Origin of the sequence: Kitasatospora sp. NPDC048296 (genome assembly GCF_043201815.1) — a bacterium.
GTDB lineage: Bacteria > Actinomycetota > Actinomycetes > Streptomycetales > Streptomycetaceae > Kitasatospora.
The window spans coordinates 167,888-280,931 of sequence record NZ_JBICZB010000002.1 but is presented as its reverse complement, the minus strand read 5'-3'; the positions used below and the strand labels follow the sequence as shown (position 1 = coordinate 280,931).

Sequence of the window (113,044 nt, the reverse complement as noted above, 5' to 3'; positions counted from 1 at the left end):
GGTGGCGGCGGCGTGGTCCCCGGCTTCGGCGCTGCGGACGATCCGTCCGATGACCTCGCGGTAGTCCGCGCGGGGCGCGTTGGCGGCCGGGGTCCCGGCGGCAGCCTCGGCCGGGGTCTCAGTCAGTGCAGGCGGCTGATCGGCGGGCGCCTGCTCGGCCGGGACCCGGTCCTGCGGCACCTCGCCCGTCGACACGGCTTCGACCGGTACGACGTCGACTCGTACGGCCTCGGACGGTACGGCGTCCTGGGGCTCCTCCGCGGCCTCGACGGCCTCGACGACCTCGGCAACCGGCTCAACCGGCTCGGCGACCTCCTCAACCGCCGGAACGGCCACAGCCGCCTCGACAGCCTCGTCCACGGGCTCCGACTCCGGCTCCGGCTGCGTCTTGCGCAGCGTCACGCCCGCCGGCCGCACGGTCTCCGCCGCCGGCGCATCGGCCGGGACGGGCTTGTACAGGCTCATGCTCGACGCCTCGTCAGGCTGCTCGCCCGCCTTCACCAGGCTGACCGGCTTGGCCGGTCGCGGCGGCGTGGGCGGCACGCCCGGCTTGATCAGGCTCACCAGGCCGTCCACCGACGGAGCCGGCACCGGCCACTCGGCCACCGCGCCGTGCAGCCCGGCCTGACCCGGCAGCGGCGGCACCGGGGGCAGCGGACGCTCCGCCGCGACTGCGTCCGGCACCGCGACGCCGTCCGTCACCGGCATGGCGTCCACCGCCGGAACCGCGTCCGCCATCGGCACGGCGTCCATCACCGGCAGCACCTCGGCCGCCGGGACCTCGCCGCGGCGGGCGGTGTTGCGGAAGACCGGGCGGTCCGGGACGTGCGTGGCCAGGATGACCACGTCCGGCCGCAGCACCGAGTAGACCTGCTGCCGCAGCTGCTCGGGCGCGAGCACGTCGCCCGCGCCGGGGCGGCCGCCGTGCAGCGCCTCGATCAGGGCACGGGTGAAGGTGCCGATCTGCTCCGGGTCCGGGCTGACGACCGCCCACAGCGGGATGCCCTCGCTGAGCGGCGAGACGGTGCCCTGGAGGTACGGCCAGGCGTTCTGATCGGCGCTCAGGTCGGCGATGACCAGGGTCTGCCACTCGGCCGGACGGTGGCTCAGCTCCGCGGCGACGGCCTGCCAGGGCAGCCCGTCCTGCTTGGAGTCACGCAGGGTCAGCTGGAGCTGGCCACCGCGCTTGTCGGCGACCACGTGCCCGCCCAGGTGCACCAGCAGCGGCCCGGGGTGCCGGGAGGCGGCGCGCAGGTGGGCGAGGACGGTGTGCGGGTCGCTGGCGCCGGGGAGGTGGACGGCGTCCACCGCGTCCGCGGCGAGCAGCACCTGCGGCGAGACGGCGGCCAGCATCGCGGACAGCACCGGCGCCTGGGCCGGTCCGCCCCGGCCCCAGGTGCGGCGGCCGGAGGTGCCGTACCCGCCCTCGATCACCAGGATCCGGCCGCGCGGCGCCGTGCCCAGGCCGCCCAGCCCGCCCGTACCGGCGGCCGCGCCACCCGGGACGGTGAACGGCGGCGGCGTGGCCGAGGCCGGCGCGCCCGCGGCAGGCAGGCCGGTGAGGGTCCATCCGGTGGGCGCGACCGGCGGCGCGACCGGCGGCGCGGGCGGCACCGACGAGGGCACGCTCGGTGCCGCCGAAGCTGGGGGCGCCGGGGGCGCGGGCGGCGGCTCGTACAGCGCGGCGGGCCCGGGCGGGTGCTCCTCGGCGGGCAGGCGGGCGGGCGGCGGCGGTACGGCGTCCCAGGGGCCCGAGTCCGCGGCCGGCTCGGGACCTCCGGAAACAGCTGTCGTCTCCGCCATCTTCTGGTCACCGCCCCGCCCCGCCGCTGCCGCGGCGTCTGATGCCCTTGCCTGCGTGGTGCCTGCCACCACGTTCCGTGCGCGCCACCCTACGAGATCCCGGCACACCCGTTCCAGGCCGGGTGCCGATCGGCGTGCTACCCGGCCCGCAACGCCCGCTATCGTGCCGCCATGACCGGCTCCGATGCGCCCCTGCTCTTCCTCGACGTCGACGGACCGCTCATTCCATTCGGCGCCCCGCCCCCGGGCGGCTACCCCACCTACCCGGGCCTGGAGCCCTCCGGGAACCCGCTGGTGGCCCGGGCCGACCCGGCGCTCGGGCGGCGCTTGCTGGCCCTGCCCTGCGAACTGGTGTGGGCCACCACCTGGCAGGACGATGCCAACGACTGCCTCTCGCCCCGGCTGGGCCTACCACAACTGCCCGTCGTGGACTGGCCGGTGGCGGACGACGGTGCCGGCGGGAACGGCGGACCGCACTGGAAGACCCGCCCGCTGGTCGCCTGGGCGGCCGGACGCCCGTTCGCCTGGGTGGACGACGAGATCACCCCCGCCGACCGCCGCTGGGTTGGGGCCCACTCCCCCGCCCCCGCCCTGCTGCACCGCGTCGATCCCCGAGTCGGGCTCACCGAAGCCGATTTCAGCACCATCGACGCCTGGCTGCACACCACCTGAGCCGCTCTCGGACGCCCCGGTACTGCGCGCCATCGGCGGATGCCACGCAGTCGGGACCGGTGCCCCTGGGGCTGCAGGTTCCGTGGCTTCGTGAGCACTGCCCCTTGTCCGGATGCCGGCATCCGGGCGCGGCGAGCAGCGGTGGTGTCGACGGCTGGGAGCAACGATCCACCGCACCATGGCCGTTGCACATCGAGGCCCTTCCCGGCGAGCACACCGACCGCTGCGGCCTGCGCCCACACGGAGCACTACTCATCCGACCCGACGGCCACATCGGCGCCCGCTGGCGCGACCACCCGTCGAGCGACGCCGCCCTCCGCCAGGCCCTCACCGCAATCACCCGCTGGACACCCTAGGAGCCGGCCAGCAGGTCACGCAGCAGGGCGACCGTGTCGGCGTCCAGGTCGCGGCCGGTGCGGCGGCTCAGGGCGTCCAGGCGGTTGACGGCGCGCAGGAGTTGGTCCCGGGCGCCGGCCGAGGCGTAGGCGTAGAAGAGGTCCCGGTGCAGCAGCTCGACGTCCGGGGCGACGGCGAGGCCGCGGAAGACGGCGGCCTCGGCGCTGCGGTGGTCGCCGTACTGGAGGCGGCGGGCGGCGAGTTCGTGGGCGGTGTCGACGATGGCGGCGATCATGTCCTGGCGCTCGGCCTCGGCCCAGCCGTAGGAGGCGGGCGGGGCCTCGGCGAACGGGGCGCCGCGGACCAGGGCCAGGGCGTGGGCGAGGGCGGCGTCGGCGGTGGCGCTGGTGCTGCGCATGCCGCGCCGGTAGAGGCTGCGGAACTCGTCCCAGTCGCAGGTGACGGCCGGGGCGAAGGCGTAGCCGTCGGTGGCCGCGGTGGACAGGTAGGCGCGGCCCTCCCCGGAGGCGCCGAACCAGGCCGCCAGGTCGGCGAGTTTGGCCGGGAGCGGGCTCTTGGCGTCGGCGGCCGTGGGGTGCGGGTCCAGGTGCGCGGCGCCGGGGTGCAGGTCGTGGTCGAGCGCGTGGTGGTCGGAACCGGGGCGCAGCGCGAGGTAGACGGCGAGCTCGGTCAGCCGGGACAGCGCGCCGGGTTCGACGGTGCCGAAGGTGCCGGCCACGTCGATCGGGCCGAGCAGCCGGATCCGGGGGGCGTTGCGCGGGGTGTGCGCCTCCGGGGAGCGGAGGATGGCGAGCAGGTCGTCGCTGTCGCTGCGGCCAGGGGTGGTCCGGGCGACCGGCGCGACCGCGGCCGGTCCGGGCTCCACCGCCGGCTCCACCCGCTCCTCGGTGTCGGCCGCGCGCTCCGCGACGGAGCCGGGCTCCGGCCGGGACGGCACGCGCGGGTCGACGCCGGTGGGCGCGGGCGCGCTCTGGTGCGTCGGGGCGGGCTCGGCGGGCACGGGCTCGGCGGGCACGGGCACGGGGACGGGGACGGGCACGGGCTCGGCGGGCGCCGGGGCAGGATCGGCAGGCGTCCGGGCGGGCACGAGAACGGGTACGGCGGCCGACTGCGGCGCCACGGGCTGGACCGGCTGGACGGGCTGGACGACCGCCGGGGCGTCGGCCGGCATCACCTCAGCAGCCTCAGCAGCCTCGGCCGTGTCCACCGGGGCGTCCGTGGAACCGACCGGCTCGCCCGGCAGCCGCAGGTCGCGGGTGGTCTCATCGGCGGCCTGCCCGGCCTCGGCGGCGCCCTGCTCGGTCTCCGTGGCGGCCATCCCGGTCTCGGTCGCCGCCTGCCGTCCCTGCCCGTTGACGGCGAACCTCGCCGGGCCGGCCGGTGTCGGGGCGGGGACCGGAGCGGGGGCGGGCATCGCCGGGTCGGTGCCCGCGAACGGGCTGACGCCGGTGCCGATGACCCGGGTCAGCAGCCGGGGCCCGGCGGCCGTGTCCGCACCCTCCCCGGTCTCCCCTGCCTCGCCTGCCTCCGTCGCCGGAGCGCCGACGACGGCCAGCACCGGTACGACGGGCGGCAGTTCGGCGGTGTCCGGGTCGTCGTCCGGATCCGGGTCGAGGCCGGGACCGTCCAGGGTCCAGGCCGGCGCCGGGTGCTGAGTGGCGTCGTCGGCGGCCCGGAGGAGTTCGGCGATCTGGTCGTACTGCTGTCCGTCGAGCCGCTGGAGTTCGACGGACAGGTGCAGGCCGGGGATGGCGGCCTGGCCGGTGGTGGGCAGGGTCCAGCGGGCGACCGGGCCGGTGCCGCGCTCGGGGGCGAGGGTGATGACGGCGACGCAGGTGCGCGGACGGGCGTCCAGCAGACGGCCGAGTTCGGCGGGGGTGCCGCCGCCGGGCTGCTGGGCGCAGAGCACGATCTCGGGCACCCAGGACTCGTCCGCCTGCCCCCGGCTGCGGGCCTCGCGCGGGCTGGCGGCCTCGGCGGCGATCAGGGTGGCACGGGCCTTGGCGGTGCGCGGGCCGAGGGCGGCCAGCGCGGCCTCCAGGGTGGGGTGGCGGTGGACGCGCTCGGCGGCCGGGCCGCTGATCGGTACCTCCTCGGCGAGGTCCACCAGGTGCAGGTGGAGCCGGTCGGCCAGCGGGCTGTGGGCCAGTTCGATGGCCAGGGTGCGCAGGACGTCGCGCGCGTCGTCGGGGTGTCCGGAGAGGTGGAGCAGCCGGACGGCCTCCAGGTCGGCGAGGACCACCGAGCCGTCGGGTGAGGTACCGAGGGTGACCAGCGCCGGGTAGGGCGCGGCGGTCTTGCGGGCCTGGGCCGCGCTCAGCACGTCGCCGGACTCCTCGCTGCACCACCAGACGTTGGCGGCGTGCGCGGCGCGGAACGGCGCGATCGGCGTGGCCGGTCCGGACAGGTGCAGCTCGATGGTGTGGCCAGGGGTGATCCGGGCCGCGACGATGGCCGGCAGCCGCTTGCCGCCGCGCACGGTGTTGCGGGCCAGGGTACGCAGGGCGCGGTCCAGCAGTTCGAGCCCGGCCTGGTCCTGCCGGACGATCAGCTCGTTCTCGAACGCGGCGGCCTCGGCGGCGGGCATCGCGATGCGGTGCAGGGGGCGGCGGGCGCGCAGCTGGGTGCCGCGCTTGTAGGCGACGGTGCCGACCATCATGGCGGCGAGCAGGACCCCGACGGTGGAGGCGGCCAGGGCGACGGTGTAGTCGCCGTCGGACGCCGGGTCGGCGTGCGTGGCGGGGGCGGGCGCGGGCGTGTGGGCGGGAGCGGGTGTGTGGGCGGGCGCCGGCGTCTGGGCGGCCGGGGCGGACTGCGACGCGCCCGGCGTCGGGGCGGCCTGCGTCGGGGCGGGGGCGGGCGTCTGCTCCGGCGTCGGCGTCTGCTCGGGAGCGGGCGCCGGAGCCGGCGTCTGGGCGGCCGGGGCGGCCGCCCCCGGCACCGTGAGCACCGTCCCGGGCTCCAGTACGTCCGGGTCGGTCAGCCGTTCCCCGTCCGGCGCCTGCACCCCCTTGTTGGCCTCGAAGAGCTTCGGCCAGGCCCCACCGTCCCCCAACTCCCGCTGGGCGATGGCCGACAGGCTGTCCCCGGCCTGGACGGTCACGGTCTTCTGCCCGGCCGCGCCCGGCTCCGTCCCGGCCCGCGGCGACTGCGCGGGAGCCGGGGCCTGCGCCTGACCGGCAGCCGGAGCGGGGGCCTGAGCCGGGGCCTGCGCGGGCGCCTTCGCCTCGTCCGCCTTGGCGTCCGTCGGCATCAGCAGCTCCCAGCCGGGCTGGATCGGCCGGTCCGCGTCGAAGCGGACGCCGGAATCGTCCATCACCCGGCCGTCGTTGAGCTTGGCGATCTCCACCCACCGCTCGCCGGAGCCCAGTTGGCGCTCCGCGATGGACCACAGGCTGTCCGCCGGCCGGCTGTCCCGGACGGTGTACGTAGGGTGCTGCTCGGCCGCCGGGCTCAGCGCGGGCGCGGACTGGGCGGCGGGCAGCGCGGCCCGCTGCACGCCGGGGGTCAACTGCGCCTGAGCCACTGGGTGGTGGGCCGGCTCCGACACCGCGGCGAAGGCCGAACCGGCCACCGGCAGCAGCGCGAGCACCGAGCCGACCAGCCCGGCGGCGAGCCGCTGGCTCCAGCCGAAGGCCGGGATCCGCCGGGCGATCCGGCCGCGCAGCTGGGCCGGGATCTCCAGCAGGACGGAGAGCGCGAAGCACGCCCAGGCCAGCCACCCGACCACCACCAGCAGCCAGAGGAACAGCCGCCCGTCGTCCGGACTGGTGAGCGCCTCGCCCACACCGCCCGGGGCGACCTCGCCCATCGAGGCGACCGCGTGGGTGCCGTACAGCAGCAGCGCGGGGACGCCGAACAGCAGGGCGAGCAGGGTGACCAGCGCGGCGAGTGCGGTGATCAGCGCGCCGCCGCGGCCGCGTCCGGCCCGGTGCGCGCTTCGACCCCGACCCCTCGCGGTTCGATCCCGGTCGTTCCCCGGCCCGGTCCCGGTCCGGCCGGTACGGGCCGGGGTGGTTCGGGCCTGGTCCTTGGCACGTGGCGCGGCCATCAGTCGGTCTCCGCTTTCTCGACTCCGTGGACGAGGGTCGCACTGCCCTTGCCCGTTACCTTCCGCTGCCCGAGGGCGCCCAGCAGGACCGGCCGGTAGTCGGCCCGCACGGTGACGGTGACGACCTTGCCGTCACCGGAGAACTCGACGCCGTCGGCGTGCAGCCCGTACAGCCCGAGGTAGGCGTCGGCGGCCTGCTTGACGTAGTCCTGCCGAACCTTGAAGCCCTTGCCCTGCAGCACGGCCGCCTGGTCGAGCTGCTGGCCTCCGACCCGCGCGGCCTCCTGGGCGTACGCGTCGGTGCGCTCGGCGACCCGCAGTCGGCCGCCGGCGTCGATCACCAGGGCGATGACGAGTACCAGGTAGGCCGCGCAGATCGCCACGAAGAGGGCGACCGCGCCCCGGTCCGACCGGCGAAGGCCCGGGTGAACCCGGCGATCCCGATGAACCCGGCAATCCCGGCGAACCCGGTGAAGCCGTCGACGCCGCAGGCCGCTCAGCACTCGCACCCCCTCCCCCCGATCCGCACGATGTCTCCCCACCGGCCCCCGCCGGGCGCCACTCGGTTCCGTTGCGTCATCCCCCGAGCGCTCTCCGCTTGCGTCTCCCCCGCACGGGCCGTCCCCAATCCCCCGACCGTCCGTCACGGCCCGCCCCGCCGTCATGTGCCGCGGTAGCGGTCCACCACGGAGGTGAACTCCCCGACGAGGTGCTTCGTCACGGGCACGCCGGAGGGTCCGCCGAGCAGGTCGGCGAGTTCGACGTCGCAGACCACGGTGACCTTGACGGTGGCGACCGGGCCGTCCGCCAGCTCCAACTCGCCCTGGTCCAGCTGGACGTCGCTGTTCCGGCAGGAGACGCCCTGTTGGCGCAGCGTTTCGAGGGCGGAGTCCCTGGCCGGCTTGTCCATCCCGGCGACGCTGCGCTGCAGCGAGGCCGTCCGGGCACCGGCACGGGCGGCGGCCTCGACCGTGCCGGCCGCGGTCTGCACCCGGCCGGCGGCGATCGCCAGCAGGACCAGTGCGACCACGCCCGGCACCACGATCGCCGCCTCGATCGCTATCCCGCCCCGGTCCCGCCGTCGCGGGCGCCACCGCGGCCCCCGCCGCCCGGCGCCACCGCGCGCCACCACGGCACGAGTGCTCACTTCGCCACCACCGGCGGGACGAAGCGCTCACGCGGCGCCTCGGCGTACTGCCGGATGCTGGGCCCCGTGAGCCCGGGTATCAGCAGCGGGGGCGTCAGCTCCACGGTGACCTTGATCCTCTCGGACGTGCTGCCGTCCGTGACCACCTCGTACCCGTGGACGCCCTGCCGGTCCAGGAAGTCCCGGGCCTGCCGCCGGGCGGCCTCGTCCTTCGCCTCGTCCGTCGCGTTCCCCTGTACCCGCCCGGCGTCCACGCCTTCGCGGGCGGCACTGAGCGCGACCTGGCGGTCGTACCACCACAACGAGGCCTGGACGACGAGCAGGACGAGCAGCAGGACGACCGGGAAGACGATGGCGAGGCTGATGCTCATCGACCCCCGGTCGCCGCGGCGGCGAGGCACTCGGATCACTTGGAGGCGCCGCCCGCGCCACCGGCGCCGCCAGGCAAGTTCGGATCCTGGTCGACCTTGGTGACCACCTTGTCCTTCAGCAGGTACAGCGCGGTCGCGACGGCGCCCGCGACGAACACCAACGCGATGATGGCGAGGGCGAGTTCGATGCTGATGGCGCCACGGTCGCCGCGCGCGCGGGCGGCGCGCAGCCGGCCCCGCCGGAGCGTGAACAGCAGCAGGGCGAACTGCACGGGCAGCAGGACGGGCCGCAGCACCCGGCCGGCCAGCTGGGCGAGTCGTACGGACATCGGAGGTCTCCATGGTGTGGTGTGGTGTCAGTTGCTCTGGGAATGGCGTCAGTTGAGCATCTGGTGGAGCGCGGGAAAGACGATCAGGACGGTCATCAGCAGGGTCAGGGCAGCCCCGGGCGCGACCATCCGTTCACTGTCGGCGTTGGCGCGGGCGAGGTCCTCGGCCAGCAGCTCGCCGCGCAGGCCCTTGGCGCGGGCCCGCAGGGTGTCGTACACAGCCGCGCCGTCGGTGCCGGACAGCCGCATGATGTCGGCCACGTCCTGGAGCGGGCTGAGTCCCAACTCCCCGGCCAGCGCGTCGAGTCCGACCCAGGGCGGGAGGCGGTCGGTGGCGGCGCGCTCCAGCGCGTCGCGGATCCGCCGGAACACCGCGCCCTGTCCGACCGAGGCGGCGCGGCGCAGTGCCTCGGCGGGACCGCAGTCGGCGGCCCGCTCCAGGGCGACGAGTTCCAGGTAGGCGGCGATGCCGTGCAGGTACTCGGTGCGCGCCTCCTTGGCCTCGCCGCGCACGATCGCGTCCGGGACGAAGAACAGCAGCCCGGCCAGCAGCGGTCCGGCGACCAGCGGCAGGGCGAAGGGCAGGCCGACGTCCATCAGCGCGGCCATCGCGCCCAGGTAGGCGGGCAGCATCAGCCCGAGCGCGGCGAACAACAGCTTGTGCACCATGAACCGGGCCGGGGTGCGGCCGATCAGGGCGAGTTCGCGGCGTGGGACCGAGACCCCGCGCAGGGTGAGCGAGCGCTCGCCGATCCGGTCGTACCAGGACACCCGCTCGTCCGGGTCCTGCGGCCGGTCGGCCGGGGCGCGGTGCAGCCGGTCCAGCGCCTGGCGCAGGTCCGGTGGTGCGGGCCGCAGTTCGGCGATCAGCAGGGCGATGCCGCCGGCCGCGGCGGCGCCGGCCAGCACGGACCAGGGGGAGATCACCGGACCTCCCCGAGCTGCTCGGCGGGCTCCCGCCCGGTCCCGTCCTTGCCGCGCCCGTCCTTGCCGCGCCCGCCCTTGCTCCGACCGCCCTTGCTCCGCCGGTCCGGCGTGAGCAGCCGGGGCACCGGCGGGTGCGAAGCCAGCGCCCGCATCCAGGCGATGATCGCGACGAACAGGGCGGCGACCACGGCGAGCACGATCTGCCCGAGGAAGGTCCCGTACGGGCGGGTGTACTCGGTGTTGAAGGAGCCGACCGTGACGACCAGCACGATGATGCCGACCAGCCAGCGGATGGTGGTGCGGTGCTTGGCCCGGTCGGCCTCGATGGTGCGGCGCTGGCGGACCTCCTCGCGCACCGAGTCGGCCATGTCGGAGAGCGTCCGGGCCAGGCCCGGGCCGCTGTCCCCGGCCCGCAGCACGAGGGCGGCGAGCACCTTGTCGGCGGTGGCGTCGGCCAGGCTGTCGGCGAAGGCCCGCAGTGCCTCCTCGGGCCGCCAGCGGGCCTGCAGCCGGGCGGCCAGCTCGCCGATCTCCTCCTCCAGGGCCGCGGGGGCGGTGCGGCGGCTGGTGACGATGGCCTGGTTGAGGCCGACGCCGAGCAGCAGCACGTCGGCGATCCGCTGGGTCCACTCCGACAGCGCTTCCAGGCGTTCGATCCGGTGGGTGTCCGGGCGGGTGGTGTCGAACAGCCAGGGCAGGCCGAAGACGGCCAGCGGCACCAGCAGCGCGGTCAGCGGGATGCGGGTGAACAGCCAGGCCAGCGGGGCGCCGACGAGCGCCAGCGGCAGTTGGATCCGGCGCAGCCGCGCCATCCGCAGGGAGGCCGCACCGGGGGCGCCGTACCAGAAGACGTGGGCCCGGCCGGCCAGCGGGTTGCCCGGGCGGTCCGGCTCGTCCTCGTCGGCGGGCTCGCTGCCGCGGGCCCAGGCCACCAGGGCGACCAGGCCGCCCGCGACCGCCAGCCCGCACAGGGCGAACAGCAGCATCACCGCGCGCCACCGCCGATCCGCAGCTGTAGCGGGGCGGCCCAACTCCCGTACCGGGAGCCGAGCAGCGAGGCGTCGAAGCCGGCCCGGCGCAGGTCGTCCAGGCACTGCGGCGGGGTGTGCGGGACGGCGCGCGGCTCGCCGAGGTCCGGCCGGGGGCCGAAGACGGTGTTCAGCGCGGGCCGGCCGCTCTCGCCGAGGCCGGTGACCTCCAGGACGTGGGAGACGAAGCGGTGCCGGCGGCCGCCGACGGCGGTCTCGTCGACCATGGTGACGTGCACGATGAGGTCCAGGGCGTTGGCGGTGAGCCGGTAGGCGAGGGCGTCGGTCATGTGCGAGCCGTACTCCAGGCAGAGTTCGGCGATGCGGTCGACCACCATGTGCGGGCCGCGGGCGTGCAGGGTGCACATCGAGCCGCCCTCGCCGTTGGTCATGACCCGCAGCATCGGGACGACCTCGCCGGAGCGGACCTCGCCGACGATGATCCGGGAGAGGGTCATCCGCAGCGCGGCGGGGATGAGGTCGCCGATCGTCAACTCACCCGCCAGGCGGCCGTCGACGCGTTCGCCGTTGCCCTCGCGGGACTCCATCGGGACGACCTGGCGCAGGTGGCCGAGGGTGTGCAGCCAGAGCTCGAACTCCGACTCCAGGGTGCCGATCCGCTCGTCCGGCGGGATCTCGGCGGCCATCGCGCGCAGCAGGCTGGTCTTGCCGACGCCCTGGGTGCCGGTGATCATCACGTTCTTCCGGGCCCGGATCGCGGCGGCCAGGAAGGCGGCCAAGGTGCCGTCCAGGGTGCCGAGTTCGACCATCTCCGGCAACGTCGCCGAGGCCACCCGGTGGCGTCGGATCGCCACGTACGGGCGGGGCGTCACCTCGGTGAGCGCCTGCAGACGCATACCGCCCTCCAGGCGCAGCGCGAGGGTCGGGCTGGCAGTGGACAGGCTGCGCTCGCCGCCGCCGTGCTGGCGGGCCAGATCCTGGAGAAGTTCGACGAGTTCGGCGTCGGTGTCGGCCACCGGCGGGACCTGGCGCAGGGGTTGGTGCACCTTGGAGACCCAGACGTCGTCGCAGCCATTGATCAGGATGTTCTCGATCTCCGGGTCGTCCAGGTAGGGCTGGAGCCGGCCGGCCCGGAACAGCAGGTCGAAGACGGCCTCGGCGAGGGCGCGGTCCTGCTCCCGGGTGGGCGGGATGCCGTGGGTCTGCGCGTAGGCGTCGGACCAGCGGGCGACCGCCTCCTCGATCAGCGCGCGGCCGCGCTGACGGCGGGTGGCGCGGTCCGGCTCGGCGCCGGATCCGGCGGTCAACCGGGAGATCTGCTGGTGCAGTTCGGCCGCGACCTGGCGCTTGAGCTCGCGCGCGACCTGCGGGTCGACGGCCGGCCGGGTGGCGGCGCCGCGTAGGTCCAGCGAGGGCAGCTGGGAGGGTACGGCGGTGGGCCCGGCGCCGCCGGGGGCCGGGGCGACGGGTTGGGGCGCGACCGGGCCGGGCTGGTACGCCTGCGCGGGCTGCGGCGGCGCGGGCGTGGGCATGGGCGCCGGCGCGGGCGTGGGCGTCGACCAGGGCAGGGCGGCCGGGTCGGCCGTCGGACGCTGGTGCAGGGGGCTACCGCGCACGGAGCACCTCCCCGGGGGTGTGCGGGTACGGGCGCCCGTCTATCTGGTGGTCAGTCACCATGGGTTGCTGGAGCGGATACTGCTCGTCCTCCCCGGCCGGTCGCGGAGACTGGACGTGTGCCTGGACGTGCGCCGGGAACGGCGCCGGCGCGGCCGGCTGGGGCGCCAGCCCGGCCAGCGGCGCGACCGGGCCGGTGGTGATCACCGGCGGGGTGTACGAGGGCTGCTCGCCCTCGCCCGGCCCGTAGGCCGACTCCCCGTACGGCGTCTGGCCGTACGGCTGCTGCCCGTACGCCGGGGCGGACACCGGAGCCGTCGGCGACATCGGCGGCGCCGACGCCACCACGGGCCCCGGCACCGGCGTCGGAACGGGCCCCGGGGCTGGCACCGGTACGGCGGCGGGCGCGCCCGGCGCGGCCGGGTTCGGCGCCGTGAGCTGAGCGGGCGTGGGCGTCGGCGCGGCCGTCGGCGCGAGCCGCTGCCGCCGCCGGCGGATCAGCAGCTGCACCTCGTCGGCCGCCGAACGGGCCGTGCGCATCAGCTCCGAGCGGATGAACCGCCGGTCGGTGGTGTCCCCGCCGTCGGAGAGCACCCGCGCGGTACGGGCGGCGTGCGGCAGCACCCCGAGCACCGGCAGTCCGAGCTCACGGGACACCTCCGCCCCCGGGTACGGCCCCTCGGCGACCAGCAGCAGCCCGAGCGCGTCCGCCCCGGTCCCGCCGGCGGCCAGGTCCTCGGCGAGGGCGGCGAGCCGGGGGCGGGCCGCGCTCAGCCCACGCAGTGTGGTGCGGACCGTCACCGCCACCACGTCCGCGCGGCGGGCCAGCACCGCGCTCGTCCCGGTGGCGCCGGAGCGGCCGAGGTCCACGATGACGTCGTAGCCCTGCTGCTCGATGCCGTGCAGCAGTTCGGCGAGCGGCTCCCAGGTGTAGGCGAGGCCGGGCGCCTGGGCCGGGTCGGTCAGGCCGGGCAGCAGCAGCCGCTCGGCGTTGCCCTCGGGCGAGAGGTCGATCAGCTGCTCCCAGATGGTCTGGGCGAGCAGCCCGCGACGGTCGGCGACGGCGAGGTTGCGCAGCCCGTACACCGCCTCGACCCGGCCCTCCAGGGCGCCCGCGAGCACCGCGCCGCCGTCCGGGTCGGCCTCGACCAGCAGGATCCGCCGACCGGGCGGCAGCGGCCAGGCCAGCAGCAGCGCCAGGGCGGTCGTGGTCGCGCCGGGCGCGCCCGGACCGCCGACCACCGCGATCACCGCCATCAGGCGCCGCCCGTTCCGGCCGGGGCACCCGTTCCGGCCGGGGTCGCGGGCGCGGTGGCCGCGCCGGAGGAGGGTGCGCCGGTGGGGGCCGCCGACGGAGCGCCCGAGGGGGCCGCCGCAGCCCCGGTGCCGCTGGGGACGGCGCGCGGCGCCAGCAGCACCTGGATCCGCCCGCCGGCCACCCACTGCGCGAGCCGCGGCCCGTCCGCCGAGCCGACCGCCACGTCGATCACCTGGCTGCCGTCGGTGTCCACCCGGCCGACCGTGATGACCGTCGCGGGCAGCGAGTCGGCCCGGCCGTTGTCGGGGGTGTTGACCACGACGATCTGCACCCCGGGCTGGAGCCGGCTGGCGGGCAGCTGGCTGCGCTTGGCCGACACCCCGACCACGATCTGCCCCGGCTGCACCGACAGTCCCTGCGCCAGGTCGGAACCGGTCAGCATGGCCCCGCGCTTGAGGTCGGTGGCGGCCCGCATGCCGACCGCCTTGCCCCGGTCCTGGGCGGACAGCGGCCGCAGCGCCGGATCGCCCGCGATCCGGGCCACCACCAGGTCGTCCTCGGTGATCACCTGCCCCCAGGGCACGTCCCGGGCCAGCGCCAGCACCGCGACCCGCTGCCCGGTGCTGTTGTAGAGGGCGGCGCCGCCCAGCCCGCCGGCCGCGATCAGCGCGACCGCCATCGCCAGCACCGCCGGGCGCCGCCGCCGGGCCCGCATGGTCCGCCCGGGCGCGTGCGGCGCCGCCCGCCCCCGGCCGCGGCCCGCGCCGCGGCCCTGCTGCTCCTGGCCCGGCTGCTCCGGTACCGCCACGGACGCCGCGGCACCTGCGGGTGTGCCGGATCCCGGCGTCGCGAATGTACGGTTCTCCACCGGGTTCCGCCCTTCCCTCGTTCGCTGTCTGACTGATCAGTGGCCGAACGGCCGCCGTGGCGCGGTCAGTTGAGGACCTGCACCTCGGCGACCTTGAGCGCGAGGTCCGATCCGCGCGGCATGTCGATGTCGAAGGTCTTCGCGTTCGGCCCGGTGATCACCACATGGGCCCGCCAGTGCGCCGTAACGGTGCCGGTGAAGACACCCCCCTGCCGGGTGCCCGAGCCGACCGCGAACTCGTAGCCGCAGTCAGGGGATTTCGCGTCCCCGTACTTGGGGTCGTACGGCGTCCCGGCCGTAGCGCAGTCCACCACCATCCCCTGGCCGAAGTCCCAGGTCATGCCGTTCAGTTGCGCGGTGACGGTGACCGAGGCACCCGGAACCGCGAGCGTACTCGGCTCGGGCGCCACCATGCCCTCGGCCCAGAGCCAGACCGGCGCCTTCACCACGGCGGTGTCCTTGGGCGCGACGCTCGCCTTCGGCGCCGGGAAGGCCATCCGGTCGGCGAGCAGCTTCGCCTGGACGGTCAGGTCGATCACCGGGGTCGCGCCCGGCGCGTTGCTCACGAACGCGGTCTGCAGACCGTCCTGCCCGCCGCCGTTCTGCGGACAGACCTTGGAGTAGACCGTGCCCTCCGACGGCTTGTGCCCCTCCCAGGCCTTGTCGCCCTCGGCCGGCTGCTTGTCCAGGGGGCGGAAGTAGCAACCGACGTCGCTGTTGAAGTAGCCGCGTTCCGGGTCGTAGCAGGCCCACTGGACGTCGTGGTAGCTGCACAGCTGCGGGCCGCTGTTCCCACCGTCGCCGCCACCGCCCTGCGAGGGGCCCGAAGTGGAGCTGCTCCCGCCACTGCCGACGTGCGAGCAGATCACGCTCGGGGAACATTGTTCCGCTCCGGCGTCCGGTGGTTCGTCCGCCGTCGCCGTTACCGCCGAGGACAACAACAGTCCGGCGGACAACGATGCGACGACCGCGAATCGCCGGGCCGGTTTCCGCGAGTTCAGCATGTCCGGTCCACCTCCCGCTTGAAGTCGTAGATCAGCCAGTGCGCTTGGAACCATCGCAGGGAAGCGGTCGCGACATAGCGGTTCAACCGGTCGGCCGGTTCCTTTGCGGTACGGGTGACGGCGTCGACGCGGTGCCAGTCCGAGAGGTCGACGCAGTCCTCGATCACGGCGGTCTGCGGATCGGCTTTCAGGTCAATGGTCTTCACCACGGCCGAATTCCGCGGCGTTCCGGTCATCACCAGTTTGGCGTCGTGGAGTTGACGGAGGCCGACCAGGGTGTCGGACAGGGCCCGCCCGGAGGAGTACGCCTCAAGCGCGGAACCGTCCGAATCCGTACGCCCGAAGGCCTCGGCCTGAGCCTGCCACCAGTCCTGATACGTCCTCAAGGCCAGTCGGCCCCGGGCCCCTTCCGGACCGTCGGTCGGCGCGATCGAGGCGTTTACCGAGCCACCCGAAGGGGTTAACGGGTTCACTCCCGCAACAGTGGCCGCAGGCGACCCGAGACGATCGACGGAACCGTCGGCACCACCGCTCGCACAAGCACCGAGCAACAACACCAGAACCGCCCCACCGACCACAACCGCCCCAGGGCGCAACACATTTCCGCGCTGCCGCATCGCCCACCTCGTCGCGACCGAGCCGATCCGTGATCCACGGCCGCCAGGAGAATTCCGCCGTCCCACGGGTGTTTCCGCTGGGGATCGATTCTTCGCCAACCCACCCCATCACGGCAACACCTCAGGCCCCCTGACCTTACGCGGAAGGCGGTTCCGTCGGGGCACTTTCCCGCCACAGAACGGCCAACAGTTCTTCGGAAAGCGACAATCCGGCCAATGCGCCCCGAACCGCGGCCCGATTGCGCATCAACAGGCGCCCACCGTGCGGCGGAACGAGCAGGCGCGCGACCGGCGCACCCGAACTACCGGACGACTCTCCCCCGTTCAGCAACCCGGCGACGGCGGGCTGGAGGTCCAGCGGGGAGACGGCCGCGGGGGCACCCGGGACGCCGTGGCGCAGGACGGTGGTGAGCGCCCGGCTGAACGAGCCCTCGCCGCCCGGCAGTACGGCGTCCCGGCCGCGTCTGCCCGGACTGTAGCGGCCGATCCGACCCCACAGCGGGACCCGGGAGTAGCTGAGCAGTTCACCCGCGCTGTCCTCGCCGCCGCGCTCCAGCGCCGCCCAGGTGTCCCGGTCGGCCACCGCGTCGACCAGCAGCAGCGCCTCCTCGTGGTCACCGTGCACCATCGCGCTGACCACCCAGTCCCAGGCCAGGCCGCGCCGGTAGGCGTTGGCGGCGGTGCTGCCGCCGGTGACCAGGGCGAGCCGGCGCCCGCGCGGGTCGGCGACCAGCTGGCCGACCAGGCAGACCACCAGCCAGCGGCCCGGCTGCTGGGCCGCGTCCCGGACGGCGGTGAGCATCGCGTTGGCGTCCGCGTCCCGCGCCGTACCGACGACCCGGCAGCCGGCCGCGCCGGTGTCGAAGCACATCCCGGGCAGCACCTCGGTCAGCAACCGGGCCCCCTCCGACGCGCGCGCCGAACCGCCGTACGCCCGGTCCGGCCCGCCGTCCGCCCCGATCACCACCAGATCGACCCCGCCGGCCATTCGTCCGCCCCCCTCCTCCACCATTCCTCCACCCGCCGGGCAGGCTACCGCTCCGGGCGGCCGCCGAGGGGGCTCCCGGCCCGTCCGCTCAGGGACCATGGGCCCTATGACGCGCGTACCGACCGGAGGACGATCGGACGCATGGAGCGTGAGGACCGTGTGGAGACCCTGAGCGAGGCCGAGAGCCTGCGGCTGCTCAGCACCGTGCCCGTCGGGCGCGTGGTGTACACCGAGCACGCACTGCCGGCCGTCCTGCCGGTCTCCTTCGAGGTCCTGGACGGGCGGCTGGTGCTCGCCGTGCGCCGGGGAAGTGCCACCGCGCGCGGGGTTGACGGCTCGGTGGTGGCCTTCCAGGCGGACCTGCTGGACCCGGTCACCCGCACCGGATGGAGCGTGCTGGTGCACGGGCGGGCCGACGCGGTGAGCGACCCCGAGCAGGTGCGGCGGGTGCTGCGCTCCGGGCTGCGGCCGTGGGTGGGGGACCCGGAGCCGCTGTTCATCGCGTTGGTGCCGGAGCTGGTCAGCGGGCGGCGCCTGTTCCCGACCGGGCAGGGCTCGCGGGGGCCGGGCCCGCTGGGGCGTACGGCGCTGCGGCCCTGAGCCCTCCCCTCCTTCCTCTCGTCGTCGGTCCTCTCGTCGTCGACTCCTGACAGGAACCGGTGGGTAGGCATACGCTTCCGGCGTCCTGACCCCTTGCCGGGCCCGTCCCCCTTCCAGGAGCGCACCGTGACGACCTTCGCCTCCCTTGCCGAACTGACCGCCGCCGTCGGCACCGAACTGGGCACCAGCGAGTGGCACACCATCGACCAGCGGCAGATCGACCTGTTCGCCGAGGCGACCGGGGACCACCAGTGGATCCACGTGGACCCGGAGCGGGCGAAGGAGAGCCAGTTCGGCTCGACCATCGCGCACGGCTACCTGACCCAGTCGATGATCCCGGTGCTGGCCAAGGAGTGCTACGGCGTCGAGGGCGTGCGGATGGCGCTGAACTACGGCTCGGACAAGGTGCGCTTCCCGGCCCCGGTGCCGGTGGGTACGGCGATCCGGGCCACCGCCGAGCTGATCTCGGCCACCGAGGTGCCGGGCGGGGTCCAGGCGGTGGTCCGGTTCACCATCACGAGCGAGCGGAGCGCCAAGCCGCACTGCGTCGCGGAGGCGATCACCCGTTTCTACGCGTAGCGCCGGCGCGGTACCGCGACCCGCGTCGAGTACGCCGATTGGACCGTGCGGGACTCTCCACCAGGTCCGGACGGCGCACGGAGCGTAGTCTCCGACGAGATGGTTGTCGTACCGCAGTGGCCTCATCTGCCCCTTGGGTGCGCGCCCCGGCATGCCCGGTAGCCGTGACCGTCCCTGGAGGAGCCGTGCCCCGCCCCGTCCCGTGGTTCTCCCGCCTCGCCGGTCTGACTTCACAGCTCGTCCCGCCGTCCGCCGGGCCGGCCGCCGACCGCGCCGTCCCGGGCCTGGCCGGACTCCCCCGCGCGGCCTGGCACCGGGTCCGGACCGACGCCTTCGGAGCCGAGCCCCGGGGCGAGCGGCTGGCCCGGATCCGCCGCTCGCCCCAGTTCGTCGACGGAGCCTTCTGCAACCCGGTGCCGACCCGCCGCCTGGTGTACGAGCGGAGCCCGCTGGAGATCGCCCGCGCCCAGCTGACCGGGGACAAGACCCGCCGGTCGCCGACCGCCGCCGTGCCGGTGCACCGGCTGCTGCCGGTCGACCTGGCCACGCCACCGGAGTCCGGGCTGCGGCTCACCTGGCTCGGGCACGCCACAGTGCTCGCCGAGATCGGCGGGCGGCGCGTCCTGATCGACCCGGTCTGGGGCGAACGCTGCTCCCCGTTCGCCTGGACCGGACCCAAGCGGATGCACCCGGTGCCGCTGCCGCTGTCCGAACTCGGGCCGGTGGACGTGGTGGTGGTCTCGCACGACCACTACGACCACCTCGACATGGCCACCGTGCGGGCCCTGATCGGCAGCGGCGCGGCGTTCGCCGTACCGCTGGGGGTCGGGGCGCACCTGGAGCACTGGGGGGTGCCGACGGCGCGGATCGTCGAGCTGGACTGGTGGGAGTCGGCCGAGGTCGCCGGGCTGACCCTGACCGCCACGCCGGCCCGGCACTACTGCAGCCGCGGGCCACGCACCAGCACGCTGTTCCTGTGGTCGTCCTGGGTGGTCACGGGCGGCGGGCACCGGATCTTCCACAGCGGGGACACCGGCTACTTCCCGGGCTTCGCGGAGATCGGGCGCCGGCTCGGACCGTTCGACGCGACGATGATGCAGGTCGGCGCGTACAGCGAGTTCTGGCCCGAGGTGCACATGACCCCCGAGGAGGGCGTCCGGGCGCACCTGGACCTGGGCGGCGAGCTGCTGCTGCCGATCCACTGGTGCACCTTCAACCTGGCGAACCACCCGTGGGAGGAACCCGCCGAGCGCGTCGTCACCGCCGCCCAGATCCTCGGCGCCCACCTCGTGGTGCCCCGCCCCGGCAAGCCCTTCGAACCCGCCGACCCGCCGGCGCTGCGGCTCTGGTGGCGCGCGGTGGCGGCGGCCCCGCGTGGCATCGAGCCGCTGGTCACCGCCGAAGCGCCGACGGCGGGGCGGACAGGGGCACGGACGGAAGCACGGACGGAGATGCGCGAACCGACGACAGGTTTCAGCGAACAGATTTCAAACTCTGTCATCTGAAATCTGTTCGCTGACAGCTGTCAGCCGTCGCACGCCAACCGCCAGGTCCACCGCAGCGGTCTGTGCACGTCGTGCTGGATGCGCGAGAGCGAGCCCGACATCCTCTTCTGCGACGGCGGCAGGTACCGCAACTTCACCCGGCTTCTCCGACTGTTCGCGTGACCGCTTCTGCGGCCGTACAGCCGAAGCGGCGGCCGAAGCCACCTCTTATGGCTTCGGGCGCCGCTTTTCGTGGTGCGGTGTCAGGCGCGGGTGGTGCGATGTAGCGCTGAAGGAGCATATGTCGGCGATATGCCGTGCTGCTTAGGCTCCAGGTATGCGCGTGTTGATCGTGGAGGACGAGCCCTACCTGGCCGAAGCCGTCCGGGACGGTCTGCGGCTGGAAGCGATCGCCGCCGACGTCGCCGGCGACGGCAACTCCGCTCTGGAACTGCTCAGCGTCAACTCCTACGACCTTGCGGTCCTCGACCGCGACATCCCCGGCCCCTCCGGCGACGAGATCGCCCGACGAATCGTCGCCTCCGGCAGCGGCATCCCGATCCTCATGCTCACCGCTGCCGACCGGATCGACGACAAGGCGTCCGGGTTCGAGCTCGGCGCCGATGACTACCTCACCAAACCGTTCGAGCTCCGGGAGCTCGTCATGCGGCTGCGGGCGCTGGACCGCAGACGCGCGCACGCCCGACCCCCGGTCAGCGAGATCGCGGGCCTGCGGCTGGACCCCTTCCGCCGACAGGTCTTCCGTGACGGACGCTACGTCGCGCTCACCCGGAAGCAGTTCGCCGTGCTCGAAGTCCTCGTCGCCGCCGAAGGCGGTGTCGTCAGCGCCGAAGAACTCTTGGAGCGGGCCTGGGACGCCAACGCCGACCCCTTCACCAACGCCGTCCGCATCACCGTCTCCGCTCTGCGCAAACGACTCGGCGAACCATGGCTCATCGCCACGGTGCCCGGCGTCGGCTACCGAATCGACACCGGCATGGACACCACCCACCCTGGCAGCACTCATGAATAGGCGCCCAGGGCTCAGCGCCCGCCTGAAACTCACCATCAGCTACGCCGGATTCCTCCTCATCGCCGGCACTCTCCTGCTGGCCGTGGTCTGGGTGTTCCTGCTGCGCTACGTACCCGACAGCCCCCAGGGCCTTCTCGGGGTCGCACCCAACCGCTACCTCCTCGTGCGCATGTTCGCCCCCGCCGCGGCCGTAGCACTGGCCTTTCTGCTGGCGTTCGGCCTCCTGGGAGGATGGATCCTCGCCGGCCGGATGCTCGCACCACTCACACGGATCGCAGACGCGGCACGGGTGGCCGCGAACGGATCACTGTCCCACCGGGTCCGCATGCAAGGTCCCCGAGACGAATTCCGCGAACTCGCCGACGCGTTCGACATCATGCTCGAACAACTCGAATCCCACGTCACCGAACAGCAACGATTCGCCGCGAACGCCTCCCACGAACTGCGCACCCCGCTGGCGATCTCGAAGACACTCCTCGACCTCGCCCGCAACGACCCCACGCGGGATCAGGGCGAAATCATCGAACGCCTCCACACCGTCAACACGCGGGCGATCGACCTCACCGAGGCCCTCCTGCTGCTCAGCCGCGCCGACCGCAAGAGCTTCACCCGCGAGCCCGTCGACCTGTCCCTCATCGCCGAAGAAGCCACCGAAACGCTGCTTCCCCTCGCCGAAAAGCGCCAGATCACGCTCGACGTCACCGGCGAGAAGGCACAGACCCCCGGCTCCGCGGCGCTCATTCTGCGGATGGTGACCAACCTCGTCCAGAACGCCATCGTCCACAACCTCCCTTCCGGCGGCACCGTCACGGTCCACACCGAATCGCAGCACGACGCGAGCGTGCTGCGGGTCGAGAACACTGGCCATCGGGTCCCAGCGGAACTCCTACCGACCCTCACCGAACCCTTCCAACGCGGAACAGAACGCACACGCACCGACGAACATGTCGGGGTCGGCCTCGGGCTGGCCATCGTGCACAGCATCGTCCGGGCACACGACGGGACCGTCGACCTCGCACCCCGCCCCACCGGCGGTCTCCTCGTCACGATTCGACTTCCCGGCACGCCGCAGGCATCGCCCCCGAGCGGGGCCCACTAGATCGTTGATCGGCTCCGCGAGGGAGACTTCGCCTGGGGGCAGGTGGGCGGGCGTGACGGCGAACTCGTCCTGCAAGTCCCGGCACCCGTCGTTGCCAGCATGCTCGGCCACCACAACGAGAGCGTCACCGGCATCGCCGTTCAAACCGCCGGCACCTGCAGTAACCGGGCTGTCGCGATCACCGGCGGCCGAACCGTCGCACTGCCGGCATGCGCCAGTTCCTTGATGCCGGGGATTCGGTGTATCGCGGGCGTATCGAAAACCGCATACGCCACCACAACAGCCTTCCGTCTTCAGTGGAGGCACGGGGACCACATGAGTGGGTGATCGATTGCCGATAGCGGTCGCCGGCAGACCCGCAACGGTCGATTTGTCGATCAGGAAAGGACCGTGATCATGGACTCGGATTCCGTACGTGGTATCAATCGGCGGCGGCTGCTCGGGCGGGGCGGGTTGGCGGCCGCCGGCGTGGTGGCGGCCGGCGCGCCGCTGGTGGGCGCCCGACCCGGCCGCGCCGACCCGGCCGCGACCGACTCCGACATCCCACCGGCCACCCGTCCCGGCGGAGCCTACGACCAGTACCTGGCGAAGCTGGCCGCCGAGGGAAAGTTCTCCGGCGTGGTGCTGTTGTCGCACCGAGGCCGGACGGTGCTGTCCCGCAGCTACGGCATGGCCGACAGGGAGAAGGGGATTCGCAATCACGAAGGCATCGCGTTCAGCCTCAGCTCGGCGGGCATGCCGTTCGGCGCGGTGGCCATCTTGCAGCTGGCACAGCAGGGCGGGCTGAGCCTGTCGGACACGGTGGGCGCCCACCTGAAGGGCTTCGCCAAGGACATCGCCGAGCAGGTGACCGTCCACCACCTGCTCTCCGGCACCTCCGGGCTGAGCACCCCGGACGAGGACGTGCAACGCGTCTTCCAGAGCCGGGAGGAGGTGTACGGGTACTACGAGCAGTGGGTCCGGCAGTCCGAGCTGGTGGCTGTCCCCGGCACTCGCACCAGCCACTCCGGCGCCGATGTCGGCATCCCCGCGTTGATCGTGGAGGCCGTGAGCGGCAAGACGTACTGGGACTACGTGCAGGAGAACATCTTCGGGCGCTGCGGCATGACCGGCTCGGCGTTCCACACCAGGCCGCAGTGGCTCACCGACGAGCACATCGCGCACCCGTACATGACGCTGGCCGACGGCAGCCAGGTGGACGCGGTCCGCAATCTGGACAAGGGCAGCCCGCACGCGGACGTACTCGGCAAGAACCCGGGCCGCGGCTTCATCGATGCCCCCGGGGTCGGCGGCTTCGCCACCGCGCCGGATCTGGTCCGGTTCGCGCGCGCGCTGGGCGACGGCACCGTGCTGGACCGGCCCTGGGCCGAGTTGCTCACCGGGGCCAAGATCCCCCACGGCGGTTCGGCGTTCGGGGCCTACGACATGCCGGTCCACATCGTCAACGGCCAGTGGGTGTTCGGGCGCGGCGGTGGCAACCCCGGTGTCAGCGCCAACTGGAACATCTACCCGTACACCGGCTGGGTCGGCGTCGTCCTCGGCAACTGCGACGGCCTGCCGCTGCAGGAGATCACCGGGCGGGAGATGCAGGCCATCACCAGGGCTTCGCCCGGCAACGGGGGTGGTGGCTGAAACGGTCCGGCGGCAGAGCCGGAAGAAGTCGACGGGGTGACGCCGCCGGAGGTGACCAGGTCGAGGCTCCGGCCGGCGGCGCCGTCCAGGACGGCCGACAGACGCAGATAGGCGTACGCGTGTGCGGATTGCGTCATGCGGAGCACGCTGGGTGACGGGCCCGACAGCCCGCCGGGGCCACCGTGGAATGAAACACGTTCTATCCATCGAAAGCGTTACCCAGGTCACACCGCCACACGGTTGGCTTCTGCCACTATGGCCCGGTGACCGACCTGACCGAACAGCAGATCCCGACCGAGCAGGCGCCCCGCCCGGCCGCCCAGTTCGCCGAGCTGCTGGAGATCGAGCAGCTGGATGAGAACACGTTCCGGGGGCACTGCCACGCCGGGGCCCCGATGCGCGCCTTCGGCGGCCACGTCGCCGCCCAGGCCCTGGCCGCCGCCGGACGCACCTGCGACGGACAGCGCGCGGTGCACTCGCTGCACAGCTACTTCCTGCTGCCCGGCAACCCGACCCGGCCGATCGACTACGAGGTCGAGCGGCTGCGCGAGGGCCTCACCTACGCCACCCGCCGGGTCCGCGCGGTGCAGGACCGGAACGAGATCTTCAGCCTCACCGCCTCCTTCAAGCGCCCCGAGCCGACCGGCGAGCGCCACCGCGAGATGCCGCCGGTGCCCGCCCCGGAGACCCTGCCCGACGCCTTCTCACAATGGGACGAGGAGCTGCGCGCCGCGATCAAAGCCTCCGACGGCTTCCGCGACCTCGAACTGCGCTTCGTCCCGGCGGACGCCCCGGGCGTGCCGCCGGCCGTCCCGGGAATGCCGCAGCAGTTCGTCTGGGTACGCATCGCCACCCCCTTCCCGGTCGACGACCCGCTGCTGCACACCTGCGCGCTCACCTACCTGTCGGACCTCACCCTGGCCTCCACCGCCGGGCTGCACGAGCAGCCCAACTTCTTCCAGCGCACCGAGCCGCCCCAGCTGCTGATGGCCTCGCTGGACCACGCGATGTGGTTCCACCGCCCGTTCCGGGCCGACGAATGGCTGCTGTTCGCCCAGCGCAGCCCGTCCGCCTCGGACGGCCGGGGCCTGTCGCTCGGCGAGTTCTACGACCTGGACGGCCGACTGGTCGCCTCGGCCGTCCAGGAAGCGCTGATCCGCAGGCTGCCCTAGCCGGCGCGGGCCCCCGGACACCGCGGTGGCCACCGGGCGAACGGAAGGGGGCCGGTCGGCGTCATACTCCTGAGCGGCCCCGGCCCGTATCATGGTGCGGGTGACCAAGGTTGACCTGTCACCACGGCCGGTGGAGGCGATGTCTCCGCGTCAGCTCCAACGCCGCGAAAGCCTGATCGCGGCCGCGCTCGCCCTGGTGAACGAGATCGGCGTCGAGCGGCTGCAGATGAAGCAGGTCTGCGAGCGGTCCGGAGTCGCCCTGGGGACGGCGTACCGCTACTTCTCCTCGAAGGACCACCTCCTGGCGGCGGCGATCGCCGAGTGGCACCGCCTGCTGCTGGCCGACCTGGTGGCCGAGCTGCGCGGACCCCGCGCCGGGCTGGGGGCCACCGACCGGGCGGTCCGGTTCGTCCGGGGCGGGATGCGGGCCTACCAGCGGCAACCCGAGCTGGCCCGCCTGCGGGTGGCCGTCGCCGCCTCCACCGACCCGTTCGCCAGCGAGGCCCTGCAGGGGATGGCCCGGGCCGACAGCGCGGCCCTGCAGGCGGTGACGGCCGAGGTGCCGGCGGCGGCCAGCGACCTGGTGCGGCACATCGTCGCGCACGCCTGGCAGGGGGAGCTGACCGCCTGGGTGACCGGCCGCACCACTCTCGGGGACGCCCGACGGCGACTGGAGGACGTGGTGCGGCTGGTGCTGAACCCGTACGAGACCCACTACCCGGCCCCGTACGAGGTCCAGTCCACCGGCTGAGCCCCGGGCACGCGGGCTCAGAGCACCGTGGACCCAGAGCACCGTGGGCCCAGAGCACCGTGGGCTCAGACCACCGTCACCGGGTGCGCCACCACCGCGCCGAACAGGTAGCCCTCCCGGTTGAACGGCGCCCGCTCCGGCTGGCCGCCGCCGAGGCGGTCCGTCGCGCGGGCGCGCAGCTCGTACGGGCCGGGCCGCTCGGGGCGCCAGTCGACGCTCCAGCGCGTCCAGTTGTCGGCGCGCGGCTCCTCGCACAGCTCGGCGGGCCGCCAGGTCCGGCCGCCGTCGGTGCTGACCTCGACCCGGTCCACCGGGGCGGCGCCGGACCAGGACCGCCCGTGCAGCCGGTGCTCGCGCCCGGCCGCCAGCACCGCGCCGACGGCCAGCTCGAAGGCCGACTTGACCAGCTGGGTGCTGAGCGGGGCACCGCCGCCGGGCGGGTAGTCCGGGCCGAACATCCGGTAGAAGTCGGTGTTCCACGGCGACTGGAGCGGATGGTCGGCCACCTCGATGCTGCCGACCCACTTGATCGAGGCGATGCCCACCCAGCCGGGCACCACCAGCCGGGCCGGCGCGCCGTGGTCGGGGGTGAGCGGCTCGTCGTTCATCTCGTAGGCGAGCAGTACGTCGTCCAGCGCCTTGGCGACCGGCAGCGGGCGGCGCACCGGGCCGTAGTTCTCGCCGCCGACCACGTAGTCCGGGTCCAGGCCGACCGGCAGCAGGTCCACCGCGTCGTCGGTCAGCCCGGCCGCCCGCAGCAGCTCGGCCAGCCGGACCCCGCGCCAGCTCGCCGAGCCGATGCCGCCGAGCCTCCACGGCGTGCCGGGCACGCTCTGGTGCTGCTGGCTGCGGTAGTAGCTGCGCCCGTTGCCGGCGCACTCGATCAGCGCGTCGATCCTGGTTGACGGCAGCGCCCGCAGGTCCTCCAGGCCGAACTCGACCGCCCGACCGGCCGTCGGGGCGCCGCGCAGGCCGCTGCCGAACAGCCTCAGCCGCCAGCGGTCCGGGTCGATCAGCGGGGTACCGGTGTGGTTGCGGACGAAGAACCGTTCCGTCGGCACATGGCGGCCGATCACGGCCTTGCCGTCGGCGTCGCGCAGCGCGTCCCAGCGCATCTCGGCGTTGGTGTCGTGCGGGACGAACCACTCGGCAGGAAGCGGTTTGACGATTCCGGGCACGGGCCTGGGCACCTCCTCGGCAGCCGCGCGGCCCGGGGCGAACACCGGCGCGGCCGACGCGGGCACGGTGAGCGCCCCGGCGGCGGAGCGCGGCGGCATCCGGACGGCACTGTCCGGATGGCGCTCCTTCCCTCAGCGTAGGCGCTCCGGCGCGTCACGTAACCACGAACGCCGACCGGACTTCCCGCCCGGTCTCCGCCCGAGCGGCCGCCGTGATCCTCCACTTGACCTTCTCACCGGTGTGAACTCCTAGCGTTCCCGTTGTCGGAGCAATCCCACGCGATCCCGTCCGCCCCACCGAGGAGGCCCTCATGCCGTCCACCAGCACGCCGTTCGGCCCGCTCGCCCGGATCGTCCAGGGCTCCGGCCCCGGTCTGCTGCTCGCCCACGGCGCCGCGGGCAGCGCCCGGGACAACTGGGGCCCGCTGCTGCCCGACCTCGCCGCGCACCGCACCGTCGTCGCCCCCGACTACCCCGGCTCCGGCGACAGCCCGTACGAGCCCGGCGAGCCCACCCTCGACGAACTCGCCGAGCGGCTGGTCGCCGCCGCCGACGAGGAGGGCCTGTCCACCTTCGACCTGGCCGGCTTCTCGCTGGGCGCGGCCGTCGCGGTCCGGATCGCCACCCGCCACCCCGAGCGGGTCCGCTCGCTGCTGCTGCTCGCGGGCGTGGCCGGCGGCTCGGCGCGGCTGAGCATGCTCTCGGAGCTGATGGTCGCGCTTGAGGACCGGCCGGCCGACCTCGCCCGGCTGATGCTCACCGTCGTCTTGGGCCACAGCTGGGTGGACGCGCTGCCCGCCGAGCAGCGCGCGGAGCTGGAGGAGGCGCTCAAGTCCCCGCTGCCCGCGGGCTTCCGGCAGCAGTTCCGGCTCGCCGCCCGGGTCGACGTGCGCGAGGAGCTGGCCGCGATCGCCGTCCCGACGACCGTCGTCGGCACCGCCGAGGACATGCTCGTCCAGCCCTCCCAGCACCGCCTGCTGGCCTCGGGCATCCCCGGCGCCCGCTTCGTCGAACTCCCTGGCGGGCACCTGCCGACGATCGACGCGCTGCCCCAACTGCGCGACGTGATGCTGGAGTTCGTGAAGGCCTGAGACAGGTGGGAACACCCCTGCCACCGGCCGCGTTGCCCGATCATGCGCATCGGAGAACTCGCCCGCCTGACCGGGGTGTCCACCCGCCTGCTCCGCTACTACGAGGAGCAGGGCCTGCTCCGGCCCGCCCGCACCACGGCCGGCTACCGGGAGTACGGCGAGGAGGACACCGTACGGGTGTGGCAGATCCGCAGCCTGCTCGCGGCCGGACTGTCCACCCGGGTCATCGCCGAACTGCTGCCCTGCGCCACCGGCCCGATACCTGTGCTGGAGGCCTGCCCGAACCTGGTCGCCACCCTGCGCGGCGAACTCGCCGACCTGGACGCCCGGATCGACGACCTCACCCGCAGCCGCCACGCCCTCTCCCGCTACCTCGCCGCCACGCACCAGCCGAGCGAGCATCAGGCGGCCTGACGCCCCCTTTCGGCGACCTGACGGGACGTGGGCCCCCACCGGGATTCACCACGGCGTGAAGGTGGCCGCTACCACGCGACGGCGGTTGCCACCCCGCTGACCGACTCCGCGAGGACCCGGCCGCCGGCCCTTCGCGCCTCCACCGCGCCCACGACCTCCGCGACGCCGTACGGATCGCCGTACAGGTCGCCGTACAGGTCGCCGTCGGCGAGGCCCTCACCGAACTCGGACGACCCCGCTGACCAGCGCATACGCCCCATCCGCCGGCCGGGTGGGGCGTATGCGGCCAACCGACGCCCAACCCCCGTCCGGACTTCACCCGCGCGTACCGACCGTTCACACCGCCCTGAGAGCCTTCCTGTCATGAACGCCAGCCCTCAGGCGCCCTACCAGGAACCGCGCTTCCCCCTCCCCCAGCGCCACCGCCGCCTCCTCGCCTGCACCGCCGTCCTCGCCTCCATCGCCCTCGGCACCCTCGGTGTCGGCGCCACGGTCGAGACCCTCCAACACGGCCCCCTCGCCGCCGCCACCACCACCGCCAGCAAGTAGCCGGCCCCACCCAGCACCGCCGTCCACCCCGGACGCGGTGCTTTCGCGTTCCCGCCCCCGGCAGGCTCGACGGCCCTACCGGCGGTCGCCACCGACCGCCGGGGCACCGAACCGGTGGTCGACGGCGGACTCTTCTCGGCCCGCTGCTTCCCGGGCCACCGACTCGGGGCGGCCCGGTCGACTTCCTACGGTTCACCTTGGCCGGGGCGGCGAGCGCGAAGCGCGAGTAGCGCGAGAAGTCGGCCCGGTCGACTTTCCGTGCGAGCGCCGCCGTCCTCGCCGGGGACACGTGCCGCACGCGGGAGGAGCACCGACTGCGGCCGCCTCACGCTGCCCTGCGCCCCGCTCCTGCCCGCACGGGCGGGCGGGCGGGCGGTGCCGGCTTCTGCTACGCCCGCTGCTCCGCGCGTGCCACCGCCGGGGGTGGGGTGGCCGGGCGGGAGTGGCGGCCGGTGCCGGGGGTGGGGTGGAGGTCGGGCGCCGGGGCGTAGCGGGCGGCCGGGGGGCGGAGGAGCCAGGTGGTGCGGGGGGTGGGAGTGATGAGGCCGAGGCGGTGGAGGAGGTCGAGGGCGTCGCGGCGGAGGGCGGTGCGGTCGGCGAGGTAGTGGGTGGGGAGGCCGTACTCATCGGTGATGTCGCCGAGGACGCCGTCTATCAGGGCGTCCGCGATCGGGACGTCGCCCGCGGTGGTCTCGCCGGGCAGCGGGCGGACCTCCTCGACCAGGCGCTCGACCAGTAGCAGGGCGGCCTGGGCGAGGGTGCCGGTACCGGGGAGGGCGAGGTCGGTGAGTTCGGCGGCCGGGTCCAGCAGGGCGACGCCCTCGGCCCGCAGTTCGGTCTCCAGGCCGAGGAATTCGGCGAGCGCGGCCGGGCCGCTGAGCCGGTGCTCCTGCAGCCAGCTGCGCCGGTCCTCGGGGAGGTCGGCGGCGAGGACGGCGGGCGTCTCGGCGAGGAGGCGGCGGACGGCGGTGGCGGGCTCGGCCTCGGCGGCGCGGCGGATGAGGTCGGCGGCGTCGTCGGCGAGGGCGGGCGGACCGGCCGGGACGGCGCGGGCGAGTTCGCGGTCGACGGTCAGCACGAAGGCGGAGCCGGCCGGGTCGGACGGCAGTTCGCCGAGCACCTGCCAGCTGGCGAGCGCGGCGAGCGCCATCGCGAGGTCGGCGGGCGCGGCGGCGAGTTCGGGCGCGGCGGCGCGCATCGCGTCGAGCAGCCGCCCGTACCGGAGTTGCCGGGGGGCGTCGACCAACAGCGCGAGGGCGAGCGCGAGTTGGGCGTAGCCGACCGGGGTGAACGGGGCGCCGGTGGCGGGGTGTTCGAGGCGGCGGGCGGCGCCGGGGCCGAGGCCTGCCTTGCAGAGCCGGGCGTGCCAGGGGCCGACGACCAGGCGGTAGCCGAGCAGGGTGTCGAAGCGTTCGGTGAGCCAGTCGCGGTGACGACGGATCAGCGGGAAGCCGTCGGCGTGCGGGCCGGAGGCGGTGACCAGCGGGTGGGCGAGCAGCAGCCGGGCGGCGATACGGCGTTCGGCGTCCGGGAGCTCCGCGCCGGAACGATCCTGCGAGCCGGCGGTCGCGCCCGCGGGCGCCCGGAGCCGCTCCGGCTTGCGGTGCCTGCCGGGCCTGCCCGGCTTGGCGCCTGACCGGACGACGGGCAGTGCGGCCTCGTCGCGCCGGGCGCGGCGCAGGCCGCCGTCGGTCCGGGCCTCACGGGCGCGCGGGACGGTGGCGCCGTGGGCGGTCGGGCCGTGCCACCAGCTGATGCCGGGGTCGGCGGGCTCGGCGGGGGCGCCGAGGTGGCGGGCGGGGTAGAGGCCGAAGGAGGCGGTGCACAGGTCGTCCGCGGTGCCGGGGGTGGCGGCGGCGAACCAGTGGGCGAGCCGCAGCAGTCCCGGGTCGGGCGAGAGGACCTCGCCGACCGCCTGCGGGCCGTCAGCACCGCCCTCGGGGGCGGGCTCAGGTAGCGCGTCAGCATCGGCGGGATCGGCGGGATCGGAGTCCGGCCCGGAGGCCGGCAAGGCGTCCGGCGAAGCGCCCGACGAGAGGTCCGTCGAAGAGCCCGGTGAGGAGCCCCGCGGGGAGCCGGCTTCGCGTACGGCGAGGACGGCGTCGGCGGTTCCCCGTCCTGCCCCGCCCGTGCGTCCGTCCGGCCTTCCGACGGCCACCCGGGTGGCGCCGACCGCGTACTCCTGCTGCTCCATGTCGGGATCCAGACTAGTCGGTGACCGGGTCACCCGGTGGCACCAACTGCCCTCCTGAACAACTCTCCGCAAGAGCCCTCGAAGCGGCCGCGCGCCCTCCGCTACCCGGGCGTCCCGTCATCCGCCGCACCCGGCCCGGGTTACGCACCGGTAACCTGCTGTTCCCCGGCCCGGTCGGCTCCCTTAGGGCCGGTGGATCCCCCACCCGAGTGACTCCGGAGGCAGCAGCCGCATGAGTATCCGTACGACCACCCGTGCCACCGGCCTCGGCGAGCGCCTGCGCTCGGCCACCGGCCTGCTCGGCGGCTTCGCGGCCGCCTCGGCGACACACCTGGGCTCGATCCTGTCCGGGGCCTCGGTGGTGCAGAACGCCACCAAGCCCGCCCTGATGCCATTGCTGGCCGCGCACAGCGTGACGGCGGCCACGACGGCCGGGCGGCAGGCACCGAAGCTGCTGGCGCCGGCGCTGCTGGCGAGCGCGGGCGGGGACGTGCTGCTGCAGCTGAAGAACGACCCCGCGTTCCTGGCCGGCATGGGCTCCTTCGCCGCCGCACACGTCTGTTACGTGACGATGTTCGTCCAGCGCGGGGCGCTCACCGACCGCCGTCGCACGCTGGTGGTCGCGGCCGCGTACGCGACGGCCTGGGTGGGCCTGGTCAGTCAGCTCTGGCCGGACCTCGGGGAGCTGAAGGTCCCGGTGGCCGGCTACAGCCTGCTGCTCACCTCGACGGCCGTCACCTCGGCCGGGCTGGGCTGGCGGACCGGGTTGGGCGGGGCGCTGTTCCTGTTGTCCGACACGCTGATCGCCACCCAGCTGGCGAAGTGGCGTGAGCTGCCGGGGCATCAGTTCTGGATCATGGCAACGTACGTCCTGGCCCAGTACCTGCTGGCCAGCGGCATCCTCCAGCACGAGGAGCGGCAGGAGCGGGCGGCCGTCTGACGCAGCACCGCACCGCCGGTCCCGTCAGGGGCCGGCGGTGCGACGCGGCAACGCGAAGGAGGCGAGGGCCGTCAGGCACCACGCCTCCGGAGCAGCCAGAAGCCGCCGACACCGCCCACGACCAGCGCCAGACCGCCGGCCAGCTCCCCCGGGTTGCCCGCGACCGAACCGCCGAGGCCGGAATTCACCGCGCCGTTCGGGGCGATCTGCTGGCTGCCGACGCCGGACTGGCCGAGCGAGCCGGCCCACTCCCCCGCGGCCTTGCCCCACTCGCCGAGCCCCTTGTCGGGGCTGGTGTCTGCCACGGTGGTGACCGTGACGCCGGTCGAGAAGGCGCTGCCGTTCGGACAGGTGCCGTCGACCTTGCTGTCCCCCCGGTGCTGGGAGGCCAGCCGGGCGGAACCGGTGTGCTTGCCGTCCGCGCCCAGGGTGAGCGTCGCGGGGCCGCCCTCGAAGGCGGCGGAGTGCGCGGTGACGGTCTTGGCGTCGGGCTTGTCCGACTTCTCGCAGGAGACCGTGACCGTCACGGTCTGGCCCGGTGCGGCCCGGGACGGGCTGACTGAGGCCGCGCCGTCCCTGGCTGAGGCGAGGGGGGCCGTCAGACCGGTCAGTACCGTCGCACCGATCAGGGCGGCGGCGGCCGTACGCATGGGGCGCATGCCGGAACCTCCGGGATTCTCGGGCGCAGCCGGGGGACTCCCATGTCCACGTGGTGTTTCAACTGCACCCGGTCATTCACCGACGGTAGGAAGGCACTCCACGCTCGGCCACCGCTCAGGACCGTTCGAGCGACAGCCCGTCACCCAGTGTGATTCTCGTGACTCAGAGGTCGAGGTCCACCACGACCGGGGCGTGGTCCGAGGTGCCCTTGCCCTTACGGGCCTCGCGGTCCACGTAGCTGTCGGTGACAGCGTCGACGAAGGGCTTGTTGGCGTAGGTGAGGTCGATCCGCATGCCCCGGTTCTTCGGGAAGGCCAGCTGGCGGTAGTCCCAGTAGGTGTAGGGGCGGTCGTACTTGAGCGGGCGCGGCAGCACGTCGTGCAGGCCGATCCCGTCGAGCGCCTCCAGCGCGGCGCGCTCGGTGGGGGTGACGTGGGTGAGGCCCTCGAAGGCGGCGACGTCGTAGACGTCCTCGTCGGCGGGGGCGATGTTGAAGTCCCCGAGGACGGCGAAGGGGCGCGGGCCGGCCGCGTCCTCGACGGCGGCCTTGCGCAGCGCCTCCAGCCACTCCAGCTTGTAGTGGTAGTGCGCGTGGCCGACCTCCCGGCCGTTGGGCACGTAGACCGACCAGACCCGGACCGGGCCGCAGGTGGCCGCGATGGCGCGCGGCTCGACGTCGGGCAGCAGTGCGCCGTCGGCGAGGAAGCCGGGCTGGTCGGGCAGGCCGCGCACGACGTCCTCCAGGCCGAGCCGGGAGACGATGGCGACGCCGTTCCACCGGCCGGTGCCGTGCGCGGCCGTCTCGTAGCCGAGCTCACGGACCTCGTCGTACGGGAAGACGTCGGCCGCGCACTTGAGCTCCTGGAGGCAGAGCACGTCGGGCTTGGCGCTCTCCAGCCATTCCAGGAGCTTGGGCAGCCGCGCGGTGACGGAGTTGATGTTCCAGGTGGCGATGCGGACGGTCACGGCGGGCGGCCTTCCCGGTGGTTCGGTCGGTACGGACGGGGGTGGGCCCCCGAGAGAGGCCCACCCCGAACATACCGCCCGCCTCCGACAGGCCGATCCGATCAGCCCGCGGGTCGGACCACCGCGGCCGAGCCGCCGCCGCGCCGCACCGGTTCGGCGGCGGCCACCCAGCGGCCGTCCGGCAGCCGCTCCACGCCCGTGGCTGCGCCTATCTCGGCCACGGACGTGAACTGGTGCCCGAGGCCCTCCAGCTCGGACCGCTCGGGCAGTGCCAGGAAGCCGGGCTCGGCCTGGGTGGCGACGGTGTTGCGCTGGCTGGCGCGCGGTGCGGCGATGGCCTGCTCCAGGCTCAGGCCGCGGTCGAGGCGCCCGAGCAGCACCTGCAGGGTGGTGGTGATGATGGTCGCGCCGCCCGGGCTGCCGGTGGCCAGCAGCGGCTCGCCGTCGCGCAGCACGATGGTCGGGGACATCGAGGAGCGCGGCCGCTTGCCCGGGCCGGGCAGGTTGGGGTCGGGGACGCCTGCGGTGAGCGGGGCGAAGTCGAAGTCGGTCAGCTCGTTGTTCAGCAGGAAGCCCCGGCCGGGGACGGTCATGCCGCTGCCGCCGGTCTGCTCGATGGTGAGGGTGTACGAGACGATGTCGCCCCAGCGGTCGGCGACCGTCAGGTGGGTGGTGTTGGGGCCCTCGTACGGCTCGGCGACGGCCTGGCCGGTGTCGGCGCAGTCGGCCGGGTGGCGCGGGTCGCCGGGGGCGAGCGGGCTGGTGAGGGCGCGGTCGGGGCTGATCAGGCAGGCCCGGGAGGCGGCGTAGCGCTCGGAGAGCAGTTGCCTGGTCGGGACGTCGCTGAAGGCCGGGTCGCCGACCCAGCGGTTGCGGTCGGCGAAGGCGATCCGGGAGGCGTCCAGGAAGTGGTGGTAGTACTGCGTGCTGCTGTAGGTCGAGAGGTCGCCGTCCTCCAGGATGTGGAGCGCCTCGCCGACGGTGGTGCCGCCGGAGCTGGAGGGGGCCATCGAGTAGACGTCGTAGTCGCGGTACGCGACGTGGGTGGGCTCCTGGCGGCGGACCTGGTAGGCGGACAGGTCGGCGGTGTCGACCTTCCCGGGACGGGCGTTGCGGCCCGAGGCCGGGTCGACCGGCGGGTGTTGCACGGTGTTGACGATGTCCTTGGCCAACTCGCCCTGGTAGAAGGCCTTCACGCCGTCCTTGGCGAGCAGCCGGTAGGTGGCGGCGAGGTCGGGGTTGCGCAGGACGGTGCCGACCTCGGGGGGCTTTCCGCCGGGCAGGTAGAGCTTGGCGGTGGCCGGGAAGTCCTTGAACCGGTCGTAGTTGTCGGCCGTCTGGCCACGGAAGGTGTCGTCGACGACGAAGCCGTTCTCGGCGATCCGCTCGGCGGGTTCGAGGTTCTGGGCGAGCGAGCGGGTGCCCCACTGGCGCAGGGCGGAATCCCAGGTGGCGGGGGTGCCGGGGACGCCGACGGACAGGCCGCTGGTGACGGCGTCGGCGAAGGCGAGCGGCTTGCCGTCCTCCAGGAACAGCCCGCTGTCGGCGGTGCGGCCGGCCACCTCGCGGCCGTCGATGGTGTGCACCCGGCCGGTGGCGTGGTCATAGTAGACGAAGTACCCGCCACCGCCGACCCCGGACGAGTACGGCTCGGTCACCCCGAGCGCCGCCGCGGCCGCGACCGCCGCGTCCACCGCGTTCCCGCCCTTGCGCAGCACCTCGATCCCGGCCGCGGTGGCGTCGGCGTCCACACTGGCCACCGCTCCGCCCCACCCCACCGCCTCGGGCGCCTTCGTCGGTGGCGCCGCGGCCCCGGCCGGCCCGGTGGTGGCCCACACCAGGGCGGTGGCGAGCAGCAGTTGTGGCGCGAGACGGGTCAGAGCCCTCATCCGAGTCCTCCTGGGTCGACGTCAACTCATCAGTTGTTCCACAGGAGGAGTGATCCGACAACCGCACCGTGCCACTACCAACGGGTAGTTGACGCGGCGGTGGACGGCGGGACGGCGGGCGCCGCGGCCGGCGGAACGCCGGGGAACAGCGAAGAGCTGACAGATTTCAGCGAACAGAAAACGAAATCTGTTCGCTGAAATCTGTCAGCTGAAAGTTGTCCCCCACCAGGGCCCCACCCCGAGGCGCCCCGCCTCCGCAGCTACAGCGTGCTGCGCTCCACCCGCCGCCGCTTGATGGTGCGGAAGCGGCGGGCGACCTGACGGGCCAGGTCGGCGGCGCCGACGAGCCCGGCCTCGTTGCCGAGCGCGGCGTGGACGATGGTGGCCTCGGGGCGGAAGCCGCGGCCGGTGAGGGTGCGGCGGAAGGTGTCGCGGGCCGGCCCGATGAGGAGGTCGCCGGCCTCGGAGACGCCTCCGCCGATGACGAAGCGGCCCGGGTCCAGGGCGGCGGCCAGGTTGGCGATGCCCACGCCCAGCCAGGTGCCGACCTCGTAGAGCAGCTCGGTCGCGGTCGGGTCGCCGTCCTGGGCGGCCTCCGTGACCAACGGCCCGGTGATGCCCTCGACCGTGCCGCCCGCCCGGGCGAGCAGCGGCTGCACCACCGGGGACTCCTCGGCGACCAGCTCACGGGCGTCCCGTACCAGCGCGTTGCCGGAGGAGTACTGCTCCCAGCAGCCCCGGTTGCCGCACGGGCAGCGGTGGCCGCCGGGCACCACCTGCATGTGCCCGAACTCGCCCGCCAGGCCGAACTTGCCCCGGTCGACGTAGCCGTCCCGGACGACCGCGCCGCCGATGCCGGTGCCCAGGGTGAGCATCACCATGTGGTCCTCGCCGCGCCCCGCGCCGAAGCGCCACTCGGCCCAGGCGGCCGCGTTGGCGTCGTTCTCCACGATCACCGGGAAGCGCAGCCGCTCGCTGAGCACCTGCTGGAGCGGCTCGTTGCGCCAGTTGAGGTGCGGGGCGAAGAGCACCCGGGAGCGGTCGGCGTCGACCCAGCCGGCCGCGCCGACGCCGACCGCGTGGACGTCGTGCCGGTCGGCGAGCTGCAGCACCAGCTCGACGATGACGTCCTCGACGACCTTGGGGCTCTTGCTCTTGTGGGGGGTGTCGGTGCGCAGCTTCTCCAGCACCTTGCCCTCACCGTCGACGACTCCCGCGACGACCTTGGTGCCGCCGATGTCGACGCCGATGGTCGGCAGCCGCAGTATCCCCGCGGGCAGGGCGCGGCGCCGGCGCTCGGCACGCGGGCCGAGGCCGAGCAGGGTGGGCAGGACGGCCGGCCGGGTGCTGCCTTGGGGGCTGGTCACGGCTTCGGACGCTCCTCACGGGAATCTCGGGGGTCACTGGAATCGGGGCCGACGCGGGGCTCGGCGGAACCCGGCCGGGCCAGCTCGTGCGAGAGCTCGGCGAGGTCGGAGCCGCCCGCCATCTCGGTGGTGAGCTGCTCCAGGCCGATCTCGGCACGCGGGTGGCTGCCGGCCATCCGCCCCCGCTTGAGCAGGGTGAAGTGGTCCCCGACCAGGTAGGCGTGGTGCGGGTTGTGGGTGATCAGGACGACCCCGAGCCCGGCGTCGCGGGCCGCCGTGACGTACTTGAGCACCACCCCGGACTGCTTGACGCCGAGCGCCGCGGTCGGCTCGTCCAGGATGAGCACCTTGGCGCCGAAGTGCACGGCACGGGCGATCGCCACGCACTGGCGCTGGCCCCCGGAGAGGGTGCCGATCGGCCGGTCGACGTCGTGCAGGTCGATGCCCATCCTGGCGAGCGCCTCGCGGGTGGTGGCCCGCATGCCGTCGGCGTCCAGCCGCAGGCCGCCCCAGCGGCGCATGCCCTGCTCGGAGCCGAGGAAGAAGTTGCGCCAGACCGGCATCAGCGGGACGACCGCGAGGTCCTGGTAGACGGTGGCGATGCCGCGGTCCAGGGCCTGGCGCGGGGAGTCGAGGCGGACCTCCTCACCACCGACGGTGTAGCGGCCCTCGTCGTGCTGGTGCAGCCCCGCGATGATCTTGATCAGGGTGGACTTGCCGGCCCCGTTGTCGCCCAGCACGCAGCTGATCTCGCCGGCCCGCAGGGTCAGCGAGACGTCCTGCAGCGCCCGGACCGTCCCGTAGGTCTTGCCGACGCCTTCCAGTGACAGCAGCTCGCCACCCAGGGAGAGTTCGGTAGTCATCGCGGCCCCCGTTCCGCCCGGCGCTTGACGTAGGCGTTGAGCAGCGCGGCCAGCAGCAGCATCGCGCCGAGGAAGAACTTGAACCAGTCCGGGTTCCACTGGGCGTAGATGATCCCCTTGCTGGCCATCCCGAAGATCAGCGCACCGAGCGCGGAGCCGACCACCGAGCCGTAGCCGCCGGTGATCAGGCAGCCGCCGATGACCGCCGCGACGATGTAGATCAGCTCGTTGCCGACGCCCTCGCCGGACTGCACGGTGTCGAAGGAGAACAGCAGGTGCTGCCCGAGCACCCAGGCACCGAAGCCGACGCCCAGGTAGAGCACCGTCTTGGTCCGGGCCACCGGCACGCCGACCGCGCGGGCGGCGGCCGCGTCGCCGCCGACGGCGAAGATCCAGTTGCCGAAGCGGGTGCGCAGCAGCACCCAGCTGCCGACCGCGAGCAGGCCGAGCCACCACCAGACGGTGGCCTTGACGGTCAGTCCGCCGACGGTGACCTCGGAGGCGAACAGCCAGCGGCAGGACTCGAAGCCCTGCATGTCCGCGATCGACTTGGTGGAGACCGTTCCGGAGATCGCCTTGGTGACGCCCAGGTTGGCGCCGGTCAGCATCAGGAAGGTGCCCAGGGTGACGATGAAGCTGGGCAGCTTGGTGCGGCCGAGCATCCAGCCGTTGAACCAGCCGACCGCCAGCGTGGTCGCCAGCGAGACCAGGACGCCGACCCAGGTGACCGCGGTGAACTGGTACGAGACCATCGAGGAGGTCAGCGCGGCAGTGGTGACCAGGACGCCGGCCGACAGGTCGAACTCGCCGCCGATCATCAGCAGCGAGACCGGTACGGCCATGATCCCGATGGTGGACGCCGCGTAGAGCACGGTGCCGAGCGAGGAGACCCGCAGGAAGGGCTCGGCGGTGGTGGCGAAGACCGCGAACACCGCGACGGCGGCGATCAGCGAGCCGAGCTCCGGGCGGGCGAGGATCCGTCGCAGGGCCGCCGGGCGGTCCTGGAGCAGGCCGTCCCGGGCGAGGAGGTCGGGGGTGCTCACCTGGTCCCCCTCGCGACGTACTCGGCGAGCGCGTCGGCGTTGTCCTTGGTCAGGATCTGCGGGCCGGTCGCGACGGGCTTGCCGCCGCCGAGCATGTCCAGGTTGGACTTGTACAGCCAGAGCAGGTCGACGCCCTCGTAGCCCTGGAGGTAGGGCTGCTGGTCGACGGCGAAGCCGACGCTGCCGGACTTGAGGCCGGCCACCACCTGCTGGCCGAGGTCGAAGGTGTCCAGCTCGACGTTCCGGTGGGTGTCCTGGATGGCCTGCAGCCCGGTGGCGGCCATCGGGCCGGAGAGGGTGAGCACGGTGTCGATGTCCGGGTCGGACTGCAGCTTGGCGGAGATCGCGGCGCGGGCGTCGGGCATGTCGACGCCGTTGACGTAGAGCACCTGGAAGGCGGCGCCGGCCTTGGACTGCGCGCCGGAGCAGCGCTGCTCCTGGCCGACGTTGCCCTGCTCGTGGATCACGCACAGCACGTTCTTGCGGCCGCGGGAGGCCAGCTCCGCGCCGGCCGCCTGGCCGGCCGTGGTCTCGTCCTGCCCGATGTGGGTGAGCGCGCCGAACTTGGCGGAGAACTCCTGGCCGGAGTTGATGGTGATCACGGGGATGCCGGCCGCCTTGGCCTTGCCGAGGACGTCGGCCATGGCGTCGCCCTTGGCGAGGGTGACCAGCAGGCCGTCGACCTTCTGGTCGATGGCGGCCTGGACGAGCTGGACCTGGTTCTGGGTCTGCGCGTCGTTGGAGTACAGGAAGGTGATGTTGTCCTTGGCGGCGGCCTGCTCGGCGCCCTTGCGCACGCTGTCCCAGAAGGCGTCGCCGGCGCCGGCGTGGGTCACCATGGCGACCTTCCAGCGCGGGGTGGTGACGGCGCTGCCACCGGCGGCCGCGGCCTTGGCGCGGGCCTCCTCGGCGCGTCTGCCTCCGGTACTGCTGCAACCGGCCGCGGTGACCGCGAGGGCCAGGACGGCGCACACGGGCCAGAAGCGGCGGGACGGGCGAAAGCGGGTTGTGCTCATCCCCATAGTCTCTCTGGCCCGGCCGCGGGCGATCGCACCGCCTCGCCCAGCGGCGCGCACCGCGCGGGAGGTAAGGTGCCCCGGGGGACCTTCCTGGTAGTTCGCTGAACATCTGGTCCGGACCACGGCCGTCCGGGTGGCAGACTAGGCGCCGATCCGAAGCTGGGGCATCACCGTAACGTGATGTTCCTCTCAGGTTCCGCACAGATTCGGACGGCAACCGATCACCGGTTCTCAGCCGTCTGATGCCATTGACGTGCGTCCGGGCGAGTGGGGCCCGGACGGCGAGCGACCCGGATACGAGAACTTGATGGAACTGACAGGTACGCCATTCTTCATCCTCACCGTCATCCTTGTGCCGGTCTCCATCACAGTGGCGTTGCTGTTCTGGGGGAAGGTGCGCGGCCCCCATCCGGTGCAGGTCCTCTCCCGGATCGTCATGATCATGTTCTGTCAGGTCACGGCCGTGCTGATGGTCTTCGTGATGGTCAACAACGCCAACCTGATCTACGGCAACTGGGACGACCTGCTCGGCACCGGTGACCACGTCCGAGCGGTGCCCTCCGTGCCGCCGGCGGACCCGGCCGGGGGCAACGCCCAGAACGGCCAGTCCGGCGACGCCGGCAAGCAGCCCCCGAAGGTGCTGCAGAAGTTCGGCGGCGTGAACGACCCGGCGGTGCCCGGCGACGTCCAGAAGACCGACCTCAAGGGCCAGGTCTCCGGTGTCGACGGCGAGGTGCTGGTCTGGCTGCCGCCGCAGTACAACGACCCGGCGTTCAAGGACAAGAAGTTCCCGGTGGTCGAGCTGATCCCGGGCTACCCCGGCTCCTCCTCCACCTGGTACGGCACCCTCAAGGTGTCCGAGCAGCTCAAGCCGCTGATGCAGCAGGGCAAGGTCGCGCCGTTCATCCTGGTCTCGCCGCGCACGCTGCTGCTGGGCAGCCACCAGGACGCGGGCTGCACCGACATCCCCGGCAAGATCAACGCCGACGCCTGGATCACCCGCGACGTCCCGCAGATGGTGATGGACAACTTCCGCGCCGACCCGTCCGCGGACCGCTGGGCGATCGCCGGCTACTCGGCCGGCGCCCACTGCGCCGCCAAGCTCTCGCTGGCCCACCCGAACCGCTACCGCGCCGGCATCGCGATGTCCGGCTACAACGACCCGGCGAGCGAGCCGGACTCGCTGGTCGGCAAGGACGCGAAGCTGCGCGAGGCCAACAACCCGGTCAACATCCTCAAGACCGCCCAGCAGCCGCCGAAGGTCGCCCTGCTGGTCAGCGGCGCCAAGGGCGACGGCTACGAGGACGGCCAGGCGATCGCCGCCGTGGCCAAGGATCCGACCAAGGTCCAGGTCGAGGAGAGCACCGGCCCGCACACCACCGACATGTGGAAGCGGATGGTCCCCAGCGCCTTCGAGTGGCTGACCACGATCATCCCGGCTCAGTAGCCGACCGTCAGCACGACCGAGGGCCCGCCGCGAACGTTCGCGGCGGGCCCTCGGCGTTCTCCCGGGCCGGGTGCCGTCAGGCCAGCTCCAGCGCCAGGTAGAAGTCCACCCGGTCCTCCAGCCGGGAGAGGTCCCGCCCGGTCAACTCCTCGATCCGGCCGATCCGGTAGCGCAGGGTGTTGACGTGGACGTGCAGCTGCCCGGCGCAGCGGGTCCAGGAGCCGTCCGAACGCAGGAAGGCCTCCAGGGTGCGCACCAGGTCCGCCTGGTGCTCGATGTCGTACGCGATCACCTTGTCCAGCAGCCGGCTGCGGAAGGCGCGGCGGACCTCGTCCGGGACGGCGGCCAGCAGCAGCACGTGCGAAGCCAGCTCCTCGGGGCCGGCCACGCAGACCCGGCCGACCCGGGCGGCGGCGATCCGGCGGGCGTGCCGGGCCTCCTCCAGGGCCCCGCGCAGGCCGCCGGCCTCGGAGGCGGGGGCGGAGACACCGAGGGTGATCCGCCCCTCCGAGCCGAGTCCGGCCTCCAGCGGGGCGAGCAGGTCGCGCAGGGTGTCGGCGGGCACCGGGCTGTCCAGGGCGGGCAGCACCACCACGGCGCCGTTGCCCGAGCCGGCGACCAGCGCGCGGTCGGTGGTGCCGCCGAGCGCCTCCTCCAGGACGGCCCGCACCGTGCCGTCCGGCAGGCCGGTGCCCTCGGCGCTGAGCACCAGCCAGGAGTCGTCCTGGGGCTGGGACTTGGGCTCGGGGCTCTCGTAGCGGGCGGCCATCGCCGAGGAGGCGTACAGGGTGCGGCTGATCTCCGCCGGGTCGGCGTCGCGGCGCAGCAGGGCGAGCAGTTCGTCGGCCAGGCGGCGGCGCAACCGGCGGCCCTCGTCCCGGCGGTGGCGTTCGGCGGCGACCAGCCGGGCCAGGTTGTCGGCGAGCTGCTGGCGCTTGGTGGTCCACTCGGTGACGTCGCCGGCGACTACGAGCAGCCAGTCGGCCAGCAGCCAACCGGCCTGCGGCGCCTCGTGCTCGGCGGAGGCCGCGGCGGGCAGCAGCGAGTAGGCGCCGCCGGCCAGTCGGGCCCGGTGCGGGGGGCGGCGGCGCTGGCGCTGGGCGGCGAGGTGGGCGCGGACCAGCTGGTCGCGGTCCTCGGCGGTGAGCCGGTCGGCGGGGCCGGCGATCACCGCGCCGGTCGGGGTGAGCACCCAGCAGTCCAGGTCGAGGTCGCCGCCGAGCAGGTCCAGCACGGCGTCCAGCCCGCCGCCGCCGGCCGCCGAGACCAGCAGCCGGTGCCGGTCGACCAGGGCGGCGAGGTCGGCGGCGCGGTCGGCGGAGACCTGACGGCCGATGAACTCGGTGACGGTGCCGAAGGCGATGTCGTCGGGGACGGCCAGCAGCGGCATCCGGTGCCGGCGGCAGGCCTCGACCAGGTCCTCGGGCACCGGGCCGACCTCGGCCTCGCCGGCCGCCAGGGCGACCGCGCCGCCGGCCGCGATGGTCCGGACGAAGCGCTCGGAGTCGGCCGGGCCACCGCGCCAGAGCATCCCGGTGAGCACCAGCTCGCCGCCGTGCAGGTAGCGGCCGGGGTCGTGCAGGTCCGTGGTCATCACGCCGCTGACCTGCCGGTCCAGCTCCTCCTCGGCCGCGAGCAGGCGCAGTCGCGGGGCGCCGGGGGCGAGCAGGTCACGGACACGCATCCGCGGACTCCTTAAGGGGGGCTGGACCAGAAGGCTGGAACAGAAGGCTGGAACAGGGGGCTTGAGCAGGGCTGGAACGACGGCTGGGACGGGGATCAGGGGGCCTGATCGGGGGGAAGCGATGGTCGGACGTCCGGTCCGGGGGTGACAGTGTGCCCGAACATCAGTGCTCGGCGTTACGTACCAGCGGGCCACCGGGTCACGAGCCCGTAGACCGTCCGTCACGGCCGGATTACGGTCGTAGGTAGCACTCGGCGAACACCTGGGCTGCGGGATTGTCTCCCTTAGAGGAACGTACAGGATGCCGGGCGGGACCACAGCCGGGGCTTCATGCCATCGGTGACTGCCAGTGGCCCCCGTCACAGGAGTTCACTGGGCGACACGCCACCGGACACCCGGTAGGCGAAGACTTGAGGAGACACCCGCATGGAGTTCCTTCGGCCCGCCACCTGGGACGAGGCTCTCGCGGCGAAGGCTGAGTACCCGACCGCGCTGCCCATCGCGGGCGGCACGGACGTCATGGTCGAGCTGAACTTCGACGTGCACCGGCCATCCGCGATTCTCGACCTGAACCGCGTCACCGAGCTCACCGAATGGACGAACGACGGCAATGTCGTCCAGCTCGGCGCCTCCGTCCCGTACGCCCGGATCATCGCGGAGCTGTCCGGGCCGCTGCCCGGGCTCGCGCTGGCTGCCCACACCGTCGGCTCGCCGCAGATCCGCAACCGCGGCGGCGTCGGTGGCAACCTGGGCGCGGCCTCCCCGGCCGGCGACTCCCACCCGGCGCTGCTGGCGGCCGGGCGGGACGTGTTCGTCGAGGCGGCCTCGGTGCGCGGCACCCGGATGATCCCGATCGACGAGTTCTACGTCGGTGTCAAGCGCAACTGCCTGGAGGCGGACGAGCTGATCCGGGCCGTGCACATCCCGGTCGCGGACGGCCCGCAGCAGTTCTCGAAGATCGGCACCCGCAACGCCATGGTGATCGCGGTCTGCGCGTTCGGCTTCGCCCTGCACCCCAGGAACGAAACCGTCGGCACCGGTATCGGTTCGGCTGCCCCCACGCCGCGCCGCGCCGTCGAGGCCGAGGAGTACCTGCAGGGCGTGCTCGCCGAGCGCGGGCTCTGGCAGTCCGGCGAGTTGCTGGGCACCGAGGTGATCCAGCGCTTCGGCGAGCTGGTGAAGGCCGCCGCCTCCCCCATCGACGACGTCCGGGGCACCGCCGACTACCGGCGGCACGCGCTGGCCGTGATGGCCCGCCGCACCCTCACGTGGTGTTGGAACGACTACAGCAAGCAGATCAGGAGCGCGGCATGAGGGTCACGTTCACCGCCAACGGCAAGCCGGTCGAGGCCGACGACGTGTGGGAGGGCGAGAGCCTGCTCTACGTGCTGCGCGAGCGCGTCGGCCTGCCGGGCTCGAAGAACGCCTGTGAGCAGGGCGAGTGCGGCTCCTGCACCGTCTACCTGGACGGCGTGCCGGTCTGCTCCTGCCTGGTCGCGGCCGGCCAGGTGCAGGACCGCGAGGTGCGCACGGTCGAGGGCCTGGCCGAGGAGGACGGCGAACTGGGCCTGGTCCAGCAGGCGTTCATCGACGCCGGCGCGGTCCAGTGCGGCTTCTGCACCCCGGGCCTGCTGGTGCAGACCGACGCGCTGCTGGAGCGCGACGCCCAGCCGAGCGACAACGACATCCGCGAGGCGCTGTCGGGCAACCTGTGCCGCTGCACCGGCTACGAGAAGATCATGGACGCGGTGCGGCTCGCCTCCGCCCGCAAGTGCGCCGGTGAGGGGGCTGGTTCGGCATGACTGCCCGTACCATCCAGGGTCAGAAGAACCTGCAGAACATCAACCAGGCGTCCAAGGACGGCATCGGCGGCTCGCCGCTGCGCCCGGACGGCAACCTGAAGGTCAAGGGCGAGTTCGCGTACTCGTCGGACCTGTGGCACGAGGACATGCTGTGGGGTATGGCGCTGCGCTCGCCGCACCCCCGGGCGAACATCCTCTCGGTGGACATCTCCGAGGCGCTCAAGGTGCCCGGCGTCTACGCGGTGCTGACCCATGAGGACATCCCCGGCGCCAAGTACTACGGCCTGGAGATCCAGGACCAGCCGGCCCTGGCCATCGACAAGATCCGGTACCACGGCGAGGCGATCGCGCTGGTCGCCGCCGACCACCCGGAGACGGCCCGCCGCGCGGTGAAGAAGATCAAGGTCGAGTACGAGGTGCTCACCCCGATCGTCACCGAGGAGCAGTGCCTGGACCCGGAGACCCACGGGTACGTGCACGAGCCGCACGAGTACAAGTCGCACGCGTACGGCAACATCTGCCACGAGCAGAAGCTGGTCTCCGGCCTCGGCGTGACCGACGAGGTGCGGGCGATGGCGGACGTCATCGTCAGCGGCGACTACGAGGTCGGCATGCAGGACCAGGCCTTCCTCGGCCCCGAGTCCGGCCTCGCGGTGCCCGCCGAGGACGGCGGCATCGACCTCTACATCGCCACCCAGTGGCTGCACGTGGACCGCGAGCAGATGGCCCCGGTGCTGGACCTCCCGGAGGAGAAGGTCCGGCTCACCCTGGCCGGCGTCGGCGGCGCCTTCGGCGGCCGCGAGGACATCTCGATGCAGATCCACGCCTGCCTGCTGGCCCAGCACACCAACAAGCCCGTCAAGATCGTCTACTCCCGGGACGAGTCCTTCTACGGCCACGTCCACCGCCACCCGGCCCGGATGCACTACGAGCACGGCGCGACGCGGGACGGCAGACTGGTCTTCGCCGACTGCCGGATCGTGCTGGACGGCGGCGCGTACGCCTCCGCCTCCCCCGCCGTGGTCGGCAACGCGGCCTCGCTCGGACACGGCCCGTACGTGATCCCGAACGTCGGGATGCACGCCATCGCGCTCTACAGCAACAACCCGTCCTGCGGGGCGATGCGCGGCTTCGGCGCGGTGCAGGCGGCGTTCGGCTACGAGTCGCAGATGGACAAGCTGGCGGCCGAACTCGGCATGGACCCGGTGGAGCTGCGGCAGCTGAACGCGATGTCGGAGGGCGACTTCATGCCCACCGGCCAGCAGATCGACTCGCCCGCGCCGGTGGCCGAACTGCTGCGCCGCGCCAAGGAGATGCCGCTGCCGCCGCCGCTGGACACCGCGCACCTGGACGTCCGCGCGCTGCCCGGCGCGCTGTCCAACACCTCGCACGGCGAGGGCATCGTGCGCGGCGTCGGCTACTCGGTCGGCATCAAGAACGTCGGCTTCTCCGAGGGCTTCGACGACTACTCCACCGCCCGGGTGCGCCTGGAGGTGATCGGCGGCGAGCCGGTCGCCATGGTGCACACCGCGATGGCCGAGGTCGGCCAGGGCGGCGTCACCGTGCACGCCCAGATCGCCCGCACCGAGCTGGGCGTCGAGCAGGTCACCATCCACCCGGCCAACACCGAGGTGGGGTCGGCCGGTTCGACCTCCGCGTCGCGCCAGACCTACATGACGGGCGGCGCGGTGAAGCTGGCCGCCGAGGCCGTCCGGCGGGAGCTGGTCGAGAAGGGCCGCCGGCGCTACGGCTGGACCCACAAGGACATCACACTGGCCGGCGGCAAGGTCGTCTCGGAGAGCGCCGGTGTGCTGGTCTCCATGGTGGACCTGCTCGGCGACGAGGCCATCGACCTCACCCGCGAGCACCACCACCGGCCCACCCAGGCCTTCGACAAGGAGACCGGCCAGGGCTTCGGCCACGTCCAGTACACCTTCTGCGCCAACCGCGCGGTGGTGGACGTGGACGTGGAGCTGGGCCTGGTCAAGGTGGTCGAGCTGACCGCCGTCCAGGACGTCGGCAAGGCGCTCAACCCGCTCTCCGTGGTCGGCCAGATCCAGGGCGGCTGCACCCAGGCGCTCGGGCTCGCGGTGATGGAGGAGATCATCGTCCGGGACGGCAAGGTGCGCAACGCCTCCTTCACCGACTACCTGATCCCCACCATCCTGGACACTCCGCCGATCCCGGTGGACGTCCTCGAACTTCCCGACCCGCACGCCCCGTACGGGCTGCGCGGCGTCGGCGAGGCGCCGACCGTGTCGGCGACGCCCTCGATCGTGGCGGCCATCCGCAACGCCACGGGCCTGGCGCTCAACCGGATCCCGGTCCGGCCCGAGCACCTGACCACCGAACAGCCCGGCTGATCCCGGCAGTTCGACCTCCGGGAGCACGAACCCCGGAGGGCTCCGGATGCCTCCGCAACCCTCCGGACGTACGGACCTCCCCGGGGCGGTGACGCGTCTTCCCCACCGCCCCGGGGGCCTCCCCCACCCGCTGCCCTGCCCACGCCGGGGTTCCGCAGTGGTGCGCACCACCCTCATCTGCACCGCTGGCACTCCCCGACGAGTGCCCCCCACAGTGAGTCGATACCGTCCCCCTGTGCCAACTTCGTTGACTGGCAGTCAGGTCGGCTCGCCCACCCCAACCCCCTTTGACACTTGGGAGTGGACATGACCAGGATCCCCACGGAGCCCGGCACCACCGAAGCAGACAGACCCGCCGGGGACGAGACCCGCCCCTCGTCCCCGGCACCACGCCCGAACGGCGCGCTCGACGCGTACTTCAAGATCTCGGCCCGCGGCTCGACCCTCGCCAACGAACTGCGCGGCGGCCTGACCACGTTCATGGCGATGGCGTACATCATCCTGCTCAACCCGCTGATCCTCAGCGGCGCGGACGTCAACGGCGTCAAGCTCGACCACGCCGCGCTGACCACCGCCACCGCGCTCGCGGCCGCCGTCACCACCCTCCTGATGGGCCTGGTCGGCAACGTGCCGCTGGCCCTGGCGGCAGGGCTCTCCGTCTCGGGCGCGGTCTCCGCGCTCGTCGTCCCCCACACCACCTGGTCGCAGGCCATGGGCCTGTGCGTGATCTACGGCCTGCTGATCGTGCTGCTGGTGGTCTCCGGGCTGCGCGAGAAGATCATGAACGGCATCCCGCTGCCGCTCAAGCACGCGATCACCATCGGCATCGGCCTGTTCGTCACGATCATCGGCCTCTACAAGGCCGGCTTCATGCACACCGGCGGCCCCACCCCGCTCTCGCTCGGCCCGGCCGGCGAGCTGACCGGCTGGCCGGTGCTGATCTTCTGCGTCACCCTGCTGGCCATCTTCGTCCTGATGGCGCGCGGCATCCGGGGCGCGATCCTGATCGGCATCGCCGGCGGCACCGTGCTCGCGATGATCGTCAACAAGGTCGCCCACGTACCGGCCTCGGCCTGGAAGAACTCCGTCCCGGTGTGGCCCGGCAGCCCGGTCTCCGCGCCCGACTTCAGCCTGTTCGGCCACGTCGACCTGTTCGGTGCCTTCGGCAGCCACGGCATGGGCGCGATCAGCGCCTCGGTCGCGGTGTTCACCCTCGTCCTGGCCGGCTTCTTCGACGCGATGGCCACCATCATCGGCGTCGGCACCGAGGCCGGTCTGGCCGACAAGCAGGGCCGGATGCCAGGCCTGTCCAAGGCGCTGTTCATCGACGGCGCCGGTGGCGCGGTCGGCGGCCTGGCGGGCGCGTCCGGCCAGACGGTCTTCGTCGAATCGGCGACCGGGGTCGGCGACGGCGCCCGGACCGGCCTCGCCTCCACCGTCACCGGCGGACTGTTCGCCCTGATGCTGTTCTTCTCGCCGCTGGCCGGCATCGTCCCGGTCGAGGTCGCCTCCGCCGCCCTGGTGGTGATCGGCTCGATGATGATGAGCCAGGCCCGGCACATCGACTGGTCCGACCGCGAGGTCGCCATCCCGGCCTTCCTGACCTGCGTGCTGATGCCGTTCACGTACAGCATCACCGCGGGCGTCGCGGCCGGCGTCATCTCGTACTCGGTCATCAAGGCCGGCCAGGGCAAGTGGCGCGAGCCCGGGCTGCTGATGTGGATCCTCACCGCGGTCTTCGTGCTCTACTTCGCGCTCACTCCGATCAAGTCCTGGCTGGGCGTGCACTAGGCACCCCGTACGCACCACCGCCGCCGTACGGGATCGTTTCCCGTACGGCGGCTCTCCCGCTACTGTCGAAACCGTGTAAGGAGCCTCAGACATGCAGGACATCGCCGAGCAGCTGCAGGCCTGGCACGCGTCCGGGCGCTCCTTCGCCGTGGCCACCGTGGTCGGCGTCTCCGGCAGCGCCCCGCGCGACCCCGGGGCGGCACTGGCCGTGGACGCGGCCGGGGAGGCGGTCGGCAGCGTCTCCGGCGGGTGCGTCGAGGGCGCGGTGTACGAGCTGTGCCAGGCCGCGATCGAGAGCGGCGAGCCGGTGCTGGAGCGCTTCGGCTACAGCGACGAGGACGCCTTCGCGGTCGGGCTGACCTGCGGCGGGATCCTCGACGTGTTCGTCCAGCCGGTCGTGCCGGGGGCGGACCCCGGCATGGACGCGGGCCTCGCGTTCATCGCCGCCGGGACCCCGGTCGCGCTCGCCCGGGTGATCGCCGGACCGGCCGGGCTGCTCGGCGCCACCCTCTCGGTCACCGCCGACGGCGTCCGCGGGGCGCTCTCGGTGGGGCCGTCCACCGTCGGCGCGCTGGAGCGGGCGCTCGTCGCCGAGGCCCGGGCGATGCTGGACGCCGGACGGACCGGCCGGATCGTGCTCGGCCTGGACGGGCGGCCCTGTGACGAGCACGAGCAGGGGACCGTCACCTGCTTCGTCGAGTCCTACGTGCCCGCGCCCCGCATGCTGGTCTTCGGCGCGATCGACTTCGCCGCCGCCGTGGTGCGGATCGGCAAGTTCCTCGGCTACCACGTCACGGTCTGCGACGCCCGGCCCGTCTTCGCCACCACGCGCCGCTTCCCCGAGGCGGACGAGGTGGTGGTCGACTGGCCGCACCGCTACCTCGACTCCCAGCTCGGCCGGATCGACGGGCGCACCGTACTGTGCGTGCTCACCCACGACGCCAAGTTCGACATCCCGCTGCTGGAGCGCGCCCTGCGGCTGCCGGTCGGCTACGTCGGCGCGATGGGCTCGCGCCGCACCCACCGCGACCGGGAGGCCAAGCTGCGCGAGGCCGGGCTGACGGACGCCGAACTCGCCCGGCTGCGCTCCCCCATCGGCCTCGACCTGGGCTCCCGCACCCCCGAGGAGACGGCGGTCTCGGTCGCCGCCGAGATCGTCGCCCACCGGCGCGGCGGCAGCTGCCTGCCGCTGAGCGCCGGGAACGGACCGATCCACCACGACGTGGCGGCCGCTCCCGAGGACGCCGGGACGCCCCGGACGCACGCGGCCTGAGCGTCGCACTGCGTGAACGTCACGCTGCGTGCCCGCCGGGCGGCGGGGCTCCGGAGGAACGGACTCGCCGCCGGTTCGGCGGCTGACGGCCGCCGACGGGAGCGGACGACGGAAGGCCTCCCGGTGCCGCTCGGGGAGCGGGACCGGGAGGCCTTCCGGGTCAGCGGGACGGCGGGGTCGGCGGACCGTTCCGGGGTCCGTCGGCCCGACGCCGTCGCGATGGCTGGGCCTGCCGCCGCGGACCGCTGGGATCGGGGGGTGTCGGGGACTACTGCACCTGGCAGCCGCGCTGCCAGTTCCAGCCGACGAAGGTGTGGCGCAGCTGCACGTCGAAAGTGCAGGAGTAGGTGAGGTCGGGGTTGAGGGTCAGGTACGTGTGGTGGGTGTTGTCGTACCAGTTGCCGGTGACGTCGAAGATCCCCTTGTAGGAGAAGTCCGCGTGGGCCTGGGAGTTGACCACGGCGCAGTTGGTGGTGCAGTCGTCGCTGTTGGTGGCGGAGGCCACCGACCAGCCGGCGTTCCACGGCTCGCGGTTGAAGCCCTGGGTCACGGTGGTGGCCGCGGTGGTGATCTGGCCGTCGGCGGTGTTCCAGTCGGAGGTGGCGTACAGACCGGTCATCCGGATGTTGCAGCAGTCGTACATCTCGTTCGCGCTGGTGATCCGGCGGTGGCCGGTGGCGGTGGTGCCCGCCGCCAGGGCCTTGGCGGCGGCGGTGCGGGTGGTCGGGGCAGCGGCCGGGACGTAGGTCACCGGGCCCTCCTGCGGCTTGCAGTCCGAGCCGATCGTCACCGTCTGCTGGACCGACATGCCCGCGGGCGGGACCGGCAGCGAGCCGGTGAGCGTCACACCGTCGCAGGTTCGGGCGCTCGATGCATCGGCGGCGGGTGCCGCGACGGCCCCCGGGGCCATCGCCATGAGCAGACCGGCCGCACCGAGCGCTACCGAAACCAGACGCTTCTTCACAGTCCCTGTTCACCCTCGTGAGTTACCTGCCGGTAAGCCTAGGGTGGCCGGTCACCGGGTCCGAGAGCGTTGGCAGGAAGCTGCAACTCCTGATGTCGCCGGGGCTGCCGGGACTGCTGGGGCCCCTGCGGCGGCAGGGGCCCCAGTGCGGTTTCAGGTCACGTTCAGACGGGCGGCCAGGCGCAGCAGGCCGGGGCTGAGGCGGGAGAGCAGGCGGGCGGCCTTGGCCTCGGGGGTGACCGGGACGACGGGCTTGCCGGTGCGCACGGCGCCGACGACGGCGGCGGCCACCTTCTCCGGCGGGAAGCCGCGGCGGGCGTAGAGCCTGGCGGCGCGGGCCTGCTTGGCGGACTGTTCGGCGGCGGTGGTCGCGGAGAAGGTGGAGGTGCGGGTGATGTTGGTGTTGACGATGCCGGGGCAGATGGTGGAGACGCCGATGCCGTGGCCGACGAACTCGGCGCGCAGGCAGTCCGAGAGCATGAACACCGCGGCCTTGCTGGTGGCGTACGCGGTGAGCGCCTTGGCGGGCAGGTAGGCGGCGGCCGAGGAGACGTTGACGATGTGGCCGCCCTGGCCGCGGTCGGCCATCAGGGTGCCGAAGGCGCGGCAGCCGTGGATCACGCCCCAGAGGTTGACGTCCAGGACGCGCTGCCACTCCTTCTCGGTGGTCTGCAGGAAGGTCCCGGAGTGGCCGATGCCCGCGTTGTTGACCATCACGTCGGGCACCCCGTGCTCGGCGGCGACGGTCTGCGCGAAGGCGTCCATCGCGGCGCCGTCGGAGACGTCCACCCGGTAGGCGTGCGCCGTCGGGCCGATCAGCGAGGCGAGTTCGGCGGTTCGCTCGGCGGCCGCGAGGTCGAGGTCACAGACCACCACCCGGGCGCCGTCCTCGGCGAAGGCCAGCGCGGTGGCCCGGCCGATGCCGCTGCCGCCGCCGGTGACGACCACCAACCGGCCGTCGCCCTCGGCGGTTCGGGCGTCGCCCGTGCTGCCGGTCTCGATCCGGGCGGTGAACTCGCGGACCATGCCGGCCACGGTGGCTCCCTTCTCCAGCAGCGCCGACCAGTGGCCGGCGTGCAGCGTGCGTCGGGTCAGCTCGGGCGCCCAGCGCTCCAGGCCCTCGGAGAGGTAGGTGCCGACGTAGCGGTCCCGGGTGAGGGTGATCAACTGGACCGGCACCTCGGTCGGCCGCTCGCGCGGACTGCCCATCGTGGGGCGGAAGTTGGCGCGGTACAGCTCGATGCCGCGGACGGCGTCGCGGCGCAGCGTGCGCTGGGGGTGGTCGGCGCGCGGGGTGACGTGCTCCAGGTCTCGCAGCACCCGCGACCAGGCCCGGGCCAGGCCGAGGCGCCAGACGGCGGGGGCGAGGAAGGGCAGGTGGAAGGCGGTGATGTACCAGGAGTGCAGGCCCTGGTGGAGCAGCTGCCTGAGGTGGCGCGGGGTGGGGCGGCGCAGCCGGTGACGCAGCCAGTAGCCCATGTGGTCCAGGGACGGGCCGGACATGGTGGTGTAGGAGGCGATCCGGCGCTCGGCGCCGGGGGTGGTCACGGCCTCCCAGGACTGGATCGAGCCCCAGTCGTGGGCGAGCAGGTGCACCGGGCGGTCCGGGCTGACCGCGTCGGCGACGGCGAACAGGTCGTCGGCGAGCTGCTCCAGGCGGTAGCCGCTCCGGTCCGCGGGGACGCCCGACTCGCCGGCGCCGCGCACGTCGTAGCGGACCACGTGGTGGTCGCGGGCGAGATCGGCGGCGATGTCGTCCCAGACGGCGTGGGTGTCCGGGTAGCCGTGCACCAGGAGGACGGTGGGGGCCTCCGGGTCGCCCTGCTCGAAGACGGCGAGCGGGAGGCCGCCGGAGTGGACGGTCCGGCGGCGGATCGGGGGCGTCGGGGTCGTCGGAGTCGTCATCGGGTGGCCTCCAGGGCGGTCGGCTCGTCGGTGGCGGTCGGCTGGGCGGCGGCCTGGGCGGTGCTCGGCTCGTCGGTGGCGGCCGGCTCGTCGGTGGCGGCCGGCTCGTCGGTGGCGGTCCAGCGGCGGACGTGCGGGAGGTCGTCGTCGAGCCAGTAGGCGTCGCCCTCGGTGACCACCAGCAGTTCCTCGAACTTGATGCCCACGCCGCGGAAGCCGATGTGCGGCTCGACCGCCCACAGGCCCGGCGTGGGCGCGTGCCGGGACGAGCGGCCGTCCGCCCACAGCGGCGAACGGCCGTGCAGGCGCTCGGAGATGAGCTCGCGGCCGAGGGTCTGCAGGGTGCGCACGCCGAAGCCGAAGACGTTCACCCCCGCCGGGCCGCGCACGGTGGTGCGGGTGACCTGGTGGCCGATCACCCGCCCCGGGTAGACCTGGTGGCGGTTGTCGTAGCCGTGCGCGGCGATCTGCGCGTCCACGGCCGCGTACACCTCGTTGAGCGGCTTGCGGGCGCGCACCTCCGCGAGGATCAGCTCGCGGTAGACCTTGAGGTCGGCGGCCAGACGGTCCCACACCTTGTTCTCGCCGACCTTGCCGCCGTAGCCGATGTCGGCGGTGTAGCCGTCCACGACGGGCGCGCAGTCCAGCACGTACGGCATGCCCTCCTCAAGGCGGCGGTTGCCGGCGAAGAACTGCAGCGGGGTGTGGAAGTGCCGGAAGGCCGTACGGTCACCGAACCAGGCGAAGGGGACGTGGAAGAAGTCCTGCACCCCGGCGGCGACCAGGCGGCGGCGCAGCTCGGCGGTGGCCTGCCGCTCGGTGACACCCGGTTCGATCCAGGCGGCGACCTGTTCGGCGCAGTGGTAGGCGAGTTGCTGGGTCTCGCGGAAGCGGTCGAGGTCGCGCTCGGTGTAGCGGAACGTCGGGATCGCATTCGCCATCGGGGGCATCGGGGGGCTCCTTCTAGACGTCGAGCACGAGGGTCTCGCCCTCGGCGGCCCGGGAGACGCAGGGCAGCAGGGCGCCGGCGGCGCGCTGCTCGGGGGTGAGGCGGCGGTCCCGGTGGTCGGGCGTGCCGGACCGCAGGCGGACCTCGCAGGTGCCGCAGAAGCCCTGGTGGCAGGAGTACGGGAGGTCCGGGCGGGCCTCGCGCAGCACGTCCAGGGCGGAGCGGTCGGCGGGGACCTCCAGGGTCGGACCGTCGGTGCCGAGCCGGACGGCGAAGGGCTTGCCGTCGGTGATCGGGGCGGCGCCGAAGCGCTCGAAGTGCAGGGCGCAGGCCCGGGACTCGTCCAGGGCCCGCTGGACGGCTGCGAGCATCGGGGCGGGGCCGCAGCAGTAGACGGCGGCGCCACGCGGGGCGTGGGCGAGCAGTTCGGCGCCGGTGGGGACGCCACCGTGCTCGTCGTCGGTGCGCAGCACCACGCGGTGCGGGTCGAGGGCGCGCAGCTCGTCCGCGTACGGGAGGGTGTCGGCGCTGCGGCCGACGTGGACGAGCCGCCAGTCCAGGCCGTGGCGCTGGGCCTCGCGGGCCATCGGCAGCAGCGGGGTGATACCGATGCCGCCGGCGAGCAGCAGGACGGTGGGCTCGGCGCAGAAGGCGAAGCCGTTGCGCGGGCTGCGGGCGGTGAGGCGGGCGCCGGGGTGCAGGGTGTCGTGGATCTCGACGGACCCGCCGCCGCCCTCGGGCAGCTTCCGGACGGCGATCCGGTAGCTGCGGCGGTCGGCCGGGTCGCCGCTGAGCGAGTAGTGGCGCTCGCGGCCGGAGGGCAGGACGAGACGCAGGTGGGCGCCGGGCTGCCAGGGCGGCAGCTGGCCACCGGAGGGGTCGGCGAGGCTCAACTCGATGACGTCTGCGGCGAGTCCGCGCCGGGCGGTGACCACCAGCTGGAGCGGCGCGGCGGGTCGGCTGAGCGGGCGGCGTGGGCTGCGCCGCAGCAGGGGGCCACCGAGGGCCTGCACGTACCGGTCCTGGATCGCGGTGAGGCGGGTCAGGAAGCGGTCCGCCCAGGGGCGGCCGTACAGGTCGGGGGGCGGGGTGAGCAGATCCATCCGGCGATCCTTGGCGTGGGGAGGGGGTGGCGAGTACGGCCGACGGGGGTTCAGGTTTCAGCGAACGGATAACAGATGACGTTCTCTGTTCTCTGAAAGCTGTCGTCTGAAATCTGTCAGCTGTTCGCTGCGGCGGCGCGGGCGGCCGGAGAGGAGGCGAGGTAGCCGAGGGCCTGGCTGGAGGAGCCCTCCTGGGTCGGGTGGTAGCCGGGCTTGAAGTACCGCAGGCCGGAGCGAAGCGACTTGACCGGGTCGGGCAGCAACCCACGCTTGGTGATCCGGTACGCCTCCAGCCAGCTCGGTCGCAGCCGCCCCCTCAGCGTCGGGTCGGCGGCCAGCAGGAAACGCACACCGCGCACCCAGAGCTGCACCAGCAACGGGCCGGCCATCATCATGGTGCGCACCCGGCGCATGTAACCAGGGTCCAGGTGGACCAGCAGGTCGAAGGCGACGCTGCGGTGTTCGACCTCCTCGGCACCGTGCCAGCGCAGCAGGTCGAGCATCGTCGGGTCGGCCTCGGCCCGGTCCAGACCCGGGGAGTTGAGGATCCAGTTGCCAAGGAACGCGGTGTAGTGCTCGATCGCCGCGATGGCGGCGACCCGCTCGATCAGGCCCTCGCGCTGCTTCATGGGACTCAGCCCAGGCCGCTCCCCGAGCACCCGCTGGAAGACCCAGGCGACCTGGCGAACGTACGGGCGCGGGTCGAGCCCCTGGCCGAGCAGGTGGTCCAGCACCTCCTGGTGCGCCTCGGCGTGGATGGCCTCCTGCCCGATGAACCCGAGCACCTCCTCGCGCAGTTGCTCGTCCCGGATGAGCGGCAGCGCCTCCTTGAACACCTTGACGAACCAGCGCTCACCCTCGGGCAGCAGCAGGTGGAGAACGTTGAGGATGTGGGTGGCCATCGGCTCGTCCGGGACCCAGTGCAGCGGCAGTCGGGCCCAGTCGAAGCGGACGTCCCGGGGCTCCAGGACGAGGCTGTCGTGCACGCGCACGGCGGGGGCGGCGATGGCGGGGACGGGGGTGGATCGGGGCATGGCAGGCCCTCCTGACCTGGGAGCGGCGGCTCGGCTCAGGGAAACGTACTCGCCGGTAGTGGCAGCGACAAGGGTTTCGGCACCCCTTATCGACATCGAGTCTAATAAGTGATGCGCACTGGAGGGCGCCTCCGGAAACACCCCGCCGGAAAGCAGCGGTAAGCAGACGGGCCCCGCCGGACGCGATACGTCCGACGGGGCCCGGCGACCTGGGCTCAGACCGCCATCGCCAGCATCAGCGGCGCCGCCTGGGCCGCCAGCAGTTCGGCGGCGGCCTTCAGCTTGTGGATGTTGCCCACCGGCATCGAGGTGGCCAGGCAGCCGACCGTGCTGCCCGCCGTGATCGGCACCGCCGCGCACACCGTGCCGAGCGCGTACTCCTGGATGTCCAGCACCGGCACCGTCGCGGGTTGCCGCTCCAGCCGGTGCATCAGCTGGTCGGTGTCGGTGACCGTACGGGAGGTGAGCCGGGCGACCGGGTGACGGGAGAGGTGGTCGCGCCGCCCGTCCACGTCCAGCTGGCTGAGCAGGCACTTGCCGATCGCGCTGGCGTGCGCGGTGGCACGGAAGTCCACCCACTCCTGCACGGCCGGCGCGTAGTCGGCCGCCGAGACCGCCTCGACCGACAACTCCCCGTCGTAGTACCGACTGAAGTACACCGCAGCGCCCAACTCGTCCCGGAGTTCAGCGAGTTTGCGGTTCAGTCGGGCCTTGACGAGCTGCTCCCGGTTGTGCTGGCCGAGCAGGGCGAAGGTGCCGCCGAGCACCCAACCACCGTCCTGGCACTGGAGGTAGCCCTCGATCTCCAGGAGCTCCGCGAGCCGCCGGACGGTCGGCAGGCCGAGCGAGGTATCCCGCGCCAGGGCGACCAGGGTGGCGCCGTCGGGGTGCCGGTCGACGGCCTCCAGCAGTCTGAGGGCGTGCTGCAGGGAGGTGAACGGGCCCGGCAGGCCCTGGTCCAGCGCGGCGTGACGACCCGGGGCTGGTGTCGACATGTCGTCCCCTTCCGATGTCCCCCCACGGAGCGACCGCGGGCAGCCTCCAGCCTAGCCATCAGGTGGCCTCGGCAACTGGCGTCCGTGAATATCCGTGAACATTCCGTGGAGCAGCTGCCGGTTGGCTGGTACAAGGGGCCCTACCGGTACGAGCGGGCCCACCCGTACAAGGGACCCCGCGGGACGACGACAGCCGCACAACGCCCGACGGGCCCCTCCCCCACTGCCCGGGAGGAGAGGCCCGTCGTACGGCCGCCGGGGTGCGGGCCCCGGCGGCCGGTGAGGGTGCGGAAGAGTCAGTCAGTCCCCGGCCCCGAGTCGGGCTCAGCCCTCGTCGCCGGCGCGCAGCTTGGCGACGGCGGCCTCGAGCCGGGCGCCGTACTCCTCGTCGGCGGCGTGGAAATGGGCCAGGTTCTTCTCCACCACGTCGTCCCGCGTCACCTGCGCCAGGAAGCCCGCGATGTTGGCGATCAGGCGGGTCTTCTCGCCCTCCGACATCAGCCGGTACAGCTCGCCGGCCTGGAAGAAGTCGTCGTCCTTGGTGTGGGCCGGCGTGGTGTAGGTGCCGGTGTAGCCGTCCACCTTGACCGGCGCGGCGAGCGCGCTGTCGCTCTGGGCCGGGCCGTCGTAGGAGTTGGGCTCGTAGTTCTTGCCGCGGCCGGCGCTGTTGACGGCCATGAAGCCGTCCCGCCCGTAGTTGTTGGCCTCGGTGGCGCGCGGGGCGTTCACCGGCAGCAGGGTGTGGTTGACACCGAGGCGGTAGCGCTGGGCGTCGGCGTAGGCGAACAGGCGGCCCTGGAGCATCTTGTCCGGGGAGGGGCCGATGCCGGGCACGAAGTTGTTCGGCGAGAACGCGGACTGCTCGACCTCGGCGAAGACGTTCTCCGGGTTCTTGTTGAGCACCAGGCGGCCGACCTTGACCAGCGGGTAGTCGGCGTGCGGCCACACCTTGGTGAGGTCGAAGGGGTTGAAGCGGTAGTCCGCGGCCTCGGCGACCGGCATCAGCTGGACGTAGAGGGTCCAGGACGGGAACACCCCGCGCTCGATGGCCTGGTGCAGGTCACGCTGGTGCGAGTCGGCGTCGGCGCCGACCACCTCGGCGGCCTGGTCGCCGTCCAGGCTGCGGATGCCCTGGTTGGTCTTGAAGTGGTACTTCACCCAGTAGGCCTCGCCCTCGGCGTTGACCCACTGGTAGGTGTGCGAGCCGTAGCCGTTCATGTGGCGGTAGGACGCGGGGATGCCGCGGTCACCGAACAGCCAGGTGATCTGGTGGGTCGAGGCCGGCGAGTGTGCCCAGAAGTCCCAGACGTTGTCCGCCTCCTGCACGCCGGTGTACGGGTCGCGCTTCTGCGAGTGGATGAAGTCGGGGAACTTGATCGGGTCCTTGATGAAGAACACCGGGGTGTTGTTGCCGACGAGGTCGTAGTTGCCGTCCTCGGTGTAGAACTTCAGCGCGAAGCCGCGCGGGTCGCGCACCGCGTCGCTGGCGCCCAGGTTGCCGGCCACGGTCGAGAAGCGCAGGAAGACCTCGGTGCGCTTGCCGACCTCGGACAGGAACGCCGCCCGGGTGTACTGCGACACCTCGTCGGTGACCTCGAAGTAGCCGTACGCGCCGGAGCCGCGGGCGTGCACGACGCGCTCCGGGATGCGCTCGCGGTTGAACCGGGCCAGCTTCTCCAGCAGGTGCTGGTCCTGGATCAGCAGCGGGCCGTACTCGCCGGCCGAGGCCGAGTTCTGGTTGTCGGCGACCGGGGCGCCGGACTCCGTGGTCAGGATCTTGGACATGGAGGGTCCTTCAGGTGTCGATAAGGCGGTGCGTGGAGAGGTGGACGGGCCGCGCGGGGCTCAGACGCCGAGCAGGCGCCAGAGCGCCGACCGGCGGCGGGCCGAGTGCTCGCCGTCGGGGCCGTCGGCCGGCTGGAGGCCGGCCACCGCGGCGGTGGCCGCGGCCGGGTCCGCCAGCGGGCGGGCGGCGGCCAGCGCGGCGGCCTCCTCGCCGGTCAGGCCGGCGGCGGTGAGCGCGGCGGCGGCCTCGGCGGCCGGGACGGCGTTGAACCAGCGCAGCGCGAGGGCCGCGCGGCCGGCCTCGGTGAGACGGCCGGTGAGCCGGAGGCGGGCGAGCCCGCCGTCCGGGTAGACGTTGATCCGCACGTGGGTCACCGGGCGGCCCACGTCGAGCCGGAAGCGGTGCCGGGTGTCGGGCTGCAGGCGGGTACGGGGCAGGATCTCGAACCACTCGCCGTCGGCCGGGTCCTGTCCGGTCGAGGCGTCGAAGCCGACCAGGTCGGCCCAGCCGGGGGCATTGGCGACGAAGTGGGTGGTGTCCACCTCGGCGGCCAGGACCTCACCGCCCCCGGCCAGGGCGATCTGCACCCAGTCGTTGGCCTTGTCGCGCCGACGCCGGGTCTCCCAGCCCTCGCCCATGACGGAGGCGCGACCGGGAGCGTTCAGGTTGTGCGGGGAGGAGAAGTAGCGGTCGGAGGCCGCCTCGGCGACGCCGCCGTACTCCTGGGCGGCCAGGTCGAAGGTGAGGCCGTCCAGTTCGCGCGGGTCGGGCAGCACCTCGCCGTGCACCCGGAGCCGGGCGACGCCGCCGTCCGGGAAGATGTTCAGCCGCACGTGGGTGTAGCGGGTGTCGTCCTGGACGGCGAACTCGTGGGCGGTGTCCCCCTGGAGCGGGGTGCGCGGCACGATGACGGTCCACTCGGCGTCCTGCAGCTCCTCGGGCGAGGGGTGCCCGGGTACGGAGGCGGCCTCGACCGAGGCGCTCTCCGGGTAGTTGCCGGTGAAGTGGGCGGTGTCGACGATCAGGCCGCGGATCACGCCGCCGACGCCGAGCCGGACGATCGCCCAGTCGTGGTCCTGGTCGGTGGGGTGCGGCTGGTCGGCGGAGACGCCGCGGCGGCGCTTGGACTCCCAGCCGTCCATGATCTGGCCCTTGTGACCGAAGGTGTGCGGGCGGAACTCGGCGGGCTTGGCGACCAGCAGGTTCTCCGCGTCCGCGAAGGTGTCCTCATTGGTGGCGACGACGCCCGCGCCGAGCAGCCGGGAGGCCAGGTTGACCAGCTCGGTGAAGGGAGCGCTCGGGGTGTCGGCAGTGGTCACTGACTCTCCTCAGAAAGGCGTTCGGTTCAGGCGGTGTCGGTTCAGGAAGCGGTGTCGGAAAGGGAGTCGGCCGGCCGGGTGAGCTGACGGCCGAAGGGCTCGGCGCCGGTGTCCACCGCGCGGCCGCGCAGCCAGGTGGTGCGGACGACACCGGTCAACGTCCGTCCCGCGTACGGGGTCACCGGGTTGCGGTGGTGCAACTCCCCTGCGTGGACGGCGAATTCGCCGTCGGGGTCGAAGGCGACCAGGTCGGCGTCGCAGCCCACCGCGATGGCGCCCTTGGTCCCGGTGAGGCCGACCAGCTCGGCCGGTCCGGCGGACATCCAGCGCACCACGTCGGCCAGGGTGTGGCCGCGTCGCCGGGCCTCGGTCCAGACGGCCGGCAGGCCCAGCTGCAGCGAGGCGATCCCGCCCCAGGCGGCCGCGAAGTCGCCGCTGCCACCGTACTCCGGCAGCAGTTTGAGGTCGGGGGTGGACGGCGAGTGGTCGGAGACCACGGCGATGAACTCACCGCGCCCCAGGGCTTCCCAGAGCGCGTCCCGGTTGGCCTCGTCACGGATCGGCGGGCAGCACTTGAAGGCGGTGTCGCCGTCCGGCACCTGCTCGGCCGCGAGGGTCAGGTAGTGCGGGCAGGTCTCGGCGGTGACCCGTACGCCGTCCTCGCGCGCCCGGCGCAGCAGCGGCAGCACGGCCGCCGAGGAGACGTGCAGGATGTGCACCCGGGCACCGGTGCGCCGGGCGGTTTCGAGCAGGTGGGCGACGGCCGCGGTCTCCGCGTCGGCGGGACGGGAGGCGAGGAAGTCCCGGTAGTGGGCGCCGGGTTGCTGCGGCGCGGCGGCCAGCACGCCGGGGTCCTCGGCGTGGATGATCGCCAGCGCCCCGATCCGGGCCTGTTCGGCCAGCGCGGCCTCCAGGTCGGCGCCCTCGACGTGCGGGAACTCGTCGACGCCGGAGGGGGCGAGGAAGCTCTTGAAGCCGAACACGCCTTGCCGGTGCAGGGGTTCGAGGTCCGGGACGTTGCCGGGGACGGCGCCGCCCCAGAAGCCGAGGTCGACCCAGGCCTGGCCCTCGGCGGTCTTCCGCTTGACGGCCAGCCCCTCCACCGTGGTGGTGGGCGGGATCGAGTTGAGCGGCATGTCGATGATCGTGGTGACGCCGCCGGCCGCGGCGGCCCGGGTGGCGGTGGCGAAGCCCTCCCACTCGGTCCGGCCGGGCTCGTTGACGTGCACGTGGGTGTCGACCAGGCCGGGCAGCAGGGCCGTGTCGCCGAGGTCGACGAGCCGGCTGTCGCCGACCGCGAGCGAGCCGTACGCGGCGACCTGCTCGATCTTCCCGTCCCGGATCAGCACGTCCGCGGGGCGCTCACCGTCGGGCAGCACCGCCCGACGGGAGCGGATCACCGTCGGCTGGCTGAAAGGCATGGGGGACCTCCGAAACCTGGGAGTTGGGGGTGGTGGAACACGGGCGGAGGCGAAGGATTGCCGGGAGCCTAGGCCCGCCTTCAACAAAACGTCAATGGCGGAACGTACGAGGGCTCAGCCCGGCAGCAGCACCTCGGCCAGCCGTTCCCCCGCGACCTCGGCCAGCTCACCGGCCCTGGTCATGCTGTCCCCCGGCTGCTCGGCCAGGTCGGTGAGGGCGATCGCGGCGGTGAAGCCGGCCGCGCGCCACTCGGGCTCGGAGAGCTCCAACCGGCCCGCCACAGCGGCCACCCGAACCCCCGCCCGGGCAGCCGCTGCGGCGACTCCGGCGGGGGCCTTGCCATGGAGCGTCTGCGCGTCCAGGCAGCCCTCGCCGGTGACGACGAGGCGTGCCCCACGCACGGCCTCGTCGAAACCCAGCAGTTCGAGCAGCAGCTCGATACCGGGTCGCATGGTGGCGCCGAGCAGGGCGAGGGCGGCGAAGCCCACCCCGCCCGCGGCCCCGGCGCCGGGGGCCTCCCGCACATCGCGCCCGGTGACGGCGGCGACCTGGTCGGCGAAGCGGGTCAGGCCGTCCTCCAGGACCACCAGGTCGTCCCCGTCGGCGCCCTTCTGCGGGCCGTAGACGGCGGTCGCGCCGCGCGGGCCGAGCAGCGGGTTGTCCACGTCGCAGGCGACCACGATCTCGACGCCGGTCAGCAGCTCCGCCAGGCGGCCGATGTCGATCCGGTCGAGCTTGCGCAACGCGGCCCCGCCGGGCGGCAGTTCGGTGCCGTCGGCGTCGTGCAGGCGCACTCCGAGCGCCTGCACCATGCCGGCGCCGCCGTCGGTGGAGGCGCTGCCGCCGAGGCCCAGCACGATCCGCTTGGCGCCCATCGAGACCGCCCGGCCGATCAGCTGGCCGACCCCGTAGGAGCCGGCCGCGAGCGGGGCGGTGCGGCCGCCGGGCAGCCGGGCGAGGCCGGAGGCCTGGGCCAGCTCGACCACGGCGGTGTCGCCGCGGACGGCCAGCGCGGCGTCCACCGGCAGGCCGGTCGGGCCGGCCACCTTGGCCGCGACCCGGGTGAAGCCCGCCGCGAGCGCGGCGGCCAGGGTCCCCTCGCCGCCGTCGGCGACGGGCAGCTCGCGCACCTCGGTGCCGGGCGCGGCTCGCCGGATGCCGGCGGCGATCCGGGCGGCGACCTCGGCACCCTCCAGGGTGCCCTTGAACTTGTCCGGAGCTACGACCACATGGCCCTGGTGGGGGGTGGGGGGCATCGCGTGGTCCTCACTTCCGTACGGGGTCTGGCGGTGGTTCGACAAGCATGGGTCCGGTGGCCTCGGGAATGCGAGACCCTCCCGGGTGGTGCGACCCCCTCCCCGCCGTTCCCCTCGTCCCGCTTCCGACGTACGAGGGGCTCCCCTCGGCGGGGAGGGGGACAGGCGACGCGCAAGGCACGACCGAAGTGCCCCCGGGGAGGGTGCGCGCGTCACCGGTTGGATCGACCGGCGGGCGGGTGGATGAGCCCCGGCCCGCACGCCGGTCGGGCCTGACCTCCTGGCGGCGCGGGCACGACCGGATCAGGTACACGCCGCCAGGAGGAGCTTGTTCGGGCCGAAGGCCCTGGTCGGGCCCGCTTGACCTCGGTCAGGGCTGCTTGACCTCGCGGCCGGAGAGCCGCTCGACGCCGCGCAGCAGCGCCGAGTGGTCCAGCGAGCCGTCGCCGTTGGCCCGGGCGGAGGCGACCAGCTGGGCCACCACGGCGCCGACCGGCAGCGCGGCGCCCACGGCCCGGGCGGCGTCGGTGACGATGCCCATGTCCTTGTGGTGCAGGTCGATCCGGAAGCCGGGGGCGAACTCGCGGTTGAGCATGTTCGCCTTCTTGCGGTTGAGCACGGTCGAGCCCGCCAGGCCGCCGCCGAGCACGTCCAGCGCGGCGGCGAGGTCGACACCGGCGTTCTCCAGGAACACCACGGCCTCGGCGAGCACCTGGATGTTGACCGCGACGATCAGCTGGTTGGCGGCCTTGACGGTCTGGCCGGCGCCGTCGGGGCCGACGTGGATGACCGTGGTGCCCAGCGCGTCGAACAGCGGCTTGGCCTCGGCGAAGTCCGCGGCCTCGCCGCCGACCATGATCGACAGGACCGCCTCGATCGCGCCGGCCTCGCCGCCGGAGACCGGGGCGTCCAGCGTGCGCACGCCCTTCTCCCGGGCGGCCTTGCCGACCTTGATGGAGGTCTGCGGGGTGATCGAGGACATGTCGATCACCAGGGTGCCGGCCTTGACGTTCTCCAGGACGCCGCCCTCGCCGAGGATGACCGCCTCGACGTGCGGGTCGGCCGGGACCATGGTGATGACGACCTCGGCGTCCTTCACCGCGTCCGCGATGCCGGCGGCGCCCTGGCCGCCGGCCGCGATGACGGCGTCGATCGAGGCCTGGGAGAGGTCGAAGCCGGTCACCTGATGGCCGGCCTTGACCAGGTTGACGGCCATGGGCTTGCCCATGATGCCGAGGCCGACGAAGGCAATCTTGCGGGAGGCGCTCATCGCGTCGAGTTCCTTACGTGTGCGGGGTGGGTGGTGGCTTGCCGGGCGGACGGACGGGACGCGGGAACGCCCCCGGACCGCGCCGCCGGGCCGGCCACCGGGTTGCGCTGCCGGATTGCGCGGGGCGGATTGCGCGAGCGGGCCGCGCTAGCGGGCGGCGCGCAGCTCGCGCGGCAGCCAGCCGAAGCTGTCGGCGCTGACGCCGGTGGAGGGGCGGTACTCCAGGCCGATCAAGCCGCCCGCGGCGGAGCCGCTCATCGGCTGATGGCCGGCGGCGCTGAGCCGGGCGAACAGGTCCTCGAAGTCCAGCTCGCCGGTGCCGGGCTCGTTGCGGCCCGGGTTGTCGGCGATCTGCACGTGGCCGATCCGGTCGGCGTAGGTGTCGATGACCGCCGCCAGGTCCTCGCCGTTCTTGGCCAGGTGGTAGAGGTCGCAGAGGAACTTCGCGTTCCCCAGGCCGGTGGCGGCGTTGACCTTGTCGACCACCTCGACCGCGGCGGCGGCGGAGACCAGCGGATAGTCCGGCGACTCGGCCTTGTTGAGGGCCTCGACCAGCAGGATCGCGCCGATCTCGTGCGCCGCCCCGGCGGCGATGACCAGGTTCTCCAGCGCGAGCGCGTCCTGCTCGGCCGGCTCGACGCCCTCGACCCGGTTGCCGTACAGCGCGTTGAGCGCGGTGGCACCGAGCGAGGCGGCGAGCTCCGCCGCGACCGGGACGTTGGCGCGGAACCGCTCCTTCTCGGACGGGACCGAGACGGTGCCCCGGACGCCCTGGCTCAGGTCGTCCAGGAAGTTGAGGCCGGTGAGCCGGACCCCCGCGTCGCTGAACGCCTTGCGCAGCGCGTCCAGTTCGGCCCGGGAGGGGCTGTGCTCCGTGCCGAACGGCCACCAGAGCTCGGCGGCCGTGAAACCGGCCGCGGCAGCCGCGGCGGGGCGCTCCAGCAGCGGGAGTTCGCTGAACAGGATCGACAGGTTGACCGTGAAGCCGTGCTTGGCAGCCGCCGTCACGTCCATCACCTCTCACTCTCTTCCTTCATCCGCAACTTCCACGATCCGGAAGAGGGATTCTGTGTGGTGGAAGCATCTCCGGCCCGCCGAGCGAGTGTCAAGGGCGCCGCAACATTTTGTTGAAGCAGCTGGACGGCGCCCGTCCCCCGGGTCCACGGCTGTTCGATCACCCAGCCCCTGCCCGCCGCCACCCCCGCTCGATACAGTGAGCACGTGCGATTGATGGTGGAGTTCACGACAGAACCGTTCGAACTGGACACGTTCCCCGAGCACGCCGCGACGGCCCGCAAGGTCGTCGACGAGGCCGGCCTGGACGTCTCGGTCGGCCCCTTCGGGACCGGCGCCGAGGGCGAGGCCGACCAGGTCCTCGCCGCGGTGACCCGACTGCTCCGGGAGACCCTGGACGCCGGGGCGACCCGGATCTCGGTCCAGGTCAGCGTGCTGGGCGAGGAGGGCGGTACGCCGTGACCGAGCACGCGGAACACCCGCTCGCCGCGGCGGTCAAGCCGCTACTGGACGCGGTCGGCGCGACGCCCGTCCCCCTGGACGAGGCGAAGGCCGAGGACGTCGTCCTGGAGTGGGAGGGGGCCCCGGCCCTGGCCGTCCGGCTGCCGCACCTGAGCAGTGCGCTGGACCGGCTGCTGGCCGAGATGACCCGCCAGTTCGACGGCCGGCCGCTGGCGGAGCTCGACCGCTGGGAGAAGCAGCGGGTCGTCGCCCTCCTGGAGGAGCGAGGCGCCTTCACCGTCCGCCACGGGGTCGAGACGGTCGCGTCGGCGCTCGGCGTCAGCCGCTTCACCGTGTACAACTACCTCAACCGCCAGGACGGCACGAAGTCCTCCTGAACGGCCCGCGAAGCGAGTGACCCCGCCGCTGGAGAAAGTGTGGATCGGCCCAGGGCGGGGCACACTTGGCGAATCGCACACGAAAGGGCCCGGCATCGCGGGCCGGTTCAAAACGTAACCACCAACCGTTCAACAAACTGTTGACGGCCGGGTGGGGTCGATCTAGCTTTTCCGGGTGGCACCACTCTTCAGGAGGTCCACTCGTGACCAACCACCCCCACGCCCTTGACGCCCTGGCCGCGGCCGATGCCGCGGAGCTGGCAGGGCTCCTGCTGGAGGTATGCTCCAGCCCCGGCTGGGCCGCCGCGATCGCGGCGGCCCAGCCCTGGTCCAGCCGCGAGGCCCTGCTCGCCGCCAACGCGGCGGCGATGGCCGCACTGAGCGACGCGGACCTGCGCGACGCGATGGCCGGACACGCCCGGATCGGACAGCCCAGGACGGGCGACGCCACCTCCGAGCGCGAGCAGGCCGGCATCCAGGGCGTGGATCAGGCGATCCTCGACGAACTGCACGAGGCCAACGCCGCCTACGAGGCGAAGTTCGGCCACGTGTTCCTGATCTGCGCGACCGGCCGCACCGCGGCCACCATGCTCGCCGCCCTGCGCGAGCGCCACCCCAACGACCCCGCCACCGAGGCGGAGATCGTCCGGGGCGAGCTGCGCAAGATCAACGACATCCGACTCAACCGCCTCCTCGACGAGTCCTGACACATCGTCAAGAATGCTTCGTGGACCGGCGCATGCCGTCCGGATGCCGCATCTCCACCAGAGAACCGGCGCACCACCACCTCTGCCACCAGTAAGGTCACCTCACCCATGACTGGCATCTCCACCCACGTGCTCGACACCAGCCTCGGCCGCCCGGCCGAGGGCGTCCCGGTCGAGCTCGCACTGCACACCGAGGGTGGCTGGCAGGTGCTCGGCACCTCCGCCACGGACTCCGACGGCCGGGTCAAGGACCTGCCGGCCGTGGAGGCGGGCTCGGTCGTCCGGCTGCTCTTCGACACCGGCGCCCACTACGCGCAGCTGTCGACGGAGCCGCCGTTCTTCCCCGAGGTCTCGATCGTCTTCACGGTCGCGCCCGCGCAGCACCACTACCACGTGCCGCTGCTGCTGAACCCGTTCGGATACTCGGTCTACCGCGGAAGCTAGTAGACCGACCTGGAAGCTTAGGAGCCTGTCATGGCCCACGTGCTCGGTCAGAACCAGTACGGCAAGGCGGAGAACCGCATCGTCCGGGTCTACCGCGACTCCACCCGCCACGAGATCAAGGACCTGAACGTCTCGGTCTCCCTCCAGGGCGAGTTCGAGGACGTCCACCTCACCGGGTCCAACGCCAACTGCCTTCCCACCGACACCACCAAGAACACCGTCTACGCCTTCGCCAAGGAGTACGGCATCGAGTCGGCCGAGGCGTTCGGCATCCTGCTGGCCCGGCACTTCGTCGACGACACCGAGCGCGGCGTCGTGCACAGCGCCCGGATCCGGATCGAGGAGTACGCCTGGGACCGGATCAAGACGCCGGACAACTCGGCCCGCTTCATCGGCTCGGAGGAGGTCGGCCACTCCTTCGTCCGCAACGGCCAGGAGACCCGCACGACCGAGGTCGTCTACGACGGCGAGAAGGTCCAGGTCATCTCCGGCCTCAAGGACCTCATCGTCATGAACTCCACCAACTCGGAGTTCTGGGGCTACATCAAGGACAAGTACACCACCCTGCAGGAGGCGTACGACCGCATCCTCGCCACCCAGGTCACCGCCCGCTGGAAGTACGGCTACAGCGGCCGGGACGGCGAGGCCCAGCCCAACTGGAACCGCTCCTACACCCACGTGAAGCGGCACATGCTGGAGGCGTTCGCCGAGACCTACTCCTACTCGCTGCAGCAGACCCTGCACGCGATGGGCACTCGGGTCCTCAACAACCGCGCCGAGGTGGACGAGGTACGCCTCGAACTGCCCAACAAGCACCACTTCCTCGTGGACCTGGAGCCCTTCGGCCTCAAGAACGAGAACGAGGTCTACTACGCCGCGGACCGCATGTACGGCCTGATCGAGGGCACCGTGCACCGCGAGGGCGTCGTACCGGTCATCCCGGTCGTCTGACCTCCCCTGCCCCAACCGCATGGACTCCGCCCGGAGTCGCCGCACCCTCCGGCCCCCACGGGCCGGTCGAGTCCGGGCGGACCGCACCACCGGCACCATCCGCACCACCTGTTTCTCCACCCCCACCAACCGGAGTTCGTGTTCGCCTCACGGCGGCCGGCCCGGGGCACGGGAGAAGCGCTCCGAGGGATCCTTGCTCCGCCGTCCCGCCCTCGGGGGGTCTCCAGCGCCACGGGCGCGCCGGGAGCCACGAGCACAAGAGGGGCTCGACATGGCACCCAGCAACACCAGCAGTTCAGACGGCGGTTCCACCCCAGCAAGAACCCCAGGCCCGGACGGCACGTCACACCGCCTCCCCGGCAAGCCGTCCGGGTCCGCCACCCATCCCGTGGACGAGGTGCTGCCCCCGGTGAAGCTGTTCTCCACCGGGCTCCAGCACGTCGCCGCGATGTACGCGGGGGTCGTCGCACCCCCGCTCATCGTCGGCGCCGGCGTCGGGCTCTCCGCCGCCGACCTCGCCCTGCTCATCTCGGCCAGCCTGTTCACCGCCGGACTGGCCACCCTGCTCCAGACCCTCGGCGTCTGGAAGATCGGCGCGCGACTGCCGTTCGTGAACGGCGTCTCGTTCGCGGGCGTCGCGCCCATGATCGCCATCGCCAAGGGCTCTATCGAAAGAACGGGGGGCCCGAAGGACGCCCTCCCGGTGATCTTCGGAGCGGTGATCGTCGCGGGGGCCCTGTGCTTCCTCGCGGCACCGTACTTCTGCAAGCTCATCCGGTTCTTCCCCCCGGTCGTCCAGGGCACCGTGATCACCCTCATCGGGGTGTCCCTGCTCCCGGTGGCGGTCAACTGGGCGCGCGGCGGCTCGCCGAGCGCCCCCGGGTACGGCTCCATGCGGGCCATCGGCCTCGCCGCGATCACCCTCGCCGCGGTGGTGCTCTGCAACCGGCTGCTGCGCGGCTTCTGGCAGCAGCTGTCCCTGCTCATCGGTCTGGCGTTCGGCACCCTGATCGCCTTCCCGCTGGGGCTGGCCGACTTCAGCGCGGTCCAGGACGCGAAGGTCTTCGCCCTCCCCTCCCCGTTCCACTTCGGCGCGCCGATGTTCGACGGATCCGCGATCGTCTCGCTCTGCATCGTCATGGTGGTCTCGATGACCGAATCCACCGCCGACATGCTCGCGCTCGGCAAGATCGTCGACCGCGAGGCCGACGAAGCCACACTGGCCGCCGGCCTGCGGGCCGACGGACTGGCCACCGCGCTCAGCCCCGTGTTCAACGGCTTCGCCGCCAGCGCCTTCGCCCAGAACATCGGGCTGGTGGCGCTGACGAAGATCCGCAGCCGCTTCGTGGTCGCGGCCGGCGGAGGCATCCTCATCCTGCTGGGGCTCTTCCCCGTGCTCGGTTCGGTCGTCTCCCTGGTCCCGCAGCCCGTCCTCGGCGGCGCCGGGATCGTGCTCTTCGGCACGGTCGCGGCGAGCGGGATCCGCACTCTCGCGGAGGCCGGCATGGAGTCCAACTCCAACACCATCCTGGTGTCGGTCTCACTCGGGGTCGGCATCATCCCGATCGCCGTTCCGGCCTTCTACGACTCCTTCCCGGAGGCCGTCCGGACCCTGATGCACTCGGGGATCTCGGCCGGCTGCGTGATGGCCGTCCTGCTCAACCTGCTCTTCCACCACGTCGGAGCCGCCCGCCGGACCAGATCCGGCCAGACCTCCGGCACGACGGTGCCGACGGCGACACCGTCCTGACCGGTCCGGGCAGGGGCGCGTACCACCAGGTGCGCGCCCCTCCTGGCCCTCCCCCATAGGAGTGACACCATGGCAGTCCAGCCCCCACCCGCCGACCAGCGGATCGTGATCGAGAACGTCGCGATCGCCACCGTCGACGCCGCCGACACCGAGTACGCCCGAGGCCACGTGGTCATCCTCGGCAACACGATCGAATCCGTCGGCAACGGCCCCGCCCCGGCGTGGCTGGACAACGTGGTGCGCCGGATCAACGGCGAGGGCCACCTGCTCACCCCGGGCCTGGTCAACACCCACCACCACTTCTACCAGTGGATCACCCGCGGCCTCGCCCAGGACGACATCCTGTTCGACTGGCTGGTCGCCCTCTACCCGACCTGGGCGCGGATCGACGAGAAGCTCGTGCACGCCGCCAGCCAGGGCTCGGCCGCCGCCCTGCTCAAGTCCGGCTGCACCACCGCCTCGGACCACCACTACGTCTTCCCCAGGGACGGCGGCGACGTCCTCGGCGCCTCGATCGAGGCCGTCCAGGAGCTCGGCATGCGCTTCACCGCGCTGCGCGGCTCGATGGACCGCAGCAAGAAGGACGGCGGGCTGCCGCCGGACCACGCGGTCGAGGAGCTGGACGACATCCTGGCCGCCTCCGAGGCCGCCGTGGACCGCTACCACGACGCCTCCTTCGGCTCGATGCTGCACGTCGCGCTGGCGCCGTGCTCGCCGTTCTCGGTCTCCACCGACCTGCTGCGCCAGTCCGCCGAACTCGCCCGCCGCAAGGGCGTACGGCTGCACACCCACGGCTCGGAGACGGCCGAGGAGGAGCAGTTCTGCAAGGAGCTGTTCGGCATGGGGCCGACCGACTACTTCGAGTCGGTGGGCTGGCTCGGCGGGGACGTCTGGATGGCGCACTGCGTCCACATGAACGACTCCGACATCGCCAAGTTCGCCGAGACCGGCACCGGCGTCGCGCACTGCCCCTCCTCCAACGCCCGCCTGGCCGCGGGGATCGCCCGGGTGCCCGACATGCTCAAGGCCGGCGTGCCGGTCGGGCTCGGTGTGGACGGCACCGCCTCCAACGAGTCCGGCGAGCTGGGCACGGAGCTGCGCAACGCGCTGCTGATCAACCGGCTGCACGGCTACCCGACCGCCCTCACCGGGCGCCAGGCGCTGCGACTGGGCACCATGGGCGGCGCCCGGGTGCTCGGGCGTCAGCACGAGATCGGCTCGATCGAGGTCGGCAAGCTCGCCGACCTGGCGCTGTGGAAGATCGACGGGATCATGCACTCCTCGATCGCCGACCCGGTCGCGGCCCTCACCTTCGGCGCGCTGCCGCCGCTGGCGGTGCTGTTCGTCAACGGCAACGCCGTGGTCGAGAAGGGCGAGCTGACCACCGTCAACGAGGACCGGATCGCCCGCGCCTGTGCCCGCGCGGCCAAGGAGCTCGCCTCCCGGCCGCTCTGACGGGACGGCGTCCCGCTTCCCTGCCCGCTCCCTGTACTCCGGGCCGCCCAGGGACGGTGCGTGACCCGGACTCCGCGCGCCTCCGGGCGGCGGACAGCTGGCAGCTGACAGATTTCGTCATCTGTTATCTGTTGCCTGTCATCTGTTCGCTGCCATCGGTGCGCGGACCGCAGCCCCGGACCCACGGCGAGGGTCCGGGGCTGCGGCGCACCCGGGAACCGAACCCCACCCGGCCGAGCGCCGGGCGGCCAGGGGCGCCGGGCGGCCGGCAGACGACGGCTGCCAGTCAGGCCCTCGACCGTCAGGCCGTGCGCCCGAGCGTCGCCAGGTAGGCGCGCCAGCCGCCGTGGTGGGTGATCTCGCGGTGCACACCGCGCTCCAGCTCGCCCCGGGCGAGCAGCATGGACAGGCACGCCGAGCCGTCCTCCAGCTTGATCACGCCCAGCTCCAGCTCACGCGGCTCGCCGGGCAGGATGACATCCCGCAGGCGCTCCAGGCTGATGTCGTACAGCTCGCCCTCGATCGCGGCGTCCACCCCCGGGTCGGCCAGCAGCCCCGGGCAGACGTCCGTCCCGCCGCTGTGGTCGATGGAGAAGAAGCGGTAGCCGGGAGCGGTGCGGGCCGGGCCGATCAGGGCGTCGGCGACCTTGGCGTGGAACGGTCCGCCTACCATCGCCTGACCGTTGAAGAAGATGCGCGCCATGGATGGACTCCTCACAGATTCAAAGACCGTGACAAAACGGTCGTGACACGACGACCGCGACAAGCGACCGCAGCACGCGACCGTGACAAAAAGACCGTTCCGCACGGCGACGAGAGGACAGGTGGATTTCGTCGCCGTACGGAACGGAGCAAAGGAGCGGCGGAACTGCTACAGCCCGGCAGGCGGCAGCGGCAGCGCCGACGGATAGATTGGTGCTCAGCCCAGCAGGGGAAGCGCGGGGAGGGTCAGGAAGTCCGCGAAGTCCTCGGCCAGGGAGACCTGCTCAAAGAGCTGGGCGGCCTCGCGCCAGCGGCCGGCGGCGTAGGCCTCGGCCCCCAGCTCGGTGCGGAGTTCGGCCAGCTCCGCGGCGACCAGGGTGCGGACCAGCTCGGCGGTGGCCTTCTCTCCGGTGTCGGACAGCACGACCCCGTTGTGGATCCACTGCCAGATCTGCGAGCGGGAGATCTCGGCGGTGGCGGCGTCCTCCATCATGTTGAAGATGCCGACCGCGCCGAGCCCGCGCAGCCACGCCTCGATGTAGCGGATGCCGACCTGGACGGCGTTGTGCAGCCCGGCGTGGGTGCAGGTGCCGCCGGCGCCGGCGATGTCGAGCAGTTCGGCCGCGGTGACCGGCTCGGACGGCCCCGGGTTGTCCTTCTGGTTGGGGCGCTCGGCGAGCACCGCGTCGAAGCAGGCGCGGGCGACCGGCACCAGGTCCGGGTGGGCGACCCAGGAGCCGTCGAAGCCGTTGCCGGCCTCGCGGTCCTTGTCCGCCTTGACCTTCTCCAGCGCGGCGGCGTTGACCTCCGGGTCCTTGCGGCTGGGGATGAACGCGGCCATGCCGCCGATCGCGTGGGCCCCGCGCTTGTGGCAGGTCTGCACCAGCAGCCGGGTGTACGCGGCCATGAAGGGCGAGGCCATGGTGACGCTGTTGCGGTCCGGCAGGATGTAGTGCTCGCCGGCGTCCCGGAAGTTCTTGACGATCGAGAACAGGTAGTCCCAGCGCCCGGCGTTGAGGCCGGCCGCGTGGTCGCGCAGCTCGTAGAGGATCTCGTCCATCTCGAAGGCGGCGGTGATGGTCTCGATCAGCACGGTGGCGCGGACCGTGCCGTGCGGGGTGCCGAGTTCGGCCTGGGCGTGGGTGAACACGTCGTTCCACAGCCGGGCTTCGAGGTGGCTCTCGGTCTTCGGCAGGTAGAAGTACGGGCCGGAGTTGGGGTCCTCGGCGCCCTTGGCGAGCAGCCGGGCGGCGTTGTGGAAGAAGTACAGGCCGAAGTCGACGAACGCGCCGGCCACCGGGACGCCGTCGACCAGCAGGTGGTTCTCGTCCAGGTGCCAGCCGCGCGGGCGGACCACGACGGTGGCGAGTTCGGCGGCGGGCTTGAGGGTGTAGGCCTTGCCGGCGGCGCTGGTGAAGTCGATCCGGCCCTCGAAGGCGTCGATCAGGTTGACCTGGCCGCTGACCACGTTCTCCCAGGTCGGGGAGGTGGCGTCCTCGAAGTCGGCGAGCCAGATCTTCGCCCCGGAGTTGAGCGCGTTGATGACCATCTTGCGGTCGGTGGGGCCGGTGATCTCGACCCGGCGGTCCTGGAGGGCGCGCGGCGCCTCGGCGACCTTCCAGTCACCGGCCCGGACGTCGGCGGTCTCCGGCAGGAAGTCCAGCGTGCCGGTACGGGCGATCTCGGCGCGGCGGGTCTTCCGCCTGGCCAGGAGCTCCTGCCGGCGTCCCTCGAAGGCGCGATGGAGGCCGACGACGAAGGCGACCGCCTCCGGGGTGAGCACCTCCTCCGCCCGGTGGACGCGCGGACCGGCGACAGTGACGACCGGAGCGGCGGGGGAGGCGCCGACGGGCCCCTGATCTGCAGCCATGAGCAGGACACTCCTAAGACGGTTGAGCCTGGCGAAGGGAGCTCCGGTGGGAGCCCCCTCGGGAACTTCCTCGATCGTTACCCGCCTGTCGGCGAGTTCGATTCTGTAAGGTGGAGACTAGTTTCCGCGATACAGAATTTCAACGGTTTGTTGAAGAGGTCGCCGGGACTCTACTCCTCCCCGACAGCGAAGGGAACGCCGGTGGTTGCGACCCCCGACACAGCATCGACGACAGGCGCCGACCGCGCGAGCGGCGGCGTGCAGTCCGTCGAACGCGCCTTCCAACTCCTGGAGGCGCTGGCCGACTCCGGCGGCGTGGCCACCCTCAGCGAGCTCTCCACCAGCTCCGGCCTCCCGATGCCGACCATCCACCGACTGGTTCGTACCCTCGTCCAGCAGGGCTATGTCCGCCAGGACACCGCGCGCCGCTACACCCTCGGTCCCCGGCTGATCCGCCTCGGCGAGACGGCCGGCCGCCTGCTCGGCAGCTGGGCCCGCCCCTACCTGGCCGAGCTCATGGAGGCCACCGGCGAGACCGCCAACCTGGCGGTGCTGGAGGGAGGCGAGGTGGTCTACGTCGGGCAGGTGCAGTCGCGGCGCTCGATGCGGATGTTCACCGAGGTCGGACGGCGGGTGCAGCCGCACTGCACCGGCGTCGGCAAGGCGCTGCTCGCCCAGCTCCCCGAGGAGGAGGCGCGCGCGATCCTGGGCCCCAACCCGCTGCCGGCGCACACCGAGTACACCGCCACCGACCCGCAGGAGCTGATGGACCAGCTCACCGAGGCGCGCGAGCGCGGCTACGTGGTCGACGACCAGGAGCAGGAGATCGGCGTCCGCTGCATCGCGCTCGCGGTCCCCGGCGCGCCGACGCCCACCGCGCTCTCGGTGTCCGGCCCGGAGGCCCGGATCCGGGCGCTGGAGGAGCAGGCCGGCGCCTCCTCGCTGGTGCCGGTGATGCGCCAGATCGCGACCCGGCTGGGGCAGGTCCTCGCTCCCTGACATCTCCTCAATAACCGTACTGAGCGCGGGAGATGGATCCAACCTGCCGCCCCGCTCTCGACCTGCCCGCGTCCTGCGGGCCCCGTTCGACGTCCCTCGTTCGACGGACGGGCGGGCGGGTTGCGCCGTGTCGGCGGCCACCGCTGCGCCACCCTGGTGCGGATGTGGCCCGCGACGGCGCGGGCGGCCGCAGCGCGAGGAAACGGTGAGCGGCGATGGAGCGCAGGCAGGGCAGGCGTACGGGGCTTCGGGGCGGATCCGGCGGTGCGGCCCGCAGGTCCGACCGGGCCGCCGGGTTCACGGCGGTCATGGCGGCGGGTTGCGCGCTCGCGGTGCTGACCGCCGGACCGTCCTGGGCCCTGTGGCCCGGTCCCCGGCCCGATCCCCGGTCCGCGCCCCGGACGGACCTACGGGCCGCGCCGCTGAGCCCGGCCACCGTGCCGTCCGACTCCGACCTGGAGGTGGTCCGGCTCGACCCGGAGGCCGCCCCGCCCGGCGGCACCACCACGATCCACGCCTTCGTCGCGAACCGCGGCCCGGACCCCACGGCCTCGCCGTTCACCGTGATCGTCACCCTGCCGGACGGCGTGACACCGGAAGGCCCGTACTTCCCCGCGAACTGCGAGGAGCTGGGGGGCGGCCAGCGGGTGCGATGCGTCTTCGAGCCCGGGCTGAAGGAGCGGCGCAGCGCGACCGCGCTCGTCCCGGTGCGGCTCTCCCCCGGCCTGCCGACGGGCACGCTGACCGGCGGGTCGGTCGCGGTGCACAGTCCGGACGACCGGGACGAACGCAACAACCGGCAGCCGTTCGACCTCACAGTGGTCGAGACGGCTGCCGGTTCCTGAGAGCGGCTAGTTCCGGGGGTACGTGCGCCACGTACGCCGCGCACGGCGTGCGATTAACTGCAGATGCGATCAGCGGTAGACGCGCACGTAGTCGGCGGAGAAGGTGATCGGCGTGTTGCCCTGCGGCGCGGGGTGGTACTTGCCCGCGCACACCGAGAGGTTGAGGATCAGGTACGCCGACCAGTTGGCGCCGACGCCCTTGCCGTCCGAGAACACCTTGACGCCGTTGACGTACCAGTCGACCGAGTTGGCGCCGTAGTAGGTGCCGATGGTCACCCACTGGTCCTTCGCGATGGCGTTCGCGTCGGTGTAGTAGTCGGAGTTGCCGGGGTTGACGTGGTTGGTCAGCTCCAGCAGGTTCGGGTTGTCGGGGTGGTACTCGAAGGAATCGACCTCCCCGTTTCCGTTCTTCCACGTCCACAGGGCCGGCCAGGCACCGGTGCCGGAAGGCAGCTTGACCCGGGTCTCGGCATAGTCACCGGTCTTGACCTGGAAGCCCTCGGCGGAGCCCTCGGTGGTCAGGAAGCCGGTGTTCCAGGACTGCTGGCCGTTCTCCAGCGTGGGCCCGCCGGGGGTGGCGGTGAAGGTGGCGACTCCGTTCGCGACGGTGACGTCGTTCTTGTTCAGCCAGTCGAGCTTGTTGTCGTCCGGGTTGTGGTTGCCGTACTTGTACGAGGTGCTCTTGTCGCCGACCCAGCGCTGACCCCAGTTGATCGGGCCGTTGAACTCGTCGGACCAGGTCAGCGACTTGCCGGCGATCGGGGAGGACGGCGCCGGGGTGCTCGGGCTCGCGGTGGCGCTCAGGGTACCGGTCGGCGACGGCGCGGTGGTCGGGGAGGAGGTGGTCGTCGGGGACGGGGTGGTCGTCGGCGACGGGGTGGTCGTCGGGGACGGGGTGGTCGTCGGCGACGGAGTGGCGGTCGGGGCCGGCTTCGCACTGAGGGTGGCGGTCGGGGCCGGCTTCGCACTGAGGGTGGCCGTCGGGGCCGGCTTCGCACTGAGGGTGGCCGTCGGGGCCGGGGCCGGCGTCGACGTACCGGCGGCGGAGACCACCAGCTGCTGCGAGGGCAGGTTGTGCCAGGTGTTGCCGAAGTCCTGCCAGAAGCCGAACTGGGTGTACGTCCCGGCGGACAGGGTGCGCGCGCCGCTGGTGAAGTTGACCCCGCTCGGGCAGATCTGCAGGTTGGTGGCGTTGCCGGGGAAGTCGAGGTTGGTGCCGCGGGCGTCGCGCACACCGACGCCGACGGTCTTGGCGACGAAGCAGGAGGAGGAGTGCAGGCCGAGCGAGGCGGTGGTGGCCTTGCCCGCGACCATGGTGGCGGGGGTGAGCCGGTCCTGGGTGACGGTCGGGCCGGTGGCAGCCTGAGCACCGGAGACGGACGGCAGTCCGAGCAGGCCGGCACCGCTGACGGCGAGCGCCCCGGTGGCGGCGAGGGCCGCGTTGCGGCCGCGGTGGGACGGACGGGCGTGGCGCGGCGCGCGGCGGCGGCGGGCAGGCTGGTGCATGGGAGTCCTCTGCGACGCCTGCGAGGTGAGCTGTCGGATTCGGGCTGCAGTTGCCCGGCCGCCTGTGGAGCGGCTTCACCCCTAGCCGCGGCCCGCGCGCGAGAACGCACGGGCCGGGCGCTGACCTTGGTTCCCCCGCTCCCGTCCGCTGTGGTGCTCGGTTACCCGCCGGCGGGTGGACAGGACTCGGCGTCCCGGCGGCGGGGTCCGCAAGGGCGGACGACCGTTGCAGGCTAGGCAGGCCGTCCCTGAACGGACAACTCCGTCGGGCCGGTTGTCGCACAGCTCACAGTGGTGTCGATCAACGACGGTGTGTGGTGGCCGAGTTGATCAAAAGCGCCGGTCAGACACGGCGATCGAGCACGGCGATCGAGCGCGCCGAACAAGCACGGCGATCAGCCGGAGCAGAGCTCGCCGCTGCCGAAACGGGTGCGGCGGGCGACGCCCACGTGCCGGTCACACACCGCGACGGGTGGCGCGGTGGCGGACAGTGCCGTGGCGCGGGGCCGCCCAAGTCGGCCGGGTCGGATAAATTGGAGCCCTGACGTTTTCCGCCGTGCACAAGTACCCGAGCCCGATCCGCACGACCCGTACAACCTGCACCGCCTGTACGACCTGCACGCCCCGCACGGTCCGCCCCACACTCTCGAAAAGAGGTCCCGCCCCGCCATGACCGCGTCCCTGCCCGCCTTCGCCGGCCGTACCTACGTCTTCCGGGCCGACAACGGCGCGGCCTTCCGCAACACCTACTCGGCCGACGGCAAGCGGCTGCGCTGGGAGGGCCTCGGCGAGTCGGCGGGCCAGTGGGAGGACGTGCTGCTGCACGTCGCCGAGGTCGCGCCTGAGATCTACTTCGTCAGCTGGACGGAGCAGAGCGGGATCACCGTCAGCCACGTCATGGACCTCAACAAGCTGACCGTGCGGGCCTTCTGGACCTTCGAGGGCGAGGGCGGCCGGGTCGGGCAGCTGCACGCCGGGACGCTGGAGCGGGTGGCCTGAGCCAGGCTGAGCGTGAACTGAACCCCCGGAGCCGGCAGCTCCGGGGGTTCAATTTCAGGCTCAGGTTCTCGGTCCGTCCGGCGTCAGACGGCCTGGTTCGGCACCTTGAGGTGGTCGGACAGCCACTCCAGCGAGGACGGCAGCAACGCGCTCCAGGTCTCGAAGTTGTGACCGCCGTTCTCCAGCATGCTGTAGGAGACCTTCATTGGGCTGTGCGCCGCGTCGATGAAGGCCTCGGTGTCCTGCCGGTAGTTCCCGTCGCCCTTCTTGGTACCGGCCAGCAGCACGGAGACCTTCGGCTGGGGCATGTTCTTCAGCCGCCACATCAGGTTGGCCTCGTCGCGGCGCTGCTTGCTGCCGCCGAAGAGGTCGCCGGTGGTCGGGTCGTCGGCGGCGTCGTAGTAGGCCGACAGGGCGACGGCGGTCGGGAAGATATCCGGGTGGCGCATGGCCAGCTTGAGCGCGCAGTAGCCACCGGTCGAGTTGCCCATGAAGGCCCACGCCTGCGGGTCGGCCGAGACCCGGAAGCTCGCCTGGATCGCCGAGGGGACGTCCTTGCTGAAGTAGGTGTCGGACTGGGCACCGTTCGGGATGTCCTCGCACTCGGTGTCCTGCGGCAGGGCGGGCGAGGGGCGCATCAGGACCATGACCGTCGGCTGCATCCGGCCCTCCTGCAGCAGCTTGAGCGCGGCACCCGGGTAGTTGAACCGGGTGATCAGGTTCTCGGCGATCCCGGGGAAACCGGTGCTGACGATCACGGCCGGGAACTGCTTCTGCGCGTACTCGGGCTGGAAGTACTGGGGCGGCAGGTAGACGTAGCCCTCGGTGGACAGCTTGCTGGCCTTGCCGTCGATCCGGACCTTGCGGATCTCACCGGACTGACTGGGCTCGCGGCCCAGCGCTCCCCCGCCCTGCACCGAGGCGTGGCCGATGGTCTCGACCATGAGACGGCCGGCGGCGTCCGCCTTGTTGTGGATCACCACCGGGCCGGTGCTGCCGGTGCCCAGCAGGTCGTCCCAGCTGCTGTAGAAGGCGAAGTAGTTGTTCGCCACCAGACCGAGCGCGGCGAGCACGGTGAACTGGGTGGCGAGCAGCGCTCCGATCCGGCCGAAAACCGCCTGCCAGGACTTCTTGGCGAGTCTGGGCCACAGCCAGACCGTGCCGGCCATCATCACGACGGCGATCAATATGGCCAGCGCCAGCACCTTGTGGCTCGTCAGACCCATGTCCTACTTGCTCCCACGCCTCGAACTCCCCGCCCCCTCCGTTCAGGACATCCGAGGAGGTCACCCCGGTTCCCCCGCCGGGGTGCGCGATCACCAACCCTAGCGGGAGCTGGGAGAAAGCTGACCGCTGCCCGACAGTCAGCGGGGAGCGGGCGGGGAGTCTGCTGGGAACACCGACGGGGAACAGATGACAGCGTTCAGATTTCAGATAACAGATGACAGATGACAGATTTCGAAATCTGTCATCTGAGCGCTGAACGCTGAACCCCGTCGGCCGCCGGCCGAGCCCCCGCTACTCCCCACCCACCCGCACCCAGAGCCCCAGCCCCGCCGTGAGCTCACGCATGCAGCGGGCGCCGAGCTCCTGCGGGGAGCCCGGGCCGGTCACAGGGGCGTCCGAGGAGGCCCACTGCTCCAGGGCCACCCGGATCGCCGCCGTCGCCGCAGCGGCGGCCAGTCGAAGCTCCAGCGGGTCGGTGTCGACCGGGCAGCGGTCGGCCAGAACCGTCCGCAGCCGCTCCTCCGAGCCCGCATGGACCCGCTGCCAGGTGCCGTCCAGCCTCGGGTCGCGCAGCAGGCTGCGGGTCCAGTGCATCGCCTCGACCGCCGCGTCGTCGGCCGGGGTCAGCGACGCGACCGCCGAGCGCTCCAGCGCCTCGTGCAGCGACAGGTCCGCCGCGCTCTCCGCCAGCAGGTCCACCCAGCGCTGCCCGCCGGCCGCGAGCAGCGGCGCGACGGCGTCCTCCTTGACCGAGAAGTAGCGGTAGAAGGTGCGCAGCGAGATGCCTGCGGCGAGGGCGATCTCCTCCGCGGTGGTCGCCTCGGCCCCCTGCTCGGCGAAGAGCGCGGCGGCGGTGCGGGCGATCTCCAGCCGGGTGGCTTCACGGCGGCGCTGGGTCAGGGAGGGGCGTCCGGTCACAAGGGCCAGCGTACGCAGTCGCCCCAGTTGATGACACATCGCGACGGAAAGTCACATCGAGACTTGTTGGCACGTCGTGCCACATAGGCGTACCGTGTCGCTTGAGGTCGAGAGACCACGAACGAACGGAGTACCACCATGGAGCGCTTCAGCGGACGGAACGTCCTGATCACCGGCGGCGGCTCTGGCATCGGCCAGGCGACCGTGCACCGGATCCTCGCCGAGGGCGGGAGGGTCGTCGCCGTCGACGTCAACGAGGACGGCCTGAAGAAGACCCTGGACCGCGCGACCGCCGACGGCACCGCGGACCGTCTGACCATCCAGGTCCTGGACATCTCGGACGAGGCCGCGGTCGTATCCGGCGTGGCCGAGGCGATCGCGGCGCTCGGCGGCGGCCTGGACGTGCTGGTCAACGCGGCCGGCATCCTCCGCTCCTCGCACACCCACAAGACCACCCTGGAGTTCTGGAACAAGCTCCTCGCGGTGAATCTGACCGGCACCTTCCTGATGACCCGCGAGGCGCTCCCCGCGCTGCTGGCGACCGGCAAGGGCGTGGTGGTCAACTTCAGCTCGACCTCCGCGAGCTTCGCCCACCCCTACATGGCCGCGTACGCCGCGACCAAGGGCGGCATCCAGTCCTTCACCCATGCGATCGCCTCGGAGTACTCGAAGCAGGGCCTGCGCGCGGTCTGCGTCGCGCCGGGCAGCATCGACAGCGGCATGACCAACAACCCCGGTCTGCCCGCCGACGCCGACTTCAGCCTGCTCGCCAAGCTCTCCCCCGCCATCGGCCAGGGCTTCGCGGGTCCGGAGACGGTGGCCGGCGTGATCGCCATGCTGGCCTCCGACGACGGCGCCTTCGTCACCGGCACCGAGCTGCGGATCGACGGCGGCACCCACATGTGACCCGCCGGTCCGGCGGACGACACGACGGGGCCTGTGCCTTCCCCCGTACGGCACAGGCCCCGTCGCGCGTACGCCGGCCAGTCAGGCCGGCAGCTTCGCCGTCAGGCGGCTTCACCGTCAGCAGTTCGCGGCCGCCCCCGTCGGCCGGCGGTTCGCCGGGCTCCGCGAGCGGGGCGAAGTCGTGGCGGCGGTGGAGTGCGAGGGCGGGTTCGTCGCTTCGGAGCACGGCGAGGCGCAGCACCCGGCCAGGGCGTACGGCGGCCACCGCAGGGACGTGCGGCGCCTCCGTCAGTCTCCGTCAGCCGGTGCGGGCCGGGCCTGACCGCCGGGCGGCAGCGCGCCCTGCCGGGCGTCGCGGCGGGCGGCGAGGGCGTTGCCCACCGCGGCGACGGCGGACCCGACCAGCAGGAAGGCCACCGTCATCAGGAAGCACGCCCCCGCGACCCGGCGGTAGCCGCCGTGCCGGGCGGGGTCGAGGAAGGGGTACGGGTACCAGTCGACGGCGTGGCCGCGAGTCAGCACGTACACCAGGTAGACCAGCGGGAACGCCAGCCAGCTGAGCACCACCGTCGGGCGGATGCGCTGGACGGGCGGGTCGATCAGCCAGTCGGCGAGCACCACGAGCGGTATCGCACGGTGGACCACGTCGTCCACCCACGGGATCACCAGCACCGCGGGGTACTTCGCCAGCAGCGTGCCGTAGGCCAGGCCGGTGATCGCCAGGTAGAGCACCACCGCCCCGCGCACCGCGTCCGGCACGGGCCGACGGCCGGTCAGTCCGGCCCAGCCGCCGTAGCCCAGGACTGCCATCCCGGCGAGGTTGCCGAGGTTGGTGAAGTAGCTGAAGAAGTTCACCACCCCCGTGACAGCGGTCGCCGCGTGGTAGCCGGAGAAGCAGAGCGCGACGGCGAGGAAGGCCGCGACAGCGAGCCGGGCGGGAGCGAGCCACGAGTGCATCGTCGGGACCGCCTCTCTGGGGCGTGGTCCGGCAGGGCTTACTCGGATTCAAACCCCGCCGAGCGGACTCGGCCACAGGAGGGAGCGCCCCGCGGGCCTCGGACGGTCTCGGAGGGCCCGGACGGTCTCAAGAGGTGCGCCAGTCGACGGCCAGGGCCGCGGCCGGGTTGGCGACCAGCAACCGCTCGGGCAGCTCGGGCCCGAAACCGCGGGCCAGCCGCGGGGCCAGGTCGGTGAGCAGCCGGGCGGGGCCGCCGCCCTCGCGGGCCGTCCGGGTGGTGGTGTCGGCGCCGAGCAGCAGCTGGTCGGCGTGGCCCGCCTCGACCAGGTCGGCAATCACGTCGAAGGCCTGGAGGTCGGCGGGGTGGCCGATCCGGGAGGGGCTGTCCAGGGCGAGGAACACGCCCTCTGCGGCCAGGCTGCGGTGCAGCGTCCGGTCGGCGAAGCGGGTGAGGTGGCCGAGGATGATCCGGTCGGGGCGGACTCCGTACCGTCCGTGGAGCTGGCGCAGGACACCGTGCGGGTCGCCATCGGGTTCGAGGTGGACGGCGATCGGGGCGCCGGTGGCGTGGTGCGCCTCGGCGGCGGCGGCCATCGTCCGGCGGGTGTGCCCGGTCCGGGGGCCCGCGTCGTCGGCGATCTTGATCAGGCCGGGCCGGACGCCCTCGGGCGCGCCGGGGAGTCCGGTGGTGAGCTCGGAGACGAAGCGCTCGGCGAGGTCGGCGTACGGGGCGGTGCGGTCGCCTGCGTCGTCGCCGGGGGCGGGGAAGCGGCCCTGGGGGTAGTGGGCCGTCTGGTGCGCGCCGGTGGCGGCGACGATGTGGACGCCGGTCGTGCGGGACAGCCCGGCGAGGGCGTCCGCGCCGCGGCCCATGCCCCACGGGGTCCACTGGACGAGGGTGCGGCCGCCGGCGGCGGCGTAGGCGCGCAGGACGTCCTCGGCGGCGGCCGGGTCGTCCAGCTCCTGGCCGGGGAACCGGGGGCTGCGGATGAACAGGTGGTCGTGGGCGTCGGTGACGCCCAGCTCGGCGGGGACGAGGTCGCCCAGGACGGTCCGGACCGTGCGGGTGGTGCCGGCTGTGGTGGTCATCGCCGACCCTCTGAACCGTCAGTGCCCTCTGTGCCCTCGGTGCCCTCCGCGTTCGCTGCGGGGGCGTCGGCCGGGGCGTCGGCCAGGGTGTCGGCCGCCGCCAAGGTGGCGGTGGCGACCCGGAGGCCCGCCAGGGTCTTGGGAACGCCGACGTAGGGGGCCAGGTGCACCAGGACCTCGGTGATCTCCTCCCTCGTCATCCCGATCCGCAGGCTGTTGCGCACGTGGTCGGCGAGCTGCGGCTCGACGCCGCCGAGGGCGGTGAGCGCGGCCAGGTTGGCGATCTGGCGGTCGCGCAGGGCGAGGCCGGGGCGCTGGTAGGTGCCGCCGAAGAGGCTGGTGACGATCCAGTCGGGGAAGCCGGGGGCGAGGCCGTCCAGACCGCCGAGGGTGGCGGCGGCGACCGGGCCGGCGAGCTCGGCGAGCAGGGCGTAGCCGGCTTCGCGGTCGAGCGGGGCGGGCGTGAGGTCGGCGGGTGCGAGCTCGGTGGGGGTCATAACGGTGGCCTGGGCGGTGGGCATGGCAGTGGGCATGGCGGTGGTGGGTCCTTTCACCAGTGGCGACCGGTCGGCAGCCGGTCGAGTTCGGGGCGGGACAGGTGCAGCACCTGGTAGCGGGTACCGGGCTCGTCCTCAGGGGCCGGGCCGTGCCAGAGGGCGAACCTGAGCAACTCCCAGCGGCTCGGGTCCACGGCGACGGCGGCGGTGTGCAAGGCGGGGTGGGCGGGCAGTTCGGCGAGGGCCCGCTCGACGGCCGCGGCCGGGTCGGCGGTCTCCGGGAGTCGTACGGTCACGCGGGTGGCGCTGGTCGGGGCGGCGGTACGGGAGCCCTCGGCGAGTCCCGCGCCGAGCCAGTGGTGGACGGCGGGGCGGCCGAAGTCGGCACTCAGTCCGCGGAAGCCAGGGCCCCAGAGGAAGCTGTTCATGCCCTCGGCGGTGTGCCAGAGGTAGAACGGCGCGTACTGGTTGACCGGCGAGCCGTCCCGGCCGCGCTCGCGGACCAGGTAGGCCTTGAGGCCGAGGCCGGGGTGGGCGTCGAGCAGGTGGCCCTTGTCGGCGACGCGTTTGCGGATGACGCCCATGTCGTAGTCGGCGGGGAGGGTGATCTCGTACTGCATGGCGTGCACGGCGGGGCTCCTCGGGGTGGTCTTCGGGCGGACCTCGGGCGATGCGGCTCCGGCTCGTGCGGCCGGTTCGTCGTGACTGTCCGGCGTCAGGCCCGACGGTGCGCACCGAGCAGGCCGAGGGCGCCTCGGATGGCCTGCTCGAAGGGCTCGGCGCTGTTCGAGGCGCGGGCCAGTACGTAGCCGCCCTGGACGACGGCGACCACGGCGGCGGCGGTGTCCGCCGGGTGGAGGCCGGGGGCGAACTCTCCGTTCGCCTGGCCCTCGGCGACCAGGTCGGCGATCCGGCCGCGAAGCCAGTCGAAGGTCTCCTCGACCGGGGCGCGCAGCTGCGGGTCGGCGATGACGTCCGGGTCCTGCGCCATCCGGCCGATCCGGCAGCCGCGCAGCACCTCGCGGTCGCGGTGCAGGTAGGCGGCGATGCGGTCGTAGGCGCTGCCGGGGACGGCGAGGTCCGCCTCGGCGATGCCGCGCATCTGCTCGGCGCTGCGGCGCAGGGCGGCGGCGGCGAGGTCGGGCTTGCCGGCGAAGTGGTGGTACATGCTGCCCTGGCCGACCCCGGAACGCTGCTGGATGGCCTTGGGGCTGGTGCCGACGTAGCCGCGCTCCCAGAGGAGGGACTGGGTGCTCTCGATGAGGCGGTCCTGAGTGCTCATGTGGATCACTGTACATACCAGTAGGTACAGAGCGCCAGGGATTTCCCACCCGGGGACTCCGAATGCCGGAAATGATTGAGGGCCGTGCGCCGCCCCCCGGCGGCCACGGCCCCTCGACCGTTCGTCATCCCCCGTGCCGGCAAGGGGCATTCCGCCACGGCCGGTGGCGCGCGTCACGTCACGCACGGTGGCAGACGCCACCCCGGGCAGGGGTGCGCGGCGCATGCGCGGGCGGGTGGGCGCTCGGGGGCGGCTCGGGAGTGGCTCGGGGGCGGCTCGGGGCAGGCCGGGGCGGGACTACCCGGCGTCACTCACGCCAAGGGCGGCCTGGCGGAGCGCAGTTCGCGGCGGGGCTCGGGGCGAGGGCTTGATCGGCCGCTGACGGCTGGCAAGATGTCCGGCATGAGCTACCTCGCCTCGGATGACCGCTATGCCTCGATGACCTACCGGAAGGCCGGCCGCAGCGGTGTGCAGTTGCCCGCCGTCTCGCTCGGACTCTGGCACAACTTCGGAGACGCCCAGCCGCTGGAGGTGCAGCGGGCGGTGCTGCGCCGGGCCTTCGACCGGGGCGTCACCCACTTCGACCTGGCGAACAACTACGGCCCGCCGTACGGCAGCGCGGAGCGCAACTTCGGCTACCTGTTCGCCCAGGACTTCCGGCCGTACCGGGACGAGATGTTCATCGCGACCAAGGCCGGCTGGGACATGTGGCCCGGCCCGTACGGCAACGGCGGCAGTCGCAAGTACCTGCTGGCCAGCCTGGACCAGTCACTGGGACGGATGGGGCTGGACTACGTCGACGTCTTCTACTCGCACCGCTACGACCCGGACACCCCGATCGAGGAGACGATGGGGGCACTGGACAGCGCGGTGCGCTCGGGCAAGGCGCTGTACGCGGCGATCTCCAACTACCCGGCGGAGCAGCACCGGGAGGCGGTGGCGATCCTGCGTGAGCTGGGGACGCCGGTGCTGATGAACCAGTCGGCGTACTCGATCCTCAACCGGCACGTGGAGGAGGCCGGCGTGCTGGACGCGGTGAGCGACACCCAGACCAGCCTGATCGCCTATTCGCCGCTCGCCCAGGGACTGTTGACCGATCGCTACCTCTCCGGCGAGGTGCCGGCCGGGTCCCGGATGTCGGTCGGGAAGTTCCTGACCGAGGAGGTGCTGACCGGGCCGAAGCTGGAGCAGCTGCGGGCCCTGAACAAGGTCGCCGAGGGGCGTGGGCAGACCCTGGCGCAGCTGGCGCTGTGCTGGGTGCTGCGGGACCCGCGGGTGGTCTCGGTGATCATCGGGGCGAGCAGCGTGGCCCAGCTGGACCAGAACCTCGACGCGCTGGCCGGCGGGCCGCTGACGGAGGCGGAGCTGGCGGAGATCGACCGGCTGAGCCGCTGAGGCGGACGGCGTCGAGCGGCCGACAGCCAACAGCTGACAGATTTCGAAATCTGTCAGCTGTTGGCTGTTAGCTGTCATCTGCAATCCGTCGACTGCCCGACGTCACCCACGGACCGGATCAGCCGGCCGGGGTGTACTTGTAGCCGACCCGACGGACCGTCACGATCGTGTCCCGGTAGGCCGGTCCGAGCTTTCGGCGCAGCCGGGCGACATGCACGTCGACCGTGCGTCCGTCCCCGACGTGGCCGTAGCCCCAGACCGCCGAGACCAGGTGGTCCCGGGTGTGCACCCGCTGCGGGTGCTCGGTGAGGTGGGCCAGCAGCTCGAACTCCAGGTAGGTGAGGTCGAGCGGCCGCCCGTCGACGTAGGCGTTGCGCCGCTCGGTGTCGACGGTGATCCCGCGTCCGGCCGAACGGACCGGCCGTCCGGCATTCGAGACGCTGCCCGAGACGGCGGGCCCGGAAACCCCCGAGGGCGGAGCCACCGGGCTCTCGGTCGGCACCAGAACCAGGTACCCGACCATCGGGTGGCCCGCCGCACCGCCGGCCTGCGGCCCGTACTGGGCGAGCAGCCCCTGCGGCAGCACGCCCTGCGGCAGGGCGGCGACGACGGTCGCCCCCTCCGGCAGCGCGGCCAGCAGCGAGGCGGGCACCGGCGGGACGACCGCCCCGGGCTTCGGTACGGCGGCGGGGGCGACCGAGGGAACGGACGCGACAGGCGGAACCGAGGGAACGGGCGAGAGGGAGGGAACGGAGCGGACCGCGCGCAGATGCGGGGTCGCGGTGTGCAGGGGCAGGGTGGCCGTGGAGGAAGAAGACATGGTGTGCCGCTCATTTCGCGCGTGACGGACGGGGTGGAGTCGTCTGCGCGTCGACCGGGCGTACTGCCGTTGCTGGACCGGACCGAACCGGGTTCAGCGGGCGGAGAGCCGGGACGCGCTGGGCGAGCCCGGACACGTCTGATCGAACAGGTGCGGCTGCCGGGACGGCCAGAACGGCTCAAGGTCGAGGCGACCCTGTCGGCTGTCCACGGCGCGACGCGCGCGCCCGTCCCACCGTCCGGTCCGCGGACCCGCGCACATCGCGGGAGCCGACCCGGTCGGACGGGGACGGCCGGCGACGCCGGGGGCAGGGTTGGGGCAGACGATGTTCACTGGTGGTTTCTCCGCGGGGCGGGGCCGGTTGGTCGGCCGCGGGCGCGCCGGAGGGGCGGTCCGCTACGGCCTGGTCGACGGGGGTCGGCGGTGCGTCGGGCGGCGGCCGGGTGGGCCGGAGCTGCCGGGGGACGTACCGGGACGGGGTGAGGCCGTCAGCGACAACAGGCGCTGCAGATCAGCGCGTGGTCGATGTAACGGCGAACGGTGAGCACCGGCATGACGGGGCCGGGCACGGTGGTGGTGCGTCGCCGACCGACAGTCATCCCCATTGCCCTCCCCCTTCGTTCTGCCCGGCGACGCACCGCTGCCGATGCGTGCCGACGGTGCCGCGTCGGATCGTCGAAGACCTGGTCACCGGTCGGCAACACCCGTACGAACGGGGCGTTTCCGACCTTCCCGACGGCATGGCCGGGGCGGCCTTCGTCCACAGAGCCTTCCACGCCCGAGCCGGTCTAGGCAACCTCCAACGCGTCGACCGTCCGGAATGTGGACGCCCTAATGAGACACCGGGCAGGCCAAGGAGCCTTGACCAGCAGTGTTCGGCGGACGGTCAGGCCCTGACGGTCAGGCCGGGGTGGTCAGGCCCCGGACGGTCAGACCAGGGCTGTCAGGCCGGGGCTGTCAGGCCCGCGAGGGAGCCCGACGACGGAGGGCTGCCGCATGCTCGACCAGGGCGACCAGCAGCTCCTTCCCGTCCTCCCGCAGCCGCGCGTCGCACAGCAGCACCGGGATCTCCGGGTCGAGGTCGAGGGCGTCCCGGACCTCGTCGGGAGTGAAGCGTTCGGTGCCCTCGAAGCAGTTGACCGCGACGACGAACGGGATGCCGCGCTGCTCGAAGAAGTCGACCGAGGGGAAGCAGTCGGCCAGCCGCCGGGTGTCGGCGAGCACCACTGCGCCGAGCGCACCGCGCGCCAACTCGTCCCAGACGAACCAGAACCGGTCCTGCCCGGGGGTGCCGAACAGGTAGAGCGCGAGGCCGGGCCGCAGGTCGATCCGGCCGAAGTCCATGGCCACCGTGGTGGTGCGCTTCTCCTCGACGCCCGAGGTGTCGTCCACCGGGCGGCCCAGCTCGCTGAGCTCCTCTTCGGTGCGCAGTGGCCGGATCTCGCTGACCGCGCCGACCAGGGTGGTCTTGCCCGCGCCGAACCCGCCCGCGACCAGGATCTTCACCGCGACGGCCGGACCGCCGCGCCACTGCGGGTCGTTGGCGTTCCCGCGCGGCGTCGAGGACGGGCCCGCAGGGGTGTGGTCAGAGCGCACGGAGTCCATTGATCACGTCTCGCAGCAGGCGCTCGTCCGGCAGCTCGGCGAGCGGAACGGGTCGGGTGACGCTGATCAGGTCGGCGTCATAGAGGTCGCCGAGCAGGACGCGCACGACGCTGACCGGCAGGTCGGTGTAGGAGCCGAGCTCGGCGACGGACAGCGGATCGTGGCGGCACCAGGCCAGCAGGGTCTGGTGCTCCGGGTCGAGGACGTGCGCGGGCACGGCCCCCGCGTCCGGCCCGGGGTCCTTGGCGGTGATCAGCGAGATCAGGTCGAACAAGCCCTCCTCGACCGGCCGGGTGCGGCCCCGGGTCATCGAGTAGAGCCGCACCACGGGGCCGGCCTCGTCGTCGAACCAGCGGTCGTCGGCCGGGGTGCGCGGCCGGAACAGGTCGACGTCGGGTCCGCCCGGGGTCGCCTGCTCCTCGTCGGTGGGCTCGGCCGAGTCCACCGACACCTGGGGGCCGTCGAGCGTCTCCGGCCCGTCGAGCGTCTCCGGCCCGTCGAGCGCCTCGGGGCCGTCAAGCACCCCGGGGCGCTCCGGCCCGTCCGCCTTCGGATCCGCCATCGGACCGCTCAGCTCCTCGGCGCGGCGGCTTCGGTGCGCGGCTCGGCGGCCATGTGCTCGCCGACCCGCTTGACCAGCAGGGCCATCTCGTAGGCGATCTGGCCGATGTCCGCCTCGGCCTCGCTCAGCACGGCCAGGCAACTACCGTCGCCGGCGGCCGTGATGAACAGGAAGGCCTCGTCCAGCTCGACCATGGTCTGCCGGACCCCGCCGACCTTGAAGTGCCCGCCGGTGCCCTTGGCCAGGCTGTGAAACCCGGCAGCGACGGCGGCGAGGTGCTCGGCGTCCTCCCGGTCGAGGTCGCGGGAGGCGCCGGTGGCCAGGCCGTCGCTGGAGAGGATCACCGCGTGCCGAAGGGCCGCGACGCGTCCCACCAGGTCATCCAGGAGCCAGTTGAGGTCGCCGGACGGCTGCGTCGAAGTGGTCATGAATCAGTTCCTTCCGCTGGAGCGGGTGGTGCAGGCGATGCGGGTGTTACAGGTGTTACGGGTGATGCCGGTACTGCGGATGCTTCGGGCGCCTTGGGTACTGCAGGTACTGCGGGTACTGCGGGTACTGCAGGTACTGCGGGTGCCACTGGTGTTACGGGCGAGGCGGGCGCAGGGTTCCGCCGCACCGGCTGCCCGGCCGGCACCCGGCGGGCGAGCGGCGCCCGGCCGGCGTCCTCGGGGGCGGGCGCGGGCAGCGCCGCCGGGGCGGGTGCCGGGCTGATCGCCCGTCGGGACAGGTCCGGCGGCTGCCAGGCGGGTACGGCCGTGGGCCGGGCACCTGATGCGGTGGAACGATCCTGCACACTGCGGTCCTGGGCGGCGCGATCGGCCGGCCCGCCGGCGCCGCGCCCGCGGGTGAAGCCACGCTGGAACGACGCGAAGGTGGCCCGGGCCTCCTCCGGCGAGCGCTCCCGCGACTCCCGGAGCTCCCGGACGTCACCCGAGGCGCCGGCCGACCCGGCCTCCCGAGCCGCGCCGTCCTCGGGCGCGGCCTCGGAACGGAGCCGCTCCTTCGCCTGCTCCCTGAGCTGCGGCGCGAGGTTCGCCTGCCGGACCCTTCGCGGCAGACCGCCCGGCGTCCGCGGCGCGGCAGCCACCGGGGCAGCGGCCACCGTCACGGCGCCCGCGGTCACGGCATCCGCGGACGCGACGTCCACCGGCACGGCGTCCATCGGCACGGCATCCGCCGGCACGGCCGTCGGAGCGTCGGCGACCGTCAGCACGTCCTCGGCCGCCGCCACGTCCCGCCGGTGCCGCCCCGTGGCCGGAGCGCCCTCGACGTCCGGTGCCGGCGCGGGCACCAGCACCGGCCCGGACTTGGACCGCGCCGCCCGGCGCGGCAGCCCGTTGGCCGTACGCCCCGCCTCGGGCGCCGACGGGCGCGGCCCGCCGCTCACCCGGTGCCGCCCGCCCGCAGCGGCCGGAGGCTCAGCGGCGGACGCCGAGGCGTCGCCCGGCACTGCGACCAGGTCGCGCTGCCCGCGCCGCCCCGCTACCGTCCGTCCCGCCGCCGCCCGCTTCGGCGCACGGACGGCCGCGGCCCCGGCGGCTCCCTGGGCAGGCGGTTCCGGCAGCCCGTCCGGTGCCTCCGCCAGCAGCTCGCGCGGGATCAGCACCACCGCCGTTGTCCCCCCGTAGGGCGAGGGTCGCAGGTGGACCCGGATGCCGTGTCGCCGGGCGAGCCGGCTGACCACGAACAGTCCCAGCCGGTCGGTGTCGGCGAGATCGAACTCCTGCTCCACTGCGAGGCGTTCGTTGATCTCGGCGAGCAGCTGCCCGCTCAGTCCGAGTCCGCGGTCGTCGATCTCCAGCGCGAAGCCGTGCGCCACCACCTCGCCCTGGACGGTGACTTGGGTGGCCGGCGGGGAGAACACCGCGGCGTTCTCGACGAGTTCGGCGATCAGGTGGGTCACGTCGGCGACGGCGCTGCCGAGCAGGCCGGTGCCAGGGAAGGGCCGGACGATCACCCGGGCGTAGTCCTCGACCTCGCCGACCGCCGCGCGGACCACGTCCACCATCCGGACCGGCTTGCGCCAGGCGCGCCCGGGCGAGCCGCCGGCCAGGATGATCAGGCCTTCGGCGTGCCGGCGCATGCGGGTGGTGAGGTGGTCGACCTTGAAGAGGTCCTCCAGCTCCGCCGGGTCCTCGGTGCGGCGTTCCATGGTGTCGAGCAGGGTGAGCTGCCGGTGCAGCAGCACCTGGCTGCGCCGGGCCAGGTTGACGAACACCGCCGAGACGCCGCGCCGCAGTTCGGCCTGTTCCACGGCGGCTTCCACGGCGGCCCGCTGGACCGCGTTGATGGCCTGGCCGACCTGCCCGATCTCGGCCTGACCGAAGTGCAGTTCGGGCGCCTCGACGGCCACGTCCACCGGCTCGCCTCGGCGCAGCCGCAGCATGACGGACGGCAGTCGGGTGGTCGCCAGTTCGTTGGCGGCGTTGCGCAGGCCGATCAGCTCGCGGGCGAGGCCCCGGCCGATCCGGAAGGAGATCAGGATGGTCAGGACGACGGCGACCAGGCCGATCGCGCCGGCGATGCCGCCGCTCCAGAGCGCCGCGATCGCGGTGGACCGCCCGCGCTCGTCCAGGCCTGCGGCGATCCGGGAGTTGATCGAGGCGAGGTCGCCGAGCGAACGGTCGGCGGTCTGCCGCCAGTTGTCGCCGTTGAGCGCCCAGGCCACCCGGTCGGGACCGCCGGCACCGACGAAGTCCGCCTCGGCGCGGGCCAGCGCTCCCCAGGCCTCGCCGCCGCGCAGGGCGATGTAGTCGGACTGGTCGGCGGGTTCGAGTTCGGCGATGTAGACGGTGAAGAGCGCCTGCTGGTTGTGCAGGGCGTCCAGCGCTACCTGGTACTGCTCGGCGGTGGGCTTGGAGGCGCCGGAGCGCAGGCCCTCCATGGCCGCGTCCTCCTGCGAGAGGTACTCGCGGGCACGCACCAGCTCGATCAGGATGGTTCCCTGGCGCGGGAGTTGGCCGCTCTGCCGGGCGACATAGGCGGACCGGAAGCCGAACACCGGCCGGACCAGGTCGCTGTACTGCCCGAGCGCGAACTCCCAGTTGAGCGCGAGGCGGCCGATCTGGGCGCGCAGCGGGGCGATCTGGTCGGCAGCGGCGATGATCTGCACCAGGCGGGCCCGCTGGGCGGCGGAGAGTTCGCCGTGGGCGCCGTCCTTCTTCTGCCGCAGTACGGTGAGGCTGCGGTCGGTGGCGGCCGCGGCGTGCTCGAAGGCGTCCCGGGCGACCGGCGAGTTCGGGTCGGCCAGGCGCTGGACCGCGGCCCGGCGCTCGTCCTGCAGGTCGCTCGCGTACTGGTCGACCGCGGCACCGTAGTCCTTGTACGTACGGCTGATCGTCAGCTGGTTCCAGGCGTCCCCGGTGGTGGCGAGCGTCGCGTACACCCACAGGGCGGCGAGCGCGACGATGGGCACCAGGAGCAGCGCGATGATCTTCGCGCGGATCGAGCTGCTGCGCAAACGCATGGAGTCCTCGGTCGGGAAGTGCCAGGCGCGGACGGGGAGCGGGGAAGCGGTGTGAGCGGGGTGCGGAGGGTTCGGCGGGCTCGGGCGGGTTCGGCGGACGTGCGAAGTGGGGCTCGGACGGACTTTGCGGAGGTATGGGAAGGAAGCTGCGGAGGGCTCCCGGCCTCGGGTCTGCGAGACTCTACTACGCCGTGACCACACGTTCGAGGGTCGAACCACTCCACTTCCCCACCTTGCCCAGGACACGTCAGGAGCCGCCCGCGCTCGCGCCCGTCCCACACTCGGGTCTCGAACGAATCCTGGACGGATCCCGGACGGATCCCGGACGGATCCCGGACGTTTCCGACCCGGATCGCGCCCGGATCGTCCACCGGCACCCCGAATGCCCAGGTCACACCGTGCGCGCATCAACTCCCCGAATCCTCCCCCTCACCTCCCCGATCACGACACCATCCGAGCGGACCCGTGCCGATCTCGTCGCGTCACCGCCACAACCCTGGGCAGTGACAGGACGATCCGATAGTTTCGCTCCACCCCGGTGCCCGTCTGCCGGGACCGAAGGACAGCGCCGCGAGACGCGAACTGGGGAGGACTGTGCGCGAGTTCACCACGCCCGCCCCGCCCGGGCGCGAGGCCAGCGGAGGACTCGCCGACTCCCTGTACGACACCGCCGAACGCACGCCCGAGCTGCTCCAGCTGTCCTGGCGGACCGGCGACGGGCGGTGGCAGGACGTCACCGCGCGGGAGTTCCGGGACCAGGTGCTCGCCCTCGCGAAGGGCCTGCTGACCCGTGGCGTGCGCTACGGCGACCGGGTCGCCCTGATGTCCCGCACCCGCTACGAGTGGACGCTGTTCGACTACGCGCTCTGGTCGATCGGCGCGATCACCGTCCCGGTCTACCCCACCGCCGCAGCCGAGCAGGTGCGCTGGATCCTCGCCGAGACCCAGGCGGTGGCCTGCCTGGTCGAGGACGAGGACGCCGCGATGACCGTCGGCGCGGTCTGCGACGCGCTGCCCGACCTGACCGGCATCTGGCAGCTCGACCGCGACTGCGTCGCCGCGATCACCGAGGACGGCCTGGACGTACCCGACGCGCTGGTGCACCGCCAACGGCTCGGCGTCGCCGCCGCCAACATCGCCACCGTCGTCTACACCTCGGGCACCACCGGCCGGCCCAAGGGCTGCCTGATCACCCACGGCAACCTGGCCGCCGAGGCCGACGCGCTGCTCGACGGCTGGGGAGACGTCTTCCGCGACACCGGCGGCGGCCAGCCCTCGACCCTGCTGTTCCTGCCGCTCGCGCACGTCTACGGGCGGGCCGTGCAGATCGCGGCGGTCCGCGGCGGCTTCCGGATCGGCCACATCCCCGAGGTCTCCACCAACGCGCTGCTGCCCGCCCTGGAGACCTTCCGGCCGACCTTCCTGCACGCCGTGCCGTACGTCTTCGAGAAGATCTTCCAGCAGGCCAGACGCGCCGCCGAGGAGGGCGGGCGGGGCGAGCTCTTCGAGCAGGCCCGGCAGGTGGCCGTCGACTGGGCAGCCGCCCGGGAGCAGAAGGCCTTCGGCCGCGGCCCCGGCCCGGGCGCCGCGCTGCGGCTGCGCCACCTCGCCTACGAGCGGACCGTCTACCCCAAGCTGCGCGCCGCACTCGGCGGCCGGGTACGCAGCGTGATGTGCGGCGGGTCCTCGCTGCGGCGCGAGTTGGGCCTGTTCTTCACCGGCGCGGGGCTCCAACTGTACGAGGGCTACGGGCTGACCGAGACCACTGCCGCGATCACCGCCAACCCGGCCGGACGGCAGAAGCTCGGCACGGTCGGCCAGCCGGTGCCGGGCGCCTCGGTGGCGATCGCCGACGACGGCGAGGTGTGGGTGCGCGGCGGCTCGGTGTTCGGCGGCTACCTCAACCACCCGCAGTGCACGGCGGAATCGCTGGTGGACGGCTGGTTCGCCACCGGCGACCTGGGCCGGCTGGACGGCGACGGCTACCTCACCATCACCGGGCGCAAGAAGGACCTGATCGTCACCAGCAGCGGCAAGAACCTCGCCCCGACCGCGCTGGAGGAGCGGGTCGAGGCACACCCGCTGGTCTCCCAGTGCCTGGTGGTGGGCGACGACCGCCCGTACGTGGCCGCGCTGATCACCCTCGACCCGGCCGCACTGGCGCACTGGTTGAAGACCCACGGGCGGGAGCAGCTGGACCCGTGGACGGCGCTCGCGGACGAGCAGTTGCACGTCGAGATCCAGCGCGCGGTGGCGGCGGCGAACACGGCGGTATCGCGGGCCGAGTCGATCCGCGCCTTCCGGCTGCTGCCACGGGAGTTCAGTCTGGAACAGGGGCTGCTGACGCCCTCGCTCAAGCTGCGGCGGGCGGCGATCGCGGAGCACTACGCGGAGGACATCGAGGAGTTGTACCACTCCTGAACCGCGCTGGGCCCACAGCTGCCCTCCCCCAACCTCGCGGACTGGGGCAGCATCCCCGGCTGGAGCTGCACCGGCGGCCCGGCCGAGGCGGCCGTCACCACCACCGCCCCGCACTCCGGGAACTCCGCGCTCACCGTGACCCCGGCGGACGCCGACTCCACCGGTGAATGCGCGCAGACCGTCGCCGTCCAACCCGACACCACGTACACCGCGTCGGCCTGGGTGCGCGGCAACTTCGTCTACCTGGGTGCCACGGGCACCGGCCGGGACGTCGCCCCTGTCTGGACCGAGACCACCGGCGGCGGCTGGCAGCAGCTGACCACCCGCTTCACCACCGGCCCGAACGCCCGCAGCATCCGGCTGTACGTGCACGGCTGGTACCAGCAGGGGCCGTTCTCGGTGGACGACGTGCGGGTCGACGGCCCGGCGCCCGCCCCGGCGGTGGCGCGGGGCTCGATCCCGACCAGCGACAAGGTCGTCTTCTTCACCGTGGACGACGGCTGGCAGCGCACCCCCGAGGCGGAGCGGTTCATCGCCGACCACCACCTGCCGATCACCGCCTTCCCACTGCCGATGCCGGCCGGCACCGACCCGGACTTCTTCAAGCGGGTCACCGCCGTACCCGGCTCCTCGATCCAGGACCACAGCGTCTCGCACTCCGACCTCAGCAAGCTTCCGCTGGAGCAGCAGCAGGTCGAGATCTGCGACGCCCGCGACGCGATGACCCGCCTGTTCGGCACCGCGCCCGTGGTGTTCCGTCCGCCGTCCTTCGCCTGGAACGCCGACACCCTGCAGGCCGCGGCCAACTGCGGCATCCGCACCGTGCTGACCGCTGACGCCGACTTCAGCTGGGGCGCCTCCAACATCTGGCACCCGGGCCCGCTGCAGCCGGGTGACGTCGTGCTGATGCACTGGACCGACACCCTCGCCACTGACCTGCCGCGCGCCCTCGCCGCCGCGGACGCCGCCGGGCTGAAGCCGGCGGGGCTGGTGGACTACCTGCGCTGACGTGGCGTCGGGTCGGGTCGGGTCGGGTCGGGTCGGCGGGACAATGGGCCGGCGAGCTGCCGAGTTCCGGGGTTCCCGGGGTTCCCGGGCCGACAGATGACGGATGACAGCGGACAGATTTCATCATCTGAAATCTGTCCGCTGTCATCTGACCGCCGTCCGCCGTCCGCAGCTCGCCCTCGCCCGTTCGCCGCACCCGCTCGCGCCGAGATCGACGGCGCGGTCCACGGCGGTGCCCGCTCCCCTCCGGGCAGCGATCTTGCTCGTTGACAGGGCGTCCGCGGCATGGCTCTAATGGGGGCGTGCAGCGCGGCGTCGGCCACAGAGCAGTGGGCCGGCCGGCAGCCGAGCCAGCACCTGATGCCCAAGGGGACGATGCGCGATGAGTACTTTCTCCGCTGCCCTGATCTGACGTAGGCGGTCGCCGCGGTGTCCGCCCGTTCTCGCGTGGTACCGCGTGTGGCCGCGACTCCCTCGAAGTCTCCGGAGACTCCACCACACACGTATGCCTGACTTCTCCAACCCCGCCAATTCCTTCAATCTGAGCGTCATCGACGAGTTCCGCGCCAACGGCGGCCGGGTCGGCGGCCCCTTCGAGGGCGGCGACCTGCTGTTGCTGACCACCACCGGGGCCCTCACCGGGCGGCCGCACACCGTCCCGCTCGGGTACGTCCGGGCCGAGGGGCTGCTGCTGGTCGTCGCCTCGGCGGCCGGGGCGCCGGAACACCCGCAGTGGTACCGCAATCTGCTGGCCCACCCGGTGGTCCGGGTCGAGCTCGGCACCGACACCTTCGACGCGATCGCCGTACCCACCGAAGGCGCCCGCCGGGAGCGGCTGTTCGCCGCAGTCGTCCGGTCGGCACCCGGGTACGGCGACTACCAGGCGCACACCGAGCGCGAGTTGCCGGTGGTCGTCCTGGAGCGACCCGAGGCACCGGCCGATGCCCCCCGCGAGGTGCACAGCCTCGCCGACAAGCTGCTGGAAGCGCACACCTGGCTGCGCGCGCAGCTACGTCACATCCGGGACGAGGCGCAGGCCCACTCCCCCGGCCGCCCGGTCTGGCTCGGCCTGCAACTGCGGCAGCACTGCCTGGCGTTCTGTCAGGGGCTGACGCACCACCACACCGGCGAGGACGCCGCGATCTTCCCGGCTCTCGCCCGCAGCCACCCGGAGCTCGCCGAGGTGCTGGAGCGGCTCGGCGAGCAGCACGGGGAGATCAAGCGGATCAAGGAGCAGCTGGTGGCGCTGCTGGCCGGGATCACGGTCGCCGAGTCCGAGCTGCTCCGAGCCGAGCTGGACCGGATGTCGGCCGAGCTGGAGGCGCACCTCGACTACGAGGAGGCCGAGTTGCTGCCCGCTCTCGCCGGGATCCCCTTCCCACCGGTCCGGCCCGCCCCGGCCGGCGGCTGACGCGGCGGTGCCGCCGTCCCCTCCCGAGCTGTGGGAGGGGCCGGCGGCACCGCTGCTGCCTCGCGCACCTGACGGAGCGCTGGAGCCGGGCCTCAGGACTGGCTGAAGACCGGCAGGTAGCCGTTGGCCTGGCCGTCCGCGTTCGGGTGGTAGCTCTCGTCGATCGGCAGCGTGGTGCTGTGCAGCCAGGTGTCCAGCGACCCGCAGATCTCGTGCCCGGAGAAGATGTCACGCACGTCACCGAAGGTGAAACCCGCGTTGGCGACCTGCTTGGCGATGACGCCGTCCAGCGTGTCGGCGGCCTCGTTGATGGCGGCGCGCTTGGTGTCACCGATGCCGAAGATGCAGGAGCCGTCGAGCTGGTACAGGTGCGGGTAGCCCATCACCACGACGTGGGCGTTCGGCGCCTTGGCCCGGATCGCGGAGTAGACCTGGTCCAGTTGGCCGGGCAGGGTGTTGACGGCGTAGTTCTCGGCCGTGCTGACGGCGTTGAGGCAGTCGCTGTCGCTTCCCAGCACACAGGTCTGCATGGTGCTGGAGAACCCGGCATCGTTGCCGCCGATCGTGAGGCTGACCAGCGTGGTGCCGGAGTTCACGGCGGAGATCTGGCTGTTGAGGACGTCGCCGGTTCTGGCGCCCGAACAGGCCACGAAGGAGAAGGAGGACGGGGAGTTCGCGTTGGTCCACAGGTAGGCGTAGGCGTTGGTGCTGCGCTTGCAGCTACCGCTGTCGCTCAGATAGCTGCCGGCACCGACACCGGCCGAGTAGGAGTCGCCGAGGGCCACGTAGTTGACACCGGCCGCGTTGGCGGAGGACGCCGTGAAGAGCGTCGTCAGCGTGAGGAGCGCGGCTGTCGCGGCGACGGACAGGGCACGAACAGGGCGGAGCATTGGACCTCCTGGTGATGGCGTGGGTCATCGATCGGATGCCGGACGGCAGCCGAGCACCGGACAACGGGACCGGTGTTCCGCTGGATCGCCTGGCGGAACGTCACGGCGGTACGGCTCAGGAGCGGCTGAAGACCGGCAGGTAGCCGCCGGACTGGCCGGCCGAGTTGGGGTGGTAGCTCTCGTCGATCGGCAGCGTGGTGCTGTGCAGCCAGGTGCTCAGCGAGCCGCAGATCTCGTGGTCGGTGAAGATGCTCCGCACGTCGCCGAAGGTGAAGCCCGCGTTGGCGACCCGCTTGGCGATGACGCCGTCCAGCGTGTCGGCGGCGCCGTTGATGGCGGCGCGCTTGGTGTCACCGATGCCGAAGATGCAGGAGCCGCCCACCTTGTACAGGTGCGGGTAGCCCATCACCACGACGTGGGCGTGCGGCGCCTTGGCGTGAATCGCGGAGTACACCCGGTCCAGTTGGGCGGGCAGGGTGTTGAGGGCGTAGCTCTTGGCCGTGTTGACGGCGTTCAGGCAGTCGCTGTCGGAGCCCAGCACACAGGTCTTCATGGTGTCGGCGAAGCCCGCGTCGTTACCGCCGATCGTGAGGCTGACCAGCGTGGTACCGGAGTTCACCGAGGAGATCTGACTGTTGAGGACGTCGCCGGTTCTCGCCCCCGAACAGGCCACGAAGCTGAAGGATGACGGCTTGTGCGCGTTCTTCCACAGGTAGGCGTAGGCGTTGGTGCTGCGCTTGCAGCTACCGCTGTCGCTCAGGTAGCTGCCGGCACCGACACCGGCCGAGTAGGAGTCCCCCAGGGCGACGTAGTTCACGCCGGCCGCGCTGGCGGAAGTCGCCGCGTAGAGCGTCGTCATGGAGAGGAGAGCCGCTATCGCGGCCACGGGCAGAGCACGAGCAGGGCGGGGCATCGCACCTCCTGGTATGACGTGGGTCACAGGAAGGGATACCAGGCAGTAGCCAACCACGGAAGCGCTCATGCCAAGGACATTGACGGTCCGTCTGATAGCGCAGGAGTGAACTGCCCCGAACGGAGCGTGAGTTCACGCTGGTGGGTGCGGGTATACATCGATGCGCGTCGGTCATCGCGTGTAGATGAGAAATTCCGGGGAAGTCAGCGCAGCGCCAGCCGCTGGTCAGCGCACGGCCACCGCCGCGCCAGTTCGGCGGCGAGGTCCCGTCAGCCCGCCCCGCCCGGGGGTACGCCACAGCATCGGCACGCCGCCCGAGGGCGCGCCCCGGCCCCGTCGAACCCTGCCCACCCGAAGGCGCGCCACGGCCCCGCCGACCCGCCCGCCCCAGGAGCGCGGCTCAGTTCCCCGCCAGCCGGTCGCCCCCCGCGTGCACCGCCCCCGGGAAGACCGTGCAGCCCTCGACCGGCAGCTCCTCGATCGTCTCGTTCGCGGCGGCGGGCACGCCGAGCCGGCGGACGGCCGTGGCGACCGCCGCCCGGGCCTGGCGCAGCCCGGGCGCGCCCCAGCCCAGCAGCTCGACCGCGAGCCCCGGCGCAACCAGCAGCCGCCGGTAGTGTCGGCCCGAAGCCGGGTCGGCCACGCTCGGGCCGACCGCTCGCAGCGCCGCCGCCATCCGGACCCGCGCACACTCGTGCCCGCCGTTGGCCGAACCGACCCGGTCGTAGAGGTAGCCGAGGTAGTACGGACGGCCGATCACGGCCTGGGCCTCCTCGCCTGCCTCCCGGGCCAGGGCCGCGGCCGGGTCCCCGTCGTCCTCCGGCTCCAGCGAGCCGCCGGGCAGCGAGCAGATCCCGTCCCGAGGGTTCACCAGGGTCAGCACCCGCCCGTCCGGGGCGAACAGCCATCCCCAGGACTGCTTCACCGGCAACCCGTCCGGCACCTGCTCGCCCGGCCGCCACGGCCAGCCCGCCGTGGGACGCCGCCGCACCTTCCCGAGCAGCTCGGCGACTTCCGCCGTGAACTCGATCCGGCCCATGCCGTACGTCCCCCCTCTCGGTGTCGGGCTCGCCGGACCTGCGGAGCACGGTTCGGAGCGGAGCGGCCGGAGCGGCGGCGTGGGGTACCGCGTGCTCCTGCTGTTGATCTTCTCCGATCTTCCCCGAACAGGCGGTCGATGAACAGTCCCCAGCGCCGCATGGTGGATGCGGAGACCGCGAACGACCCGATCACCCCAGCGACCCGCCCCCTTCCCCGACCCCCGGGAAGCCGACCCCTGGGAAGCCCGGCAGCGGGAATCCCGGCCGCGGGACCACCCCGGGCGGGAACGGCAGTCCGCGCGCCGCGTCGTCGGCCAGTTCGTCGAACACCTCGTGGGCGGTCATCGGCCGCAGCCGCCCGTCGGCCAGCGCCCATCCGCGCACCGGCGGCCCGGGCGGCCGGTCGGCCGACGGCCCGCTCGAAGCCCCGTCCGGCGGCCCGCTCGACGGGTCGCCGTGCAGCAGCAGCGCCCCCTCCCCGCCCGAGGCCACGCCCGCCGCGAGCGTGACGCAGAACGCCTCCGTGTCCCGCCCGGAGGGGTGCAGGCGCCCCGCCGCCACGCAGACGTCCACCGCCGAGGTGAGCTCCTCGCCGTCCTCGCGGCCGTGGCATCGCAGCGTCAGCAGGTGGCAGCCCTCCCCCGCGCCCTCGGCCAGCGCCACGTAGACCGAGGTCACGTACCGCATGACCGCCGCCATCCGTCGCTGCCCGGCCGGGTCGTCGCCGACCGCCTCCAGCAGAGCCGCGCAGGCGACGGACATCCGCACCCGGGCCCGGTGGTCGTCCAGCAGCACCGGGAGTAGCTCGACCAGCCGCTCCCCCGCGTAGACGAACGGCTCCCCGGCCAGCTCCGGATCGCCCGCGTACGCGACCCGGGCGGCGGGCGACCGGGGATCGAGCCCGAGCGCCGCGCAGTAGTCCTCGAAGTCGCCCGCCTCGAGGACCCGCAGGTGCACCTCCAGCCCCTGTCCGTGCAGGCCTCTCAGCTGCTCCTCCGCCCACCGCAGGTACTCCTGGTGCCCGAGGGCACCGAACAGCCCGTACTTCGCCAGCCCGGCGAAGTCGGCCGCCTCCGCGGCGAGCGCGACCGCCACCGGCTGCGGCGGCGCGCCCCGGGCCCGGCCACCGCGCCGCCCGCGGGCCCCGGCTCCACCGGCCCGCCCGCCTGGCGGCCGTCCATCTCCCGGCGGCGGCGCCCCTCCGGGACCGCCGGCGGGCACCCCGCCGACCCCGACCCCGGGCCTGCGCCCGCCGAGCACCAGCACCCGCCGGCCCCGCACCACCGCGGTGCCCGACACCTCGTACGCCGAATCGCGCACAGCCATGGGTTACCTCCCACTCACTCACTCGGCACCGGCCGGCACAGGGCAGCACCGGCCGGCACCAACCACTCCGGCCCTCGGAGTCGCCGACACCACGGAACATACACAGAGCCACTGACAATCCACCCGAAGTAATCGAACAAGGTCAGGCAGCCCCGGCTCCGCCGCCATTCATCGATCAGTCATGGCGATTTCCATCCATATTTCGGCCACCATCGATCGAATTCGCCCGCCAACAACCCCGAACGACTCGATCCCGGAGCTCCGACGATGGACGGGTCACGGCTGCGGCCACGGGTGAGAGGGCTGGACGAAGCCGGACGGTCCACCCGTCGGGGATGCCGAACGACGCCGCCCGGCACACGACCGTCATCCGGTGCGCCGGGGTCGCCGACGGGTGGCGGGCGACGCCCCGCGGCCCCTGGGGCGCCCGTGACAACTGATCCGGGCGGGATTGATGTCAGTGCCGGGCGCTATCGTCGGGGACCATGCGACTCCTGCATACCTCCGACTGGCATCTCGGGCGTTCGTTCCACCGGGAGAGCCTGCACGACGCCCAGCGCGCCTTCCTCGACCACCTGGTGGCGGTGGTCCGGTCCGAGGGCGTGGACGCCGTGCTGGTCGCCGGAGATGTGTACGACCGGGCACTGCCGGGCCTGGAGGCGGTCGCGCTGTTCGACGACGTGCTGCACCGGCTGGCGGACCTCGGGGTGCCGACGGTCTTCATCAGCGGGAACCACGACTCGGCCCGCCGCCTCGGGGTCGGCGCCGGGCTGATCGGGCGGGCCGGGATCCACCTGCGGACCGACCCGGGCGAGTGCGCCGAGCCGGTGCTGCTGGCGGACGAGCACGGCCCGGTCGCGGTGTACGGGCTGCCGTACCTGGAGCCCACGCTGGTGCGCGAGCGGTTCGGGCTGGCCAAGGGCGGGCACGCGGCGGTGCTCGGCGCGGCGATGGACCAGGTCCGGGCCGATCTGGCGGCTCGCCCCGACGGGACCAGGGCCGTGGTGCTGGCGCACGCCTTCGTCACCGGCGGCGCGCCCAGCGACAGCGAGCGGGACATCGCGGTCGGCGGGGTCGCCTCCGTGCCCGCCACAGTGTTCGACGGGGTGCACTACGCCGCGCTCGGTCACCTGCACGGCTGCCAGACCCTCGCCCCGCACCTGCGCTACAGCGGCTCCCCGCTCGCCTACTCCTTCTCCGAGGTGCGCCAGCGCAAGACCATGTGGCTGGTCGACCTCGCGGCCGACGGCTCGGTGACGGCCGAGCGGGTCGACTGCCCGCAACCACGCCCGCTCGCCACCCTGCGCGACACACTGGACGCGCTGCTCACCGACGAGAAGTACGCCGAGCACGAGCAGTCCTGGGTGCAGGCCACGCTCACCGACGCGGCCCGCCCCAGCGAGCCGATGGAGAAGCTGCGCCGCCGATTCCCGCACACCCTCCAGCTGCTGTTCGACCCCGAGGAGAGCGGGGCCGGGCCGTCCGAGTCGTACGCGGCCAGGGTCAGCGGCCGGGACGACCTTGAGATCGCCGAGGGCTTCCTGCGGCACGTCCGCCCCGGCGCCGAGCCGGAGCCGGACGAGCTCGGCTGGCTGCGCGAAGGCTTCGAGCGCGTCCGGGAGACCACCGACCGGAAGGCGGACCTGCCCCGATGAGGCTGCACGAGCTCACCGTCACCGCCTTCGGCCCGTTCGCGGGCAGCGAGACGGTGGACTTCGACGCGCTCGCCGCCGGCGGGCTGTTCCTGCTGCGCGGCGCGACGGGTGCCGGCAAGAGCAGCGTGCTGGACGCGGTCTGCTTCGCCCTCTACGGCGAGACGCCGAACGCCCGCCGAGCCAACCGGCTGCGCAGCGACCACGCCGACCCGAAGCGGCTGACCCAGGTGCAGCTGGAGCTGACGCTCGGCGGCCGGCGGCTGCAGATCACCCGGCTGCCCGAGCAGCGCCGACCGAAGAAGGTCGGCACCGGCACCACGGTCGAGCGACCGCAGACCCTGCTGCGCGAGTGGACGGCCGACGCGGGCGACGGCTCGCCCGGCTGGCGGCCGCTCAGCAAGTCGCACCAGGAGGCCGGGGAGGAGATCCACCGGCTGATCGGCATGAGCCGGGAGCAGTTCTGCCAGGTGGTGCTGCTGCCGCAGGGCGACTTCGCCCGCTTCCTCAAGGGCGACTCGGAGGAGCGCGGCAAGCTGCTGCGGCGACTGTTCGACACCGAGCGGTACGGGCTGGTCGAGACCTGGCTGGCCGACCAGCGGCGCGCCCAGGAGGCCGCCGTCCAGGCCGGTCGGCGCCGGCTGCGCGACCTCGCCAGCAAGGCCGAGCAGGCGGCCGGCCCCGACGCCGAGCCGGCCGACGGCTGGGTGCCGGCCGAGGACGGCGACGCCGACCTAACTACCGGGGTGCTCGGCTGGGCAGCCGTCCTGCGCAGCGGCGCCGCCGAACAGCTCGCCGTCGCCGAGGCCGCGCTCGCGGGCGCGGAGGCGGCGCAGCGGGAGGCCCAGCGGGGCCGGGAGTCCGCTGAAGAGCTGGCCGGGCGGCAGCGCCGGCACCGGGAGGCGGTGGCCGAGGCCGAGCGGCTGGCCGGGTTCGAGCCGGCCGCGGCTCGGGACCGGCAGCGGCTGGCGGCCGCCCAGGAGGCCGTCGGGGTGGAGTCCGCGCTGCGGCTGCGGGAGAGCGCGGCCGAGGCGCTCGGGCGCTCACGGGAGGCGGAGCAGCGGCGCCGGGAGTCGCTGGCCCGCTCCGGCCCCGAGGGCCGCAGGCTCGCCCGAGCCGGGAGCGGGACCGAATCCGGAGCCGAAGCCGGGAGCGGGACCGAGGCCGGAACCGACACCCGCGCCGCCGACCTGGCCGAGGCCGAGCTGCGGCTGCGGGCCGAGGTGGTCCGGCTGGAGGCGGCCCGGGCCGAGGAGCGGCGCTGCGCCGAACTCGCTCGCGAGCAGCGCTCCTTGACGCAGGAACGGAGCGCCGCCGAGGGGCTGGCCGAGGAGGCCGAGGACTGGCTGGCCGAATTCGACGGTGAGCTGGGCCGGTTGGAGGAGCAGCAGTCCCGGGCCCAGGCGGCGAGCGCCAGGGTCGAGCAACTGGACGGGCAGCGCACCGAGTCGGCCGCCCGGCTGAGCGCGGCTCGGGAGCGCGACGGACTGCGGGCCGAAATCGCGGGCGCCGAGCCGCGGGTCGCCGAGCTGCGCACCGCCGCGTTGGACGCCCGGGAACACAGCCTGGATCTGCGGGACCGGCGGCTGGCGGGCATGGCCGCCGAGCTGGCCGAGCAGCTGCGGGTGGGCAAGGCCTGTCGGGTCTGCGGCTCGCCCGAGCACCCGGCGCCCGCCGAGGCCCCCGAGGGCAGCCGCGTGAGCGCCGAGGACGAGGAACGGGCCCGGCAGACCCAGGACGCCGCCGAGCAGGCCTGGACGGCGGCCGACCAGGCCCTGACCGCGCTGCGGGTGCGTGAGGCGACCGCCGCCGGGACGGCCGGGCCGCACGGTGCGGACGCGCTCGCGCAGTCCCTGGCCGGACTGGAGCGCGAGCACCGCGAGGCGCTGCACGAGGCGGAGGCGCTCGGCCGGGTCGAGCGGGAGATCGGCCGGCTGGCGCAGGACCGCACCCGCCGACTGGACGAACTGCACGAGGCCAAGGAGCGCGCCGCCGTCCTCACCGACCGGCTGCAGGCGCTGGACGCCGAGCAACGGGATCTGACCGCCAAGGTGGCGGCCGCCCGGGGCGAGGCGGCCTCGGTCGCCGACCGGACCGCTGCGCTGACCCTGCTCACCGAGGAGGTGGCCTCCGCCGCTTCCGCCGCCCGGGCCTGCGCGGAGGCGCGGGCCCGGCTGGGCGAGGCCGAGGAGGAGCTCGGCAAGGCCGCCGTCGCGGCGGGCTTCCCGGACGCCGCGGCGGCGCTCGCGGTACTGCTGCCGCGCGAGGAGCGCGAGCGGCTGGCGGCCCGGCTGGAGCGGCATCGCGCGGAGTCGGCGGCCGTGCAGCACGAGCTGGCGCTGCCCGAACTGGCCGAGGCCGCGGCCCGTCCGCCGGTCGACCTGCCCGCCGCCGCGGCCGCGCTCGGCAGGGCCACCGACCGGCTCGGCCAGGCGCACGCCGCCCGGTCGGCGGCCCGGGAGCGCTGCGCGGCGCTGACCGCGATCGGGCGGCAGCTGACCGAACTGACCGGGGACCTGGCCCCGGCGCTGGAGCGGTACGGGCGGATCAACCGCCTCGCCGCACTGGCCGCCGGCACCTCCACCGAGAACCGGCTGCGGATGCGCCTGGAGTCGTACGTCCTGGCCGCCCGGCTGGAGCAGGTCGCGGCGGCGGCCAGCGACCGGCTGGTCCGGATGTCCGGCGGCCGCTACACCCTGGTGCACAGCGACGACCGGGGCGCCGGCAACAAGCGCTCCGGCCTGGCCCTGCGGGTGGTCGACGCCTGGACGGGCACCGAGCGGGACACCGCGACCCTCTCCGGTGGCGAGAGCTTCTTCGCCTCGCTCTCGCTCGCCCTCGGCCTGGCCGACGTGGTCACCGACGAGGCGGGCGGCATGCCGCTGGACACGCTGTTCATCGACGAGGGCTTCGGCACCCTGGACGAGCAGTCCCTGGAGGAGGTGATGGACGTCCTCGACGGCCTGCGCGAGCGGGACCGCGCGGTCGGCATCGTCAGCCACGTGGCCGACCTGCGCAGCCGCATCCCCGCCCAGCTGATGGTCCGCAAGGGCCGCCACGGCTCCACCCTCGCGCTGGCCACCCGGGAGGACGCCTAGGAACGGCCGGTCAGCCCGAACACGCCACCCGCTGCGCCTGCTGCCAGGCGCACACCGGGCACAGGGTGCTGCCCGGCCGGTCGGCCGGCAGTTCGGTCGGCTCCCCGCACAGCACACAGTCCGCCCGCGGGCCGGTCGCCTCCGGGTCGTGCCGCAGCGCGGCCTCCGCCGAGCCGTCCGGCGCCGGCTCGCACACCGCCGCGCCCTCGGTCACCACCGCATCGTCCGTCGCGCTGTCACTCATGCCGCCTTCCTACTCCCCGCCCCCGCCCTGCGGCAAGACGCCCCCGCAGACGACCCCGGCCCGGGCCCGGGCCGCCTCGATCATCGCCCCGACTCCGTCGAGCATCGGCCCCAGACCGAACGCGAACAGCGAGTCCAGGTCCAGGTCGTAGCCGTCCCCGACGCTCCCGACGGTCCGTGCGAACACTGGGTGCCGCTCCCCCGCGACCAGCGCCGCGAGTGCCGGGCCCTGGTGATCCATCCACTCGCCCTCGGTCAGGCCGGTACCGGCCTCGGCCTGGGCCTCCCGTTCCAGGTGGACGGCGACGCCCTGGACGTAGCAGTAGAGCAGGACGTGCAGGTCGAGCATGGTCGCGGCGTCCAGACCGTGGCCGTCCAGCGCGGCGAGCGCCCACTCGGCGTGGTCCATCAGCGCGGGCAGCATCAGCGGCCGGGTGAGCGCGCCGACCTGCGCGAGCCACGGGTGGCGGCGGTAGATCCGCCACAGGGTGTGCGCGCCGAGCTCCAGGCGTGCCCGCCAGTCCCCCGTCGGCTCAACCGGGTACGTCCCCTCGCCGAAGGCCGCGTCCGCCATCAGCAGCACCAGGTCGTCCTTGCTCGGCACGTACCGGTACGGGGACATCGCCGCCACGCCCAGTCGGGCGGCGACGCTGCGCATGGAGAGCGCGGCGAGGCCTTCGTGGTCGGCGATCTCCAGGGCGGCCCGGACGATCGTGTCCCGACTCAGCTCGACGGCCGCCCCCGGGACCGCCGAACCGGCGGTCGGCGAAGTCTTCGCTGAAGGAGCGCTCGGACGACGCCGCGGTGCCTGGCGGGCCGCCACCACCGTGCCCACCCGGGGCAGGGTCTCGACCAGGCCTTCCAGCCGCAGGGTGGTGAGCGCCTTGGTGGCCGTGGCGAGGGCGACGTTCCACTCCCGGGCGATCCGCCGCGTCGAGGGCACCCGCTCGCCCGGTGCGAGCGTGCCGTCCGTGATCCGCCGGGCGATCTGGTCGACGATGCGCCGGTAGGGCGGGACGGGCTCGGGCGTGGAGACCATGCGGCCGGCTCCCTCACGTGATGCGGATCTCTTTCCGCGACGACCGGTTCTGTACTAGCAGCGGGCGACTCGACAGCGAGGACATCGAGCTGCTGCGCGAGGACCTCGTCCGCGTACTGCACGACCGGGCGGCGGCGGAGGGCGTCGAGTTGGTCTTCGGGGACACCGTCACCGCGTTCGACCGGGGCGAGGACGAGGACGGCGCCTTCGTCCGCTTCGAGCGCGCCGAACCTCGACGCTTCGACCTGGTCGTAGGGGCCGACGGCCTGCACTCGACCGTGCGCCGGCTGGCCTTCGGGCCCGAGGAGCGCTTCGCCCGCCACCTCGGCATGCACCTGGCGATCTTCAGCGCGAACAACTTCCTCGCTTTGGAGGACTGGCAGCTCTGGCTGCGTGAGGGCGAGGCGGGTTACGGCGTCTACCCGGTGCGCGGCAACTCCGAGCTGCGGATCAGCTTCGGCTTCGCGGGCGAGCCGCTGTCGGCCGGACGGCGCGATCCCGAGGCTCAGAAGGCCTTCGTCGCCGAACGGATGACCGCATTGCGCTGGGAGACTCCGAGGCTGCTGAAGGCCCTGGCCGAGGCGCCGGACCTCTACTACGACTCCATGGCACAGATCCACCTGGACCACTGGTCGCGGGGCCGGATCGTCCTGCTCGGCGACGCGGGTTACTGCGCCTCCCCACTGTCGGGCCAGGGCACCAGCCTCGCCCTGGTCGGCGCGTACGTGCTGGCCGACGCGCTCACCCGCTCCGGCGGGGAGCACCACGCCGCCTACGCCGAGTACGAGCGGCGGCTGCGCCCGTTCGTCCGGCTCAATCAGGCGCTGGCCACCGACAACCCGGGCGGGCCGGCTTCCGAGGAGTCGGTGGAGCGGGCGAAGAACGCGATCGCGCTGGACGGATGACGACTGACAGATGACCGCGAACAGATGACAGATGACGGATGACAGATTTCAACATCTGTCATCCGTCATCTGTTCGCCGTCGCCCGAACCGCCCCACCCGCAGGGCTCCACCGCCCCGCCGACGACCCGCCCCCGGCCCCCGACTACCGTGGCCGCCATGGTCGCCGATCTCCAACAACGCCTACAGGCCGCCCGGGCCGCCGCGCCCACGTACCCCGAGGTGGGAGCCACCCGGGGAGGGCCGCTGCCGGACGGGTACGGGCAGCTGCGGCGGCGGGTCCACCTGGGCCACGGGCCGGAGGTGCTGGAGCGGGCCGGGCGGTATGTGCTCGGCTGGGGCAGCCAGTTGGGGACGGGCTTCGCCGTGTGGCCGGGCGAGCCGGCCCAGGAAGGGTCCACCGTGCTGCTGCGGCTGAGTCTGCCGGGCAGCCGGTGGCCGCGGCTGGTGATCCCCTGCCGGGTGGTGTGGACGGTGGCGGAGCCCCACCGGATCGGTTTCGCGTACGGGACGCTACCCGGGCATCCGGAGTGCGGCGAGGAGTCGTTCCTGGTGTCGATGGACGCCGACGGCGAGGTGTGGTTCGAGGTCGCCGCGTTCTCCCGACTGTCCGCCTGGTACGCCCGGCTGGGCCGTCCGGTCGCCCTGCTCTGCCAGTACCTGGCGATCGAGCGCTACCTCGCCGCCGTGGCCGAGCACGTCGCCCGGGCCCGCTAGCCGAGGAAGGACAGCCGGACGGTGCGGCGCGGGTTGTCCCCGTTGGTGTCGATCAGCACCACGGACTGCCAGACGCCGAGCGCCAGTTGCCCGCCGATCACCGGCAGAGTGGCGTGCGGGGCGACCAGGCCGGGGACCACGTGGTCGCGACCGTGGCCGGGGCTGCCGTGCCGGTGGCGCCAGCGGTCGTCGGCCGGGAGCAGGTCGCGCAGGGTGGCGAGGAAGTCCTCGTCGCTGCCGGAGCCGGTCTCCAGGACGGCGATCCCGGCGGTGGCGTGCGGGACGAAGACGTTGAGCAGGCCGTCACGCCCGGCGGCCCGGTCGTTGAGGAACACGGCGCAGCGGTCCGTGATGTCGAGCGCGACCTCACGGTTGCCGGTGGTGATCTCCAGCGTGACGGTCTGGAAGGAGCCGGTTGACCCGGTGGACGTGGAGTGGTGGTTGTCGGCCATGGCGCCATCCTGACCCAGGTCAGCGGGCCGGACCTACTGCCCCGCCGTCTGCCCTTGCCAAGGAGGCAAACTCGCATAGGGTGAGAGGTTCAGACCAAAGCAGCGGGTGGATCCGCCCGCCAACGGACCTGCCCGGCAACAGGCCTGCTCGCCAACGGACCTGCCCGCCATCAGGCCTGCCCGTCAACGGACCTGCCCGCCATCAGGCCTCCGGATACGACGAAGACCCGACGGACCGGTTGGTCCGCCGGGTCGAGTCGGGGCCGAGCCGACCGCGACCGGAGGCCGCTAGCCGCGCCCGCCGAAGAGGCTCCGCCGCAGCCGACGCAGCGGCGCCAGCAGCGAGACCCGGGTGTGGCGACGACGGGCCGCCGCCGGGGCGTCTGCGCCGCGCGGCGTCAGCTCCCTTATCAGCCCGAGCGCCTCGGCGGTGTCCACCGCCGAGAGTGCGGGCGCGCCGAGCACGGCCAGGTGTCGGTCGATCCTGCGGCCGGTCGCGCCGACACCGCACTGGATCGCCGGCACACGGGGCCGAGTCCGCACTTGCATGTGTTCCATCAGTTTTCCCACCCCTACGAGGCGCCAGGGCCGTGAGGCGAAGACTATCCGTGACAGACGGCCTTCGCGCAACCGTCCTTGGTGTTGTGCCACCGTACCGTGCGACGTCAACTGACGATGCACCAGGGGCCACCCGTGCGGTCACGACTAGGCATCAATGGTGGTGCACGACCCGCCGTCCGTCAGGAGGGCCAGGAGGCACTGGCCCCGGCGCCCGTTCGCGCCGTATGCGCCGGGCGCGCGGGGGCGTCCGGCGGGTGCCACGACCCGTGTCGACGAATCACCCCCGGATGTCGATGAGTCGCCCACATATAGGGGACAGCCGCCAGGTCGACAAAACGATCACCGGCGGCGGGAGCAGCGTCAGCGGTCAGGTTCATGAAGTGAACACATACGAGGGATTGACTCGCGTCGATCCTCCAAGCAATATCTGATGCACACGCCAGTGCCCGCACCGTACTCAAGCGTGTGTTCGAGTGATGAAATGACTCGATCAGCTCCGGTTCCCGCGAGCCACTGCCCGGTCACCTCGACGCTGCGGTGGCCAGGCTCACAGGGTGCCCGGACCGGCGGCCGGCCGTAGAGGGTCGGCCGGGCCGCCACCAGGCTGCCGGTGCCGCCCCGCTCGGGGCCCGGCACCGGCGGTTCCGGGTCCGGCCCCCGCCTCCCACCGCCGACCGGACGTCCCCGCAGGTCGCGCCCGGTGGATCGGTAGACTCGGCCAGCGTGTCCCTCCTCCTCAGCATCGTGCTCCCGGTCCACGGCGTGGAGCGGTACCTCCCGCGCTGCCTCGACTCGATCCTCGGCGAGACCCACGCCGCGGAGACCCGCTTCGAGGTGATCGCGGTCGACGACCTCTCCCCCGACGGCTCCGGCGCGATCCTGGACGCCTACGCGGCCCGCGACCCCCGGCTGCGGGTCCTGCACCTCACCGAGAACCAGGGCCTCGGCGGCGCCCGGACCGCCGCCCTGCCGCTGGTGCGCGGCGAGTACGTCTGGTTCGTGGACAGCGACGACTGGGTGCCCGAGCGGACCGTCGGCGTGATCCTGGACGAGCTGGAGCAGGAGCTCCGCCGGGAGACCCCCGTCGACGTGCTGCTCACCGACTTCACCCACGTCTACCCGGACGGCGAGACCGAGCCCAACCCCTGGCGGCACGTCCTGGTCGGCTCCCCGCTGGTCGAGGGCTGCACCCTGGCCGAGCACCCGGCGCTGTTCCAGACCGTGATGTCGGTGTGGAACAAGGTCTTCCGCCGCGCCTTCCTGGAGGGCCTGGACGTCGCCTTCGGCCGCGGCTACTACGAGGACATCTCGGTCACCTACCCCGCGCTGCTGGCCGCCGAGCGGCTGCGCTACCTCGACCGCCCCTGCTACTTCTACCGGCGCGGCCGGGACGGCGCGATCACCGCCACCGCCTCCCCCAAGCACGCCGACGTGTTCGCCCAGTACGACGCGATCTTCACCTTCCTGGGCCGCCCGGACCGTCCCGGCCGGCCCGTCCCGGAGTCGCTGCGCACCCTGGTCTTCGACCGGACCCTGCGCCAGGCGCTGAACGTCTACGACACCCCGGGGCTCGTCCCCGCCGACCGGCGCAAGGACTTCTTCCACCGGATCTCCGACCACTTCGAGCGCCACCGCCCGGCCGGCTACCGCTTCCCCGGCGGGGTGCGCGGCGTGCAGTACCGGCTGGCCGCCCGAGGCGCCCGGATCGCGTACGCGGAGCTGCGCCGCACCGGCCGGCTGCCGCGCGGACTCAAGCGCGGGGCACGGGCGGTGGCGCCCGCGGTGAAGAAGGGTGTGCGCAGCGGTGCCCGATTCACCGCGTACAACGCGTTCCGCCGCCTCCCGCTGGACGAGCACCTGGCGGTCTACGCCGCGTACTGGCACCGGGGTTACGCCTGCAGCCCGGCGGCGATCTACGAGAAGGCGAAGGAACTCGCCCCGCAGATCCGGGGCGTGTGGGTGGTGGAGAACCGCACGCAGGCCGCCACCATGCCGCCCGGGGTGCCGTACGTGATCGTCAACACCCCCGCCTACCTCAAGGCGATGGCGACCGCCAAGTACTTCGTGAACAACGTAAACTTCCCGCGGACGATGGTGAAGCGGCCGGGGACGGTGCACATCCAGACCCAGCACGGAACCCCGCTCAAGGCGATGGGCATGGACCTGCGCGACCGCCCGGAGGCGTCCGAGGGGATGGACTTCGACCGGCTCCAGGAGGCCGTCGACCGCTGGGACTTCCTGGTCTCCTCCAACCCGCACACCAGCGAGCACTTCGCCCGGGCCTTCCCCGGCCGGTACGAGATGCTGGACACCGGCTACCCGCGCAACGACCGGCTGGCCAACACCACCCCGGAGGAAGTCCGGGCGATGCGCGAGCGGTTCGGGCTGCGGCCCGGCACCACGGCCGTGCTGTACGCGCCGACCCACCGCGGCGGCAAGGGCGGCTACGTGCCGCTGGTGGACGTGGCGGAGCTGGCCCGGCGCCTGGGCCCGCGGTTCACGCTGCTGGTGCGCACCCACTACTTCCACGTCGGCGGCCCGGGCGACCTGACGGCCGGTGAGGACGCGGCGGAGATCGTGGACGTCTCGGCGCACCCGACGGTGGAGGACCTCTACCTGGCGGCGGACGCGCTGGTGACGGACTACTCGTCGATGATGTTCGACTACGCGGTGCTGGACCGGC

At 73.1% G+C, this 113,044-nt stretch carries 99 protein-coding genes and 1 riboswitch (2 of these 100 cut by a window edge); of the genes, 39 read left to right on the top strand and 60 right to left on the bottom strand.

The window, feature by feature from the left end; genetic code table 11:
- On the bottom strand, positions 1 to 1,803 hold the 5' portion of the coding sequence (locus ACGF12_RS02995; protein ID WP_393024594.1) for a hypothetical protein. The gene continues 372 nt to the left of window position 1, outside the view; 1,803 of the gene's 2,175 nt are visible here — the first part of the coding sequence; it begins with the start codon at positions 1,801 to 1,803; the stop codon falls past the left edge of the window.
- Positions 1,804 to 1,974: 171 nt separating this feature from the next.
- Here ACGF12_RS02995 and ACGF12_RS02990 point away from each other — a divergent pair, with 171 nt between their 5' ends.
- On the top strand, positions 1,975 to 2,475 hold the full coding sequence (locus ACGF12_RS02990; RefSeq protein WP_393024591.1) for an HAD domain-containing protein: 501 nt from the start codon (positions 1,975 to 1,977) through the stop codon (positions 2,473 to 2,475).
- A gap of 352 nt (positions 2,476 to 2,827) precedes the next feature.
- Here ACGF12_RS02990 and ACGF12_RS02985 read toward each other — a convergent pair whose 3' ends face one another.
- From ACGF12_RS02985 to ACGF12_RS02925, 13 genes are all read right to left on the bottom strand, one after another.
- On the bottom strand, positions 2,828 to 6,883 hold the full coding sequence (locus tag ACGF12_RS02985; RefSeq protein WP_393024588.1) for a LysM peptidoglycan-binding domain-containing protein: 4,056 nt from the start codon (positions 6,881 to 6,883) through the stop codon (positions 2,828 to 2,830).
- Complete coding sequence (locus tag ACGF12_RS02980; RefSeq protein WP_393024585.1) at positions 6,883 to 7,266, bottom strand: hypothetical protein; 384 nt, start codon at positions 7,264 to 7,266, stop codon at positions 6,883 to 6,885. Before ACGF12_RS02980 ends, ACGF12_RS02985 begins: the two co-directional genes overlap by 1 nt.
- 278 nt (positions 7,267 to 7,544) lie before the next feature.
- A complete protein-coding gene (locus tag ACGF12_RS02975; RefSeq protein ID WP_393024582.1) occupies positions 7,545 to 8,030 on the bottom strand; it encodes a TadE/TadG family type IV pilus assembly protein in 486 nt (161 codons plus the stop codon).
- The gene (locus ACGF12_RS02970; protein WP_393024579.1) at positions 8,027 to 8,401 is read right to left on the bottom strand and encodes a TadE/TadG family type IV pilus assembly protein; all 375 of its coding nucleotides are present in this window, start codon (positions 8,399 to 8,401) and stop codon (positions 8,027 to 8,029) included. The genes ACGF12_RS02975 and ACGF12_RS02970 overlap by 4 nt, the downstream gene beginning before the upstream one ends.
- A gap of 35 nt (positions 8,402 to 8,436) precedes the next feature.
- Entirely contained in the window at positions 8,437 to 8,730 is a 294-nt protein-coding gene (locus tag ACGF12_RS02965) for a hypothetical protein (RefSeq protein WP_393024576.1), read from the bottom strand.
- Between the two features lie 48 nt (positions 8,731 to 8,778).
- Entirely contained in the window at positions 8,779 to 9,657 is an 879-nt protein-coding gene (locus ACGF12_RS02960) for a hypothetical protein (RefSeq protein ID WP_393024573.1), read from the bottom strand.
- The gene (locus tag ACGF12_RS02955) at positions 9,654 to 10,643 is read right to left on the bottom strand and encodes a type II secretion system F family protein (RefSeq protein WP_393024570.1); all 990 of its coding nucleotides are present in this window, start codon (positions 10,641 to 10,643) and stop codon (positions 9,654 to 9,656) included. The genes ACGF12_RS02960 and ACGF12_RS02955 overlap by 4 nt, the downstream gene beginning before the upstream one ends.
- The gene (locus ACGF12_RS02950; RefSeq protein WP_393024658.1) at positions 10,643 to 12,178 is read right to left on the bottom strand and encodes a CpaF family protein; all 1,536 of its coding nucleotides are present in this window, start codon (positions 12,176 to 12,178) and stop codon (positions 10,643 to 10,645) included. The genes ACGF12_RS02955 and ACGF12_RS02950 overlap by 1 nt, the downstream gene beginning before the upstream one ends.
- A 73-nt stretch (positions 12,179 to 12,251) precedes the next feature.
- Positions 12,252 to 13,517 carry a hypothetical protein gene (locus tag ACGF12_RS02945; RefSeq protein ID WP_393024567.1) on the bottom strand — a complete coding sequence of 422 codons (1,266 nt, stop codon included), beginning with the start codon at positions 13,515 to 13,517 and terminating at the stop codon, positions 12,252 to 12,254.
- Positions 13,517 to 14,326 (bottom strand): SAF domain-containing protein, encoded by an 810-nt coding sequence (locus ACGF12_RS02940; protein WP_393024564.1) that lies wholly within the window; start codon positions 14,324 to 14,326, stop codon positions 13,517 to 13,519. Before ACGF12_RS02940 ends, ACGF12_RS02945 begins: the two co-directional genes overlap by 1 nt.
- A 125-nt stretch (positions 14,327 to 14,451) precedes the next feature.
- Positions 14,452 to 15,255, bottom strand: coding sequence for a hypothetical protein (locus ACGF12_RS02935; protein ID WP_393024561.1), 804 nt, complete (start codon positions 15,253 to 15,255; stop codon positions 14,452 to 14,454).
- Between the two features lie 128 nt (positions 15,256 to 15,383).
- On the bottom strand, positions 15,384 to 16,007 hold the full coding sequence (locus tag ACGF12_RS02930) for a hypothetical protein (protein WP_393024558.1): 624 nt from the start codon (positions 16,005 to 16,007) through the stop codon (positions 15,384 to 15,386).
- Positions 16,008 to 16,143: 136 nt separating this feature from the next.
- Positions 16,144 to 16,995: a hypothetical protein gene (locus ACGF12_RS02925; RefSeq protein WP_393024555.1), complete on the bottom strand. Its 852-nt coding sequence runs from the start codon at positions 16,993 to 16,995 to the stop codon at positions 16,144 to 16,146.
- Between the two features lie 141 nt (positions 16,996 to 17,136).
- Here ACGF12_RS02925 and ACGF12_RS02920 point away from each other — a divergent pair, with 141 nt between their 5' ends.
- The 8 genes from ACGF12_RS02920 to ACGF12_RS02885 all read left to right on the top strand — a co-directional run bounded on the left by ACGF12_RS02920 (position 17,137) and on the right by ACGF12_RS02885 (position 25,345).
- Positions 17,137 to 17,595, top strand: a complete 459-nt coding sequence (locus tag ACGF12_RS02920) for a pyridoxamine 5'-phosphate oxidase family protein (RefSeq protein ID WP_393024552.1) — start codon at positions 17,137 to 17,139, stop codon at positions 17,593 to 17,595.
- 126 nt (positions 17,596 to 17,721) lie between these two features.
- Positions 17,722 to 18,174, top strand: a complete 453-nt coding sequence (locus ACGF12_RS02915; RefSeq protein WP_380614796.1) for a MaoC family dehydratase — start codon at positions 17,722 to 17,724, stop codon at positions 18,172 to 18,174.
- Between the two features lie 284 nt (positions 18,175 to 18,458).
- The gene (locus ACGF12_RS02910) at positions 18,459 to 19,679 is read left to right on the top strand and encodes an MBL fold metallo-hydrolase (RefSeq protein ID WP_393024656.1); all 1,221 of its coding nucleotides are present in this window, start codon (positions 18,459 to 18,461) and stop codon (positions 19,677 to 19,679) included.
- 316 nt (positions 19,680 to 19,995) lie between these two features.
- Positions 19,996 to 20,691: a response regulator transcription factor gene (locus ACGF12_RS02905; protein WP_393024549.1), complete on the top strand. Its 696-nt coding sequence runs from the start codon at positions 19,996 to 19,998 to the stop codon at positions 20,689 to 20,691.
- Positions 20,684 to 21,790, top strand: a complete 1,107-nt coding sequence (locus ACGF12_RS02900; protein ID WP_393024546.1) for a sensor histidine kinase — start codon at positions 20,684 to 20,686, stop codon at positions 21,788 to 21,790. Before ACGF12_RS02905 ends, ACGF12_RS02900 begins: the two co-directional genes overlap by 8 nt.
- Before the next feature lie 396 nt (positions 21,791 to 22,186).
- The gene (locus tag ACGF12_RS02895; protein WP_393024543.1) at positions 22,187 to 23,422 is read left to right on the top strand and encodes a serine hydrolase domain-containing protein; all 1,236 of its coding nucleotides are present in this window, start codon (positions 22,187 to 22,189) and stop codon (positions 23,420 to 23,422) included.
- 263 nt (positions 23,423 to 23,685) lie between these two features.
- Positions 23,686 to 24,594 (top strand): acyl-CoA thioesterase, encoded by a 909-nt coding sequence (locus ACGF12_RS02890; RefSeq protein WP_393024540.1) that lies wholly within the window; start codon positions 23,686 to 23,688, stop codon positions 24,592 to 24,594.
- 100 nt (positions 24,595 to 24,694) lie between these two features.
- Positions 24,695 to 25,345, top strand: a complete 651-nt coding sequence (locus tag ACGF12_RS02885) for a TetR/AcrR family transcriptional regulator (RefSeq protein WP_393024537.1) — start codon at positions 24,695 to 24,697, stop codon at positions 25,343 to 25,345.
- Between the two features lie 65 nt (positions 25,346 to 25,410).
- Here ACGF12_RS02885 and ACGF12_RS02880 read toward each other — a convergent pair whose 3' ends face one another.
- Complete coding sequence (locus ACGF12_RS02880) at positions 25,411 to 26,622, bottom strand: sulfite oxidase (RefSeq protein ID WP_393024534.1); 1,212 nt, start codon at positions 26,620 to 26,622, stop codon at positions 25,411 to 25,413.
- A 212-nt stretch (positions 26,623 to 26,834) separates the two neighbouring features.
- On the opposite strand from ACGF12_RS02880, the gene ACGF12_RS02875 reads away from it, so the two are divergent.
- Together ACGF12_RS02875 and ACGF12_RS02870 are read left to right on the top strand one after the other, a co-directional pair.
- Complete coding sequence (locus ACGF12_RS02875; RefSeq protein WP_393024531.1) at positions 26,835 to 27,614, top strand: alpha/beta fold hydrolase; 780 nt, start codon at positions 26,835 to 26,837, stop codon at positions 27,612 to 27,614.
- A 42-nt stretch (positions 27,615 to 27,656) separates the two neighbouring features.
- Positions 27,657 to 28,028 carry a MerR family transcriptional regulator gene (locus ACGF12_RS02870; RefSeq protein WP_393024528.1) on the top strand — a complete coding sequence of 124 codons (372 nt, stop codon included), beginning with the start codon at positions 27,657 to 27,659 and terminating at the stop codon, positions 28,026 to 28,028.
- A gap of 68 nt (positions 28,029 to 28,096) precedes the next feature.
- On the opposite strand, the gene ACGF12_RS02865 is transcribed toward ACGF12_RS02870, so the two are convergent.
- Positions 28,097 to 28,279 carry a hypothetical protein gene (locus ACGF12_RS02865; RefSeq protein WP_393024525.1) on the bottom strand — a complete coding sequence of 61 codons (183 nt, stop codon included), beginning with the start codon at positions 28,277 to 28,279 and terminating at the stop codon, positions 28,097 to 28,099.
- Positions 28,280 to 28,391: 112 nt separating this feature from the next.
- Between ACGF12_RS02865 and ACGF12_RS02860 the strand changes: the two genes are divergently transcribed.
- The gene (locus ACGF12_RS02860) at positions 28,392 to 28,577 is read left to right on the top strand and encodes a hypothetical protein (RefSeq protein WP_393024522.1); all 186 of its coding nucleotides are present in this window, start codon (positions 28,392 to 28,394) and stop codon (positions 28,575 to 28,577) included.
- 388 nt (positions 28,578 to 28,965) lie between these two features.
- Here ACGF12_RS02860 and ACGF12_RS02855 read toward each other — a convergent pair whose 3' ends face one another.
- Positions 28,966 to 30,771: a DUF2398 family protein gene (locus ACGF12_RS02855; protein WP_393024519.1), complete on the bottom strand. Its 1,806-nt coding sequence runs from the start codon at positions 30,769 to 30,771 to the stop codon at positions 28,966 to 28,968.
- A gap of 232 nt (positions 30,772 to 31,003) precedes the next feature.
- On the opposite strand from ACGF12_RS02855, the gene ACGF12_RS02850 reads away from it, so the two are divergent.
- A complete protein-coding gene (locus tag ACGF12_RS02850; RefSeq protein WP_393024516.1) occupies positions 31,004 to 31,711 on the top strand; it encodes a lysoplasmalogenase in 708 nt (235 codons plus the stop codon).
- Between the two features lie 71 nt (positions 31,712 to 31,782).
- On the opposite strand, the gene ACGF12_RS02845 is transcribed toward ACGF12_RS02850, so the two are convergent.
- The 7 genes from ACGF12_RS02845 to ACGF12_RS02815 form a co-directional block, all read right to left on the bottom strand.
- Positions 31,783 to 32,370, bottom strand: a complete 588-nt coding sequence (locus ACGF12_RS02845; RefSeq protein WP_393024513.1) for a hypothetical protein — start codon at positions 32,368 to 32,370, stop codon at positions 31,783 to 31,785.
- A gap of 163 nt (positions 32,371 to 32,533) precedes the next feature.
- Positions 32,534 to 33,337 carry an exodeoxyribonuclease III gene (locus ACGF12_RS02840; protein ID WP_393024510.1) on the bottom strand — a complete coding sequence of 268 codons (804 nt, stop codon included), beginning with the start codon at positions 33,335 to 33,337 and terminating at the stop codon, positions 32,534 to 32,536.
- A 101-nt stretch (positions 33,338 to 33,438) separates the two neighbouring features.
- Positions 33,439 to 35,226: a gamma-glutamyltransferase gene (gene ggt, locus ACGF12_RS02835; RefSeq protein WP_393024507.1), complete on the bottom strand. Its 1,788-nt coding sequence runs from the start codon at positions 35,224 to 35,226 to the stop codon at positions 33,439 to 33,441.
- Positions 35,227 to 35,486: 260 nt separating this feature from the next.
- Complete coding sequence (locus ACGF12_RS02830; RefSeq protein ID WP_393024504.1) at positions 35,487 to 36,593, bottom strand: ROK family glucokinase; 1,107 nt, start codon at positions 36,591 to 36,593, stop codon at positions 35,487 to 35,489.
- Complete coding sequence (locus ACGF12_RS02825; RefSeq protein ID WP_393024501.1) at positions 36,590 to 37,456, bottom strand: ATP-binding cassette domain-containing protein; 867 nt, start codon at positions 37,454 to 37,456, stop codon at positions 36,590 to 36,592. Before ACGF12_RS02825 ends, ACGF12_RS02830 begins: the two co-directional genes overlap by 4 nt.
- Positions 37,453 to 38,499, bottom strand: coding sequence for an ABC transporter permease (locus ACGF12_RS02820; protein ID WP_393024498.1), 1,047 nt, complete (start codon positions 38,497 to 38,499; stop codon positions 37,453 to 37,455). Before ACGF12_RS02820 ends, ACGF12_RS02825 begins: the two co-directional genes overlap by 4 nt.
- Complete coding sequence (locus ACGF12_RS02815) at positions 38,496 to 39,515, bottom strand: sugar ABC transporter substrate-binding protein (RefSeq protein ID WP_393024495.1); 1,020 nt, start codon at positions 39,513 to 39,515, stop codon at positions 38,496 to 38,498. Before ACGF12_RS02815 ends, ACGF12_RS02820 begins: the two co-directional genes overlap by 4 nt.
- Before the next feature lie 310 nt (positions 39,516 to 39,825).
- On the opposite strand from ACGF12_RS02815, the gene ACGF12_RS02810 reads away from it, so the two are divergent.
- Positions 39,826 to 40,965 carry an alpha/beta hydrolase gene (locus tag ACGF12_RS02810; protein WP_393024492.1) on the top strand — a complete coding sequence of 380 codons (1,140 nt, stop codon included), beginning with the start codon at positions 39,826 to 39,828 and terminating at the stop codon, positions 40,963 to 40,965.
- Between the two features lie 76 nt (positions 40,966 to 41,041).
- Here the strand turns inward: ACGF12_RS02810 and ACGF12_RS02805 are convergent, their stop codons facing one another.
- Positions 41,042 to 42,649: a PucR family transcriptional regulator gene (locus ACGF12_RS02805; protein WP_393024489.1), complete on the bottom strand. Its 1,608-nt coding sequence runs from the start codon at positions 42,647 to 42,649 to the stop codon at positions 41,042 to 41,044.
- Positions 42,650 to 43,075: 426 nt separating this feature from the next.
- On the opposite strand from ACGF12_RS02805, the gene ACGF12_RS02800 reads away from it, so the two are divergent.
- The 5 genes from ACGF12_RS02800 to ACGF12_RS02780 all read left to right on the top strand — a co-directional run bounded on the left by ACGF12_RS02800 (position 43,076) and on the right by ACGF12_RS02780 (position 49,878).
- Positions 43,076 to 43,963 carry an FAD binding domain-containing protein gene (locus ACGF12_RS02800; protein ID WP_393024486.1) on the top strand — a complete coding sequence of 296 codons (888 nt, stop codon included), beginning with the start codon at positions 43,076 to 43,078 and terminating at the stop codon, positions 43,961 to 43,963.
- Positions 43,960 to 44,451: a (2Fe-2S)-binding protein gene (locus tag ACGF12_RS02795; RefSeq protein ID WP_393024483.1), complete on the top strand. Its 492-nt coding sequence runs from the start codon at positions 43,960 to 43,962 to the stop codon at positions 44,449 to 44,451. The genes ACGF12_RS02800 and ACGF12_RS02795 overlap by 4 nt, the downstream gene beginning before the upstream one ends.
- A complete protein-coding gene (gene pucD, locus ACGF12_RS02790) occupies positions 44,448 to 46,814 on the top strand; it encodes a xanthine dehydrogenase subunit D (protein ID WP_393024480.1) in 2,367 nt (788 codons plus the stop codon). Before ACGF12_RS02795 ends, pucD begins: the two co-directional genes overlap by 4 nt.
- A gap of 306 nt (positions 46,815 to 47,120) precedes the next feature.
- Positions 47,121 to 48,605, top strand: a complete 1,485-nt coding sequence (locus tag ACGF12_RS02785) for an NCS2 family permease (protein ID WP_393024477.1) — start codon at positions 47,121 to 47,123, stop codon at positions 48,603 to 48,605.
- 91 nt (positions 48,606 to 48,696) lie between these two features.
- A complete protein-coding gene (locus ACGF12_RS02780) occupies positions 48,697 to 49,878 on the top strand; it encodes an XdhC family protein (RefSeq protein WP_393024474.1) in 1,182 nt (393 codons plus the stop codon).
- Between the two features lie 268 nt (positions 49,879 to 50,146).
- Here ACGF12_RS02780 and ACGF12_RS02775 read toward each other — a convergent pair whose 3' ends face one another.
- The 12 genes from ACGF12_RS02775 to ACGF12_RS02720 all read right to left on the bottom strand — a co-directional run bounded on the left by ACGF12_RS02775 (position 50,147) and on the right by ACGF12_RS02720 (position 64,895).
- On the bottom strand, positions 50,147 to 50,842 hold the full coding sequence (locus ACGF12_RS02775) for a hypothetical protein (RefSeq protein ID WP_393024471.1): 696 nt from the start codon (positions 50,840 to 50,842) through the stop codon (positions 50,147 to 50,149).
- Positions 50,843 to 50,995: 153 nt separating this feature from the next.
- Positions 50,996 to 52,747: an SDR family oxidoreductase gene (locus ACGF12_RS02770; RefSeq protein WP_393024468.1), complete on the bottom strand. Its 1,752-nt coding sequence runs from the start codon at positions 52,745 to 52,747 to the stop codon at positions 50,996 to 50,998.
- Entirely contained in the window at positions 52,744 to 53,697 is a 954-nt protein-coding gene (locus ACGF12_RS02765; protein ID WP_393024465.1) for a M24 family metallopeptidase, read from the bottom strand. The genes ACGF12_RS02770 and ACGF12_RS02765 overlap by 4 nt, the downstream gene beginning before the upstream one ends.
- A 13-nt stretch (positions 53,698 to 53,710) precedes the next feature.
- Positions 53,711 to 54,799 carry a PDR/VanB family oxidoreductase gene (locus tag ACGF12_RS02760; RefSeq protein ID WP_393024461.1) on the bottom strand — a complete coding sequence of 363 codons (1,089 nt, stop codon included), beginning with the start codon at positions 54,797 to 54,799 and terminating at the stop codon, positions 53,711 to 53,713.
- 116 nt (positions 54,800 to 54,915) lie between these two features.
- On the bottom strand, positions 54,916 to 55,833 hold the full coding sequence (locus ACGF12_RS02755; RefSeq protein WP_393024458.1) for a metal-dependent hydrolase: 918 nt from the start codon (positions 55,831 to 55,833) through the stop codon (positions 54,916 to 54,918).
- 215 nt (positions 55,834 to 56,048) lie between these two features.
- The gene (locus ACGF12_RS02750; protein ID WP_393024455.1) at positions 56,049 to 56,828 is read right to left on the bottom strand and encodes an IclR family transcriptional regulator; all 780 of its coding nucleotides are present in this window, start codon (positions 56,826 to 56,828) and stop codon (positions 56,049 to 56,051) included.
- Between the two features lie 324 nt (positions 56,829 to 57,152).
- Complete coding sequence (locus ACGF12_RS02745) at positions 57,153 to 58,613, bottom strand: catalase (protein WP_393024451.1); 1,461 nt, start codon at positions 58,611 to 58,613, stop codon at positions 57,153 to 57,155.
- A 60-nt stretch (positions 58,614 to 58,673) separates the two neighbouring features.
- Entirely contained in the window at positions 58,674 to 59,933 is a 1,260-nt protein-coding gene (gene alc, locus ACGF12_RS02740) for an allantoicase (RefSeq protein WP_393024449.1), read from the bottom strand.
- Positions 59,934 to 59,974: 41 nt separating this feature from the next.
- Complete coding sequence (allB, locus tag ACGF12_RS02735) at positions 59,975 to 61,354, bottom strand: allantoinase AllB (RefSeq protein WP_393024446.1); 1,380 nt, start codon at positions 61,352 to 61,354, stop codon at positions 59,975 to 59,977.
- A 114-nt stretch (positions 61,355 to 61,468) separates the two neighbouring features.
- The gene (locus tag ACGF12_RS02730; protein ID WP_393024442.1) at positions 61,469 to 62,611 is read right to left on the bottom strand and encodes a glycerate kinase; all 1,143 of its coding nucleotides are present in this window, start codon (positions 62,609 to 62,611) and stop codon (positions 61,469 to 61,471) included.
- A 370-nt stretch (positions 62,612 to 62,981) separates the two neighbouring features.
- Entirely contained in the window at positions 62,982 to 63,881 is a 900-nt protein-coding gene (locus ACGF12_RS02725; protein WP_393024439.1) for a 2-hydroxy-3-oxopropionate reductase, read from the bottom strand.
- A gap of 147 nt (positions 63,882 to 64,028) precedes the next feature.
- A complete protein-coding gene (locus tag ACGF12_RS02720; protein ID WP_393024653.1) occupies positions 64,029 to 64,895 on the bottom strand; it encodes a TIM barrel protein in 867 nt (288 codons plus the stop codon).
- A gap of 216 nt (positions 64,896 to 65,111) precedes the next feature.
- Here ACGF12_RS02720 and ACGF12_RS02715 point away from each other — a divergent pair, with 216 nt between their 5' ends.
- From ACGF12_RS02715 to ACGF12_RS02685, 7 genes are all read left to right on the top strand, one after another.
- Entirely contained in the window at positions 65,112 to 65,357 is a 246-nt protein-coding gene (locus ACGF12_RS02715) for a thiamine-binding protein (protein ID WP_380404961.1), read from the top strand.
- On the top strand, positions 65,354 to 65,734 hold the full coding sequence (locus ACGF12_RS02710; RefSeq protein ID WP_387626146.1) for a helix-turn-helix domain-containing protein: 381 nt from the start codon (positions 65,354 to 65,356) through the stop codon (positions 65,732 to 65,734). The genes ACGF12_RS02715 and ACGF12_RS02710 overlap by 4 nt, the downstream gene beginning before the upstream one ends.
- Before the next feature lie 203 nt (positions 65,735 to 65,937).
- Complete coding sequence (gene uraD, locus ACGF12_RS02705; protein ID WP_393024435.1) at positions 65,938 to 66,441, top strand: 2-oxo-4-hydroxy-4-carboxy-5-ureidoimidazoline decarboxylase; 504 nt, start codon at positions 65,938 to 65,940, stop codon at positions 66,439 to 66,441.
- Between the two features lie 108 nt (positions 66,442 to 66,549).
- Complete coding sequence (gene uraH, locus ACGF12_RS02700; protein ID WP_393024432.1) at positions 66,550 to 66,885, top strand: hydroxyisourate hydrolase; 336 nt, start codon at positions 66,550 to 66,552, stop codon at positions 66,883 to 66,885.
- 30 nt (positions 66,886 to 66,915) lie between these two features.
- Positions 66,916 to 67,836: a factor-independent urate hydroxylase gene (gene pucL, locus ACGF12_RS02695; RefSeq protein WP_393024429.1), complete on the top strand. Its 921-nt coding sequence runs from the start codon at positions 66,916 to 66,918 to the stop codon at positions 67,834 to 67,836.
- Between the two features lie 271 nt (positions 67,837 to 68,107).
- Positions 68,108 to 69,586 (top strand): nucleobase:cation symporter-2 family protein, encoded by a 1,479-nt coding sequence (locus tag ACGF12_RS02690; protein WP_393024426.1) that lies wholly within the window; start codon positions 68,108 to 68,110, stop codon positions 69,584 to 69,586.
- A 69-nt stretch (positions 69,587 to 69,655) separates the two neighbouring features.
- Positions 69,656 to 71,041, top strand: a complete 1,386-nt coding sequence (locus ACGF12_RS02685; protein ID WP_393024423.1) for an 8-oxoguanine deaminase — start codon at positions 69,656 to 69,658, stop codon at positions 71,039 to 71,041.
- 301 nt (positions 71,042 to 71,342) lie between these two features.
- On the opposite strand, the gene ACGF12_RS02680 is transcribed toward ACGF12_RS02685, so the two are convergent.
- The gene (locus ACGF12_RS02680; protein WP_393024420.1) at positions 71,343 to 71,744 is read right to left on the bottom strand and encodes a gamma-glutamylcyclotransferase; all 402 of its coding nucleotides are present in this window, start codon (positions 71,742 to 71,744) and stop codon (positions 71,343 to 71,345) included.
- A 216-nt stretch (positions 71,745 to 71,960) separates the two neighbouring features.
- A complete protein-coding gene (gene aceB / locus ACGF12_RS02675) occupies positions 71,961 to 73,613 on the bottom strand; it encodes a malate synthase A (protein WP_393024417.1) in 1,653 nt (550 codons plus the stop codon).
- A gap of 201 nt (positions 73,614 to 73,814) precedes the next feature.
- On the opposite strand from aceB, the gene ACGF12_RS02670 reads away from it, so the two are divergent.
- Positions 73,815 to 74,612, top strand: coding sequence for an IclR family transcriptional regulator (locus ACGF12_RS02670; RefSeq protein WP_393024414.1), 798 nt, complete (start codon positions 73,815 to 73,817; stop codon positions 74,610 to 74,612).
- A gap of 215 nt (positions 74,613 to 74,827) precedes the next feature.
- Positions 74,828 to 75,457, top strand: a complete 630-nt coding sequence (locus ACGF12_RS02665) for a hypothetical protein (RefSeq protein WP_393024411.1) — start codon at positions 74,828 to 74,830, stop codon at positions 75,455 to 75,457.
- Between the two features lie 69 nt (positions 75,458 to 75,526).
- On the opposite strand, the gene ACGF12_RS02660 is transcribed toward ACGF12_RS02665, so the two are convergent.
- The gene (locus ACGF12_RS02660) at positions 75,527 to 76,963 is read right to left on the bottom strand and encodes a hypothetical protein (protein ID WP_393024408.1); all 1,437 of its coding nucleotides are present in this window, start codon (positions 76,961 to 76,963) and stop codon (positions 75,527 to 75,529) included.
- 2 nt (positions 76,964 to 76,965) lie between these two features.
- A riboswitch (cyclic di-AMP (ydaO/yuaA leader) is annotated at positions 76,966 to 77,129 on the bottom strand.
- Positions 77,130 to 77,632: 503 nt separating this feature from the next.
- Here ACGF12_RS02660 and ACGF12_RS02655 point away from each other — a divergent pair.
- The gene (locus ACGF12_RS02655; protein ID WP_387626166.1) at positions 77,633 to 77,962 is read left to right on the top strand and encodes a MoaF N-terminal domain-containing protein; all 330 of its coding nucleotides are present in this window, start codon (positions 77,633 to 77,635) and stop codon (positions 77,960 to 77,962) included.
- Positions 77,963 to 78,045: 83 nt separating this feature from the next.
- On the opposite strand, the gene ACGF12_RS02650 is transcribed toward ACGF12_RS02655, so the two are convergent.
- Positions 78,046 to 79,188, bottom strand: a complete 1,143-nt coding sequence (locus ACGF12_RS02650; protein ID WP_393024404.1) for an alpha/beta hydrolase — start codon at positions 79,186 to 79,188, stop codon at positions 78,046 to 78,048.
- Between the two features lie 292 nt (positions 79,189 to 79,480).
- A complete protein-coding gene (locus ACGF12_RS02645) occupies positions 79,481 to 80,107 on the bottom strand; it encodes a TetR family transcriptional regulator (RefSeq protein WP_393024401.1) in 627 nt (208 codons plus the stop codon).
- Between the two features lie 138 nt (positions 80,108 to 80,245).
- On the opposite strand from ACGF12_RS02645, the gene ACGF12_RS02640 reads away from it, so the two are divergent.
- Entirely contained in the window at positions 80,246 to 81,013 is a 768-nt protein-coding gene (locus tag ACGF12_RS02640) for an SDR family NAD(P)-dependent oxidoreductase (protein ID WP_393024398.1), read from the top strand.
- 288 nt (positions 81,014 to 81,301) lie between these two features.
- Here ACGF12_RS02640 and ACGF12_RS02635 read toward each other — a convergent pair whose 3' ends face one another.
- The 5 genes from ACGF12_RS02635 to ACGF12_RS02615 form a co-directional block, all read right to left on the bottom strand.
- Complete coding sequence (locus ACGF12_RS02635; RefSeq protein WP_393024395.1) at positions 81,302 to 81,970, bottom strand: Pr6Pr family membrane protein; 669 nt, start codon at positions 81,968 to 81,970, stop codon at positions 81,302 to 81,304.
- Between the two features lie 127 nt (positions 81,971 to 82,097).
- Entirely contained in the window at positions 82,098 to 83,060 is a 963-nt protein-coding gene (locus tag ACGF12_RS02630; RefSeq protein ID WP_393024392.1) for a phosphotriesterase, read from the bottom strand.
- Positions 83,057 to 83,593 (bottom strand): carboxymuconolactone decarboxylase family protein, encoded by a 537-nt coding sequence (locus ACGF12_RS02625; protein ID WP_393024388.1) that lies wholly within the window; start codon positions 83,591 to 83,593, stop codon positions 83,057 to 83,059. The genes ACGF12_RS02630 and ACGF12_RS02625 overlap by 4 nt, the downstream gene beginning before the upstream one ends.
- 17 nt (positions 83,594 to 83,610) lie before the next feature.
- The gene (locus ACGF12_RS02620; protein WP_393024386.1) at positions 83,611 to 84,186 is read right to left on the bottom strand and encodes a DUF4865 family protein; all 576 of its coding nucleotides are present in this window, start codon (positions 84,184 to 84,186) and stop codon (positions 83,611 to 83,613) included.
- A gap of 86 nt (positions 84,187 to 84,272) precedes the next feature.
- Entirely contained in the window at positions 84,273 to 84,839 is a 567-nt protein-coding gene (locus ACGF12_RS02615) for a TetR/AcrR family transcriptional regulator (RefSeq protein WP_393024383.1), read from the bottom strand.
- A gap of 402 nt (positions 84,840 to 85,241) precedes the next feature.
- On the opposite strand from ACGF12_RS02615, the gene ACGF12_RS02610 reads away from it, so the two are divergent.
- Positions 85,242 to 86,234, top strand: coding sequence for an aldo/keto reductase (locus ACGF12_RS02610; RefSeq protein WP_393024380.1), 993 nt, complete (start codon positions 85,242 to 85,244; stop codon positions 86,232 to 86,234).
- Between the two features lie 118 nt (positions 86,235 to 86,352).
- Here ACGF12_RS02610 and ACGF12_RS02605 read toward each other — a convergent pair whose 3' ends face one another.
- The 5 genes from ACGF12_RS02605 to ACGF12_RS02585 all read right to left on the bottom strand — a co-directional run bounded on the left by ACGF12_RS02605 (position 86,353) and on the right by ACGF12_RS02585 (position 92,687).
- Entirely contained in the window at positions 86,353 to 87,054 is a 702-nt protein-coding gene (locus tag ACGF12_RS02605; protein ID WP_393024377.1) for a winged helix-turn-helix domain-containing protein, read from the bottom strand.
- Positions 87,055 to 88,011: 957 nt separating this feature from the next.
- Entirely contained in the window at positions 88,012 to 88,659 is a 648-nt protein-coding gene (locus tag ACGF12_RS02600) for an ATP/GTP-binding protein (protein WP_393024374.1), read from the bottom strand.
- Positions 88,640 to 89,110: a DUF742 domain-containing protein gene (locus tag ACGF12_RS02595; protein ID WP_393024649.1), complete on the bottom strand. Its 471-nt coding sequence runs from the start codon at positions 89,108 to 89,110 to the stop codon at positions 88,640 to 88,642. Before ACGF12_RS02595 ends, ACGF12_RS02600 begins: the two co-directional genes overlap by 20 nt.
- A gap of 119 nt (positions 89,111 to 89,229) precedes the next feature.
- Positions 89,230 to 89,649 (bottom strand): roadblock/LC7 domain-containing protein, encoded by a 420-nt coding sequence (locus tag ACGF12_RS02590; RefSeq protein ID WP_393024371.1) that lies wholly within the window; start codon positions 89,647 to 89,649, stop codon positions 89,230 to 89,232.
- Positions 89,646 to 92,687, bottom strand: a complete 3,042-nt coding sequence (locus tag ACGF12_RS02585; RefSeq protein ID WP_393024368.1) for a nitrate- and nitrite sensing domain-containing protein — start codon at positions 92,685 to 92,687, stop codon at positions 89,646 to 89,648. Before ACGF12_RS02585 ends, ACGF12_RS02590 begins: the two co-directional genes overlap by 4 nt.
- A 594-nt stretch (positions 92,688 to 93,281) precedes the next feature.
- On the opposite strand from ACGF12_RS02585, the gene ACGF12_RS02580 reads away from it, so the two are divergent.
- From ACGF12_RS02580 to ACGF12_RS02570, 3 genes are all read left to right on the top strand, one after another.
- Positions 93,282 to 95,108 (top strand): AMP-dependent synthetase/ligase, encoded by a 1,827-nt coding sequence (locus ACGF12_RS02580; protein ID WP_393024365.1) that lies wholly within the window; start codon positions 93,282 to 93,284, stop codon positions 95,106 to 95,108.
- Positions 95,109 to 95,114: 6 nt separating this feature from the next.
- The gene (locus tag ACGF12_RS02575) at positions 95,115 to 96,116 is read left to right on the top strand and encodes a polysaccharide deacetylase family protein (RefSeq protein ID WP_393024646.1); all 1,002 of its coding nucleotides are present in this window, start codon (positions 95,115 to 95,117) and stop codon (positions 96,114 to 96,116) included.
- A 505-nt stretch (positions 96,117 to 96,621) separates the two neighbouring features.
- On the top strand, positions 96,622 to 97,527 hold the full coding sequence (locus ACGF12_RS02570) for a nitroreductase/quinone reductase family protein (protein ID WP_393024362.1): 906 nt from the start codon (positions 96,622 to 96,624) through the stop codon (positions 97,525 to 97,527).
- Positions 97,528 to 97,619: 92 nt separating this feature from the next.
- Here ACGF12_RS02570 and ACGF12_RS02565 read toward each other — a convergent pair whose 3' ends face one another.
- From ACGF12_RS02565 to ACGF12_RS02550, 4 genes are all read right to left on the bottom strand, one after another.
- Positions 97,620 to 98,417 (bottom strand): SGNH/GDSL hydrolase family protein, encoded by a 798-nt coding sequence (locus tag ACGF12_RS02565; protein WP_393024360.1) that lies wholly within the window; start codon positions 98,415 to 98,417, stop codon positions 97,620 to 97,622.
- A 115-nt stretch (positions 98,418 to 98,532) separates the two neighbouring features.
- Positions 98,533 to 99,330, bottom strand: a complete 798-nt coding sequence (locus ACGF12_RS02560; protein ID WP_393024357.1) for an SGNH/GDSL hydrolase family protein — start codon at positions 99,328 to 99,330, stop codon at positions 98,533 to 98,535.
- 400 nt (positions 99,331 to 99,730) lie between these two features.
- Positions 99,731 to 100,369 carry a hypothetical protein gene (locus ACGF12_RS02555; RefSeq protein WP_393024354.1) on the bottom strand — a complete coding sequence of 213 codons (639 nt, stop codon included), beginning with the start codon at positions 100,367 to 100,369 and terminating at the stop codon, positions 99,731 to 99,733.
- Between the two features lie 190 nt (positions 100,370 to 100,559).
- On the bottom strand, positions 100,560 to 101,696 hold the full coding sequence (locus ACGF12_RS02550; RefSeq protein WP_393024351.1) for a hypothetical protein: 1,137 nt from the start codon (positions 101,694 to 101,696) through the stop codon (positions 100,560 to 100,562).
- 485 nt (positions 101,697 to 102,181) lie between these two features.
- Between ACGF12_RS02550 and ACGF12_RS02545 the strand changes: the two genes are divergently transcribed.
- Positions 102,182 to 103,351 carry an exonuclease SbcCD subunit D gene (locus ACGF12_RS02545; protein ID WP_393024348.1) on the top strand — a complete coding sequence of 390 codons (1,170 nt, stop codon included), beginning with the start codon at positions 102,182 to 102,184 and terminating at the stop codon, positions 103,349 to 103,351.
- Positions 103,348 to 106,446 carry an AAA family ATPase gene (locus tag ACGF12_RS02540; RefSeq protein ID WP_393024345.1) on the top strand — a complete coding sequence of 1,033 codons (3,099 nt, stop codon included), beginning with the start codon at positions 103,348 to 103,350 and terminating at the stop codon, positions 106,444 to 106,446. The genes ACGF12_RS02545 and ACGF12_RS02540 overlap by 4 nt, the downstream gene beginning before the upstream one ends.
- 10 nt (positions 106,447 to 106,456) lie before the next feature.
- Here ACGF12_RS02540 and ACGF12_RS02535 read toward each other — a convergent pair whose 3' ends face one another.
- Complete coding sequence (locus ACGF12_RS02535; RefSeq protein ID WP_393024338.1) at positions 106,457 to 106,690, bottom strand: hypothetical protein; 234 nt, start codon at positions 106,688 to 106,690, stop codon at positions 106,457 to 106,459.
- A 9-nt stretch (positions 106,691 to 106,699) separates the two neighbouring features.
- Positions 106,700 to 107,728: a TetR/AcrR family transcriptional regulator C-terminal domain-containing protein gene (locus ACGF12_RS02530; RefSeq protein WP_393024335.1), complete on the bottom strand. Its 1,029-nt coding sequence runs from the start codon at positions 107,726 to 107,728 to the stop codon at positions 106,700 to 106,702.
- 20 nt (positions 107,729 to 107,748) lie between these two features.
- Here ACGF12_RS02530 and ACGF12_RS02525 point away from each other — a divergent pair, with 20 nt between their 5' ends.
- Positions 107,749 to 108,633 (top strand): FAD-dependent monooxygenase, encoded by an 885-nt coding sequence (locus ACGF12_RS02525; RefSeq protein WP_393024332.1) that lies wholly within the window; start codon positions 107,749 to 107,751, stop codon positions 108,631 to 108,633.
- 157 nt (positions 108,634 to 108,790) lie between these two features.
- The gene (locus ACGF12_RS02520) at positions 108,791 to 109,348 is read left to right on the top strand and encodes a DUF1990 family protein (RefSeq protein WP_393024329.1); all 558 of its coding nucleotides are present in this window, start codon (positions 108,791 to 108,793) and stop codon (positions 109,346 to 109,348) included.
- On the opposite strand, the gene ACGF12_RS02515 is transcribed toward ACGF12_RS02520, so the two are convergent.
- Together ACGF12_RS02515 and ACGF12_RS02510 are read right to left on the bottom strand one after the other, a co-directional pair.
- On the bottom strand, positions 109,345 to 109,800 hold the full coding sequence (locus ACGF12_RS02515; RefSeq protein ID WP_393024326.1) for a YjbQ family protein: 456 nt from the start codon (positions 109,798 to 109,800) through the stop codon (positions 109,345 to 109,347). The genes ACGF12_RS02520 and ACGF12_RS02515 overlap by 4 nt on opposite strands.
- A gap of 288 nt (positions 109,801 to 110,088) precedes the next feature.
- Positions 110,089 to 110,358: a hypothetical protein gene (locus ACGF12_RS02510; RefSeq protein ID WP_380609447.1), complete on the bottom strand. Its 270-nt coding sequence runs from the start codon at positions 110,356 to 110,358 to the stop codon at positions 110,089 to 110,091.
- Between the two features lie 726 nt (positions 110,359 to 111,084).
- Here ACGF12_RS02510 and ACGF12_RS02505 point away from each other — a divergent pair.
- Positions 111,085 to 113,044 carry the 5' portion of a CDP-glycerol glycerophosphotransferase family protein gene (locus tag ACGF12_RS02505; protein ID WP_393024323.1) on the top strand. 239 nt of this gene lie beyond the right edge of the window, so only the first 1,960 of its 2,199 coding nucleotides appear in the window; its start codon is at positions 111,085 to 111,087; the stop codon falls past the right edge of the window.

Bases quoted from the DNA above. Each gene is read 5' to 3' on its own strand.
- ACGF12_RS02900 (WP_393024546.1), top strand. From the start codon at position 20,684: ATGAATAGGCGCCCAGGGCTCAGCGCCCGCCTGAAACTCACCATCAGC.
- ACGF12_RS02615 (WP_393024383.1), bottom strand. From the start codon at position 84,839: ATGAGCACTCAGGACCGCCTCATCGAGAGCACCCAGTCCCTCCTCTGG.
- ACGF12_RS02865 (WP_393024525.1), bottom strand. From the start codon at position 28,279: ATGCGCTGGTCAGCGGGGTCGTCCGAGTTCGGTGAGGGCCTCGCCGAC.
- ACGF12_RS02535 (WP_393024338.1), bottom strand. From the start codon at position 106,690: ATGAGTGACAGCGCGACGGACGATGCGGTGGTGACCGAGGGCGCGGCG.
- ACGF12_RS02970 (WP_393024579.1), bottom strand. From the start codon at position 8,401: ATGAGCATCAGCCTCGCCATCGTCTTCCCGGTCGTCCTGCTGCTCGTC.
- ACGF12_RS02635 (WP_393024395.1), bottom strand. From the start codon at position 81,970: ATGCACTCGTGGCTCGCTCCCGCCCGGCTCGCTGTCGCGGCCTTCCTC.
- ACGF12_RS02660 (WP_393024408.1), bottom strand. From the start codon at position 76,963: ATGCACCAGCCTGCCCGCCGCCGCCGCGCGCCGCGCCACGCCCGTCCG.
- ACGF12_RS02610 (WP_393024380.1), top strand. From the start codon at position 85,242: ATGAGCTACCTCGCCTCGGATGACCGCTATGCCTCGATGACCTACCGG.
- ACGF12_RS02725 (WP_393024439.1), bottom strand. From the start codon at position 63,881: ATGAGCGCCTCCCGCAAGATTGCCTTCGTCGGCCTCGGCATCATGGGC.
- ACGF12_RS02955 (WP_393024570.1), bottom strand. From the start codon at position 10,643: ATGCTGCTGTTCGCCCTGTGCGGGCTGGCGGTCGCGGGCGGCCTGGTC.
- ACGF12_RS02510 (WP_380609447.1), bottom strand. From the start codon at position 110,358: ATGGAACACATGCAAGTGCGGACTCGGCCCCGTGTGCCGGCGATCCAG.
- ACGF12_RS02605 (WP_393024377.1), bottom strand. From the start codon at position 87,054: ATGTCTTCTTCCTCCACGGCCACCCTGCCCCTGCACACCGCGACCCCG.
- ACGF12_RS02560 (WP_393024357.1), bottom strand. From the start codon at position 99,330: ATGCCCCGCCCTGCTCGTGCTCTGCCCGTGGCCGCGATAGCGGCTCTC.
- ACGF12_RS02540 (WP_393024345.1), top strand. From the start codon at position 103,348: ATGAGGCTGCACGAGCTCACCGTCACCGCCTTCGGCCCGTTCGCGGGC.
- ACGF12_RS02785 (WP_393024477.1), top strand. From the start codon at position 47,121: ATGACCAGGATCCCCACGGAGCCCGGCACCACCGAAGCAGACAGACCC.
- ACGF12_RS02515 (WP_393024326.1), bottom strand. From the start codon at position 109,800: ATGGCCGACAACCACCACTCCACGTCCACCGGGTCAACCGGCTCCTTC.
- ACGF12_RS02985 (WP_393024588.1), bottom strand. From the start codon at position 6,883: ATGGCCGCGCCACGTGCCAAGGACCAGGCCCGAACCACCCCGGCCCGT.
- ACGF12_RS02860 (WP_393024522.1), top strand. From the start codon at position 28,392: ATGAACGCCAGCCCTCAGGCGCCCTACCAGGAACCGCGCTTCCCCCTC.
- ACGF12_RS02925 (WP_393024555.1), bottom strand. From the start codon at position 16,995: ATGGCCGGCGGGGTCGATCTGGTGGTGATCGGGGCGGACGGCGGGCCG.
- ACGF12_RS02550 (WP_393024351.1), bottom strand. From the start codon at position 101,696: ATGGCTGTGCGCGATTCGGCGTACGAGGTGTCGGGCACCGCGGTGGTG.
- ACGF12_RS02850 (WP_393024516.1), top strand. From the start codon at position 31,004: ATGAGTATCCGTACGACCACCCGTGCCACCGGCCTCGGCGAGCGCCTG.
- ACGF12_RS02745 (WP_393024451.1), bottom strand. From the start codon at position 58,613: ATGTCCAAGATCCTGACCACGGAGTCCGGCGCCCCGGTCGCCGACAAC.
- aceB (WP_393024417.1), bottom strand. From the start codon at position 73,613: ATGGCTGCAGATCAGGGGCCCGTCGGCGCCTCCCCCGCCGCTCCGGTC.
- ACGF12_RS02650 (WP_393024404.1), bottom strand. From the start codon at position 79,188: ATGGGTCTGACGAGCCACAAGGTGCTGGCGCTGGCCATATTGATCGCC.
- ACGF12_RS02815 (WP_393024495.1), bottom strand. From the start codon at position 39,515: ATGAGCACAACCCGCTTTCGCCCGTCCCGCCGCTTCTGGCCCGTGTGC.
- ACGF12_RS02640 (WP_393024398.1), top strand. From the start codon at position 80,246: ATGGAGCGCTTCAGCGGACGGAACGTCCTGATCACCGGCGGCGGCTCT.
- ACGF12_RS02905 (WP_393024549.1), top strand. From the start codon at position 19,996: ATGCGCGTGTTGATCGTGGAGGACGAGCCCTACCTGGCCGAAGCCGTC.
- ACGF12_RS02965 (WP_393024576.1), bottom strand. From the start codon at position 8,730: ATGTCCGTACGACTCGCCCAGCTGGCCGGCCGGGTGCTGCGGCCCGTC.
- ACGF12_RS02770 (WP_393024468.1), bottom strand. From the start codon at position 52,747: ATGACGACTCCGACGACCCCGACGCCCCCGATCCGCCGCCGGACCGTC.
- ACGF12_RS02720 (WP_393024653.1), bottom strand. From the start codon at position 64,895: ATGGACGTGACGGCGGCTGCCAAGCACGGCTTCACGGTCAACCTGTCG.
- ACGF12_RS02845 (WP_393024513.1), bottom strand. From the start codon at position 32,370: ATGCGCCCCATGCGTACGGCCGCCGCCGCCCTGATCGGTGCGACGGTA.
- ACGF12_RS02665 (WP_393024411.1), top strand. From the start codon at position 74,828: ATGGAGCGCAGGCAGGGCAGGCGTACGGGGCTTCGGGGCGGATCCGGC.
- ACGF12_RS02880 (WP_393024534.1), bottom strand. From the start codon at position 26,622: ATGCCGCCGCGCTCCGCCGCCGGGGCGCTCACCGTGCCCGCGTCGGCC.
- ACGF12_RS02895 (WP_393024543.1), top strand. From the start codon at position 22,187: ATGGACTCGGATTCCGTACGTGGTATCAATCGGCGGCGGCTGCTCGGG.
- ACGF12_RS02855 (WP_393024519.1), bottom strand. From the start codon at position 30,771: ATGGAGCAGCAGGAGTACGCGGTCGGCGCCACCCGGGTGGCCGTCGGA.
- ACGF12_RS02555 (WP_393024354.1), bottom strand. From the start codon at position 100,369: ATGGGCCGGATCGAGTTCACGGCGGAAGTCGCCGAGCTGCTCGGGAAG.
- ACGF12_RS02585 (WP_393024368.1), bottom strand. From the start codon at position 92,687: ATGCGTTTGCGCAGCAGCTCGATCCGCGCGAAGATCATCGCGCTGCTC.
- ACGF12_RS02625 (WP_393024388.1), bottom strand. From the start codon at position 83,593: ATGCCCACTGCCATGCCCACCGCCCAGGCCACCGTTATGACCCCCACC.
- ACGF12_RS02570 (WP_393024362.1), top strand. From the start codon at position 96,622: ATGCCTGACTTCTCCAACCCCGCCAATTCCTTCAATCTGAGCGTCATC.
- ACGF12_RS02805 (WP_393024489.1), bottom strand. From the start codon at position 42,649: ATGCGTGTCCGTGACCTGCTCGCCCCCGGCGCCCCGCGACTGCGCCTG.
- ACGF12_RS02545 (WP_393024348.1), top strand. From the start codon at position 102,182: ATGCGACTCCTGCATACCTCCGACTGGCATCTCGGGCGTTCGTTCCAC.
- ACGF12_RS02780 (WP_393024474.1), top strand. From the start codon at position 48,697: ATGCAGGACATCGCCGAGCAGCTGCAGGCCTGGCACGCGTCCGGGCGC.
- ACGF12_RS02760 (WP_393024461.1), bottom strand. From the start codon at position 54,799: ATGGATCTGCTCACCCCGCCCCCCGACCTGTACGGCCGCCCCTGGGCG.
- ACGF12_RS02525 (WP_393024332.1), top strand. From the start codon at position 107,749: ATGCGGATCTCTTTCCGCGACGACCGGTTCTGTACTAGCAGCGGGCGA.
- ACGF12_RS02990 (WP_393024591.1), top strand. From the start codon at position 1,975: ATGACCGGCTCCGATGCGCCCCTGCTCTTCCTCGACGTCGACGGACCG.
- ACGF12_RS02680 (WP_393024420.1), bottom strand. From the start codon at position 71,744: ATGGCGCGCATCTTCTTCAACGGTCAGGCGATGGTAGGCGGACCGTTC.
- ACGF12_RS02730 (WP_393024442.1), bottom strand. From the start codon at position 62,611: ATGCCCCCCACCCCCCACCAGGGCCATGTGGTCGTAGCTCCGGACAAG.
- ACGF12_RS02795 (WP_393024483.1), top strand. From the start codon at position 43,960: ATGAGGGTCACGTTCACCGCCAACGGCAAGCCGGTCGAGGCCGACGAC.
- ACGF12_RS02875 (WP_393024531.1), top strand. From the start codon at position 26,835: ATGCCGTCCACCAGCACGCCGTTCGGCCCGCTCGCCCGGATCGTCCAG.
- ACGF12_RS02685 (WP_393024423.1), top strand. From the start codon at position 69,656: ATGGCAGTCCAGCCCCCACCCGCCGACCAGCGGATCGTGATCGAGAAC.
- pucD (WP_393024480.1), top strand. From the start codon at position 44,448: ATGACTGCCCGTACCATCCAGGGTCAGAAGAACCTGCAGAACATCAAC.
- ACGF12_RS02530 (WP_393024335.1), bottom strand. From the start codon at position 107,728: ATGGTCTCCACGCCCGAGCCCGTCCCGCCCTACCGGCGCATCGTCGAC.
- ACGF12_RS02810 (WP_393024492.1), top strand. From the start codon at position 39,826: ATGGAACTGACAGGTACGCCATTCTTCATCCTCACCGTCATCCTTGTG.
- ACGF12_RS02565 (WP_393024360.1), bottom strand. From the start codon at position 98,417: ATGCTCCGCCCTGTTCGTGCCCTGTCCGTCGCCGCGACAGCCGCGCTC.
- ACGF12_RS02945 (WP_393024567.1), bottom strand. From the start codon at position 13,517: ATGGCGGTGATCGCGGTGGTCGGCGGTCCGGGCGCGCCCGGCGCGACC.
- ACGF12_RS02600 (WP_393024374.1), bottom strand. From the start codon at position 88,659: ATGGACTCCGTGCGCTCTGACCACACCCCTGCGGGCCCGTCCTCGACG.
- ACGF12_RS02800 (WP_393024486.1), top strand. From the start codon at position 43,076: ATGGAGTTCCTTCGGCCCGCCACCTGGGACGAGGCTCTCGCGGCGAAG.
- ACGF12_RS02690 (WP_393024426.1), top strand. From the start codon at position 68,108: ATGGCACCCAGCAACACCAGCAGTTCAGACGGCGGTTCCACCCCAGCA.
- ACGF12_RS02765 (WP_393024465.1), bottom strand. From the start codon at position 53,697: ATGCCCCCGATGGCGAATGCGATCCCGACGTTCCGCTACACCGAGCGC.
- ACGF12_RS02950 (WP_393024658.1), bottom strand. From the start codon at position 12,178: ATGCCCACGCCCGCGCCGCCGCAGCCCGCGCAGGCGTACCAGCCCGGC.
- ACGF12_RS02870 (WP_393024528.1), top strand. From the start codon at position 27,657: ATGCGCATCGGAGAACTCGCCCGCCTGACCGGGGTGTCCACCCGCCTG.
- ACGF12_RS02750 (WP_393024455.1), bottom strand. From the start codon at position 56,828: ATGTCGACACCAGCCCCGGGTCGTCACGCCGCGCTGGACCAGGGCCTG.
- ACGF12_RS02920 (WP_393024552.1), top strand. From the start codon at position 17,137: ATGGAGCGTGAGGACCGTGTGGAGACCCTGAGCGAGGCCGAGAGCCTG.
- ACGF12_RS02715 (WP_380404961.1), top strand. From the start codon at position 65,112: ATGGTGGAGTTCACGACAGAACCGTTCGAACTGGACACGTTCCCCGAG.
- ACGF12_RS02655 (WP_387626166.1), top strand. From the start codon at position 77,633: ATGACCGCGTCCCTGCCCGCCTTCGCCGGCCGTACCTACGTCTTCCGG.
- ACGF12_RS02630 (WP_393024392.1), bottom strand. From the start codon at position 83,060: ATGACCACCACAGCCGGCACCACCCGCACGGTCCGGACCGTCCTGGGC.
- ACGF12_RS02930 (WP_393024558.1), bottom strand. From the start codon at position 16,007: ATGCGGCAGCGCGGAAATGTGTTGCGCCCTGGGGCGGTTGTGGTCGGT.
- ggt (WP_393024507.1), bottom strand. From the start codon at position 35,226: ATGAGGGCTCTGACCCGTCTCGCGCCACAACTGCTGCTCGCCACCGCC.
- ACGF12_RS02755 (WP_393024458.1), bottom strand. From the start codon at position 55,833: ATGCCCCGATCCACCCCCGTCCCCGCCATCGCCGCCCCCGCCGTGCGC.
- uraH (WP_393024432.1), top strand. From the start codon at position 66,550: ATGACTGGCATCTCCACCCACGTGCTCGACACCAGCCTCGGCCGCCCG.
- ACGF12_RS02590 (WP_393024371.1), bottom strand. From the start codon at position 89,649: ATGACCACTTCGACGCAGCCGTCCGGCGACCTCAACTGGCTCCTGGAT.
- ACGF12_RS02520 (WP_393024329.1), top strand. From the start codon at position 108,791: ATGGTCGCCGATCTCCAACAACGCCTACAGGCCGCCCGGGCCGCCGCG.
- ACGF12_RS02825 (WP_393024501.1), bottom strand. From the start codon at position 37,456: ATGACTACCGAACTCTCCCTGGGTGGCGAGCTGCTGTCACTGGAAGGC.
- allB (WP_393024446.1), bottom strand. From the start codon at position 61,354: ATGCCTTTCAGCCAGCCGACGGTGATCCGCTCCCGTCGGGCGGTGCTG.
- pucL (WP_393024429.1), top strand. From the start codon at position 66,916: ATGGCCCACGTGCTCGGTCAGAACCAGTACGGCAAGGCGGAGAACCGC.